Source organism: Planctobacterium sp. AWM4_229 (assembly GCF_056160305.1).
The window spans coordinates 512,525-617,440 of sequence record NZ_JBSWWX010000003.1; the positions used below are offsets into that span (position 1 = coordinate 512,525).

The following is a 104,916-nucleotide window of genomic DNA, read 5'->3' on the forward strand; positions in this document are numbered from 1 at the left end:
TAACTCGTGTTGTGGAGGCTGTTAAAGAGTTCCGAGCCGAATACGAAACTGAAAACCTGCAGTTTAAACTGGCATCCGGTCCGGTGGGTGTTATGGCGGCCACTAATGAAGCGGTGGATGCTGCGCAGGATCCAATGATGCTGTATGTATTTGGTGCTGTTATCATTCTGTGCTTGATGAGCTTCAGATCGCTACGCGCCACCTTGTCAGTAGTAATCCCTCTTTATGTGGTATCTATTTTGGCGCAAGCACTAATGACTTATCTGGAAATTGGTTTAACGGTTTCCACCTTGCCCGTAATTGCCTTGGGTGTGGGGATTGGCGTGGATTATGGTATCTATATCTTGTCTACCATGAGCCAAAAACTAAAAGAAGGAATGTGCTGTCAGGATGCTTACTTTGAAGCGTTAAAGGAGCGGGGCAGTGCGGTACTCTTCACCGGTATCACGCTTGCAGTAGGCGTTAGCACCTGGGTGTTTTCATCGCTTAAGTTCCAAATGGACATGGGAATACTGCTTACATTTATGTTTGTTGTGAATATGTTGGGTGCCATACTGGTATTACCAGCAATAGCTGCACTGTTCTGGCGTAAGCAAAAATAATATATTGCATAGAGATGCACAAAATAAATAAAAAATGGCCGTTCAGGCCATTTTTTATTTGTAATGCCTGAATATTTATTTTTTGCACTTCAGCCAGGTGTAAATTTCTCTTTAATATTCAGTTATATTCATGGAAAATATTGCAAAATCTGGTCTCTGAACCAGGCTTATCAGAGATTGGCAAAACCCTACATTAAGCCCAACATTACAAGGTATTGAAATGACGGTATCTACAAACGCACATTCTGTCCTTCTGGATAACGTGTACCAACTTATAAAAAACAAAGTAGATAAAGAAAAACAAGAGCTGGTATTCCAGTTCGCAAAAAATTTATATCAAAATGTCGCTAACACAGACCTGGACGGTAGAAGTGATAGCGACCTTTATGGTGCGGTTCTGAGTCTATGGAATGAATTCGCCAACTTTAACAGTGAAAAGTCGTTTATTCGGGTATTCAATCCGGATGTCGCTAAACACGGCTGGCAATCTACTTACACTATTGTAGAAATCATTGTTAAGGACATGCCCTTCCTGGTGGATTCAGTGCGTATGTCTTTAAATCGCCTTGGCATTACTTCTCATCTGCTATTACATAGTCCGGTATATATAGAGCGAGACAGTGACTCTAAACTGGTTAACTTTGGTGAGTCTGGCAAAGCGGATGAGAGCAACAAGGAAACGGTGTTTCTGATCGAAGTGGACAGACAGACAACGCGCAGAAAACTTGATGCGCTGGCGAAAGAAATTGAATCGGTGGTAGACGAAGTTTCTCTAGCTGTAAGTGACTGGCAAGCGATGCGTGAGCGTCTTAAGGCCATTATTGCAGGCTTTAACAAGGCCCCAGTGCCTTGCAGCGATGAGCAAAAGAAAGAGGCCGAGCGTTTTCTCGCTTGGGTTGAAGATCATAACTTTACCCTGATGGGCTACCGTCACTATTCGGCTAAAGGCATTAAAGGTGATTATCGCTGGATAGCTGATAATGATTCCAGTTTAGGACTGATGAAAAACTCCATTAGCGACCGCGAACGAGTGCTTTCAAAGCTGCCGCTGTCAGCGCGTCAGGAAACCCTTAGCCATAAGCCTTTAATCTTAACTAAAACCAATTCTCGCTCACGTGTGCATCGTCCTGCTTACATGGATTACATTGGAATTAAAAGCTTTGATGAAAAGGGCAATGTCATAGCGGAGGACCGTTTCCTCGGCTTGTATTCGGCGTCGTTTTACAACAGCAGCGCACTGCAGTTGCCAGTTTTGAAAGATAAGATTCAGCGTATTTGTGATGCGTCGGGTTTTGAGCGTGGTACCCACGCTTACAAAGCTTTGTTGAATATCATGGAAACTTATCCACGTGATGAAATCCTGCAGACAACTGATGAAGAGTTATTAAAGATTGTCGTCGGAATCTTTCAGATGCAGGAGCGAGGTATTTCTCGCTTGTTCGTGCGTAAGGATATTTTCGGACGCTTTTTCTCGTGCATGGTGTTTGTACCGAGAGAACGCTATAACACCGCATTGCGTAAAGAGACCCAAGCACTGTTGAAAAAATCCTTTGGTAGCGATAAAGAAGTTGAGTTCACTACCTATTTCTCTGAGTCAGTATATGCTCGTACCCACTACATTGTTCGGGTTGAGAACAACAATGTTGAAGTTAACGTGAAGGATATAGAGAAGAACATCGTGGAACTATCAAAAAGTTGGGATGACAAGTTGGGGTCTGCCATCAGGGCTAGCTACGGGCAGACAAGAGGCAAAGCTCTGGAACAAAAGTACGACAGTGCGTTTTCTCGTTCCTACAAAGAGCAAAATTTGCCTGGGACAACGGTGGTAGATATTGAGAAGCTGGAGCTGCTCAGCGATGAGCACCGTTTGGATATGCTGTTTTATCGCCCGCAAGAAGAGTCCAAGAACAGCGAAGCAGTGCGTCTGAAACTGTTTCACAAAAAAGAGCCAATCCACTTGTCAGCCGTATTGCCGGTACTGGAAAACTTCGGTTTGCGAGTCATTGACGAAACGCCTTATGAGGTTAAGTGTGCTGAAGGCGACGTCAATTGGGTGATGGATTTCTCCATGCTGCATAGCACTATCTCAAAAATGGATATTGTTAAGGCACAATCGCTGTTCCAGGATGCGTTTTCAAAAGTATGGAACGACGATTTGGAAGACGACGCTTTTAACCGATTGGTATTAGGCGCTGGATTGACGGGACGTAAAGTAACGATACTGCGTGCTTATGCCAAGTATATGCGTCAAACAGGTAGTTCTTTTAGCAATAGCTATATTGCCCGTACTTTGGACCGTTATCCCCATATTGCGACATTAATTATCAGTCTGTTTGAGGCAAGATTTAATCCGGCGAAAGACGTCGATAACGATAAAGTTGAGGCGCTGCAGCAGGAAATTAAACTACAGCTTGATCAGGTAGCTAATCTGGACGACGACAGAATTATCCGTCGTTATCTTGATATGATTATGGCTACCTTGCGTACTAACTTCTATCAGGCCGATAAAGAAGGTAATGAGAAACCCTACATTTCCTTTAAGTTCTTACCAGAACTTATTCCTGATATGCCATTGCCATTACCCAAGTATGAGATTTTCGTATATTCACCACTGATGGAAGGTGTGCACCTTCGCGGTGGAAAAGTGGCTCGTGGTGGTTTGCGCTGGTCCGACAGACAAGAAGATTTCCGTACCGAGGTACTGGGACTGGTAAAAGCTCAACAAGTTAAAAATACCGTGATTGTACCAGTGGGTGCCAAAGGCGGTTTTGTCTGTAAGAAATTACCTTTGTCTGAAGGTCGCGACGCCATCTTTAAGGCGGGACAGGATTGCTACCGTATTTTCATTCGCAGTTTGTTGGATATCACCGATAACATTGTAGATGGCAATATAGTCCACCCGGAAAATGTGGTGCGCCATGATGAAGACGACCCGTATCTGGTTGTTGCTGCCGACAAAGGAACCGCTACTTTCTCCGATATTGCTAACAGCATCTCTGATGAGTACGGCTTCTGGCTTGGGGATGCCTTTGCGTCTGGTGGCAGCGTAGGCTACGACCACAAGGGCATGGGTATTACAGCCCGTGGTGCGTGGGAATCCGTTAAGCGTCATTTCCGCGAAATGGGTATTGATTGTCAAACTACCGATTTTACCTGTGTTGCTGTAGGCGATATGGCGGGTGACGTATTTGGTAATGGTATGTTGTTGTCTAAGCACACTCGTCTGGTGTGTGCGTTTAACCACTTACATATCTTCTTCGATCCGAACCCCGATGCTGCGAAAACCTGGGTGGAGCGCAAGCGTTTGTTTGACAATCCGAAATTGGGTTGGGAAGACTATGATAAGTCCCTGATTTCAAAGGGCGGTGGTGTATTCTCTCGCTCTGCTAAGTCCATCACCTTAACACCAGAAATGCAAAAATGGTTGGATACAAAGGCCACGAGCCTGACGCCTAACCAGCTTATTCACGCCGCCTTAAAGATGCCGGTAGACCTTATCTGGAATGGTGGTATCGGTACCTATGTTAAGAGCTCTAAGGAAAGCCATGCGGAATGTGGTGACAGAGCTAATGATGATGTGCGTGTTAATGGTAGCCAGGTTAAAGCCAAGATTGTCGGCGAAGGTGGTAACCTTGGTCTAACCCAGCTAGGACGCGTTGAATACGCTGCAGCCGGCGGGCGCGTTAACACCGACTTTATTGATAATGTCGGTGGGGTTGATTGCTCGGATAACGAAGTTAATATCAAGATCTTGCTGAACTCCTTAGTAAACGCGGGCGATTTAACCGTTAAGCAACGCAACAAGTTGTTGTATGACATGACCGACGATGTGGCTGAACTGGTACTGCAGGATTGTTATCGCCAGACATTAAGCATGTCTATCACTCACCAAACGGGTGTTGCGTCATTGAAAGAGCAACTGCGCTTTGTGCATGCGCTTGAGCGAGATGGCGTGTTAAATAGAGAATTGGAATTTATCCCATCAGACGATGATCTGTCTGAAAGATTGTCTCGTGGCAAGGGCTTTACGCGGCCAGAGCTTTCTGTATTGATTTCTTATGGAAAAATGGTGCTGAAAGAGCAACTGAACATTCCAGAAATCACAGACAATCCCTATCACGGTAAGTTACTGGTAAGTGCGTTCCCTGAAGTGTTGCAAAAGAAATTTGCCGCTAAAATGGAAGAGCACCCACTAAGAGCGGAAATCATTGCCACTAAACTAGCCAACAATATGGTTAATGATATGGGACTGAATTTCTTATTCCGCATGCGTGAAGAAACAGGTGCTGCAGTACACGAAATTGCCAATGCTTATGCGGTAATTAAAGGGGTATTTGGAGTTGAATCACTGTGGTCTTCAGTTGAAGAGCTGGATAACAAGATTTCAGCAGAAGTACAGTTGCAAATGTTTGATACCATCAGACGCACTTTGCGTCGTGGCTCACGTTGGTATATGCGCCATGGTAAGAAAGGACAGGCTCTGCAAACCTGTATTGATAGCTACACTAAAACCTTTGTCAATATCAGCGAAAACTTGAAATCCTACCTTGTTCCTTCGGAATACAAGCAATTGCAGGCCAACATTGATAACTACGTCAAGGCGGGTGTGCCAGAAACCATTGCCACCAGAGTAGCTAGCTTAGGCAACCTGTTCTCTAGTTTGGATCTGGCGCAAATTGTAGCTGAGCAAGATAAAGATACCGCACTGATCGCGCGCCTCTACTATCTGCTGGGCTCTGAGCTAGAGTTGCATTGGTTCCTTGATCAGATCAACAAACAAACAGTTTCCAACCATTGGCAGGCGCTAGCGCGATCTTCTTACCGTGAAGAGCTGGATTGGCAACAACGTTTGTTAACGGTTGGCATTCTGAAAAACACCTCAGAAAGCACCGATGTTCGGGAAATTCTAGATAAATGGATTAAAGAGCACCAATTCTTGTTAGAACGCTGGTATCATATGATGGCCGAGTTTAAAACAAGTAGTACTCATGAGTTTGCTAAGTTCTCTGTTGCATTACGAGAACTGGGCTTGTTGAGTTTGAACTGCGATTAATTCTACAAATATTAGAAAAACCCGGTGATGACCGGGTTTTTTATTTTTTAGGGATACGTAATGTATTGGTTAGCACAGAAGTTGCTGTTTAATCTAGACGCTGAAGTTAGTCACGACCTCACTATTAATTTTCTCAAACGCTCGCAAAACACACCATTGCAAGGGTTGTATCAGCAATCCGTTGCCAGCAAACCCTGCCAGTTTGCCGGATTGGATTTACCCAACCCTGTGGGCCTTGCTGCTGGGCTGGATAAAAACGGCGAATGTATTGATGCCTTTGCCGCCATGGGATTTGGCTTTATTGAAGTAGGGACCGTTACACCAAAACCGCAAGCAGGTAACGACAAACCTCGCCTATTTCGTTTAAAAGATGCACAGGCCATCATTAATCGCATGGGCTTCAACAATAAAGGTGTGGATTACCTTGTGGAGCAAGTCAAACAAGCGCAATACAAGGGTGTTTTGGGCATTAACATCGGTAAAAACAAAGTGACGCCAGAAGAGCAAGCGCTGGATGATTATTTGATATGTATGCGCAAGGTATATGAGTACGCCAGCTACATTACAATTAATATTTCTTCTCCTAACACTCCTGGGCTGCGTAATTTGCAATATGGTGAAGCGCTGGAAGCTTTGTTGGCAGGTATTAAGGCAGAGCAACAAGTACTGCGTGATAAATACGGTAAACAGGTTCCTGTTTTAGTAAAAATAGCGCCTGATCTCACTAACGAGGAAATTCTTGGTATTGCCGACTCGCTGAAAAAGTCCCAGGTGGAAGGGGTAATTGCAACCAATACCACCATCACTCGAGATGGTGTTGAGGGATTGCGCTGGGCTAAGGAAGCCGGCGGTTTGAGTGGTAGTCCTTTAACTCAAAAAAGTCAGAGCGTGACAGAACAGTTAGCAGAAGCGTTGGCGGGTGAAATCCCCATAATGGGTGTCGGAGGAATCGACTCTGCTGATGCCGCAAGAAATCGTATGGCGGCCGGTGCACAGGTTCTGCAGGTTTATTCCTCATTTATTTATCAAGGTCCGCAACTGATTAAAGACATTGTTGAGGGTGTGTAAGGGGTGGTATTTCCCGTCCCGGATTCTCAGTGGCAATGGCTGGTGCAGGATGCACCAGCTGAGCTTGTATTGGATGTTGGTGATGGCGAACCCATTGCAACTGCAATCAGTTCTCGTAACTTAAGAGACAAGGGGTTACAGACAGCTTCTTTTTCTGTGGCTCAAACTCAGCTTTACATGGAACTGTTGGAAAATCCTGGATTGATTGCACTGCAGGCAAATGATGGTTTTGCATTTTTGACCCTTATTAATGCTATCGCTACATCCTTCTTCCACAAAGAAGTCGCCGCCAAAAATTGGCATTATCAAGTGAATGCGTTGTCGGAGCAGACTTTTGCAGCCCATGAACTCGCGGCGGTGGAAAGTAAATATGCTCAATGTGATGTACTATTACTTTCACAAAATGGCGCTTTTTTTAATTGTTTGTTGTTACAAGCTTTGCAATTAGACCAGCAAAAATACTTGCCCATGTTTACATTGATAAAAGTGAGTAACGACAGATTATTTGATTTCTCAGGCCAATGCCTGACACAGTTTGGATAAGCATACCTTTATGCACAAAATATTAGTCACCACCGCACTGGGCGTTGAAGATTTATTGGTAACGGAAATACAAGGACTTTTGCCCCATCTCGAATGTCAAAAGAAGCCCGGCCAGGTATTAACCACAGCCGAACTGCAAGATATTTATACTTTGTGTTTGTGGTCGCGATTGGCAAACCGAGTTCTATTGCAGCTTACGTATGGCAAAATCGAAACCGGAGACGATTTGTATCGACTGGCCAGTGAAGTTGACTGGAGCAAGCATTTTGGTTTGCGCAATACGTTTGCTGTGGATTTTTATGGCAGTAATAAAGAGATCAGAAATACCCAATTTGGCGCTTTAAAAATTAAGGATGCCATCGTAGACAGGTTTCTGGAAAATCAATCGGTGCGTCCAAATGTCGATAAAAACAACCCCGATATTCGTATACAAGGCCGCATTCATCGGGACAATGCCGCTATTTACCTGGATATGTCTGGTGGTAGTTTGCATCAGCGCCACTACCGGCAGGAAACCGGTCCAGCACCTATCAGAGAAAACCTGGCGTTTGCCATGTTAATGCGCAGCGGTTGGACACAAAATACAGAACAACCTTTATGTGACCCTATGTGTGGCTCTGGCACAATTGTTATTGAAGCTGCTTTGTATAAAGCACATATTGCACCTGGACTGCAACGCAAACGTTGGGGCTTTAGCCATTGGCTTAAACACAATGACGCACAGTGGAAAGTCATCCAAAGTACTGCTCTAAAGCGCCAAAAAACAGCTCCAGTGGGGATTTACGCCGGAGAGATTAGTCACAAACTCATCAATGTGGCGAAGCAAAATGCCAAAGCGGCCGGGGTTGACGAGTTTATCCAGTTTACCCATAGAGATGCCACCGAATATGTGCCTGACTGTGAAGCGCCTGGCTATCTGGTGAGTAATCCACCTTATGGAGAACGCTTAAGTGATTTTAATCGCTTGTTGCCAATCTTTCAGCAGTGGGGCGCTTGGTTAAAACAGCACTACGCGAATTGGCATTTGGCCCTGCTAACCTCCAATCGCGAGTTGTTAAAACAAATGAAGCTCGCTTCATCGCGCAGCTATAAACTAAAAAATGCCAATTTGGATTGCGAACTCGTTTTGTACAATATGGTGGACAGGAATCTGGCAGAGTTGCAACATGAGGCAAAGCTGGATGGTGATTTTGCCAATCGCTTAAAGAAAAATTGGGATAAAACCAAGCGTTGGCTTAAAAAACAAAATACAGAATGCTATCGCATTTATGACGCAGATCTCCCTGAATACAATGTCGCAATAGACAGGTACGGCGATGGACTGGTGATACAGGAATACGCTGCGCCTAAAAATATTCCAGAGCAGAAAACTAAAGCGCGTTTGCAGGAGGTGTTGCTGGTCGCACCTCAAGTTCTGGGTGTTGCCCCTGAAAATGTGGTCCTCAAAGTCCGTGAAGTTAAAAAGGGTAAGAACCAGTACGAGAAGGTCTCCAGGCAAAACAAAATGCTGGAAGTACAAGAGAATGGCGCCAAGTTTCTGGTAAACCTGTTTGATTATCTCGATACCGGCTTGTTTCTCGACCATCGCGATACCCGTTGTAAAGTCCGGGACATGAGTAAAGGAAAACGCGTCCTCAATCTGTTTTCTTACACCGGCTCAGTTTCTGTTTACGCCGCACTAGGCGGAGCGCAATCCGTTACCACTGTGGACATGTCGAATACCTACCTGGATTGGGCAAAGCAAAATTTTGAATTGAATAAACTACGGGGTAGTTATCAGTTCGTTAAAGCCGATGTCACTGCCTGGCTCAAACGAAATCGGGAAAAATACGATTTGATTTTTATTGATCCGCCGTCATTTTCCAACTCCAAAAGTATGGACAACACCTGGGATGTGCAGCGAGATCATGTGACGCTATTAGCGGATGCCAAAAACAGTCTCGCTGAGGGCGGGGTGATCGTATTTTCAAACAATCTGCGCAATTTTAAGATGTCTTCAGAGGTACAGGATAAATTAGGGTTGTCAGTGACTAATATTACCGCAGAAACAATCCCGGAAGACTTCAAGCGCAATAGTAAAATTCATCACTGTTTTTTACTGCAAGCACAATAAGAAAAGCATTTATGAACGACTTAATTCTATTTTCAGGCACAGACTGTCACTTGTGTGATTTGGCTAAACAAATGCTGGAACAACAAGGTGTAAACAAGCAGCAGTTGACCCAAATTAATGTCAAAGAACAACGAGAATATTACCATCAATACGGAGCCAGGATCCCGGTGCTCAAAAAGGCTTCTTCTGGGGAGGAGCTTGGGTGGCCATTCGAACCAGCGCAGTTGCAGGAGTTTTTAAGCTGATGTTATTGCAGTTAAAAGATGCCTGTATTGCTTTTGGCCATAAACCCTTAGTAGAGAAAGGCAACCTTACTTTAAACCCCGGTGAGCGCATGTGTTTGGTGGGGCGCAATGGTACTGGAAAGTCCACCTTGCTTAAGTTAATCGCTGGACAACAATCCTTGGATGATGGCCAGCGTATCGTCAACGCGGAAACTGTCATTGCCGTGTTACCTCAAGATCCGCCTGCGTTGGCTGACATATCGGTGTTTGACTACATAGCCGAAGGTTTGCAGGAAATTGGTGAGTTGCTCAAGCAATATCACGAGGTTGTCAATGCAGTGGCAGAGGATCCTTCAGAACAAAATCTGGCGACACTCGACGGCCTACAAAAACAGCTGGACGCCAAACAAGGCTGGCAGCTGGAACAACGTATAGAGCAGGTAATTTCCTTATTGCAATTGGATGCGGATGCATCGCTGGAGTCACTATCAGGTGGCTGGCGCCGCAAAGCCGCATTGGCCAAAGCCCTGGTGCGCAAACCAGATATTTTGTTATTGGATGAGCCCACTAACCATTTAGATATTGAAATGATCAACTGGCTGGAAAACCAGTTGATGGATTATCAGGGAGCGATGGTATTTGTTAGCCACGACAGGGCCTTTATTCGCAGAGTGGCCAACAAAATTGTTGACCTCGACCGGGGCGTGTTAACAGAGTATCCCGGTGATTATGCAAAGTATCTGATAAAAAAAGCGGAAGACCTTGAAGTGCAGGCAACGCAAGATGCACTTTTTGATAAAAGGCTGAGTCAGGAAGAAACCTGGATACGTCAAGGGATTAAAGCACGACGTACTCGCAATGAAGGGCGAGTTAGAGCGCTGAAAGCTATGCGCGAGGAACATGCGCAGCGCCGCAAGGTGCAGGGCAATGCCAGCATTCAATTAAGTGATAGCCAAAAATCTGGTAAGCGCGTATTTGAAGCCAAAGGCTTGAGTTACAGCATTGATGGTGCGCCGATGGTGAATAATCTGGATTTACAGGTTATGCGCGGTGACAAACTCGCTTTGGTAGGGCCAAATGGCTGTGGCAAGAGCACTCTAATCAAACTGCTTTTGGGGCAACTCAGCCCCGAGAAGGGCAGTGTTCGTCAGGGGACTAATCTGGAAATCGCTTATTTCGATCAGCACCGAGAGCAACTTGATCCTGATAAGGCGGTGATTGACGTGGTGGCCGATGGCAAGCGAGAGATTGATCTCAACGGCCGTAGTCGTCATGTGATCAGCTATTTACAAGACTTTTTGTTTTCACCTGAACGGGTACAATCGCCCGTTTCATCTTTATCTGGTGGAGAGAAAAACCGCTTATTGTTGGCCAAGATCCTATCCAAACCCGGTAATTTGTTGATTCTGGATGAACCCACCAATGATCTTGATGTAGAAACATTGGAATTGCTGGAAGAGACACTTAGCAATTACCAGGGAACATTGATTCTGGTTAGCCATGATCGTGAATTTGTGGATAATGTGGTAACGTCTAGCTGCTTTTTTGAAGGGCAGGGTAAGATTCAGCAATTTGTCGGCGGTTATGAAGAGATTAAGCGCTGGTATGGTGAACAGGAAAAAAATCGAAAATCTTCTGTAAAGGTTGAAACTTCTGCCAGCTCCGAGAGTCGAAAAACCGGTTCGAGCAGCACGAAAAACAAAAAGCTCAGTTACAAATTGCAATTGGAATTAGATGAGTTACCTGAAAAACTAGAGTCACTGGAAAATAAAGTGCAGGAATTTCAGGAGCTCATTAGTGAGCCAGCATTTTACAATCGAGAGCCGAAAGAGGTATCCGATACCCTCAGTTTATTGGCCGAAACAGAACAACAATTGGAACAAGCCTATGCCCGATGGGATGAGCTTGAGAGTATGAAACAGGAAGCAACGAATTAATGAAATATTTTAAGTTAGCCAAAGTCGCATTAGTATCCTTGGCAGTTTTTTCGCAATCTTCGCATGGGGCTTTGTATCAGATTACTGAGGTAAATACTCAGGCTGTTTCCAAGAACGCATTTCCGGCAGATATGAATGAGTCAGGTGATGTTGTATTAGCAGTGACATTCGACAGTATATATCCTTTACCGGAATACAACATTCCCATTGATCTTTCACTCATTGATTTTGAAAATGAAGACCTCCAGGAAGCCTTAACCGACATTGAGGCGGCGCAAAATGGCAACTTTAACCTGGAAGATTATGCCACAATCCTCAATCTCATCCGTTCTGGCCAAGGCTCGCTAACCACCCAAAGATTAGTGCCATGGTTGAGCTATGTTTCGGATAACGGCGTAATTGAATACATCCCTGCGTTTGATGAAATTGACGCTGATTATTCCGGTTACACCAAAAGCTTAGATACCCGTGTAAGTGCCATTAACGACAATGGTGTTATCGTTGGGAACTCACAAGCTCGCCCCACTAAACTGGATTATGTCAATGAATCCGGTGACGAGTTCACTTTCTTAGTCAGGGAGTTTGGCGCACGTGGTTTTGTGGATCTCAATGGTGTCAATGTAGGGTTAGAGTCAGATTCAGAACTCGCAGGTGGCTACACAGAAGTTCACGATGTGAACAATAGTTTGCAAGTGGTGGGTATTGAAGTATTCGAACCCACTGACAATATCGTTGAAGCAGCAGAAAATTGTGAAGATGAAGAGGTTCGTGGCGATCAACCTTTAGAAGTTTGCTTACAAATTTTGCATAGCTCTTTGTACGGTTCGCACAATCGCAGGGCCGTAATCTGGGAACTGGATACAGACGGCAATGTCGTAGAGAAAAAGACATTTGGATTGCCCTTTGAGCGAGAAGAAGATGACGAGCGCCTTTTTGTTAGTGAGGCATTAGCCATTAACGAGAATGGTCTGGCTGTGGGCCTTGCCACGAACTTTTACGAAGATAACGATGACTTTGAATCCACCTATGCCGCCATTTTTAGTGGCGATGAAGTGATCTCTTTCACTGACAGAAACGAGTACTTTAGTAGTATTGCCACGGATATAAATGACAACAACCTGGTAACAGGTTATGCGCTTAAGGACGTGAATGGGATCCGTCGAACCAAGTTCTTTGTTTACGACGTTAATTCCACGGAAATCACTTTTCCTGATGACTTTTTCCCCGGCTCTGCGAGCGTTGCCAGAGGGATCAACAACCTCGGTCAGGTTGTAGGTGAGGGTGAGGTTGAAACAACCTTGTCCAGTGATCGTCGCCGTGAAGCCTTTATTTACGATAGTAACGACGATACCTTCCAAAACCTGAACGATTTAACTAGTTGTGATACGCCGTATACGCTGGTGCAGGCACACAGTATTAATGACAGTGGACAAATTGTTGCACTGGCTCGAATTAGACGCGCCAATACTGACATTCAAGGTAACATCAGCCTTAATGATGATGGTACTGAGAGCGAGTCTGACCAGTTTGTGTCGGTGGTACTGAACCCTATTGCAGGTGGTGAGATTGACGACTGTAGCGCTACTGATCCGCAAACAGATACTCAGGAGCGCCAAGGGGGCTCTTCTGGTTTTGCACTGTTAATGTTGTTGTTATTGCCTGTTCTAAGACGATTCAGGAAATAAATTATCGTTGTTTAAAAGCCGCTGTCGCGGCTTTTTTTATGCCATTATTTTGAGATTTAGGGTTGTTTAATTGCGCGTAATTAAAAATGTAATAATTATGCAAAAATGTTGTAAAGAAAAAGATAGCGAGAATTCATTAACTTATCCGTTGTCAATAGCAACTAAAGAAAATTAACCCTTGAACCCTTGGTCAAGATCCTCTATTTCATAGTTGTGGGTATTCAACTCACAACAGCAAAAGAGAAAGAGGTGAAAATGAAAAGACAAAAGCGCGATAAATTATCTCGAGCCCATGCAAAAGGGTATCAAGCTGGTATTTCTGGTCGGGCAAAAGACAACTGTCCCTTTCAGGCTGTTGAGGCACGTTCTCAGTGGCTTGGTGGTTGGAGAGCTGCGATGGAAGATAGAAGCTTAGGTCTTGTAAAATAAATCCACAATTTTTCCTAAACCTTTTCTAGAGAGAACAAAAGCCCCAGTAGAGGGGCTTTTGTATTTTGAGAGATGGATAACTTCGCTGAGCTTAAAAGTTACTGGTATCCTGGAACAGGCCCACTTTCAAATCTTTTGCTTCATAAATCGGGCGTCCGTCTACTTCAACCACGCCGTCACCAATACCCATAAAGAGTTTGCGCTTAATAACGCGCTTCATGGTAATTTTATAAGTTACCTTTTTTGCGGTTGGTAAAATCTGGCCGGTAAATTTAACTTCACCGACACCCAGGGCACGTCCTTTACCCGGACCGTCACTCCAGCCGAGGAAAAAGCCAACCAGTTGCCACATTGCATCAAGGCCTAAACAACCAGGCATAACCGGATCGCCGGGAAAGTGACAATCAAAGAACCACAGATCTGGAGTGATATCCAGTTCAGCTTCAATGTAGCCTTTCTCATGCTCTCCGCCGTCTTCAGTGATGCTTGTGATGCGATCCATCATTAACATATTCGGTGCAGGTAGTTGACTGTTTCCCGGACCAAATAACTCACCACGACTACAGCTAAGTAGGTCTTCTTTGTTGAACTGATTTTTTCTTTCTGACATTACTGATTATCACTCTATCTGAATTTGCGGGCTAATTTAGCGAACACTTGTGCGCTAAACAAGTCTGATTTGTTTTATTTACCTCAAAAACCATACAAAAATCACGCTAAGTTTTTATGAACGTTGATAAAATAAGCAATTTTTCGATGAAACTTTAATTCGCCGATGGAAAGGGTATAGTTGTGCAAAAGTATTAACTTTTCAGAACTATGAGCAATGTTAAGAATCGTCTGAAAGCTAACGCAGACAAACAAAAGCGATTCAGAGAAAAGCAAAAAGCTGAAGGCAAAAAACTGATCCGCGGTTACGTTAACCCTGAGGCAGTGGATTGTTACGCCGAGTTAAGTGAAAAGACCGGTTGGACCGACAGCGAGATACTTAGTAACTCTCTTAGAATAACCTATGCGGCTTATAAGTGCGGCCAAATAAAACTATTAAACGAATGGCTTAAGAAGAATCAAAAATGAGCTGGACAATCGTCTTTTGGTATACGTCTTTACTTGTGGTGGTTTCGATTATTGGACGGTTGTTTGACGTTTCTAATGCTACCTGGCAACAACACAAGACCGGTTACAAGATACAGGATGTCTTTGATGTCTTGCTGGCTTTATTCGGTCTCATAGGTTTATTTGGTTTGGGCTTTGATGAGCGCTATTTTTCACAAGCTTTGTGGCAAGGCTATTTCGTTCTGACCATTGCTTATATTCCAATGTCGTTCTTTTTACCCAAATACGCCGATATGAGACAAATGTATGGTAATGGTAATGTTGTTAAAGCGATAACCTCCAATACCTTACTGATGGCGCCGTCTCATGTTGCACAATATGTTTACGCATTTAACCTGGACTGGTAAGCACACTATTAATCCAGATAGCAAAGCGTACTCCATACGTATTCAAGGCACAAATCAGCATGAGGTTGCTTGCTTCCTTAATCAAGTCAGTATTAGAGTACCGCCTGGGTCAGTAACCTTTGTTGCTTTACACTTAGTACATTAGGAATTTAATAATGAGCAAACTACCTTTGAGCAATACCTTTCCATCAGTGAGTTCAATCGGATTGGGCTGCATGGGCTTTGGAGGTGACTGGAGCGCTGAACCCTACAGTGCAGAGCATGTTAGTGAAATGCACGGTGCATTGGATGCAGCGCTTGAAGCAGGCATTAATTTTATCGATCACGCTGATATCTATACCTTAGGCAAAGCAGAATCGGTTTTTGGAGAAGTCATAAAACAACGCCCGGAATTGCGTGAGCAATTGATTATTCAGAGTAAATGCGGCATCAAGTTTGACGATGATATGGGCCCCGGACGTTACGATTTTTCAAAGTCCTGGATTAGCCAATCAGTGGAAGGCATTTTATCCCGCTTGAATATTGAGCAGCTGGATATTTTGTTATTACACCGACCCGATCTTCTTATGGAGCTTGATGAGGTGGCTGAAGTTTTTGCACAGCTTGCAAAACAAGGGAAAGTTAAGCACTTTGGCGTGTCCAATATGCACGCTCATCAAATTGCTTATCTTCAGTCTGGTCTTGAGCAACCCTTGGTGGCCAATCAGCTGGAAATGAGCCTGAGAAACCTGGACTGGTTAAATGAGAGTGTTACAGCTGGCATGTCATCTGGTACTCAAAATCATTTTTCTCCCGGAATCATTGAGTATTGCCGCAGCAACAATGTGCAAATTCAAGCATGGGGCTGTCTGGCACAGGGATTATTCTCCGGACGCAATCTTGATGGCCAGCCAGACAATGTGATAGCTACTGCGAACCTGGTAGCGGTGTTAGCTGAACAATACAACGTCCCGCGCGAAGCCGTCGTACTTGCCTGGCTGATGCGTCATCCTGCCAACATTCAGCCCATTATTGGTACCACCAACGGCGATAGAATAAAGGCTTGTGGAAAGGCGACGGAAGTGTCTCTCACCAGAGAGCAGTGGTATCAGCTTTATGTTACGTCTCGCGGTGAGCGTTTACCCTGAGCTGGATAATACCTTTAATGATCAGAAATTGGGCCAGGTAATAACTGGCCATAATCCAGACGGATGCCAGTGGAATGGACTCTCGAAACGCGTTCCAGGCAATGAGGGTATCTGAAAGAGCGAAAATCAAGGCTCCTGCCAGGTGCCACCGGGGGGCATTACGCGCTGAAAAAATAGCGGCGATACACATAAAGCTAATAACACCTATGTAGGCGATTACCGCAAACCTTAAAACGGTTTCTTCTGGCATCACAAGTTGTGCCACTATCCAGGAGTAAACCAGCATTGAAAGTGCAGCCAGGTGATGATACCTGGCATTGCTTAGTTGTTGTTCATCCACATTGCGCGCGAATATAACAATGTAAAACAGGTGAGCCACCAAAAAGGAGCTTAAACCGGCCATAAAGCTTTGTTCAAAAGGAATGGCCAGCAGCACATCACCACAGCCACTAAAAACTAATGCCGCAATGGTCAATAAACGAATAGAACCCGCTAGCTTTTGCCAGGTCCACAGCATTAATAATAAGATAGGTAGTACCTTTATCAGCGGACTAAAAGGATAGGGGGCAAGTGGGCTACTCAGGGTGTAAAATAGTGCAATTAAAACAAAAACGATAAGAAGGAGTTTATTCATGTTTTTCAGTTATATGGCCGGAAACCTTAAGGATAATGATTTCCGGCTTTTTTATAATTAGAAGTGTTTTGTACAAAAAGGCTAACAAATCGCTGTCATTGCGTCACCAATTACCCGCTATTTGTTCTTTTTAGCTTCCTGCTCATACCATTGAGCGATGATTTGACGTTCCTCCTCTGTCATCCCCGTTTTATTTAAAAACGGCATATCTTTGGTGATCACCACGCGTTGATGGATGCGCGGGGCCCATTGCACTATTTGCGGCCAGCTATCCAGCTTAATACCCAGTGGTGCCACCACGAAGATATCATCTGTTGGCGCTTCGGCATGGCAATTGGCACAATGTTGTTGCATCAGGGTCATGACAGTTTCATTTTCTTGAATGGATACTTCTACAGGTTCACTTACCTGAGGTATCGTTTGGGGTTGCGACACCCAGATGGCGATCAACAACATTCCCAATGCACCTGTCACTAAAACCGAAGGCCGAAAAATACCGATGTGTCGTAAATTGAAAAAGTGCCTTATCCAGGCTGAAACAATGGCAATCGCTACTAACACTAACCAGCTTTGAGGGTGTTGGTAGGTCATGGGGTAGTGGTTGGAGATCATCAAAAAAATGATGGGCAGGGTAAGATAGTTGTTGTGCACCGAACGCAGCTTAGCACCGGCTCCCCATTCTGGGTTAATAGCTTGTTTATCGTTTACGGCTTGCACCAGTTTTTTCTGGGAGGGGATGATATTAAAAAACACATTACCCGCCATAATGGTACCGATTAATGCACCCACATGGATATAGGCGCCGCGACCACTAAACCATTGGGTGGCAAGCCAGGACGATAAACTCAGGAAAAACACCAGAAAAATGGCGAACAAGGAGGCAGATTTTGCCAGTGGGCTGCGACAGGCGAGTTCGTAAATAAACAGCCCACCAAAGATAAAGCCCAGGCCCATCAAAACCGCTTGTGAAGCAGACATGGACATCACAGCGGGATCAATGAGATAAGCTTCTGCACCCATGTAATATATCCAAGCCAGCAATAACATACCGCTTAGCCAGGTGGCATAGGCTTCCCACTTAAACCAGTGTAGCGTTTTGGGAATTTGCTCCGGACCGTATTCGTATTTAGCTACTTCGTAAAAGCCACCACCGTGAACCGCCCACAAGTCGCCTTTAATACCCTTATCTTTTTTCCATTGAGGGGGCTGACGCAGATTGTTATCCAGCCAGATAAAATAAAACGAAGCGCCAATCCAGGCTATCCCCGCTATAACGTGAAACCAGCGAATAAATAATGCTACCCAATCAGCCCACATAGCAATCCCCATACATTTAACTCCCCCCCCAATTATTATTATTGTTGATATTCCCAAACGGGCTTACCCGCAATCCAGGTAGCTGCGGTAGTGCGTTCATCTGCTAACATACTCAAGGCAAACAGAATATCTTCAGCCTTGTCGGCATCTTTCAGACGTAAAGATGATAGCGCATTAAAATGCGGTTCTAACACGGTGAAATCAGCGAATGTACCGGGATTAAAATCACCGATGTCAGGCAATTGCAGTGCATCAGCAGCGCCGCGCGTCATCATGTATAAACCGGCTAACGGATCCATGGTGATGTTTTGCAATTGAAACACCTTATAAGCTTCACCTAGAGTTCGCAACATACTGAAACTGTCGCCACCACCCACATCAGTAGCCAGGGTGGTTTTAATGTTAAAGGCATTGGCTTTATCGAGGTTATAAAGTCCGCTTCCAAGGAAAAGGTTGGAGCGAGGGCAAAAGGCCACAATTCCGCCTTTTTCCGACATAACCCGCCATTCGTCATCTTCCATATGGATACAATGGCCAAACAAGCTGCGCTCTGTCACCATCTGGTATTTATCGTAAACATCCAGATAATTTTTACAGTCGGGATAGAGCTCTTTCACCCAGGCAATTTCTTGTTGATTCTCACTCAAATGGGTTTGCAAATAGACATCGTTGTAGCTGCTCATCAGCTCGCCTAACATGGCCATTTGCTTTTCAGTACTGGTAGGCGCAAATCTTGGCGTAATGGCGTATTTCAAACGACCTTTATTGTGCCATTGCGCTATCAATTCGGCCGACTCTTTTTGTGCTGATTCCGGCGTATCCTGCAAATAATCAGGACAATGGCGGTCCATGCAGACCTTGCCGGTTAATAGTTGCATATTGCGCTCATGGGCGGCGCTAAACAGCTGCTCGGCTGAGTTTTTATGCACTGTGGCCCAAACTGCTGCGGTTGTTGTTCCGTTCATCCACAACTGTTGTAAAAAGAAGTCGGCGATCTTGCGGCTGTATGCCGGATCTTCAAATTGTCGCTCTGTAGGGAAGGTGTACTTGTTCAGCCAGTCGATCAACTGCTCCCCAAAACTGGCAATCATTTCTGTTTGCGGATAGTGAAGATGGGTATCGATAAAACCCGGCACAATCAGTTTATTGCCATAGTCCACTATATTGGCTTCTGGATAGCGTTGTTTGAGCTTGTCAGCGCGATCAACCGCTACAATTTTCTCGCCTTCTACAGCAAGTGCACCTTGCTTGAATTCCACAGCGTCCTGCTGAGGATTTGCTGTGCTGTTGGGGAAATGTACGATATGGCCGGTAATTAGTTTTATGGTCATAATATCCAGTTACTCTAAGTGAAATTAGCTACCACGGTAGCTGCTAAAGCCGAAGGGAGAAATTAAAAGTGGAATATGGTAATGCCCACCGTCTTCGGTCATTTCAAAATGAATGTCTACAAAAGGGTACAAGCTGTCTTGAGTATAATTATCCAGATAGTCCTTACACATAAAGCGCAAGCTATAAACGCCGGCTGAGTATTCAGATACCCCCCAATCGCGGCAGCGCCCATCGGCATCGGTTTTACCTTGATGCTGCTTACCGTCTGGTGTGGTTAAGATTAAAACCATATCGGCAGCAGGTTTACCCAAAGTTGTATCCAATACATGGCTGGATAGGCTGATCATCGAGAGGCTGGTCATAGTGCACCTTCCGTTTGCAATTGTTTGTTGATGCGCAGCAAAGTGATTTTCAACTGCTCTGCCGCAGCCAGTTTAATTTCGGTTTCTGTATTATTAGGCAGGCGGTGCTGCAGTATTTCCAGCATTTGCGCTGCTGATTTGCCCGTGGCAAACACAATAAAGATAAAACCGTGTTTATTCAGGTATTCGTGATTCAGCTGATGTAAGGTTTGCAGAGTTTGCTCGTCTGCTGCTTGTGTACCAGCTTGTTCGCCCGCCGCCGTATTTTTGGTGTTGGCAAACTTTTCCCGTAATGAATCCACGTTACCGATCATAGGGTGAGCTTCAAATGCTTGCAGATAGTCTTTGTTCCGGCATTGTTGCCAAAAGAGCTCTGCGTAGGTGCTAATTTGTGATGTGCTCTGAAACGGGCGCGCTGAAGTCATTTTTTGACACCAGCTTTGAGCGGCGCAGGTTTGCTCAAACCACTTAATACAGGCTTGCTCGTCCAGTTGGTTGAGTTCTTCTAGTGTCATACTGGCTCTTTACTCATGGTTGTTTGCTGAACCTGCTTATTGACAGGTAAATCGTCCTTTTGCTGATGTAGTAGCTGAGTGATTTGCGCGGCCATGGATATTGCCACCTCTATCGGGGTTTTTCCCGGCACGGCTCTTTCACCTACCGGGCTGACCATTTTGGCGATTTGTGCTTCACTTAAATCGCGTTGTTGCAATTTATAGCGAAAACGTTTCGCTTTGGTTTCAGAGCCGATTACGCCAACAAAATCAATATCATCTCTGGCTATGGCACATTTCACCAAATCAAAGTCCAATTGATGATTGTGAGTCATAATGAGTAGCAGCGTATTGGCGGGTAGTGCTTTAAGCTCACTTACCGGACAATCTGTGACAATAGTGCGCACGTTTTCCTGTAATCCTGTGGGGAATAGTTCGGCACGTTCGTCAATCCAATGCAGATTTAGTGGCAAGCGTTGTAGAATTGGCACCAGTTCATTGGCTACGTGTCCGGCACCAAATATCGCCAGGTTTTGGGTGTTCAATTGGTGGCTTTCCAGCAACACTTTGGCAAAACCGCCACAGCATTGGCCTAGTTTCGCCGCTAGAGGGTATTTTTCGGTTCGAATTGCTGTGTCGCTTGCTAAAAGCATCTCGCGAGCAGTACGCGTAACCAGGTGTTCTAAATGGCCACCGCCAATAGTGTCGAATGTTTGCTCAGAAGTGATGAGCATTTTCGCGCCACTATCACGGGGTACAGAGCCTTTGTGCTCTATCACGGTAGCCAGAACAAATGGGCTTTGTTTTTGCTGACAATGGCCGATGGCCTGCATCCAGTTTGTGATTTTCATCGCCCCAATACCTCACAAGTGAGCGCCTCTTCCGGCAATTGCTGAATGGCTTTTAACACTTTTTCTGCCGTGGCTGGCGGGTCTAATTTTGGATCCACTTTATAGTCGGTAAGACTGGATACCGCATCTTTCAGGGCACACCAGACACTCATGGCCAACATTAACGGCGGCTCACCCACGGCTTTAGAATGATAGATGCTATCTTCTTCATTAGGATGCGGGTATAAATCGACGTTGAATATCGCCGGAGTATCGCCGATAGCGGGAATTTTATAGGTGGCGGCATTGTTGCTTAACAATCGCCCTTGCTCATCCCACAGCAGCTCTTCGGTGGTGAGCCAGCCCATACCCTGGATAAATCCACCTTCAATCTGGCCAATGTCGATAGCCGGATTCAAGCTGGCGCCCACATCATGCAGAATATCCACACGGTCTACTTTGTATTCGCCGGTCAGGGTATCAACCGTGATTTCCGAAACGGATGCACCATTGGCAAAATAAAAGAAGGGACGGCCTTTGCCTGTGCTGCGGTCGTAATGGATTTTCGGAGTTTTATAAAACCCGGTAGAGGATAGCGATACTCTATTCATGTAAGCCAGCTGCACCAGATCAGGGAAGGGGATCTTCGCCTCACCCAAACTTACCACGCCATCTCTGAATTGTACCTCTTCACTGGCGCCACTGTGTTGCTCTGCCCAAAACTCCGCCAGGCGCTGTTTGATAGTAATGCAGGCGTTTTGCACCGCTTTACCATTGATATCAGTACCACTGGAGGCGGCCGTGGGTGAGGTATTGGGTACCTTGTCAGTACGTGTAGCGGTGACTTCAATAAAATCGGTATTCAGACCAAATTCATTGGCGGCAATTTGCTGTATTTTGGTATGTAAGCCTTGCCCCATCTCCGTACCACCGTGATTCACCTGCACGCTGCCATCCGTGTATACGTGCACCAGCGCACCCGCCTGATTTAAGTGTTTAGCAGTAAATGAAATACCAAATTTCACCGGAGTTAGCGACAGGCCTTTTTTAAGAATGGGGTTGTTTTGATTGAATTGTTTGATGTCCTCACGACGCTGCCAATAATCGGAAGACTCAACCAGCTTTTCGATAAGATCTGGCAGGTTGAAGTGCTCTATGGTCATGCCATATTGCGTGGTGTTTCTGCCTTCTCCACCATATAAATTGCGCTGGCGTATGGTGAGAGGATCTTCGCCGGTTTTACGAGCAATCGCTTCAATCATGGCTTCGGCTAATACCATACCTTGCGGACCACCAAATCCACGAAACGCAGTATGCGATACGGTATCGGTGCGACAGCGATAACCGACAATATCGGCATCTGCCAGATAATAGGCGTTGTCACAGTGAAACATGGCCCGGTCAACTATGGCTTCTGAAAGGTCTGCCGAGTGACCGCACAGACCATTAATTCTGGCTTGAGTAGCCTTTATAAGGCCATTGTCGTCGGTAGCGACGGTAAAACTGTTGTCAAAAGGATGGCGTTTCCCGGTAAGCATCATGTCCTGCATTCGAGGGACCCTGAGCTTCACCGGACGCTGATTGCGCATCGCTAACACGGCAGCAATACAGGCCCATTGGGCGGCTTGGGTTTCTTTACCGCCAAAACCGCCGCCCATACGGCGCATATCAACGGTTACCTTATGCAGTTTGATATCCAATACCTCTGCCACCAGCTTTTGCACTTCACTTGGGTGTTGCGAGGAGGTGTAAACGGTAATGCGATCTTCTTCTTCCGGTATCGCCAGCGCTATCTGCCCCTCCAGATACATATGCTCCTGGCCACCAATACTGACTTCACCCGAGATAAGATGTTCGGCAGCTTCAGCTGCAATTTCATAGTCACCTTGCTGCATGGCGTGGGTAGGACGCACAAAGTTCTGCTTTAAATGAGCGCTATGGATATCCAGTTCAGGCGTTTCAGATTCTACTTCAAGCGTGCCTTTGAGTGCAGCCTTGCGGGCCTGATTGACCGAGGTGGCTAATACCGCGCACCAAGGCTGGCGGTGAAACAACACCTGTTTATCCGCCAGGATAGGATCGCCATCAAACACCGGAGCGATATCCACATGACCGGGAATGTCATCAGTGGTGATCACATCACAAACCCCCTCGCTTTCTCGGATGGCTGCGGTGTCTTTACTCAGTATTTTACCTTTTGCCACCATGCTCATGGCTACTGCAGCATGCAATAAACCAGTAGGCTCGGGCAAGTCATCAATATAGCGGGCCTTGCCGGTTACATGGCGTTCTGCGCTTTCGTGCTGTTTATTGCTACCGACAGTTTTATTTTGGAAAACCGGGGTATATTGTGGATTGTCGATTAATTTACGCATGTTGCATGACCCTCAGTTCCGCTTGAGTTTGGTTATTGGATTCCAACCAGAAGCGCTGCCATAAGTTAACTAACATGGTTTTTCGGTATTGTGCCGATGCTCTGACATCATCAATGGGCGTAAAGGCATCTGCCAGAATGGTTTTGCCTTGTTTCATGGTATCCATATTCCAGGCTTTGCCTGTAACCGCTTGCTCCAATGCACTGCAAACTGCTGGCACTGCCGCCACACCACCAAAGCCGGTGGATAAGGACTTAACTACACCCTGTTCAAGCGTGATATTAAACACGGCGCACACCGCTGAAATATCATCTTCAAAGCGCTTCGATATTTTGTAGGCACGCAAACACCCCTCTGTTGCGCCGTTCTCCTGCGGTAAAGGAATACGGATATCGCTGAGCCATTCACCTTCATTTAAAGCGGTCTTTTTATAATCCAGGAAAAATTCAGACACCGGAATGGTGCGTTGCTGCTCACCATTGTCCAGTGTCAGTTGGGCATTTAAGGCCAGTAATACAGGTGGTGTATCGCCAATGGGGGAGGCGTTGGCGACATTACCGCCTAATGTTCCCTGGTTGCGTATAGGCAGTGAACCTAAGCGAGCCAACAATTCTTCGAGTTCAGGATAATAGTGCAGTAGTTTATCCTGCAATTTGCTGTAGGTAACTGCCGCGCCAATCACAAGCTGCTGGTCTTGCTCTTCAATACGGTTCAGCTCCGGCACATAGCGAGTGCTGATGAGTTGCGGCAATTGTTTATATTGCTGGGTAACTTCCAGTGCCAGATCGGTACTGCCGGCCACTAATCGGGCTTGCGGATACTTTGCCAGCAAATCGGCCAGAGCTGCTCTGCTGTCGGGCAGGTGCAGTCCATCGGTGCCTGAGTTTTGCGGCAGGGCTTTTAAACTATCAACCGTTGCAGCGGAATTAGCACTAAATTTATCCGCTGAGGGGGCCTCACAGGCATCCAGCGCGGCGTCAATAATAGGGCGATAACCAGTGCAGCGGCATAGGTTACCAGATAAGGCGTTGTCGATTTGATGGCGATTAAGCTCTGCGCTCGAACCAGATTGCTCCTGGCTTTCTCGAGATTTGTGACTTTCTCGAGATTTATATAGGGAAAACATCGACATCACAAACCCAGGAGTACAAAAACCGCATTGCGAGCCGTGTTTGTCCACCATTGCTTGCTGCACCGGGTGTAGCGCATTACCATCAGCCAGATGTTCTACGGTAATAAGCTGTTTGCCATCTAGTGCCGATAAGAAGGTAATACAACTGTTGATGGCGCGATATTCAAGACCATTTTGACTGTCGTTTAGCTCGGCTAATACCACAGTGCAGGCGCCACAATCTCCGGAGCCACATCCTTCTTTGGTGCCACACAGTGATTGATTTTCTCTTAACCACTCCAATACGGTGCAATTATTATCAATCTTGCTAATATGGACCAGTTCATTATTCAGCATAAAGCTGATCATCTTGAGCCTCCGGGATAAAAATTATTTGCAAAACCTGACCATCTGGTCAATATATTGGTATTTATCCCGTCATGCAAGTGAGTAAAGATTATAGTTATGCGTGAAAAAGGAATAACTATGCTGCTGCCTGCATTTCAGGGGTGTTAAGCATATTATTATGGCTCTTTTTTATGAGTTTGCTGAAAAGGTTTTCAGTAATTGGAATTGAAATCAGAGGAAAAACGAGTGCTAGTGCAACAAAGCGTCAAAAAGAACGTTAAAGGCAGTGTCCGGCAAGCCAATCATGGCAAAATTATCAAAGCTGCAGTAACGGTATTTGCCAACAAAGGTTATCAAGGCGCCACCGTACAGGAAGTGGCAGAGCAGGCGGGTTTACCCAAAGCCAACGTATTGTATTACTTTAAATCCAAGCAAGGAATTTACGAGGCGGTATTAAGCGATATTTTATCCTTGTGGAACTCTAGTTTTGATCACGCCACGCCAGAGGACGACCCGGCGGAAGCGTTATCCCGTTACATTCGAGAAAAACTGGAAATCTCTCGTACTAATCCTGAAGCCTCCAAAATTTTCGCCATGGAAATGATCAAAGGAGCTGAGCAGCTATCCGATGAAATAAAGGCGGGTATGGTGTCTTGGTTTGATGCGCGGATCGCCATCATTCGCCAATGGATAAAACAAGGCAAAATGGCGGATGTGGACCCGGCCATGTTGATGTTCCATATCTGGGCAACCACCCAGCATTACGCAGATTTCTCAGCTCAGATCACCATTTTGAAAGACGGTAAAGCCCTGAACAAAAGAGGTTTTCAGGAAGTTGGGGATTACCTTTGCCAGTCCATTTTGAGCAGTTGTGGCTTAACGCCTAGTAAATAATAAGAGGCGTTGCATGTCAGAACATTCGAAAGATAAGAACTATCCCCGCGATTTAGCTGGTTACGGTGCTAATCCGCCAGATGCCAATTGGCCGGGCGGGGCGCAAATCGCTGTTCAGTTCGTGCTTAACTATGAAGAAGGCGGTGAAAACTGCGTGCTACATGGGGACGAGCATTCGGAAATCTTTCTCTCGGAAATCATTGGCGCCCAGGCCTATCAAGACCGACATCTGTCCATGGAATCTATCTACGAATACGGTAGCCGTGCTGGTTTCTGGCGCTTGCATCGCTTGTTTCTGGAACATCAAATTCCCATCACTGTTTTTGGGGTGACCATGGCAATGCAGCGCAATCCCGATGCGGTTGAAGCCATGCTAAAAGCCGATTGGGAAATCGCCAGCCATGGCCTGCGCTGGATACATTACCAAGACATGCCCATCGAAGAAGAGCGGCAACAAATCGATCAAGCAATCAAGCTACATGCTCAGCTTACCGGTAAAGCCCCGGTTGGCTGGTATACCGGCCGCACCAGCCCTAACACGTTAAAACTGATATCCGAACGGGATGATATTCTTTATTGTGCCGACAGCTACGCTGATGACTTGCCTTATTACGATTGCCACTACGACAAACCGCTATTAATGGTGCCCTATACCCTGGACACCAACGATATGCGCTTCGCTACACCGCAGGGCTTTAATAGCGGTGAGCAATTCTTTCAATACCTCAAAGACGCCTTTGACGTGCTCTACGCCGAAGGGCAAATGCAACCCAAAATGCTCTCTATCGGCCTGCATAACCGCATTATCGGCCGACCCGCCAGATTCGCCGCACTACAGCGCTTTGTGGAGTACGTAAAAAGTAAAGAGCATGTCTGGCTGTGCACTCGTGAGCAGATTGCGAGGCATTGGCTGGCAGAACATCCGTTGAAGTAAAATATTTTTTTATCAAAGCGAGCTTGCACAATTTTTGCTTTGATAGACGACATTTGTCGCTTTTCTACAAACGAGTAACCGCTATTGATTCTAAGACCTTGTATTTACAGGGATAAAAATTAGGCTTAAAGTACCACTACGTTAAAAAACGACAATTGTCCTGTTTTTGTTGGACATTTGTCGTCTATAAAGATGTTATATGCCTAGTGAGGCCAATTAAATGCAAGTGCCTTGGATTGAAGGAATCGTCAAAAAGTGGTCTTTGGACAATCCTGATGAAGAGCTGTATGAGCTGCTGATTCACAATGAAAAGACTGTCATATCTACCTATGGTCGGTTCGCACATTCGAGTGGTTCATATAAAGTTACGTGGCAAGAGTTTATGGCAGGTAAACTTGATGAATTGGTGTTAAAAACCATGGGGGCAAAAACCTTGCAAGAAGCAAAAGAGTTCATTAGAAAACATGGCATATAACAAAGCAAATAAAACGGACACACCTCGCTGGCTGCCCTCGTGCCTCGGCAAGTATAGCCAACTCGGCTTAGCCGCTTATTTGAAAAGTTATAAGCCAAGAAGGAACTTCGGGTGAAAAAATTAATTTCTCTGCTTTTTTTCGCATTAGTGTTTTTCGGTGCTGGTTCTTTGTTCGGCAAGTATTATTTCATCACCAAAGATGTTCGTACACTAAACGCAACAGTAGCCGTAGAAACAAAATCTGGTAAAAAAGGCTCTATTCCAGTAGGTACAGAACTGCACTTTCACTCTTCTGCTCACAGAAAAACTAAGTACTTTGTATTTATTGAGCTTTCGGACTCTGAAGTCGCTAAAATGGTAAGTAAAGACAAAGTTAATCATCAAAGAGGCATTCGGCCTCTAGCAAGCACAGGTGAAAATGGCTTATAACAAGGCAAATCAAACAGGACAAATCCTCGCTGGCTCCCCCTCATTCTTCGGGTAGTATAGCCAGCAAGCAATTGCCATTTATTTACGACGTTAAAAAGCTAGGAGAAGCAAAGGTACTACTTGGAAGCTCTCAGGCGTTATAACTACTGGTTATTTATACAGATTCATATAGAAAGAAACAGGCTTGAGCGTGATTAATTTTCATGCTATTCCTTTTCACTCCGAGATGTCGTTTAATAGCGGAGCATTCAAAAAGACATCTCGGAGACGAAAAGGTAAGGCGATAAATCAACTCAGCATTCACCTTTGTCTTGTCTAATTAAAATATATAAAAGAAATATATAAAAGACACCCATCTTAATACTCTCTTGCTTTATACAATCTGTTTCTATTGATGGCTTGTCGTAGTTATTGCAGGAAGTTCTTCAAATGAGTCTTTCGTATCTGGATTTGAGCGTATTAGAAGAGATTTAAGATTACGGGGAACTTTAAAGATCGGATTTCAGGCGCGTGTCTGCCTTACCACGCAGTAATCTAGTTATATTCAAACTACCTTGTTCTTGAATCAGCCAAATAGTCGAATGGAGGCGCTCTTATCCTTGAGTCGTTTTAGATTGTGTCTTTGCCGATAGGCCTCCAGATAAGTTTCTCCACCTGCAGCATGATGAAAACAACCCTCAAATTGAGTAGTGAGTTCTTGCCACTGTGTCATCTTTAGATTGAGTCTTTCCAGAATAGCCGGAGTTGAACTCTCAATTGTTCCTCGCTTGTCTGGCAGGATGGCTCTGCCAGTGAAATCCACCAGTTCCAGATAGTCAGTTAAATGAAAAGGTAAACCATGTGGCATCTTTTCTCTGATATTCCCGGCAAAACGCATCAGAAATTTCGGCGATTTCCCCTCTTTAGCTGCATTAAAGCGATATTGAATACTGGTATGGTCAGACTGTTCCGGGGTTTTCGCCATCTTGGCTCTGATGGGGTTTAAATCTACATAAGCCATACAAGCCGCCAATGCGGCTTCATCCAACAATGCTTGAGATTTGAATCGGCCTTCCCAGAAACGTCCAGTACACTCATCTTCCTTATTTGCTTCCCTGGCGATGTGTTCATTGAGGCAACGCATGAACCAGCTGATATCCGTTAGTCGTTGTCGCCAGATATTCGCTGTTTCCTCAACGGTCAAAATCTGAGATTCAATCATCTGTTGACGCTGCTGTGGATTTAGATATTGCTGGCTCAGTAAGGTTCCTTTATGCAACTGATGCCAGCGGCGAATCACTTCTTCCGTGTTCCAGCTATCTGATAACTCTTTGTGTATGTGCAATACCAGGTGAGTGTGGTTACTCATCACGGCATAGGCACACACATCAATGGCAAATACTTGTGATAATAAGTGAATGCGGTCCTGTACCCACTGCCGACGATGTTCGTAGCTTACTCCGGTAAGCTTGTCTTCCCCACACAAAAACGCTCTGCGCACACAGCGAGAAACACAGTGGTAGTAGGGAGTATCTTCTAGACTAATTTGGGCCTTCCTGGCTTTTGGCATAACGACTCCTCCTGAGCACTCAATTCAAATCCCATTTTGCACGAATGAAACAAAATAGAAACTGTACTGAAGTACAGTTATGATGGGTGTCTCAATAGTTAAATAGTACCAAGGAGGGTCATTTGATCCGCTTTGCAACTTCAAAGGATGCCAGTGTTTTGGCGGCGCTTGCGATGCAAGTGTGGTTGGAAACCTATGCAAAAGACGGTGTAACAGAAGAGCACGCAAAATACGTTTTCTCGTCATTTACGCCTCAATTATTTGAGAAACTTATCAACTCATCAAGCCACAAAGTCATTGTGGTATGCAGTGGTGAGGTTTTGGCTGGGCTGGCAGTAATCAATTTAGAATCACACTATCAAACTGAAGAGCATGGCTTTGAAATTGAGCGCCTCTATATACATCCCGGTTACAGAAAGGCTGGATATGGCCGTGCGATATTCTGTTTTATTAGCGAGCAAATTGGCACCCGATTTTGGCTTTATACCTGGATCGAAAATGACTCTAACACATTCTATGAGCGATTAGGCTTTATTAAGATTGGAGAGCATAGTTTCTATTTTGCTGCACAGGAAGTGGAGAATAATGTTTATACCTATATAGGGTCCTGATATCCGTCAACCACTGCTACAACGTTAAACATGCAAGAATATAAGGACACTCAAAATTTCTAGTGGCTGCTGCCTTGTTAATTTTCTTCTCGTGAGTTTTTGATTCTAACGCTACATCGCAAAAATAATAGCAAATAGAAACTCTTCTTTAGTAAAGTTATGATGGGTGTCTCAATAGATAAATCATGTAACGGGATCGTGTGATCAAGATGGAAGCACAAAGATTAGAAGAGAATACTGAAGTTACTGCAGTGGCGAATAATAAGGAAAAGAATGAGTCGCTTACTACGGAGTTGCATTTTGAGCTACTGAAACAATACGCCTGGCTTGCATCAGCGCTTATCGGTGGAATTATCGTTCTTGTGCAATTGAAGGTTGTGGCGGTCGGAAATGACGTTTATATACCATCCATACTGTTGGGTGTATCGATATTTATCTCACTTATGGGGCAGGATCATATAGTTGATTCACTGCTTGAAGGCAAAGATATATATACAATTGCTAAGATTTTGAAGTTGATGAGACACGCTTCTTTGGGGTGTCTGGGCATGGGCGCAGGGTATTTTGCAGCAGGTATATTGTTTGTCTGATGCAGTAATCCGGGTTCAGGAACCAAAGAGCACTTTGACTCACAAACAAAAAAAGGCGGTATCAAACCGCCTTTTTAGTATCTGTATTCAGACTACACGTTAAATCTGAAGTGGATAACGTCGCCGTCTTTAACCAGGTATTCTTTTCCTTCCAGGCGCCATTTGCCTGCTTCTTTGGCTCCGGATTCACCGTTACAAGCGACATAGTCGTCGTAACCGATAACTTCAGCGCGGATAAAGCCTTTTTCAAAGTCAGTGTGGATTTTACCTGCGGCTTGCGGGGCAGTGGATCCTTCAGGATAAGTCCAGGCGCGCACTTCTTTAACACCGGCAGTAAAGTAAGTTTGTAGCGTCAGCAGGCTGTAACCACCGCGGATTACACGGTTCAGGCCTGGCTCGTCTAAGCCCATTTCTTCCATAAACTCGGCTTTTTCTTCATCGTCCAGTTCGGCGATTTCAGATTCGATAGCAGCACACACGGGTACTACAACTGCGTTTTCTTCTGCGGCGATTTCACGCACTTTATCCAGGTATGGATTGTTTTCAAAGCCATCTTCATTAACGTTAGCAATGTACATTGTGGGCTTCAGCGTCAGGTAATTCATGTAGTTGATGGCGGCGGCTTCTTCTTTGCTTAGCGATAAAGAGCGCAATGCTTTGCCTTCGTCCAGGTGAGGTTTTACCTTTTCCAGTACGGTCATTTCGAACTTAGCGTCTTTGTCACCGCCTTTGGCGCGCTTACCTACACGGATAAGGGCTTTTTCGGTGGTTTCTAAATCAGCCAGTGCCAGTTCGGTATTAATAACGTCAATGTCGTCTTGTGGGCTAACTTTACCGGAAACGTGCACGATGTTGTCGTTTTCAAAACAGCGTACTACGTGGCCAATAGCGTCCGTTTCACGGATGTTAGCCAGGAATTTATTGCCTAAACCTTCACCTTTGGAGGCACCAGCCACCAAGCCTGCGATATCCACGAATTCCATGGTGGTGGCAATCACTTTTTGCGGCTTGACGATTTCTGCCAGCTTATCCAGACGTAAATCCGGAACTGGTACCACACCCGTGTTGGGCTCGATGGTACAGAAAGGGAAGTTTGCTGCTTCGATACCCGCTTTAGTCAGCGCGTTAAACAGTGTTGATTTACCTACATTTGGCAGGCCAACGATGCCACATTTAAAACCCATTGTTTTTCCTTTATCAGCAGAGTTAGCCTTTAAATGAATGCAAACGATTCATCGCGGCTTTAATATCTTGTTTAAATAGTATATCGATGCAGCGCGTTGCTTCATCTATGGCAGCATCGATTTTGTTTTGATCTTCAGCAGACGCTTTACCCAGCACATGCCCGGTAACTCTGTCTTTTGAGCCCGGATGGCCAATGCCCACGCGCAGACGCAGAAAATCTTTGTTATTGCCTAAGGCTTTGACAATATCACGGATGCCGTTTTGGCTGGAACTGCCGCCTTGTTTGAACTTAACGATACCGGGATCGAGATCCAGTTCGTCAAAAGCTACTAACAGATTGTCTGGTTGGTATTTATAAAAGTTCATTACCGCACCCACCGATTGACCACTTTTATTCATGTAGGTCGTGGGGATGAGCAAACGAACGTCCTGACCGGCGATAATACCGCGCCCGGTTAAACCAAAAAATTTGTTATCAGCTTTTAGAGGGATGTTTGATTGTCGAGCCAGTTGTTCTACTACCCAACTGCCCGCATTATGGCGTGTGTTTTGATATTCGGGGCCTGGATTGGCCAGGCCCACGATAAGACGAATATCTGACAAGCAGATTATTCCTCTGTAGTCTCTTCTTCTGCGTCGTCTTCAGCAGCACCGCCTTTAGCAGCCTTAACTGTTACGATAGCAACGTCATGGCCTTCACCTTTGGCAAGCTCAACTGAAGAAACACCTTCTGGCAATTTGATGTCAGAAAGGTGAACAGTTTGACCTAACTCAACGTCCATCAAGTCAACTTCGATGAACTCAGGCAGGTTAGCTGGCAAACAGCTGATTTCGATGTCAGCTACATGGTGCTCAGCGTGACCGCCATGGGTCTTGATTGAAGGTGCCGCATCTTCGTTGATGAAGTGCAGAGGCACGTTAGTGGTTAAAGCGTGAGTTGCGTCAACACGTAAGAAGTCTAAGTGCATGATCTTAGGCTTGTACGGGTGACGTTGCATGTCTTTAACCAAAGCTTCAACTTTTTCGCCACCGATGTTCAGTGTTAAAACGTGAGAATAGAAAGCTTCAAACTCTTGCGCCTGGAAAACTTTGTTATGAGCTAAAGTTAAGGCTACTGGTTCTTTGTCGGCACCGTAAAGGATCGCAGGTACTTTATCAGCGTGACGAAGGCGGCGGCTCGCACCTTTCCCTAAGTCTGTTCTGACTTCTGCATCCAGATTAAAAATTGCTTCTGGCATAAATTACTCCAATGTATCAAATAAATTTACGAAAACTTCGCGACCAAAATTTTCGTCGAATGCCCGATTTATTAATTAAAATCGGACTCACCCTCAAAAAAGGGCGGCGAATTCTAACATTAGCGAATGGGCAGCACAATCAATACTTTGATAAATATAGGAATAATTACGGAGATAATGGGTGTGAGGGTAAACAAGCGGCTCGTTTGGTACGAACCGCTGAAAACAAATCAGTTTTTAGTGATCAAACATCGCAGAGATAGATTCTTCGTTGCTTAAACGACGAATCGCTTCCGCTAACATCTTAGATAAACCTAACTGCTTAACTTTGCTCACTTTCTGCATGGCAGGAGACAGTGGAATACTGTCGGTGATGACGATTTCATCAATCACGGAGTTTTCCAGGTTAGCCGCTGCATTGCCTGAGAAAATAGCGTGCGTGGCGTACGCATAAACGCGATTTGCGCCGTGTTGTTTAAGGGCTTCTGCCGCTTTTGCCAGCGTACCACCAGTGTCAATCATGTCGTCCACGATAATACAATCGCGACCTTCAACTTCCCCGATGATGTGCATTACCTGGGCAACGTTGGCTTTTGGACGACGCTTATCGATAATAGCCAGGTCCACATCATTCATCAGCTTGGCAACGGCACGTGCGCGCACAACACCACCGATATCGGGCGAAACTACAACCGGGTTGTTGAAATCACGCTTGCGCATATCTTCCAGCAGGATAGGGGTACCGAAAGCATTATCTACAGGCACATCGAAGAAGCCCTGGATCTGCTCAGCGTGTAAATCGATAGTTAATACGCGATCAACACCGACATTAGATAAGAAGTCTGCTACCACTTTAGCGGTAATAGGAACACGCGCTGAACGAACCCGACGGTCCTGGCGAGCATAACCAAAGTAAGGAATAACGGCGGTGATCCTGCCTGAAGATGCACGCCGTAACGCGTCGACCATCACAATCAGTTCCATCAGGTTGTCGTTGCAAGGTGCACAAGTGGACTGAATGATGAAAACATCCGCGCCCCTAACGTTCTCATGGATTTCGACACTGATCTCACCATCGCTGAATCGGCCAACACTTACGTGACCTAGTTTTGTGTATAGTCTGTCAGCGACTTTTTGCGCCAGGTCAGGCGTCGCATTACCGGCAAAAAGCTTCATATCGGGCACTACGTTTTTCCTCAGAAAAGTAGGTGGAGTGCATTGATCTATTATAGGGTAAGTAAACGTATTACGTGTGTGTGTCCCGACCCTAAATGCAACAACTCCGTTTTAATGTAATTGTGTTATGGTCGGGTAAGCGTGACTTTTCGCCAATCGTTCATGGTAAAAACCTGCTGCCAACTCGGTTTTAAACTTCGGGAACGGCTTGATTTAATCGCGCTTCAAGAGGCGAAGTAGCGCAACCTTGCGCGATAAAACCCGAGCAATACTCAGGTAAATCAAACAGAGCTTTCTGTGCGCTTTCCGGGTCATTAAATACACCGAAAATGCTCGCTCCTGTCCCCGTCATTCTTGACGGCGCGTATTGTAACAACCACTGTAATGATTTTGCAATAACTGGATACTTTTTGCTTACCAGCGCCTGGCAATCATTGTGTGTGTGCTCAAATTGATAGCTTTGGCATTGAATTAAAGGGGTATTGCGAGGTAAATCCGGGGCACCGAATACCTCTGCGGTAGACACATGTACACCAGGGTTTACTACCAAATAGGTTTTCATGGGGATATTGGCAATTTCAAATTGCTCACCGACACCACGGGCAAAAGTGGTTTTACCATTAACAAATACCGGGACATCGGCACCCAATTGTAATCCCAAGGTTAACAATTGTTGCTTCGATAGTCCGCATTGCCACAAATGATTAAGCGCCACTAATGTTGTCGCTGCATTAGAGGAGCCGCCACCGATACCGCCTCCCATGGGCAACTGTTTATCAATTTCTATCCTACAACCTTGTTTGGTTGCGGAAACTGACTGTAATAGTCGAGCGGCTTTAACAATAAGGTTGTCTTCATGTGCTACACCGGGAAACAAAGTCTCCAGGGTAATATCTGAGGAGTCGGTAATATTGAAGTGCAGTAGATCCCCTTTATCGAGGATTTGAAACAATGTCTGTAACTCGTGGTAACCATCTTCTCGGCGACCATTAATGTGCAGGAATAAGTTTAGCTTGGCCGGGCTTGGCCAGTTTCGAGAGACGTTTTGCTGATTCATAAATTGCTGTAATACTTTACTGGCTGTCAAAAGACCATTCACTGATGCGCAATTTTAACTGCAAATCATCTTTACTCAACACCAGGTTGTGGGGCAGTGCGGTCCCGGAAAAAACTTTGTAGTTTTGGTATTTTACTCGCCACCCTGTGACTGTAGAAAAAGACCAGATCCGGCCTGTTTCATCGCGTTTAAGTTCGCTTACCGCGATACTATCCGGATTCAGGCGGCCTGATATCCAATATTTAAAATCCGCTACCGGAATTTGCCACCCGGTTTTTTCATAGATGAGTCGCTCGGCGTTGCTGTCAGTATAGGTATTAGCATCGACTTCCAATAGTACCCGACCATTAGTCTGCTCCATGAACAACAACGTGCCACCGATCAATTTAGATAGGCGCAATTGATAGTCTTGCTGTTGTTGCTGCCAATCCAGGAATGCGCTGAATTTTTCTTCTGGTGATTTAAAAGCGATACGGCCTTCTACCTGCCAGTTTTGTGGAAATTTACCTGATGACGATGCTTGTTGATAACTGGTTTTAGGGGGGGTAGCACAGGCTGACAATATCAATATTAAGCTTAACAGCAGCAGTTTTCGCAAAATAATCATTCCGGATGTGAATTGACTCAATTGAGACAGGCTAATTATAAAGAAGCAAGGTTAGCGCAGAACAGGCGTTTTATACCACCCAAAATTTGTATCCATTGCGTTAATCTGATTTTTAAATGCACTGAATTAACTATTTCGTATTGAGGTTCAGCTTTGAGTACTTTTAAATACCCTTGGATTTGCGTAAAATGTCGCGCCTTTTGCGCTGTCGCCAGTTTGGCGGTGGTTTTAACCAGAAACATTAAAATCGGGATTCGATGTCGCTACTCACCATAGGCGTTAACCATGATACTGCTCCTGTCGAGATTCGGGAGAAGGTCGCCTTTTCACCAGAGCTATTGCTGGAAGCTTTAACCGAGCTCGGTGAGCAAGAGCAGGTGAACGAGAGCGTGATCCTGTCTACCTGTAATCGAACAGAGCTTTATATTGATGTGGATGACATCAATAAAGATGCGCTAGTGAAGTGGCTTGCAGATTTTCATTCTCTGCCGTTGGCAGAACTGAATGAAATGATTTATTCCCATACCGAAGTGGCCGCCGTTGAACACCTTATGTCGGTAGCCAGTGGGTTAAACTCATTAATTTTGGGCGAGCCACAAATTCTGGGGCAATTAAAACAAGCTTATACCAGTGCCAAACATGTCGGCACCGTTTCGGGTAATTTTGAGCGATTATTTCAGACAGTGTTTGCTGCAGCTAAGCGGGTGCGCACTGAAACTGACATCGGTGAAAATGCGGTTTCTGTGGCGTTTGCGGCTGTGCAGTTAGCTAAACATATCTTTACCGATGTGAGTAAGAGTAAGGTATTGCTGATTGGTGCTGGTGAGACCATCGAGCTTGTAGCAAAACATCTCGCTGACCAAGGCGTAGGGCAAATGGTGGTGGCAAACCGAACCTTGTCACGTGGTCAGGAGCTAGCGGCGCAATTCGATGCGAGCACGATAACTCTGTCGCAGTTACACACTCGTCTTGCTGAAGCGGATATCGTGATAAGTTCTACTGCCAGCCAGTTGCCTCTGGTGGGCAAAGGTATGGTGGAAACCGCTCTAAAACAGCGTCGATATAAACCCATGTTGTTGATTGACCTGGCGGTTCCCAGAGATATTGAAGAAGAATGTGAAGAATTAGATGGGGCGTATCTGTACACGGTAGATGATTTGCAAAGTATCGTGGCACAAAACGTAGCCTCAAGGCAGAAAGCCGCCGATGAAGCCAAAGCCATGATCGCAGATGAAGTGGCAAAATGGGTTTCGTGGCAAAATCGTCAGCAACACAGTGATTTGATCAAGCAATTGCGGACCAATCACGAAATCGAAAAACAGAAATTATTGCAACGTGCAAAAAACTTATTAAGCGAGGGCGCAGAGCCTGAATCGGTGCTGACCGAACTGGCCAACAAGCTAACTAACGCCCTCAGTCACGCGCCAACTCACGCCATAAAAAAGGCGGCGGAAGAGCAGGATACGACACTGCTTAAAAAATTGTCAGAAGCGTATAAACTAGAAACTAATAAATAGAAGAGAAATCACTGCTCATGAAAGCATCTGTAATTACAAAATTAGAAACCCTGATGGAACGTTTTGAAGAAATTCAGGTGATGCTTAGCGCACCCGAAATCATTGCCGATCAAGATAAGTTCCGTGCGCTTTCCAAGGAGTATTCTCAGTTAGAAGAAGTCGTTAAATGCTTTAAATCCTGGCAACAGGCAGAAGAAGACCTGGCAACCGCACAAGAGATGCTGCAAGAAAGCGATCCAGAAATGCAGGAAATGGCACAGGAAGAGTATCAGGAAGCCAAAGCTAGCATTGCTGAGCTAGAGCAGGAATTACAAATTTTACTTTTACCCAAAGATCCCAACGACGATATGAGCTGCTTTTTGGAGATCAGAGCTGGGGCTGGCGGTGACGAAGCGGCTATTTTTGCCGGTGATTTGTTCCGTATGTACAGCCGTTATGCGGAAAAGCAGGGCTGGCGCATCGAGACCATCAGTGCCAATGAAGGTGAACATGGTGGTTACAAAGAGGTTATCGCCAATCTGGTGGGGGATGGCGCTTACGGCATCATGAAGTTCGAATCTGGCGGCCACCGCGTACAGCGTGTTCCTGAGACTGAATCACAAGGTCGCATTCACACTTCTGCCTGTACCGTAGCGGTGTTGCCTGAAATCCCTGAATCCGAAGCTATAGAGATTAATTCGGCTGATCTGCGCATTGATACCTTCAGGGCCAGTGGTGCCGGTGGTCAGCACGTTAATAAAACAGACTCTGCTATCCGCTTAACTCACATACCCACAGGGCTTGTGGTGGAGTGTCAGGATGAGCGTTCTCAACATAAAAACCGCGCTAAAGCCATGTCAGTACTGCAAGCTCGCTTGAACCAAATTGAAGAAGAAAAGCGCGCTGCTGAAGAAGCCAGTACCAGACGCAGCTTGGTGGGCAGTGGTGATCGCTCGGAGCGTATCCGCACGTACAATTTCCCGCAAGGCAGATTAACCGACCATCGCATTAACTTAACCCTATATAAGTTGGACGATGTTATTGAAGGTGACCTGGATGCGGTATTAGAGCCTATCCGACAGGAGCATCAGGCTGACTTATTGGCCTCATTGTCCGACGAATCTTAAGTTTGTATGGCAACAGCACTGACTATTAAAAAGGCCCTGAGTTATGGGATTGAGGTTTTATCTGCGGGATCCGAATCACCCAAAGTGGACTCCGAAGTGCTGCTGTGTGAAGTATTGCAGTGCAACCGCAGCAAGTTGATTATCGATCCGGAGCAACCTCTCTCGGAGGCTCAAAATACACAGTTTTTAGACTTTATAGCGCAGCGCAAGTTGGGGCACCCGGTATCTTACATTATCGGGCATCAGGATTTCTGGACCTTATCCCTGGAAGTCAATGAATCAACCTTGATCCCCCGACCTGAGACGGAACTTTTGGTGGAGCTGGCAACTTCATTACCTGTACCTGCAAAGTCTCATTGTTTAGATTTGGGCACCGGTACGGGCGCAATCGCACTGGCGATTGCTAGCGAAAAGCCAGATTGGCAGGTGCTGGGTTGTGACCGGGTGGCTGATGCAGTTGCTCTCGCGCAGCGAAACAAGCGCAAAAACAACATAACTAATGCTGAGTTCATTGAGAGTCATTGGTTTAGCCAACTGTCTGACGGAAGGTTTGATGTTATTGTTACAAACCCACCTTACGTTGAGTCAAATAGTGATTATCTCAACCGCGGTGATTTGCGCTTTGAACCCCAAAGCGCTTTGGTAGCCGGTGGCGATGGACTGGATGATATCCGGCAAATTATCGCAATGTCTCCAGATTACCTCAATCCTCAAGGCTGGCTATTAATAGAACACGGTTTTGAACAGGCAAAGTCAATACAATCTCTATTAACAGCGCAGGGCTTTAATAAGGTTACTACAAAAGTAGATTATGCCGGTCACGATCGAGTGACAATGGCGCAATTCGGTGTTGCATAACCCTTCATAAACGACTAGTTTAAAAGAAATAAAAACTAAGTTTGGTAGTGATTGAGGGAATCCGGATGTCTGACGACTTTCTTTTCGCGGATGATTCTGAAGAAGAAGAATTTGAAGAGCGGGGCTCATGGAAAATACTGGTAGTGGACGATGAGCCAGAGGTGCACGCTGTAACTAAGTTGGCCTTGAGCGATTTTGTTTTTCAGGACAAGGATCTAGAGTTCATTAGCGCCCACAGTGGTGAAGAAGCCAAAAAAGTATTCCTTGAACACAACGACATTGCTGTAGTGCTGCTTGATGTGGTGATGGAAACCGACGATGCAGGTTTGAAAGTCGCTGAGTTTATTCGCAATGAGGCCAACAATCATTTCACTCGCATTATCTTGCGTACCGGGCAGCCTGGTCAGGCCCCGGAAAAACACGTTATCGTTAATTACGACATTAACGACTACAAATCCAAAACCGAACTGACAGCACAAAAGCTGTTTACTGTGATTATCGCAACGCTGCGATCGTATCGCGATATCATTTCCATTGAGGAGAGCCGTAAGGGCTTGGAAAAAATCATATCTGCTTCTGCTGATCTGTTCAGTATTCACTCCCTTGAAAACTTTATCGATGGCATCATTCAGCAGCTCAGCTCGTTATTAGGCGGCGCTACGGATGCGGCTTATATCACCAGTGCACTGGCTTCAGCTCAAGGCGGTAATAGCAATGACTTAAGTGGTTTTGTGGTGTTCTCTGGTATGGACGATAAAGCCACTGAGGTTGAAAAAGCAGTGCGGCCACTGGAAGACGTGGTGGAAGGCGAAATCCTTAGTGCCTGTAAAAAAGCCCTCAGAGAGAAAGATGTAGTATACGCTGATGATTATGTAGTTGCTTATTGTCACAGCAACACTGAACCCGGTTCGTTGTTGTATTTATCCGGTATTCCGCGCAAGTTAAACTCAAATGATAAACATTTGATTGAAATCTTTGCCAGTCATGTTCAGGTGGCCTTTGAAAATGTGCTCTTGACCAAGGACATAGAAGATACTCAAAAGGAAATCTTGCAACGCGTCGGCCAGGCGATGGAGTGTCAGCTTAGTGGCGGGCGACACATTGAACGTATGACCATACTGTGCGAATTGTTAGCCCGGGAGCACGGCCTTTCCGAAGACGAAATTAGCGTCTTGAAACTTGCGGTACCTTTACATGATATCGGCAAGTTACGTGTTCCGGTGGAAATCTTAACTAAACCAGGCCCACTTTCGCCTGAAGAAATTGAACTGGTGAAAGAGCATGCGGATAACGGCTATGATTTATTAAAAGACAGTGAAAAGCCCATAATAAAAACCGCAGCGATGCTGGCCAGACAACATCATGAGCGTTGGGATGGCAGTGGTTACCCACAAGGAATATCTGGTAAGGACATTAATATGTTCTCCAGGATTGCCGCCATTGCTGATGTTTATGATGCCCTGCGTGGTACTCGCTGCTACAAGGAGCCTTGGTCTGTTGACAAAGTAATAGAGAAATTTCAACAAGAACGAGGAAAACATTTTGATCCGGCGCTAGTGGATACCTTGCTGGACAACATTACTAAGTTTGAAGCTATTATATTTGCCTATCCGGACAACCCCGAAGCTATTCAACAATAATTATAAGTAAGTTCAACAGGAGTTCCCAACCATGTACATGATGGTGAAACACATCCATATGACGGCGATTGCCCTCAGTTTTCTTTTGTTTGTTTTACGTTTTATCTGGGTTATGTCCAATAGTGGCATGATGCGTCAGAAGTGGGTTAAAGTGTTACCCCATATCGTAGATACGGTGTTGCTGGCCAGCGCCGTGACCTTGTGTACCATTCTCACACAGTACCCTTTGTATAATACCTGGTTAACTGAAAAAATGTTCGGTTTGATTGCTTATATCGTGCTGGGTTTATTTGCGCTTAAACTAGGTAAAACCAAAGCAATTAAAACCGTGGCTTTTGTAGGTGCTGTGGCCGTCTTTGCCATGATAGGTAAAATTGCGGTGACTAAAACTCCACTCATTTTATGAGTATTTAGGCTGCATTTCTGATAAAGCTTTAGCGGGATGTTCCGATAACATCATTAGATGTGATGTAGAGAAGGAAACGTCCCGTGCTAGAGCTTAAACATGCCATTAAACAACACAATTTGTTTAAATCTGCGCTATTAATCTCCCGCTGTTATAAAGATGATTTAGATATCGCACAGCCATTGACGCAGATGGAGCAGCTGATCAACCAATGCGCCAAGGCGGTAGGAGATACACAGGATAAGTTTGCCGCTTTTGAGCGTCTTAGAAACTACTTCTATCACCAGTTAGCGTTTAGTGGTGACAGTAAAAACTTCTTCGCTGCACGCTATAACTTGCTTGACGAAGTACTGGAGTATCGCACCGGTATCCCGGTGACACTGGCCATTGTTTTCTGCCAAATTGGCAATGCCATCGGGCTCAAAATGCAGGGGGTTAATTTCCCCGGTCATTTCCTGGTGCGCTTCCAGGTGTCTGATTCAAAAGTATTGTTTATCGATCCGTTAAATGGAGACTGTTTATCCTGGCAACAGCTGGAGAAAAGTTATTTCAGCGTGTTAGGAGAACAGGCGGAATCTGAAATGCCATTAGAGGTGCTGGAGCCGACGGGGTGTGAAGAGACGGTCTTACGCCTACTGCAAAATTTAAAAGCCTCTTTTATCAATGAGCAAAAATATCACTTTGCACTTTCCACCATCGACATCTTACTCAGTTTGTGCCCGGACGATCCGTTTGAGATTAGAGACAGAGGATTTCTGCTGCATCAATTAGATTGCCCCAAAGTTGCAGCTGCTGATTACGAATTTTTTGTGCAGCGTTGTCCTAAAGATCCTTCTACCGATATCTTACGGGCTCAAATCCAAAAGCTGCGAGAAAGGATCGTTACTCAGCATTAATCTCTAATGCAATTTTTGCTTCTATTCGGGCATTTAAGCTGAATACACTCCTGAAATAGGGTACTTTATGCGTTTGAGTTTAAAGTTCCCTTTTCGGAGAATAAATGAATAATTTGCAAACGATCTCCATTGATTCCATCCAGGTCAACAACGAGCAACCCTTTGTACTGTTTGGTGGAATGAATGTGCTGGAATCCCGCGATCTGGCGCTCACCATTGCTGAGAAATACAAAGAAGTTACCTCAAAATTAAACATTCCTTATGTTTTTAAAGCCTCGTTTGACAAGGCCAATCGCTCTTCAGTGCATTCATTTCGCGGTCCGGGTATGGATGAGGGTTTGAAGATTTTTGAAGAGATCAAAAAACAGTTTGAAGTTCCTGTTATTACGGATGTACACGAACCTCATCAGGCTGCCCCTGTCGCCGAAGTTGCCGATGTGATTCAATTACCCGCATTTTTAGCGCGACAGACGGATCTTGTAGTCGCCATGGCAAAAACCAATGCTGTAATCAATGTCAAGAAGCCGCAATTTCTGGCTGCCCACGAAATGCGCCATATTATCAGTAAGTTTCTGGAAGCAGGTAACGACAAAATTATCCTATGTGAGCGCGGCTCATGCTTCGGTTATAACAATTTGATTGTAGACATGTTGGGTATGGATGAAATGAAACCCATGGCTCCGGTTATTTTTGATGCAACACATGCATTGCAACGTCCAGGAGGGCGCAGTGATTCCGCTGATGGTAGACGGGCACAAGCAGCGCAACTGGCACGCTCAGGAATGGCGTTAGGTTTAGCAGGGTTGTTTATTGAGTCTCATCCAGATCCTGATAACGCTAAGTGTGATGGTCCTTGCGCATTACCGTTGGATAAGTTAGAGCCGTATTTATTACAGATGAAACAGCTTGATGAGCTGGTAAAGGGATTTGAGCCGTTGATTACAGCTTAGTGGCAGAAAGATTCGTTGAGGCATTCAGTTGCTCCTCCGGTAAGGAGGAGCAATGAGTGTCTACAGATAACGTAAGCTTTAGGCAAGGTGCCAAAAGTTTCTCGTTATTTGATTACTCTGCAATAATTTGAGTGTTAACGATTGCAGTTTCTTCGTTGAATCTGGCCAGTGCCAAAAACTGTTCAATATTTTGTTTTAAGCTCATTTCATCAAGCTGTGCTTTTGCGATATCTTCAATCACAGGCGTGTTGATTTGAGAAACTGCTAATTGAATTTGATCAGCAATTTCTGTTTGAATTTCTACTGTATTAACGGTTTTCTCTTGGGCGAAAACGTTACCGGAAAGTGCAAATGTGAAGACGCTGGCTGCGAAAAGTGTTTTAATGTTTTTCATGTGATTTACCTAAAGTTAAATTAATGTTAAAAAGACACGTAAATTATCAACATATTTACTTGCTATTTACATAAGCCTTGTATAACAAGCGTTTGTAGTTGATGTGTGTACTATAGTGTTTTTTTGTGTCTCGTAAAAACGAGAAAAAATATGTCTAATGCATTAGAAAAACTAATCCGAGTTGTGAAATTCGCCCATATTCATAAAAAAACGCTTTAAAAACCCTGTTTATGAAAAATTTATGAAAGAAATCAGTCGATTATGAACGAAAGGTTACCACCGCTGAATGCGTTAAAGGCATTTGAAGCTGCAGCAAGGCATTTAAGTTTTACTCGCGCATCAGAAGAGTTGTTTGTTACTCAGGCTGCGGTGAGTCATCAGATTAAAGCGCTAGAAGAATTTTTGGGGATGAAACTGTTTTTGCGTAAAAACAGAACCCTGTTATTGACCGAAGAAGGGCAAAGTTATTATCTAGATATCAAAGAGATTTTTGCCGCTCTTTATGACGCTACTAAACGTTTGCACGCCATGGGGGCCAAAGGCTCTATTACCGTAGCATTGCCTCCCAGTTTTGCAGTGCAGTGGTTGGTACCTAAACTTTCTGACTTTTCCAGTAAAAACCCCGACATTGATGTGCGAATAAAAGCTGTAGATTTTGATGATGGTTTTATAACCGATGATGTGGATTTGGCGATTTACTACGGCAAGGGGCGCTGGAGTGGTTTGCAGGCGGATAAAATTTACGCTGAATACCTGACGCCAGTGTGTTCACCCATGCTTTTTCAGAGCGATAAGCCGTTAGAAAAACTAGATGATCTGAAGCATCATCAACTGTTACACGACACATCACGGGAATTTTGGAAGCAATGGATTCGGTACTTCAATATATCAGGCGTCAATGTTAACCAAGGACCGATATTCAGTCATACCATGTTGATTTTACAAGCTGCTGCATTGGGGCAGGGAATTGCGCTTGTGGATAGCGCCCTGGCAAGACCTGAAATCGCTTTAGGTCGGCTAATATGCCCTTTTGAAGAACGGGTCGAAACGCAAAAAGCTTATTACCTGGTTTGTCGCGAGTCTCATGCTGAATTAGGTAAAATACAGGCCTTTAAAGATTGGCTGTTAACGCAAGTGAGTGAAGATTAATGGTGATACCAATTCCTATAGACATATACACGCTCAGCGCAGCCTCAGAGACATTAGTTCGAGGCGTGCGAATGAAAGAATACTGGTGGTCTTGTGAACTTCGCACAACAAAGAAATAATGTTTCTGAGGCTCGTCTTCGATGGGGCTGAAAAGCATTTATACTGTGTTGGATGTTTTTGATTTAGACCCACTAGACCATCAAACATCCGCCTTGTCTAAATGCTTTTCATCTCCCACTGAGATGAGTAGATGTTTATAGGAATTGGTATGACATGTAAAGCACAAATCCTTCTGGCCCACGGTGCCGGGCAGGGAATGGACAGCGACTTTATGCAGGAATGTAAAAGGTTGTTTGAGTTACAGGCAATAAAGTGCACACTGTTTAATTTTGGCTATATGGCCATTGCTCAGGAAACCGGAAAACGACGTCCACCGGATAGATTACCTAAGTTAATACAATGTTTCGAAGCGCAATTGCCCAAGGATAGCGATTTACCTCTTTTTGTGGGGGGCAAGTCGATGGGCAGTAGAGTTGCTACTCATATATTGCAAGACAGTGACGCTATTGCAGCTATTTGTTTGGGTTACCCGTTTCATCCCCCAGGGAAACCCGAAAAAACACGAACCGAACATTTTGCACAAATTCAAAAAAATATTTTGGTGCTCCAGGGTGAAAGAGATCCCTTTGGTAAGCCTGCGGAAATTAGTGGCTATGATTTGCCTGAGAATATACAAGTAGAATACATCAAGGACGGTGAGCACAGTTTTAAAACCACAAAGGCAAGTGGACTAAGTTGGCAAGAGAATATGCAGCAGGCAATTGCTGGTGCTGTCAGATTTATTGATAAGGTTATGGGATAAAAAACTAAGATGAAGTTGATATTATTAAGTGCCGGCGTATTGGCCTTACTGTCTGTGGTTTTGGGGGCTTTTGCTGCTCATGGACTAAAGAACAAACTATCAGAGCCCTTATTGAATGCCTTTAGCACCGGCGTGGAATACCAGTTCTTGCACTCGCTGGCACTGATCCTGGTGGTGATACTGGCGAAGTTATTCCCACATTCTTTATGGTATTGGTGTGCCGGTCTCTTTATTGCGGGAGTGCTGTGCTTCTCCGGAAGTCTTTATGCACTTGCGCTTACCGGTATTAAGTGGTTTGGCCCCATCACTCCGCTGGGGGGAATGATGTTTATTGCAGGGTGGGCAGTGTTTTTGGTGGCGGCTTTGAAGGGCTATGAATGATGTCAGAAGTTATTCTTGGTTATTGTCGCCCGGGCTTTGAAGCGGATGCCGGGCTTGAAATCCAAACCAGAGCCGCGGAAGTAGGTATTTATGGTTTCTTTCGGGCAGATAGAGGAACGGGGTTTTATTTGTTTGAAGCGCAGCAAAACGCGAACTCGCTGCTGGACAAACTCAACATAAAACAACTCATATTTACTCGTCAGTGGTTTCGAGTTCTTGGTCACCATGTAGATATGTCCCGAGATGACAGGTTGGGAGATTTAAAATCCAGTTTGCTGGAAATTCCTCTGATATCTGAACTAAGAGTTGAACATCCGGATACTGAACCAGGTAAAGAGTTGTCGCGTTTTTGCCGAAAGTTCAGTGTGCCTTTGCGTCAGGTATTGAAAAGCCAAAAATGTTACAACGAAAAAAAAGTAGCCAATTGTCTAACCGCCTTTTTTGTTAGCGGCACTGAGTGTTTTGTAGGTATCGCTCCGGTTTCTAATATGAACCCGCAGCCTGGTGGTATCATGCGATTAAAGTTTCCCGCTGAGTCACCCAGTCGTTCAACCCTAAAACTAGATGAGGCGTTTTTAACTTTTATTCCCGAAAATGAAAGAGAAGAGCGCTTAAGGGCGGGGCTGAATGCTGTCGATCTGGGAGCTTGTCCAGGCGGTTGGACCTATCAACTGGTGCGCCGGGGAATGTTTGTTCAGGCAGTTGATAACGGTTTGATGGCTGAGTCGCTTATGGAAACCGGACAGGTGAGTCATTTCCAGGAAGATGGCTTCAAATTTAAGCCAAAGAAAAAAAATGTACATTGGTTAGTGTGCGATATGATTGAACAGCCGCAAAAAGTGGCTAGATTGATGGCTCAATGGGTAAATGATGGCCGCTGTAAGGAAGCGATGTTTAATTTAAAACTTCCTATGAAGCGCAGGTTGGAGTCAGTGTTGGAGTGTATGGAGATCATCAACCAAGAGTTAAAGCAACCGTTTGATTGCACTGCCAAACACCTCTATCACGATCGTGACGAAATTACGGTTTATTTGAGAAAGAAATGACAAAGGAACCCGTTATGGATCTAAGGCAGGTTAGAGCAGTGTTGTTTGATCATGATGGAACGCTTGTTGATTCTGAATATGTGCACTATCAGATGTGGTTGCAAGCTACCGGACTTAAATCCGATGTGTTTACTGAACAGATGAATACCATGAATTGCGTGGGTATTCCTGGCGATAAAAATGCTCAGTATCTAGTAGCACAATTTGAATTGGATGAAGATCCGGAAAGCCTGATAAGCAAAAAGCGCAAAGTGACTCAAGACTGGTTAACCAGACATTGTTTCCCGGCAATGCCCGGAGCTACCCGCATAATGCGTAACTTTGCAAAATTGGGGATTCGCATGGCGATTGTGTCTGGTTCTGAGCGCTTTGCAGTAGACCGCTCAGTAGCCGGGAACGGGTTTTCAGAATACATTGAAACCATTACCACAGGGGAGGAAGTCCCAAACAACAAGCCTGCCCCCGATGTTTATTTAAAGGCGTTGAAGAAGATGAATTTGCCTGCCTCGGCTTGTATTGCCATTGAAGATACCCAGCATGGCGTTGAAGCTGCAAAAGCGGCGGGTATCACTTGTATTGCTATCCCAAACGAGCATTCACATGAGCAAAATTTTCAAGCTGCAGATATACAGGCGGTCAGTTTAACGTCTTTCTATACCTACTTTATTGAAAATCGATAACGTCGTTTGAAGGATCTGGTCGCCAATTTCAGCTCTGGCAGTCTGTCGGGGTTCGTTTGACTGTGCGGTGCATATTCATGGAAAACGAATAGCTTTGTGATGTGCCTGAAATCTTCGGCACACTGCTCTGAAATTTCCTGTTTGATGCGCTCACTAAAACTATCTGGCCCTTCATTAGCAAAACGCATCAATCCATGACGCGCTAACGTCTTTAATGCCTGATTGTAGTAGTGCAGGTGCTTGTTTTCGACTTTGGGAAACCAAACCCGGTAATTAAAAATCAGAAGTAGAGTACAGATAACGAAAAATACAGCCAGGCTTAACAATGCAATTCGCGTTGGACTCAGTTTTCCCACCAATAGTTTGAACAAAGCGAACTGTCTTTGTTGATCGAAACCCAATACCCAACTACTCCACATAAAGTCCACATCAGCCATGAGTAATCTGAGTCGATTGAATATCTCAATATTTCTTAATTTGGTCAGGGAAAAGGGGGCATCTTCGAGAAAAGAGTTTTCGTATGCAACGGCGCTTTCCAATCCCAGGCTAATGCGTTCTGGCGATATTAATGCCGTTGGGTCTTTGCGTATCCATCCATTTTCCCCCAGGTAGACCTCAACCCAAGCATGAGCATCATATTGATAGACACTGAGATAGTTATTTTGTCTTGCTTCTCCGCCTTGATATCCGCCAACAACTCGAGCTGGAATACCAGCAAGGCGCATGATATGGGCGTAGGCACTGGCGTAGTGGGAACAAAAACCTGCCTGATATTCAAATAAAAAACTATCAATGGGGTTGATTGGCATAGGTTCGGGTTTCAATGTATAGGCAAATCCTTCCGTCAGAAAAAAGCGTTCTACATTTTGAATAAAGATACTGTCTTGCGGATATCGCTGACGTAATTGCGCTACCCACCTTTGGGTTTCTGGATTACCCGACCTGGGTAACATCAAGTTAATGCTGGTATCGGAATAAAGTGAGGTTTGGTTTAATGGGGTATCTGGATAAGAGGTTACTTTATATTTAAATTTGGTGGTAACGGGAAAGCGACTCTGCAATTGATAGTCGTGGCTAAGCCAGGTTTGTTCAGTGTTGGATTTGGCGATGTCTAACACCGACAACCAATTTTGATTGGACGGTTCGAGGATAACTTCGTAGTTTAAAGTGTCACCAGAAAGTCGGGGCGTAAAGTTGTAATTACCTATTTCCATTCGTTCTTTTTCCCGGCGTCTGAGATTGGAAATTGTCCACGACTTTCCATCAAAGGCTTCGTATACCAAGGTGCGCCAATACAACTCGGATTTCTCTGGAATGCTTTTTTGAAATGAGGCGCGGAAAACCAGCTCATCGGACATGGAGAGGCGGGCAAAATCTCCCGGTGTTATGGTATCCGATATTCCCGTTTTAGCCCCCTTATTGGTTGGCATTTTCCACAGCGGGCCAATTTGCGGCAAGATTAAGAAAAACAGAATACAGATGGGGATTGATTGCAAGAGTAAGCGAAGCAACCTTTTGCTTTGTAGTTTCAAGCTGCTGCTGGGGCTAACGTGGAAGCCCAGTGACAAGAAAACGATAAACAGGGACAGACTGTAGGTTAAAGCAAAGCCCAACCCTTGGTTAAAGATAAAGCCGCATCCAATGATAAATATTTCAACCAGCACCAGTATGAAATAATCCCTGACTTTACGCATCATCATTAACTTTAATGCGCCAGACATCACCAGAAGATTAACCATGCTTAAAAGAAGGCCCACCTGCCAACCGGTATAAGCCAATACAATTGCCGCCAACAGAGCCAACAGGTTGATAGTGGATACCTTGGGTAAGTGTTTGTGCCACTCCAGGTATAACGCAATTCTGATCAGAACACTGGTGATCACCAGTAGCGAGACCCACAGCATTAGCGGTTCAAATAAGCTAACGCACAGGAATAATAAATTCAGGCTCAACAGCAGATGTGCTTTATTGGCATTGCGTTTCATAGAGCTTGTGCCTTGTGGAGTACGGGTACTTGATCAATTCCATAAAGCGCCAAAGACTTGAGACAAAGATCAAGGTGCTGGCTGTCGCTATCGGCGGGTATTTCTATGTTACCTAAGGTCAAACCAAAGCGTATCTGCTTTCGGTGTAGCTCGATGACTAACCAGGTGAGATGAGCTATGGCTGTCTCGAGATCAGATTTCAGGTAGTGTTTCAGATCCAGCCAGACGATCCCTTGTTGATTATCATCAAACTGTTTAGTCATCATTTCCTGGCCTTTGGCCACCAGCTTCCAGGCAACGCGATTCAGGGATTCGCCGGGAACATAATTTTTAAGGGAATCAAAATCGGTGTTACCGCCTGAGGAACTGCTAGATTCCTCTCCTTCCTCTTCACCGTCTCTGGAATACTGTTGCATCAGTTTGCTGGCCATCGGGTTAGGATAAACCAAAATTTGTGCTTTGAAGTGCAGGTGGGTCCAACACCGGAACAAGCCAAATGGATAAAAGCTCTCAATGGTGATTCTGGGCAGTGGCAGATAGCCGCGCTTATCTGTAGGAATGTTGAGTACGACAGGGTTGCTGTGGTTTTCAGGTTCTATTGAGCGTTGTACCGGACCTTGCCACAATCTAAAATGCAGTTTGCCATAACATTTCAGGCCAGCAATGGTCTTATCATCACTGTCACCCAACCAAAGGGGCAGGGCACAATCATTCCCCGCATAGGTAGATTTTACTTTGCCTAATTGCACTCTTAGTTTGGCGAAGTTGGCATAACTGGTCATCAAATTAACCAGAAACATGGCCAGTAAAAAATAGGCTAGTAGCAGCATGAGGTTGTTGCGGTAGTTAGTGCCAAGAATGAAAAGCAAGCTGCACAACAGTATGTAGGCAATGCCAAATTTAGATGGAAATATGAATACGTTGCTCATATCCATCTGAAACTGTCTATTACTTGGAATGCGCTTGGTAAGCCAATTTTCCAAACGACCTTGCCACCAGTTTTTTATTTTTGTCATTTTATTTCAGCAAGCTAGGCGGCTAAGGTGTCGACGCTATCTAACAGTTTCTTAGACAAGCTGGCTACGACTCCGGGCGATGAATAGCCACTGCGCAATCGGTGCTCAGCGACTGACGGTAGTATCGCCTGGACATCCTCGGGTATGACGTAGTCCCTGGAAGACAAAAATGCCCATGCTTTAGACGCTAGCAGAATTGCCTTGCTGGCTCTTGGAGAAAGTGGGTTGGGAAAATCTTCCGACTCACGGCTATAAGTAACAAGTCGCAAAATATAGTCAATAACTGCATCGGAACTGTTTATATGAGGTATCTTGTTTTGTATCTCTATAAACTGCTCAATATTAACGACAGGTTGCAATGTCGCATCTGGCACGCTATTTAGCTCCATCAACATTTGTTTTTCGGAGTTCCAGTCCGGATAGCCCAACTGGATCCGCATAAAGAACCTATCTAGTTGAGATTCTGGCAACGGGTAAGTGCCAGATTGATGAATTGGATTTTGAGTCGCAATAACAAAAAAGGGCTCAGGCAGTGTCCAGGTGTTGCCATCTACGCTGACCTGGTGTTCTTCCATCGCCTCTAGCAGAGCACTTTGGGTCTTGGGACTGGCGCGGTTGATTTCATCGGCCAGCAACAATTGTGAAAACAACGGACCTTTGTGAAAAGAAAACTGCTTTTCAGCAGTATCAAATATGCTGACACCAATAATATCAGCGGGCAAAAGGTCTGAGGTAAATTGTACCCGGTTATAATCCAGATTAATTGCGCCCGCAATAGCGTGAGATAGACTGGTTTTTCCCATTCCAGGCAAATCTTCAATTAATAAGTGTCCCCTCGCAAGCAGGCAAGTTAAAGCCAGTTTTATTTGATGGCGTTTACCCAGCACAACTTGTGAAATGCTGTCGATGGCTTTATCTAATTGATTGTGCATTGCAAGCTTCTGTCTTTGAATATATCGAATAATAAATGTAGTTGAACCATACTACAGATGCCAATCCCATAAACGTAGATGAAAACGGATTAATTATGTGAAATAGTTCACCAAATATTATTTCAATATTCAGGGAATATTATTAAGGGCGGACAAAAGTATTCGTAAACGGGAAAGTAAATAGCAGTTAATGCTAAGTGGATTTAAAATAACTTTGCAGGGGAAGTTTCCGAATGTGAATTAGGTTTTGCTTTTTGAAGGTTTAAAGTATTGGGGGTTGTTAAAGCTAATTAATGTGCAAATAAAATAGGTGCCCCAATTTTATTTGGAGCACAAAGGCCGGTAAAACTAACTTAAAGTTAGTTAACGCTGAAATCTTCCAGGCTCTTACCTTGATTCAATTGTTCAGAGAATACCAGTGGCATTCTTCCAATCCCGGTCCAGTTGTGAACTTCGCCATCTTCATCAGTATAGGAATACTTGATAGGGCGTTTTTGACCTACTCTTTTGGAAGGCGCTATGGCATTGTTTGATGCCAGATCTTCGAAGGTAATTCCTGCGTCTTGTAATTGTTTTTGGATTTCTGCAATCTTTTCCAACTTTTCTTTTTCGGCAGCGAGCTTCTCAGATTCTTTTTGTTTACGAGTTTCAATTATATTTCTGAGCTTTACTACTATCTCTTCTAATTCCTGAATCGATAACTCTTTAACCGCACCTTGCAGTTTTCGACCATGAGTTAATGTCTTTAAAAATTCATTCATTATGAAAACCTTGTTAACTTACCTAGTTTACTTATGAGTCGAAAAATAACATTAGTTCGCAGACTTTTTCAATCATTAAGTGTAAATGTCACTGTCAAATATATAAAAAATCATTGTTTGGGTAATATTTTCCAATTACAAAATAATGTTGTGTGGTATAAGACCCACATTATAATGTTTTGGTAAGTAAATGAACCATTAATATAAAAAGGTTAAAGAAACAAAAAAGCCAGTGGCCTCAGGAGCAAACACTGGCTTATTAATTGGTTTTTTAAAGCATGTAGATTTTTAGAGTCTTTGGTCTCCTGAATGCACTACATGTTAGGGTAGTTCGGTCCACCGGCACCCTCAGGGACCGTCCAGGTGATATTCTGTTGTGGTTCCTTAATGTCACAAGTTTTGCAATGTACGCAGTTTTGAGCATTGATCTGGAATTGTTTTTCTCCAGCTTCATTTTCAATAATTTCGTAGACTCCCGCGGGGCAATATCGCTGGGCGGGTTCATCAAACATTGGTAAGTTCGACTTGATAGGTAAGTCAGGGTTAGCCAATTTTAAATGGCAGGGCTGGTCTTCTTCATGATTAGTATTGGAAAGATACACTGAAGATAGCTTGTCAAAACTTAACTTGCCATCGGGCTTTTGATAGTCAATCGCTTTACTAGCGCTGGCTTCCTTGAGAGTCGTATGATCCGCTTTATCATCTTTTAACGTTGCAGGAAATTTCCCACCTAACCAGTTCTGCTCTAATGTATTGAAAGCGCCACCCAAGAAGGTTCCGTACTTGTGAATGGCAGGTCCAAAGTTACGGGATTTGTAAAGTTCCTCGTATAACCACGATGCTTCAAATCGCTGTTGGAAATCAGAGAGGTCTTTTCCTGCAGAATCAAAATCCTGTTTTAATGCTGCGAATATGGTTTCAGCAATCATGATGCCTGATTTCATGGCGGCGTGATTGCCTTTAATTTTGGAAAAGTTCAACGTTCCGGCATTACAGCCCGCCAGGAATCCCCCCGGGAAATGCATCTTGGGCAGTGAATTCAGACCGCCTTTGGCGATGGCTCTGGCGCCGTAACTTACACGCGTACCATTTTCCAAATATTGTTTGAATACCGGATGGTGTTTCATGCGCTGGAATTCATCAAATGGACTGAGATGCGGATTGTCATAACTCAGATCCACAATTAATCCCACTAACACTTGATTGTTTTCAGCGTGGTATAGGTAAGCACCACCTGAAGAGTCTGTCAGGGGCCAGCCAGCTGAATGAACCACCAAACCTTCCTGGTGATGTTCGGCAGGAATATCCCAAATTTCCTTGAAGCCTATTGCATAGTGTTGCGGTGATTTGCCTTCATCCAGCTGATACTTCTCAATAAGCTGCTTACCTAAATGACCGCGACAACCTTCTGCGAAGACGGTGTATTTCGCCCGCAACTCCATGCCCGGCATATAGGAGTCTTTTTCTTCACCCGAGGCGCTTATACCCATATCTCCGGTGATCACACCTGCAACACTGCCATCTTCATTGTATAAAATTTCAGAAGCGGCAAAGCCGGGAAATATTTCAACACCTAACTCTTCGGCTTGTTCTGCCAACCAGCGGCAAACATTACCCATGCTGACAATATAATTGCCTTCGTTGTGCATGGTCTTGGGAGTCATAAAGCCTGGAAGCTTTGTGGAAGAGGACTCGTTTTTTAGGTAATAAATATGATCTTCAGTGACTTTAGTCTTAATTGGGGCACCTTTATCGGCCCAATTCGGTATTAGCTCGTCCAGTGCCCGAGTTTCAAATACGGCACCTGAGAGTATATGCGCGCCTACTTCCGAGCCTTTTTCTACCACACATACCATGAGTTCTTGTTCAGCTTCTGCTGCTTGTTGCATTATTTTTATGGCAGTGGACAGACCCGCTGGTCCTGCGCCTACGATGACAACGTCAAATTCCATCGATTCGCGTTCCATTTTTCCTCCTCAGGGTTAAACTGTACCGCAGTATATTTTTCAAATCAGGTAAGAACTATAACTGCTGGTCTCAAAATGTGTACAAAATTTGCTGTTAACCGATTAATAAACTGTTAACAAGAAGTTGACGTTTACGTTAACAGTAAGTACATTTCGAATCCAATAATATTCGTGCTGATTTGTATCCTACAAGCGCGTGTCATAGTCTATACAGACGCGATAAAAATTAAACGAGGTCGAAATGAAAATACTTGTCCCGGTTAAACGTGTTATCGACTACAACGTCAAGGTCAGAGTAAAAGCTGACAATACCGGCGTTGATTTGAGTAACACTAAAATGTCTATCAACCCATTCTGTGAAATCGCAGTTGAAGAAGCTGTGCGTCTCCAGGAAAAAGGCATAGCCACTGAGGTAGTGGTGGTATCTATCGGTGATAAAAGCGTTCAGGAGACTATCCGTACAGCATTAGCATTGGGCGCTGACCGCGGTATTCAAATTGATACTGAAGAAAACCTTGATTCACTACAAGTGTCCAAGTTACTGGCTAAAGTGGTTGCTGAGGAAAACCCTGATCTGGTAATTCTGGGTAAACAAGCGATTGATTCTGATAACAATCAAACTGGGCAGATGTTGGCTGCGCTAACGGATATGCCTCAGGGTACCTTTGCTTCTGAGGTCAATGTGGCTGATGGAAAAGTTAGCGTTACCCGTGAGATTGACGGTGGTTTACAAACTGTTCAATTGACACTACCTGCAGTAGTTACTACGGATTTGCGTCTGAATGAGCCGCGTTATGCCAAGCTGCCCAACATTATGAAAGCCAAGCGCAAGCCTTTGGATGTTAAGCCTGCTGCTGACTTTGGTGTAGACTTAGCTTCCAAAGTTAAAGTGCTTAAAGTTACGCCTCCTGCTACTCGAGAGGGCGGTGTGAAAGTAGCAGATGTTGCTGAATTGGTTGAAAAGTTAAAAACTGAAGCGAAGGTGATTTAAATGACAGTATTAGTTTATGCCGAACACGATAACGTTCATCTGAAAGCTGAAACGGCAAAAATGATCACCGCTGCAAAGGCAATGGGTGACGACATTCACCTTTTGGTTGCGGGCGCTGATTGTGCTGCGATCGCTGCAGAAGCTGCAAAGTTAAGTGGCGTGAGTAAAGTTGTTCACGTTGACGATGCCGCTTACAAAGAACAGTTAGCTGAAAATGTCAGTGCCTTGGTGTTAAGTATGGCAAACGACTACAGCCATGTTGTTGCCGCTGCAACTACCACAGGTAAAAACTTCTTACCTCGCGTTGCTGCGCTGTTAGACGTTGCTCAAATTTCCGATATTATTGCGGTAGAGTCCGCAGATACCTTTGTACGTCCTATTTACGCCGGTAACGCTATTGCGACAGTGCAGTCTGAAGACGCTATTAAAGTTATCACTGTGCGTGCGTCAGCGTTTGATGCTGTTGCGTCAGAGGGTAGCGCAGAAGTCATTACTATTGCTGCATTGGCTGCTTCTGACAAAGCCAGCTTCGTTTCGCAAGAGCTCACCAAGTCTGAAAGACCAGAGTTAACCGCGGCTGAGGTGATTATTTCTGGTGGCCGAGGTATGCAAAATGGTGAAAACTTCGCGCTGTTAAATGGCATTGCTGATAAGTTAGGCGCTGCCATTGGTGCGTCACGTGCCGCTGTTGACGCCGGCTTTGTGCCCAACGATATGCAGGTAGGTCAGACGGGTAAAATCGTTGCACCACAGCTGTATATCGCTGTTGGTATTTCTGGTGCCATTCAGCACCTGGCCGGTATGAAAGACTCTAAAGTGATTGTTGCTATCAATAAAGACGAAGAAGCGCCTATTTTCCAGGTGGCTGATTATGGTCTTGTAGGTGATTTGTTTGAAGTGCTACCTGAGTTAGAAAAGTCGCTGTAAGCTGGCTTGAAAAACTAAAAAACCGGGAAGCTTCCCGGTTTTTTTGTGCTCGCAAAAACTGTTGTGACCTTATTTTTTCTTCTTAAAGGGCAGGTGACCCACTTCTTCCCCTGCAAGAGCATTAAACTTTTTCTTCTTGGCGGCTTTTTGCCAGGGAGACTCTTGCGTTTTCGCTTTGCTGTTTTGGTTTTTGACCGGATGCTGTGCCGCTTTGTCGGACAAACCTTTAAATTTGGCTTGCAAGCCTTCAACTTCTTTAAACGTTGGCGCTTCAGCAAGAAACTGCTTAAGTAAGATAAAGCTTTTCCAGTCCTTTTTACTCACCAAGGATATGGCTTGACCTTTAGCTCCGGCACGTCCGGTTCGCCCAACCCGGTGCACATACTCGGCAGCCTTAATAGGTAAGTCCATGTTGATTACCAGGCTTACGGAAGGAATATCAAGGCCCCTTGACGCCAGGTCAGTGGTAACCAGTACCTGTGCTTTATTGTTGGAAAAATCTGCCATGATTTGGTTGCGCTGGCTCTGTAGCATTTCTCCGTGTATTGCCAGACTGGAATAACCATCATCATTGAGCAGTGTCGCAATGCGGTCTGTATCGGCACGAGTGGCGGTAAACAGGATAATTTGACTACGAGTTTCAACCTGTTTTATGAAGTGCTTTACCAGCGCCTCTTTGTGTTCAATATGGTCGGCAAAATAAAAAGACTGCTCAATATCCGCATGCGCAATATGCTGATCGTCTAATGTTATTCTGTGAGGTGCTTTAAGCATCAACTCAGAGATCTGGGCCAAATCGGCATTGTCAAAAGTGGCAGAGAATAACAGGGTTTGTCTTTTTCTGTGGTTCGCCGCCTGGTCAATAATGGTCAGTTGGCTGCTAAAGCCTAGATCCAATATACGGTCAGCTTCATCTAAAATCAGTAGTTCTAATCCTTCAAGATAAAGACTCTTATCTTCTATGTGATCCGCAATACGGCCCGGTGTACCAATGACAAAGTCAGGGTAGCGCTTTAAAGATTTTACCTGATCATTGAAGTTTTCACCGCCGATCAAGAGTACCGGTTTACCGGCTTGTGGAGGCAATAGTTTTTTTAATTCAAACAATACCTGTTTGGCCAATTCTCGGGTTGGCGCAACGATTAATACTCTGGGGTCTTTTTTGCTTAACGCTTTTTCTTTGTATATGCGCTGAACCGCCGGGATTAGATAGGCAAGGGTTTTACCCGAGCCGGTTTTGGAAGACGCCAGGATATCTTTGCCCAATAGGGCGTGTGGAATGGCACTGGCCTGAATATCTGTCGCTGCTTCAAGATTCTGAATTTGAATGGACTTTAACAGGCGATGGTCCAGTGGTAATTCGCTAAATAACAAAGTAATAACTCAATAAAAGATTAATGAGCTAAATATATCACAATACGCAAATTAATGAGTGGACTAATCACGTTAGCCCACTCAGTCATGGGGATCAGAACTGCATTTCAGGGATATCACCCTCGGCTACGAGTTTACCCGCAGTTTTTTCTCTGATTTCATCCACCGAAACCCCCGGTGCGCGTTCTTTGAGGTGGAAAGCACCTTCGTGCACTTCCAATACCGCAAGGTCGGTAATGATGCGCGTGATGCAATTAACACCGGTTAAGGGCAGGGTACATGATTCCAGCAGCTTGGACTCGCCTTTTTTGTTGGCATGAGTCATGGTGACGATAATATTTTTAGCACCAGCCACCAGGTCCATCGCACCGCCCATGCCTTTGACCAATTTGCCAGGGATCATCCAGGAGGCGATATTGCCATTAACATCTACTTCAAACGCACCTAAAACGGTGATGTCTACATGACCACCACGGATCATGGCAAAGCTTTCGGCAGAATTAAAAATAGAGGCACCAGTGATCGCTGTAACGGTTTCCTTACCGGCATTGATCATGTCGGCATCCACTTGCTCTTCACTGGGATAAGGACCCATACCCAACAACCCGTTTTCGGATTGCAGCATTACTTCAATATCGTCAGGCACAAAGTTGGCTGCCAGTGTTGGGATTCCAATGCCCAGATTTACGTAATCTCCATCTTTAAATTCTTTTGCCACACGCATAGCAATTTGATCTCTTGATAATGCCATTGTTATTGCTCCTGACTGCGAGTTACACGACGTTCGATACGTTTTTCAAAGCTACCCTTGATAACGCGGTTAACGAAAATTCCTGGTGTATGAATCTCGGTGGGAGGGATTTCGCCCGGCTCAACGATTTCTTCCACTTCCACAACCGTGATTTTACCTGCTGTGGCAGCCATCGGATTGAAGTTCATCGCGGTATCACGATATACGCAGTTACCGTAGCGATCCGCCTTCCAGGCTTTGACGATGGCAAAATCGCCAGTGATGGATTCTTCCAATACATAACCGCGGCCGGCGAATTCGCGGGTCTCTTTGCCTTCTGCTACGGGAGTACCAAAACCTGTGGCTGTGTAAAAAGCCGGAATGCCTGCACCGCCTGCGCGCATTTTTTCTGCTAGCGTGCCTTGCGGGGTAAGTTCAACCTCCAATTCACCGGCCAGTAATTGTTTTTCAAACAAAGCGTTTTCACCCACATAGGAACTCACCATTTTTTTAATTTGGCGGTCTTCAAGGAGAATGCCTAGACCAAAACCATCAACACCACAGTTGTTTGATACAACGGTTAAACCGCTCACACCTGATTTTTTGATTTGTGCAATAGAGCCTTCTGGAATGCCGCACAACCCAAAGCCACCCGCGATGATTGTCATGTTATCTTTCAGGCCATCCAACGCTTCTTCGAAGCTGGACACCACTTTATCAAAACCTGCCATTTGAGTTCCTGAGTTAACAAAATGTTAATGCAGTATCGTTGACATAATTTAATTTGTAAAATTTAATATATTAAACAACTGATTTAAATATTTAATATATGAATGTCACTTTAAAGCAACTTAAAGCCTTTGTTGAATTGGCTGGCAGTAAAAGTTACGCCACGGCTTCTGAACGTCTGAATTTGAGTCAGCCAGCGCTGAGTATTTGTATCAAAAACCTTGAGGCTGAAGTCGGGGGTACGCTTTTTAGCCGCACCACCCGTAGCGTCGAATTAACGCCTGAAGGTGACGCTTTTTTTCCAAAAGCGCGTAAACTCCTGCTGGACTGGTTCGATACGTTCGAGGCAGTGAATGAAATGTTTACTTTGCAGCAAGGGCGGATCACGGTTTCTGTCATGCCTTCATTCGCCTCATCTTTATTGCCACCGGTGCTGAAGCAATACAATCAACAATACCCCAATATCCGCATTGATGTAGTTGATGTGGTTATGGAGTCCGTTATTGCCTCGGTGGAAAAAGGCGAGGCCGAGCTAGGCATCGTTTTCGAACCGGATAAGTTGGTGGAATTAGAGTTTATTCCGCTATTGCAAAACGACTTTGTCGCTGTCATGCACCCGGAGCACTCATTAGCTGATAAGACAAGCCTGACAATAGCTGAGTTCGCGGGACACCCTATGGTGATGATGAACCGTGGCTCGTCTCTTAGGTTATGGCTGGAAGAAGTTTTTCAAGATCAGTCTATAGCGCCATCCATTGCAGCTGAAGCATGGCAATTGGATACCTTAGGTGAAATGGTAAAAGTTAATTTGGGACTGTCTATTGTACCTGGGTTGTGCAAAACACAAATGTTGAGAAAAGACTTAATTTGCGTGCCCGTTGTTGACAGCGGGTTAGTACGTAAAGTTGGGATAATTCAACGCACTGATGCCAGTTTGTCGGCATCAGCCAAGGCGCTACGGCAACTGTTGCTGACTATGTTGCACGCGGAGCAATAATAAAACTACCACTTTTTCTTGGGGGCAAACAACTCGTCTAACTCGTCTCGTTCTTGCTCTGCGCGCTTCGCTCTGTCCTCAGCGTTAGCTTTGGTTAGAGATTCTTGAATATTCATTAGTTTCTCATTAATTCTGGCTGTTTGACCACGGGTGTAGTCATCTTGATTGGGAAAGGCATTGAGGGCTGCCACTGCTTTCTCAAGGTATTGACGTGCCGACCCCATCATGCCGGCGTTCATAGCGGCATTGGCTCTGCGACTCAAGGTTTCAATATTCACTCTGAGTTGTAGCTTATCCAAGCGTTTATCTTCTGTGGCAAAAGCTTGGGTATCTACTTTGCCTCTACCATGCTCAGCACGTAACAATGCGCGTTGCTTTTTCAGGCACTGGATAAAGACAATAATTTGTTTGTCAGAGTCGGGCAGTTGAATAAGATCATCACCTTGCCCATTGTCTAAAGTGATATCCTTAACACGCTGTTCTGCGTCTCTAACCCGCTGTTTTAATCCGGGTTGTTTTGGGTCCATCTCGTACATCACTTTTAAGGCGCCTAAAACCCGCTTTTGTAGTATTTGCAAGAGTTGTGGAGAAGTGGGGATGTTAGCTGAAGCCATGATGACGTCTTCTGTTTCATCCAGAATATTCTTCTGCTTGGCGATTTCGACTCTGCGCTCAGACTCAATTTTTTCTTTGTGCTGCTGAATAGCATTGATCATGATCGCTATTACCAGCAACGCAACAATTAAAACGATAACAATAGTAAACATCATGCGCTGAAGTTGCCTTTTTTGATTTTAATTCTTAACCGCAAGCTATCTTAAACTTTTTCACTCTAACAGAGATATAACACATTATTCGCTGTTGTGCTTGGGTAAGCCCTTAGCAATGAGTTAACCCCAAATATCTCAATACTTTACATGCACTGCAACAAACCTTGCAAGTTAATCTATATCATCCCGACAAAATTCACGTATGAAATTCACGATCAGCTGCGCCAGAGATAAATGCGTAAAAGTGACGGTCATATTGCGAGAGTCTCTGAGGAATACTAAACAGGTCGGTAAAAACAAGCAGCTTCATGGAAGTCGTAAAGTAAATACGCCTCCACCTAAGCGTCCGCCATTGGCAAGTTCTATGGTGCCTTTTTTATCATCTGTAATGTGGGCTTCTGCAATTAGCCGCGCAAAAAACAAACCAAGTCCTGTTCTACCAGTACTGATATCCAATTGACTGATCTCAGCTTTGGTGATGTCCAGCATTTTGTCAGGGTAACCCGGACCGTCGTCTTCAATGACTATTTCAAGCATGTTGTTGACATCATGGGCACTGATGAGCAGCTTGTGTTTACCATATCGGATAGCGTTGACTATTACATCACTGATCAATACATTGACTAGATCCTGGTCAAAATACCAGTGCAGGTCTTCTTCTTGTTCAATGGTTAAATCGATTCCCCTGGTATTGATATGATTTTGATTGTAGGCCACCACATCATCAATAAAATCATCGAGGTAATGCTCATCTATATTTAACGGCAGGTTGTCCAGTTGCGTGCGGTACAGAGACAATAACTGGATGAGTCCTGTGTTAAGGCGAGCGGCCTGGTAATGTATGGATGCGGCCTCTTCAATCCCCACGCCGTGCTCACGCAACGTGCTTTCCAGCTCTTCTATAGACTGGATCATCAATGACAGTGAATTTTTCATGTCATGTACGGCGGCTGCCAACACTGAAGAAAAATCAATTTTGTCTTTTCGCTGTTTCACAGGCTTCAACTCGGGATCTTGCGGATAGGGTCTTATCAAATCAGAAAATCTAAACTACAACAATAGCTTATTAGTGAAAAAATGGGGTTTTGTGAACCCTGACTCAGATCTTTTTTACTAATTTTTCTAAAATTTTATGGAATTAATGTCGCCATAGGTATATATATTTTGCATATAGCAAATTAATAAAAGGTAGGTCGCCCTCCTCATGAAACTACAGCAGCTTCGTTATATTGTTGAAGTATTGAACAATAATCTCAATGTCTCCGCAACCGCAGAAAGTCTCTACACAAGCCAGCCTGGCATCAGTAAACAAGTTCGAATGCTTGAGGATGAGCTGGGGGTTCAGATCTTTGGTAGAAGCGGCAAGCACCTGACGCATGTAACTGAAGCTGGTAATGACATCATTAATATTGCCCGAGAAATTCTGGCCAAAGTTGAAAGCATTAAATCTGTTGCCAGAGAGCACAACTTACCAGACCAAGGTAAGCTAAATATAGCTACAACTCATACTCAGGCGCGTTACGCGTTACCTGATGTCATTAAGGGATTCATGAAGAAGTTTCCACGAGTAAGCCTGCACATGCATCAAGGTACGCCTTCGCAAATAAGTGATCTGGCGGCAAAAGGAGAAGCTGATTTTGCCATCGCCACCGAAGCACTGCATTTGTACAACGACCTTGTGATGTTGCCTTGTTATCACTGGAATCGCAGTATAATAGTGAATCAGGAACATCCCTTAGCGAAAAAAGAAACCATCAGAATTGAAGATATTGCGCAATATCCGCTGGTGACCTATGTATTTGGTTTTACTGGCCGTTCCGAGCTGGATGAAGCCTTCAGTCGTGCAGGCTTAGAACCAAAAATTGTGTTTACCGCCACCGATGCTGATGTCATTAAAACCTATGTCAGATTAGGTGTTGGCATTGGTGTGATTGCTTCGATGGCGATTGACGAAAACCTGGATACCGATCTGGTGAAAATCGACGCCAGTCACCTATTTAACTACAGCACCACAAAAATTGGTTTCCGCAAAGGCTCATTTTTGCGCGGTTATATGTATGACTTTATCGAGCGTTTTGCGCCGCACTTAACCAAAGATGTGGTTGAGCGTGCAATGATGCAGAAGAGTAATGATGATATCGAGCGCATGTTTAAGGATTTGACGCTGCCGGTTCGTTGAAGCTGTTGTCCGGCCGAGGCCGGACAAACAACAGCGTTAACACTCGACAATATTCACTGCCAAACCGCCTCGTGCGGTTTCTTTGTATTTGGACTTCATATCATTACCCGTGTCCCACATGGTTTTAATGACTTTATCTAAGGTGACTTTCTGAACGCCTGTACCACGTAGGGCGAGACGAGAGGCATTGATGGCCTTTACCGCGCCCATGGCATTGCGCTCGATACAGGGCACTTGTACCAGCCCTCCTACCGGATCGCAGGTTAGGCCAAGGTTGTGTTCCATCCCAATTTCCGCGGCGTTTTCAACTGCTGCTACAGAGCCTCCTATGATTTCCGTGAGCGCACCTGCAGCCATAGAGCAGGCAACGCCAACTTCTCCCTGACAGCCAACTTCGGCACCGGAAATAGAGGCGTTTTTCTTATACAGAATGCCAATAGCAGCAGCGGTTAACAGGTAACGGTAAGCCGTGTCTTTATCCACTTTTTGTACAAACTTGTCGTAATAACTTAGTACGGCTGGAATGATGCCCGCTGCGCCATTAGTAGGTGCGGTAACTACCTTACCGCCAGCGGCATTTTCTTCATTTACCGCCAGGGCAAACAGGTTCACCCAGTCCATGGCCAGCATCGGATCCTGACTGTGCTCACACTTTAAACGTCGGTAAAGGCCTGGCGCTCTTCGGGTGACTTTAAGTCCTCCCGGCAGAATGCCTTCGGTTTCGATACCGCGTTTAATACAAGCCTGCATTACTTGCCAGATATCCCAAAGCTTATCGATAATCACTTGTTTTGGTTGAAACACTTTTTCGTTTTCCAACATCAAGGCACTGATACTCAGCCCGTGATCACGGCATTTTTGCAAAAGTTCAGCAGCGCTATCAAAGTTGTAGGGCACTTCCTGTTCCGCATGCTGCAAAGCTGTTACTTTTTCTTTCTCAAAGTCCTGCTCTTTGATAATAAATCCGCCGCCAATGGAATAATAAGACTGGCTAAACAGGACGGTATCACCTTGCATGGCGTGAAAGGTCATGCCATTGGCGTGCAGCTCTAAGGTTTTACGGCGGTGAAATACGATGGCATCTTTTCTTGGAAAAGCGGTGACTTTGTCGCCATCCAGCAATAGCTTTTGACTGGAGTCTACTTCTGCCAGCATGGCATCGACGTTGTCTACATTTATGGTTTCTGGTAGTTCTCCCAGAAGACCTAAAATGACCGCTTTGCCGGTACCGTGGCCTTTCCCCGTTTGCCCTAATGAGCCAAACAATTCGGTAACCACCGCATCAGTTTGCTCAAAAAAGCCTTTTGCTTTTAAAAGCTGATTAAAATCTTTAGCGGCTCGCATTGGGCCGACGGTATGGGAACTGGAGGGGCCAATTCCAATACTGAACATATCAAATACACTAATCATGTGTTTCTCGTAGGGATTTTATTATTTTTTACTTGTTAGACATTGTCTGATGAATTGCATACAAAGCAAAGAGCCTGGCAGGTCTTACCAGCGAAAAACTGTAAAGGTCCAGACACGCTTTATACTAGATGTCGAGATAAGGCCTTAATAAACGCCGCAGTGGCACCCCAAATCATCTGCCCTTGCCAGGGAATAAAATAAACGGGGTAGGTGCTACCATGCCGTTTTACCTGGTGAGTCAGGTGATTTCCCGGATTAATGGCTTCAGCCAATGGAATTTCAAAAACATCGTCTACTTCATCTGGGTTGAGTTGTAATTGAAATTCAGGCTCCACGATACTGATAAAGGGAGTGACCTCATAACGAGAAATGGTGCGAAATACGGGTAATTGGCCGATAATTTCTACCTTGTCTCTACCTAAACCAATCTCTTCTTCGGTTTCTCTGAGGGCTGTATCTTTCAGGTGTTTATCGCTTTCGTCAAAGCGTCCACCGGGGAAACTTACCTGTCCTGCGTGATGTTTGAGCTTATCCGAGCGGCGTGTCAGTAGCAGAGTGAGCTGCTCTCTTTTTACCAGGGGCAACAATACCGCGGCGGCCTTGCCCTTTTGTCTCAAAGGATAATCTGGTTCAGGTTGCACGTTTCGAGCGTGGTAAAATCGATGATTGAACTCCGTTAAATTCATGATTTACGCTTCCTGAAGCCAGTTAATACCGGAAGGATTTTGTTCACCTTGTGAAATGTTTCCTCATACTCTGCCTGATCTACCGAGTCGGCGACAATACCGCCACCTGCCCAGCAAAACACTTTCTGGTTTTCAAATAGCAAAGTACGAATGCAGATGCTGCTATCAAAATCGCCATTGACGCCATAAACAAAGATACTGCCACAGTAGATATTGCGCCTGTGAGGCTCAAGTTCATCAATGATTTCCATGGCCCTGATTTTTGGCGCCCCTGTTATTGAACCGCCAGGAAAAGCATCTTGCAATAAACGAAAAGGATGGCTGGCTGGTTTGAGTTTAGCCTGAATTGTACTCACCAGATGATGCACGGCATTGAAGCTTTCAATCTCAAATAATCCGGTTACGTCAACGCTGTGAGGCTGGGCATTTTTGCTGATGTCGTTGCGCAGTAAGTCCACAATCATTAGATTTTCTGACTGGTCTTTTTCAGAATTAATTAAGGCATCTTTGGATGCTTTATCTTCTTCTGCATCGCTAAACCTGGGTCTTGTGCCTTTAATAGGCTTGGTTTCAATTAAGCCATCTCGAACTGATAAAAAGCGCTCTGGAGAACAGCTTACAATACAGCTTTTATTAGTGCGTAAAAAAGCTGAAAATGGCGCCTGGTTGGCTTCGCTGAGCGCCTGAAATGCTTGCCACTCACAGCCATGGTATCTTGCTTCAAAACGCTGAGCCAGGTTAACCTGGTAGCAGTCGCCTGAGAGTAGATATTCGTGAATGGCGTGTAACTTGTCCTTGTACTCTTGCTCCGACATGTTGCTTTGCCAGTCCGAGGTGAGTTTAAAGTTAATCGGTTCAGCTTTGGATTTTTCAGCTGCTGCAAAATAGTGCTTACCCGCTGAGGGGATGGTTACTTCTGTGAATCCAGGGTGCGAGTATAAATCACTGTAACACAACCAACATTCTTTCGTTTGCTGGTTTTGTAACAGGCTCCAACCATAATAGCTGATACTAAATGCAGGAGTCTGATATTCGTCTTTGGCCTGTAGCGGTAAGTCTTCCAAAAAGCGCCCATAGTCGTAACCAGCGAAACCCATAGCGCCACACTGAAATGGTAAAGCAGGATTCGGCGTTTTGTGATCCGCAAACAGTGCTTGTTGCACCTGCTGTGCCCGTTCGAATATGTCAGGGCCTGATAAGGGATTGTTTTGTAACTCTGCTACCACATTAGACAGGCGTTTTTGGGCGGCATCATTTAACTCATACTCACCATCATCAAACGCGGTTATGTTAACTTTGCCGTTAGCAAATAATTCCAGGGTTAACAGAGGAAATCCACTGGCAATGTGAAACTGAGCATTTTCGTGACTGGATTCGCCTGAATGCAGCAGCATGGTGCCGGGAAGGTGCTGCAGATCGCCAAACCAGTCTTCGAGCGATGTAAAAGATTCCAGTGAAAATGGCTGTGTTATAACGTGATACATGAAAAACTGCAGGTAATTAAAGACAGAAAGTTGCTGTAAATTAGCGGCGCAGGTTATCATAAAACCCGATTTTCTACCTTAAATTATATTACTCTTGTGGAATTTTCAGTTCGCATATACAAAAGCGCTCGCAGAAACACACATTTAAGTTAGACTTCTTAGCATCGATGGCACAGGTGGCAGAAAAGCAACTCGTTGCCAAAAATCAAATATTCAAATGAGGTAATCATGGCCGTTATCCGTCAGCAAGACTTTATCGATAGCATTCAGGACGCGCTGCAGTTCATTTCCTATTATCATCCCCTTGACTATGTAAAAGCCGTTGAACAGGCGTATCTGAAAGAAGAAAGTCAGGCCGCAAAAGATGCAATGGCGCAAATCCTTATCAACTCCCGCATGTCTGCAGAAGGCAAGCGTCCAATCTGTCAGGATACGGGCATCGTAACCTGTTTCGTTAAAGTCGGTATGGGCGTTTCATGGGATAAAACTGACATGACAGTGCAGGAAATGGTGGATGAGGGCACACGCAGAGCCTATATGGACCCGTCCAACCCTTTACGCGCTTCTATCGTTGCTGATCCCGCTGGTGCTCGTAAAAACACTAAAGACAACACGCCAGCTGTGGTTCACATGGACATGGTGGCTGGCGATAAAATTGAAGTCATGATTGCCGCAAAAGGTGGCGGCTCAGAAAATAAATCCAAAATGGTGATGCTCAACCCCAGCGACGACATTGCCGATTGGGTGGTTAAAACCTTGCCCACCATGGGCGCTGGCTGGTGTCCACCTGGTATGTTGGGTATTGGCATTGGTGGTACTGCAGAAAAAGCTGCGGTACTGGCCAAAGAGAGTTTAATGGATCCGGTGGATATTCAGGAGTTAATGGAACGCGGTGCAGAAACCACCGAAGAAAAACTGCGTCTGGAGATTTTTGACCGGGTTAACAAGCTGGGAATTGGTGCTCAAGGTTTGGGCGGTTTAACCACGGTGGTGGATATTAAAATCAAATCCATGCCCACGCACGCTGCTTCAAAACCGGTTGCCATGATCCCCAATTGTGCCGCCACGCGTCACGCGCATTTTTATCTGGATGGTTCTGGCCCGGCAGAGTTAAAAGCGCCAAAATTGGAAGATTGGCCGGAAGTGACTTGGGAAGTGGGAGCCAATACCCGCCGCGTTAATCTGGATGAGTTAACTAAAGAATCCATCCAGGAATGGAAAATGGGTGAAACCGTGCTGTTATCAGGCAAATTGTTAACTGGTCGCGATGCAGCTCACAAGCGCATCCAAAGCATGATAGAAAGCGGTGAGGGGCTGCCAGAAGGCGTTGATTTTACCAATCGCTTTATTTATTACGTGGGTCCAGTGGACGCCGTAGGTGACGAAGCAGTAGGTCCTGCAGGTCCAACAACAGCCACCCGCATGGATAAATTCACTGATATGATGCTGGAGCAAACCGGGCTTATCGGTATGATCGGTAAGGCCGAGCGCGGTCCTGCTACGGTGGACAGTATTGCCAAAAATAACTCGGTGTATCTAATGGCGGTAGGCGGAGCAGCTTATCTGGTGTCTAAAGCCATTAAGAAAGCCCGTGTGGTGGCCTTCGAAGATTTAGGGATGGAAGCCATCTATGAATTTGAAGTGGAAGATATGCCAGTTACAGTCGCCGTGGATAGTAGCGGTAGTAATGCCCATGCTGATGGCCCGGCCATCTGGAAAGCAAAAATCGCTGACCTGGATAAAGCCCTTAGCTAGTAAAGTGTCTGCTTAGCTAAATAGAGAAGCCCTTAGCTAGTAAAGTGTCTACTTAGCTAATAGGGAAGCTCTTTGCTAATAGAGAAACTCTTAGCTAATTAAAATTCAGGAATAGTTTAAAAGGCTGGTTGCTTTTGCTGCCAGCCTTTTTTATAACGGTCAAAACAACTCGATTGTCATTCGTTACAAAGGATTAATATGGTCAAAGACCCGCTAGTATGGACGATTCTCGCTGCACTGGTTTCAGCAGTATTGGTATTTGTGATCTTAAAGTTACGCTATAACGCACAGCTGTCACTGGCCCATCAGGCGCAGTCTACCCATCAGTTGCAACTGCAAACACTGCAAGAACAGGTGGCCTTTTTAAAGCAACAAGAGCAATCCAGCCGCGAACAACTTACCCAGGCTAAAGTTCAAAATGAACAACTAAACCGACAATTGATTGAACAGTCGGAGGCACTGGGGCAATTCAAAATGCGCAATGCCAGAATGGAGCAGCAGTTGCAGCAATTAACCGCTATTGAGGAAGAGAACGAAGAACTGGAAGAACAGCTGGATAATTTGAAGCACAGTTTTTCCGAAACCCGTAATCAATTAGAAGCAGAAAAAACCGCACGAGAGCATGAGAATAAAGCCGCTCAGGAAAAGTTGGATATTCTTAAAAACGCCGAACAACAATTGCAAAAACAATTTGAAAACCTTGCCAATCAGATTTTTAAAACCCATTCCAATGAATTTGAAAAGAGCAGTCAGCAAAAACTAGCGCTGTTACTGGACCCGTTAAAACAACAAATTGAGGGCTTTCGCTCTCAAGTCAGTCAGCAAGCGATTCGCGAAGGTCAGGAGCGCGCCTCCCTTAAAACTGAAATCATCAATCTGCAGCAACTAAATAAAAAAATCACCGAAGAAGCTTCTGCTTTAACCCGAGCCCTGAAAGGTGACAATAAGAAACAGGGTAATTGGGGCGAAATGGTGTTGCAAAAAATCCTCGAGGAAAGTGGCCTGAGGGAAGGGCATGAGTACGATACTCAAGTGAGCAAACGCCGCGAAGATGGCAAGTTGTTGCAGCCAGATATTCTTGTGCATCTGCCAGAACAAAAGGAAGTAATTATTGACTCGAAGGTATCACTAAACGCCTATGAGCGCTTTTACAATGCCAATAGTGAAATTGAGCAAACCAGGCACTTAAAAGAGCATATCCTCTCAGTGAAAACTCATATCAAAGAGCTGGGGCGCAAGGAGTATCATGAGCTGCTGGGGGATAAAAGTCTGGAGTATGTTCTGATGTTTATCCCGGTAGAAGGGGCCTTTATGTTGGCTCTGGATGAGTCTCCGGAATTAGTAAAACTGGCCATGGACAATAATGTTTTACTGGTTAGTCCAACCAACTTATTAGTGGCGCTGCGCACTATTCACAATATCTGGCAATATGAATATCAAAATCAAAATGCGCGAGAAATTGCCAAAAAAGCCGCCGACTTATACGATAAGTTTTACGGTTTTGTAGTGGACATGGAAAAGCTAGGCGATGCGATTAATACCGTGCAAAAACGCTTCTCTGATGCCAACAGTAAATTGTACGAAGGCCGTGGCAACCTGGTTAAAAAAGCGGAAGAGTTTCAGGCTCTAGGCGTGCAACCCTCGAAAAAACTCACCGAAACCATACTGAAAAACGCCGATATGTGAGCTGCTTCACAAAACTCACTCTCCGGTGTTTGTTAACGTCACCCGATAACCTCTTTAGAGAATCAAATATCGGGTGTTGTATGGATAATGCGAAGTTATTGGAGATCCTGGGCAGGATCACCTTGTTTAAAGAGCTGGATGATAAAGAGCGCAAGCTCATATTGACCATGCCCAAGGCGTTTGAGGTGTTTTCTGCAGGTGAAGCGATAGTGCGTGAAGGTGAGCGCGAGGACTGCTTTTATATCTTACTTACCGGTATCGCTAATGTTTATGTCAATGGTCAGGAACTGGCAACGCTGCTGCCGCCGCAATTTGTCGGTGAAGTAGGCTTTATCTGCAATGAGCCGCGCATTGCCACGGTAGTGGCTAAAGAGCAAGTTATGGCCATGCGCATTGATTCTGAGGGTTTTGCCAAGCTTCCCGGCTCTATCCGAGAGCGCATTAAAGATAAAATCATTGCTGGCCTGGTGGCGCGCTTAAAAGAGGGTAACCAGTCTTTAACTCTGCTCAAGAGTCGTCCTAAATTTAATGCGCAGTTAAATGCCGGGTTACAAAGAGTGAATTGAATTTCCACTAGGCACAATCATTCAGGTAGCCTACAATCAGGATAAGCACATGGTTTAGGTAGCTGAATACACACGCGTTTATGAATAACTTAAAGTTAATGGAAATACTCTCAAGAGTTCCTTTATTCAAGGATTTGCAACCTATTGAGCGGGAGTCTGTGCTTAAGATGCGTGCGGTATTTACCCCCATCAGAGCCAAAGAAGTATTTATCAAAGAAGGCGCTCATGAGCCTTGGTTCTATATCATACTTGCCGGAAAAGCCATAGTGACCCATCGTGGGCGCAATATTGGTAGTTTGGTACCCGGGCAGTTTATTGGTGAAGTGGGCTTTATCTGTAAAGAGCCACGTTCCGCTTCAGTAATGGCGCAAGACGAAATGGTGGTGATGAAAATCGACTATGAAGCGTTTCGCAAAATACCGGTGCGCATTCGAGAATCTATCAAAGACAAAATAATCTCTGGTTTGGTTGATAGAACTTTGCAGCTCAACGAAACGGTGTATAAGAAAGACGAAGAGATAGACAAGCTGAAAACGCGGATCGCCGACTACGAAGCTGAAGCAGAGAACCGTTTACCCGGTCGAAAAAGAAATCGCTAGAGTAAATGGGATTTATCAATTTGGCTTCTTAACTGGCGCAGAATAAAGTCGATGGCTTCATCATTGTTAAATGAGTCGTGCTGGCTAGCTACAATAATTTCTTCTTTAACCCCCCCTTTTTTAGTGGCGCTTGTCCAGGCGACAACGCCATCGGATATCTGGCTGCAATCTCCATCAGGACAGGATAAATCACCATCAGAGCCAACAATAGAGAAGGTATTCTCGGGCAACTGAAATTCATTTAAGGCGTTCATCATGGGGTGATTGGGGCGCAACACTTCGATACTGTTTGGACCATGTGTCGCCAGAAAGGGCCGCATTGGTGGCGTAATGACTTCTACGCCAAACTGCTCAATCAAGTCGGCAAACATATTAGTAAAACGTTTTGGCAGGTTGATTAAGCCTGCACCCAAACGACCAATCCAACTGCTGGCAAGTTCACTGCCTCTGTGAGGTGTATCCAAGAAAAACAGCTGATTGACGGGAACGGGTGGCTTAAAAATAAAAATATCCAGCATCCCAGGATTTTTTGTCAAAGCATCCTGCATGTATTCTGGCGGTTTGGAGAATACCGTGTTCCACAGGACACCCTGAGTCTCTATGGCAAAGGTTTTAGCAATAATACCGCCCATGCTATGGCCTATGACATGCATTTGTTGCCGGGCGATATCATTTTCAGCGAAACGCCCCATGATCATGGTCATCTTCTTACGCAGACGCATGGCGTTATAAAACGGTGGTGGTCCGGAAGGGTAAAAGGCATGCCATACCTGATAGCGGGAATTTAGTTGTTCATCATTGATGATGGCCATTGTCATTTTGCGCCAGATTAATGGGCTGGAATTAAGACCATGGATCATAAATATGGGAATTCGGTCAGGAGAAAACTCCTGTAGGGCAAAAATGCCAAAGCGATGGTCGGCGCTTTCTGCTTTGAGCAGCCCGGTGATGGAAGAGTCATCAATATTGGCTTTGTTTAGTAAGGTTAAAAACGGTGAACCGGGTGAATAGGCTAGCTTTACGCCTGAGTCCAATAATCGCGTGTTGTGACTCATGCGCTTGCCATGAATGCGTATTTGCAGGGGCTTGCCTTGATCAACAACTTCTTCCACGTAGAAGGTAAAAGGGCGGTAAACACCCTCCAATGGATATTCTTGATCATCAATATTATAAGAATTGGCCCGGAATCCCGAAGCGGTAATACCAACACCTTGAAAGGTCTGAGGTTGCAACCAGGGTTCTTTGGCCTGCATTTGTCGCGTAAAGTTAAACTCAGTAAACGTCTGCCCGAGCCGATCTAAATCAATATTCAGAGAAATATTAGGGTGCTGGTTAAGAAAGTCCATTGGGGCACTGGACAATAACCCAATTAGACTGTCGTTATAGTGTTGTTGAGTTGCAACTGAGATGTCTGAAGGGGCAAGCTCGATAAGGCGCTGACAGGCAATGATTCGAACGATGAGGTGCTGAATATTGCTTGCGTCGCTACAGATCTGCTTTAGTTCAGCAGTATCTTTTGACTGAGTGTTGTTTATTGCCGCTATCTGTTGGGGATTGAGTGCGGTTGGTAAATTATTGTTTTGATGATGAGAATGCCACTGGATAAAACGATTTGTACTGCAGGCGGATAGCAGCACACTGATTAAAACAATAAAAATACTATGTTTGTTTATTATTTTGTTGAGCAGTAACACTGTCAGGGCATCTCAGCGAATGGATGCCCTGAGTGTAGTGTAAATTATTCTTCTACGCGACTGCCCCAGAGATCGTATTCATCGGCGTGTTCAATGAGCACATCAACAAAATCGCCAGGTTGCACTGATGTATCACCGTTTAGATACACCACACCATCGATTTCTGGCGCATCGGCATAAGTTCGGCCAATCGCACCTTCTTCATCTACTTCATCAATCAGTACTTGCATGATCAAACCTACACGCTGTTGCAGGCGATCAGCACTGATCTTTTGCTGTTTCAGCATGAAGCGTTCGTAGCGGTCTTGTTTAGTGGCTTCATCAACCGGATCGGGCAGGTCGTTGGCGACTGCACCTTCCACTTCTGAATATTTAAAACAGCCCACTCGGTCTAATTGTGCCTCGTCCAGGAAGTCCAATAATTCCTGGAATTCTTCTTCTGTCTCACCGGGAAAACCAACGATAAAGGTGGAGCGGATCACTAGCTCCGGACAGATTTCACGCCACTTTTTGATACGCTCTAAAGTGCGCTCAGCAGCAGCCGGGCGTTTCATTAACTTCAAGATGCGTTTGTTGGCGTGCTGAAAGGGAATATCCAGATAGGGTAGGACTTTGCCTTGCGCCATCAACGGAATAACCTTATCAACAGAAGGATAGGGGTAAACGTAGTGTAAACGCACCCAAACGCCCATGTGACCTAACTGTTCAGCGAGTTCTGTCATACCGGTTTTAACCGGCATGCCATCCCAAAAACCCGTTTTGTTTTTTACATCCACACCATAAGCACTAGTATCTTGAGAGATAACCAATAGCTCTTTTACCCCGGCGTTACTTAACCGTTCGGCTTCGCTCAACACCTCACCCACAGGACGACTGACCAGGTCGCCGCGCATTGAAGGAATGATGCAGAAAGTACACCTGTGATTACAGCCTTCAGATATCTTAAGGTAGGCATAATGACGCGGAGTGAGTTTGACACCTTGCTCCGGGATCAAATCTTCAAAAGGATTATGAGTGGGTTTAGGCAGGTTGTCGTGTACCTGTTCTACCACAGTTTCGTAGGCATGAGGACCAGTGATGGCCAACACATTAGGGTGAACTTCCCGAATTTCATCCTCTTTAACACCCAAACAGCCAGTTACTATTACCTTGCCGTTTTCTGCTAAGGCTTCACCGATGGTATCCAAAGACTCCTGCACCGCAGAATCAATAAAACCGCAGGTGTTAACGATGACCAAATCAGCGTCGTTGTATGTGGGGACGACATCGTAACCTTCAGTGCGAAGTTGCGTCAGAATGCGCTCTGAGTCCACTAGGTTTTTGGGACAGCCCAAAGAAACAAACCCAACACGTGCATTACCACCTTCAATAACTGTGCTCTCTTGAGATTGCTGTTCGATCACCTTTTTAGGGGTGTCCATGGTGGTGGTTTGTGTCGGATCAAATTGTTTTACGGTCATACTCTGCCTTTGGTCTTAAGGGATTTGAGGGAAGTTTAGTTAAAAAGCGGGCGATTATACAGGAAAGTAAAGTAAATGGCCTAGTCAAAATCCATTATTCAGGCAACAATGGACAGGCAATAAAAAAGCGGCTTTTAGCCGCTTTTTTCAAACTATTTTCGCATCCGCTTAGAGTGTCACTCTTACAATCATTGCTTTGCCGTTAGCTGAGCTGCCATTGATGAGGTATTTGCTGTCGCCCAGGTCGGTGACACTGTAAACATCCTCCAGCAAGTTTTTCTTTTGGTATTCGATTAAGTCAAACTGCGATAGTTCAGGGTCCGTTGCTTTGTCTGACGAGTTTCTCGTAGGCTGTGTATCACTGAGCATTTGCACCTGTATTGAGCCCGTTTTAGAACTGCCACTGGTTAATCGGCTGGCGCTTTTATTGTTACATTTGCCTTTGTTGATATCGCAACTTGGTGCGATTTGCCACATCATACCGAATTTGTGCCCTCGTCTGATTTTGGCGCCGCTACTGAAAGTGACGGTTTCATCTAATTTAGCGTAACCTACAATTAATCTGCCGTCGGCACTAACCGCCGAGGCTCTGTAGCGCCAATGTCCGCCGTCACCTGCCATACTCATAGTACGATTTCCCGCTTTATAAGGAGGTAACTGACCATTGCCTGTGTCAATGTCGAATTTAACCGGGCTGAAATTGCCATCCACCATTTCGAAAACGTGGATAGAAGATAGGTCATCGCCCCAAGTCCAGCCATTGGCAATGAGCAAATCAGCTTGCACGCCGGCATGATCATATTTAGCCAGTATTGTACTGTCGTAGTAACTGCCTCTGTGCATTTGAAATTGGCGCCAGGGGCTGTCTTCATCGATTGAGTGTAGTGGTGTGAAGCGGTTTTCAAATTGACAGGTACCATTGAGAGCAAAATCAGTTAAGTCCAATGTGGTGGTAATGGTACCGTGACGAACATGCTCTATGCCATTGCTGTCAATCAGCGTGAATGGGTCGTCTTTGTCGCTCCTGGCAAATACCTTGGCAATACCAGTTACACTATCACCGCTTTTATAAACAGCATTGATGGAGCCTTTATAATCCATGGTACAGGTTTCAATCGTAGCAGCTTGCGAGCTAGCTGTGGCTAAACCCAACAAGGAGATTAAAGTCGCAATTGTATTTTTCATATCTTTTCCTCGTGTACTTGCTGGGAAGCGTTTCAACCAGCAACAATCGATAAACGTTGTATGTGGCGAAATTTAAAGGCTTTTTTACCCGAGGAACATGGTTGTTTTGCGGAATTAGACTAAAGTTGTAAAAGGCTAATACTTTAGTTGTAGAGCGATATAAAACGACTCAAGTTTTGCGGATGACAAATACGAGGAGCATAACTTATGAAACTAGGCGCATTTTCAGTCAGCCTGAATGTAAAAGACATTAAAAAATCGCTGGCGTTTTATCAGGCGTTGGGGTTTGAAGAAGTCGGCGGCAACATCGAGCACGGTTATCTTATACTCAAAAATGACTCCAGTACCCTTGGCTTGTTCCAGGGTATGTTTGACAAGAATATGCTCACTTATAACCCTGGTTGGGCTCAAGATTGCTCAACATTGCCTGAATATCAAGATGTGCGAGAAATACAAAGCAAGCTGAGAGAAAAAGGTCTGGAGCTGTTGGATACCGTTGATGAGGACAGTTCTGGCCCTGGTAGCATTATGATTGTTGATCCCGATGGCAATCCTATTCTGATTGACCAGCATATCTAGATTTATCCAAATTTCTGGCATAAAGGCAAAATAGCTGCATGTTTGTTGGCAACATGTAGCCGACTTTTAACAAAATTGTAAATACTAGGATGAATATCCTAATTGTTTTGTTTGTATAGGGTAAAAACTTATTGCCCTGGCAAATTTCTCCTGAAAATCGCAACACGTTTTTAAGCGAACACGACTACACTTATTGCCACAAAATAACGCTGGTCCGTTTGAAATTGCCCTACCAATTTGTCAATCGGACACTCACCAGAAGGCGATAAGATGAAAACCAGAAACCACCTTTCACATGTTGGAACTGTGAACGAAGTGAATATCATCAGCAATGGCTTGATTGATATTCCGATGTTACAGATCCTCGCTCAAGATGGCACAGTGCACAAAGAAGCTGTAGAGCCAGAACTTGATCAGGAAACCGCGCTTAAAATCTACACCACGATGCAGTTTACCCGCGTATTGGATGAACGCATGGTGGCCGCACAGCGCCAGGGCCGAATTAGTTTTTATCTGGCCTCCACCGGTGAAGAAGCCGCCTCTGTTGCCAGTGCTGCGGCCCTTGAATCACAAGATATGATCATGTCGCAATATCGCGAGCAAGGCTCTTTAGCCTATCGTGGCTACACCACTGAGCAGTTCATGAATCAGATGTTCAGTAATGAAAAAGAGCCCAATAAAGGCCGTCAGATGCCTATTCACTACGGTGCTAAAGAACTGAACTTTATGACTATCTCATCGCCGCTGGGCACACAAATCCCTCAGGCTGCGGGTTATGCCTACGGTCAAAAGATGTCGGGTCAGCCAGCGGTTACCATCTGTTATTTTGGTGAAGGTGCCGCTTCTGAAGGGGATTTTCACGCCGGGGTAAACATGGCGGCGGTATTAAACTGTCCGGTTATCTTCTTCTGTCGTAATAATGGTTATGCCATCTCTACACCGGCTGAAGAGCAGTTTGCTGGTGATGGTATCGCCTCTCGCGGTATCGGGTATGGTGTTAAAACCATCCGGGTTGATGGTAACGATGTTTTAGCAATTTACGCTGCCACTCAAAAAGCGCGCGAAATTGCGCTGGCAGAAAATTGCCCGGTTTTAATTGAAGCCATGACTTATCGTTTAGCGGCTCACTCAACCTCTGACGACCCTACGGGTTACCGCTCAAAAGAAGAAGAAGCTAAATGGCAAGAGCGCGATCCGATTGCCCGCATGGCAACCTGGTTGGTATCCAAAGGTTGGTTAGACGAAGAAGCTAACAAAAAAGAAGTAGAGCAGATGCGTCAGGAAGTATTGCAAGAGCTGAAGCGCGTTGAACAGGTGCCCATCTGTAAAGTAGACGAGCTGGTAACGGACGTTTATGCCGAAGTACCGCCAATCTTGCAGCAGCAGCTTAGCGACCTTAAAGCACACATCAAAAAGTATCCTGAAGCTTATCCGAAAACCGCAGGGAGAATCGACTAATGGCTAAGATGAATATACTACAGGCAGTGAACAATGCACTGCACATCGCCATGGAAGACAATGAAAAAGTCATGGTATTCGGTGAAGATGTGGGTCACTTCGGTGGGGTTTTCCGTGCCACCAGTAACCTGCAGGAAAAATTCGGTCGTGACCGCGTATTCAATACGCCGTTGGTAGAGCAAGGTATCATTGGCTTTGCCAATGGTTTGGCTTCACAAGGCTCAGTGCCAGTAGCAGAAATCCAATTTGGTGATTACATCTTCCCTGCGTTCGACCAGATTGTAAACGAGACGGCAAAATTCCGTTATCGCTCTGGTGGTCAGTTTTCGGTTGGCAGTTTAACCATTCGTACGCCTTACGGCGGTGGTATCGCCGGTGGTCATTATCATTCGCAATCGCCAGAAGCCTTTTTCGCTCATTGTCCGGGTATCAAGATTGTGATCCCACGTAACCCTTATCAGGCCAAAGGCTTGTTATTAGCGTCGATTCGCGATGACAATCCGGTGTTGTTCATGGAGCCTAAGCGTTTATATCGTGCTTCTGTGGGCGAAGTACCAGAAGAAGATTATCAATTGCCACTAGGTAAAGCGGAAATCGTGAAAGAAGGTAGCGATATCACACTGCTTGCCTGGGGCGCTCAGATGGAAATCATCGAAAAGGCTGCTGAAATGGCAGAAAAAGATGGCGTTTCCAGCGAAATCATCGATTTGCGTAGCATTCAGCCTTGGGATGCCGACACGGTTTGCCAGTCGGTTGAAAAAACCGGGCGTTTGTTGATCAGCCACGAAGCGCCACTGACTGGTGGTTTTGCCGCTGAAATTGCATCCACCGTGCAAGAGCGCTGTTTCCTGAACCTGGAATCACCGATTGCTCGTGTTTGTGGTTTGGATACACCGTATCCGCTGGCACACGAAAAAGAATATATGCCAGACCACTTAAAAACCTACGAAGCAATCCTGCGTACAATGCACTTTTAAGCGGGGAATAACCATGACGACAGAATTTATTTTACCTGATATCGGCGAAGGCATTGTAGAGTGCGAGCTACTAGAGTGGCTGGTACAAGAAGGGGATCGCATCGCTGAAGATCAACCCGTTGCAGAAGTCATGACCGATAAAGCAGTAGTGCAAATCCCGGCCATGCATGATGGTGTTGTGGAAAAACTGCACTATCAAAAAGGGGACATTGCCAAGGTGCATGAGCCACTGTTTGCCATGCGCGTAGACGGTAATGCTGCCAGCACAGAGCAAACCGCTGAAAATCCAACGACTGAGACTAACGCGCAGACACAAGAAACCGCTCCGGCAGCTAATGGCGGTGCCATTATCGACTTTATTCTGCCTGACATTGGTGAAGGTATTGTTGAGTGTGAATTGGTCGAATGGTTAGTGGCTGAAGGAGATGTGGTAGCAGAAGATCAGCCTGTAGCTGATGTGATGACTGATAAAGCCCTGGTGCAAATTCCTGCCAAAGATGCTGGTACCGTCGTTAAGCTGTATTACGCTAAAGGTGAAATTGCAAAAGTACATGAGCCACTGTACGCCATTCAGGCTAAAGGCAGTGCGGCACCTGCGGCTGTTAAAGCCGAAACTGCAGCGCCTGCCACAACAGCGAGTGCGCCTCATAATAATTCTCTTCAAAATAATGCGCCTGTAAATGAGGCCCCTGTGCCTCAAGGCAAAGCCCTGGCAAGCCCGGCGGTGCGTCGTTTAGCTCGTGAAGCCAACATCGATATCGCCAAAGTGCCTGGTACTGGTAAAAAAGGCCGGGTGATGAAGGAAGATATCAAAGCCTTCTTGGCTGGCGATACTGCTAGTACAGGGTCCACACAAAAAGCTGCGCCGGTGGCTAACGCTGCGCCTGTTTCCGGTGGTACCCGTGTTGAGCCCATTCGCGGCGTAAAGGCTGCGATGGCCAAACAAATGACCGACTCGGTATTTACCATTCCGCACTTCAGCGTAAGCGAAGAAATCGAAATGGATGCCTTGATTGCATTGCGTCAACAGCTCAAGCCGCAGTTTGAAAAGCAAGAAGTGAAACTCACTTTTATGCCCATCTTCATTAAGGCAATGTCGATGGCACTTAAGCAGTTCCCAATCATCAATGCGCAAGTGAATGACGATTGCACTGAAGTCACCTACTTTGACGATCACAACATTGGCATGGCGGTAGATTCCAAGATTGGCTTGTTAGTGCCTAATATTAAACAGGTACAAAACAAATCTTTGTTTGAAGTTGCCCAAGAGGTGAATCGCATCGTAGAGCAAGCCAGAGCAGGGCGTTTAGGTCAGGATGATTTGAAAGGCGGCACCATCAGTATCTCCAACATTGGGGTACTTGGCGGCACGACTGCCACGCCAGTAATCAATAAACCTGAATCAGCCATTGTGGCGCTGGGTAAGATGCAACGTTTACCACGCTTTGATGAAAACGATAATGTTAAGGCTGTGAACATAATGACGGTTAGCTGGTCTGGCGACCACCGCATTATTGATGGTGCCACCATGGTACGCTTTAACAATCTGTGGAAATCCTACCTGGAAAATCCTTATCTGTTGTTAGCTGAGATGAAGTAGTTCGTCTTTAAAAACCATTATTGAATGATTTAAATCCCCGCAATCGCGGGGATTTTTTTGTGGGTGATTACCTAGTCATACTGTTATAAGTGGACCTAAGGGAAGTTTACGAATAAGTCTCGTTTTCGTACAACTCAATATTGTCTCTCTCTTTCATAATAGTAAGTTAAGTTGTTGATATTGTTGTATTCGTTTTGCATGGATTGAATGAGGCCAAGTCTCGTTAATACCAAGTTCTCGCTTTCTCCAACCTGAAATTTCACATTAGTGTTGGAAAGTGCTCCTAATTTGGTATGCTGGGTAAATATTTGGGCGTCGTGTGAGAGTCAGGACAAGTTACTTCGGACTTATACGAAATGCTCGTTAATTTATTGTTATGTTGCTTAATGGAGATAGGCATTGATTTCAGATTCTGTACCTTGGAAACAAGAGTGTTTAAAAATCGCTACAAAACTAGAGAAAAGATATGATCAGAAAAAATGGTCTGAACGATCTTTGTTCACTTTGGAAAAAGAAGTCTTCTTAGGCTTGTTTGCTCTGCGAAAATTAATGGAGTCAAACAAAGTAACTGACTCTGTAAAAAATAGAAAAGTTGAATTAGCTATCTATCCTGCTAACGACAAGCCAATTACATTGTTAAATCAGCATAAATTTCCAGAACTATATGATCTCTATGCCGGGCAAAAAGAGGCTGTTAGTTATTCGGATATATGTAATCAATTTATACATAGTTCTATATTTGCTCCGTTTGTTCCAACAGGTACTTCACTCGTCGGCTTTTACATCGCATCAGATTGGGCTAAAAAGAAAAAACTGTATTATGTTCAACTAAAAGTTTTAGTCGAAATGCTAGAAACAGTAGGGAATAATTACCCTATACGCATTGAACTTACTTTTAATGAAAAAGCTAAAGATTATAAAGTTAGTTCTGCGTAATCAGCAACATAACAAGCTATTAAACAAGGACACAAAACAGTTGGTTTTGCTCCTTCGTCGCTTATTTTAACCAACTGTTTTTTTGCCTGTTAATAGGGCGTTAGAACAGAAGAGGTGTATTTCATGAAGAAAATCATATATGGATTATTATTAGCTGCGCCTTCCTATGTTAGTGCTGAGCTTAAGCAGTGTGATTCGGTAAAGATTACACAGGTATTAACAGGGCCTAAGTTTGGCGCGATGATGAGAATTAGCGACGAAAGTTGTTTCGGGCGTGGCGGCTTGATCTGTCTTGACCCCAACGCCGAGGTAATGACGCAGCAAGAAAGCGACCGAGCATATTCGATGGCGTTAGCATTTTACATGTCGGGGAAAAAGGTTAACGTTCAAGTCGATACATCTAAAACGGCCCAAGCATGTTCTGGCGGGTATCCTATGTTAAATGATTTTAGAAATAGCATTGGTAATTAGTTCTAACAAGGTAAATCAAACCGGACAAATACTCGCTGGCTGGCCTCGTGCCTCGGCAAATATAGCCATCAACTAAAAAAGGACATCCATCTTAAACTTGGTGTGTCCCAGTTTTAGTGACTTTATTTATAGTTTGCAAATAGCGGAGCCGAACGGCTAAAAAAAGCGCTTTTTTGAACTGGATTTTGCGCTTTTAATGAACTCTTTTGGTTTGCATGAAATGCAAAAGATTGGAGGCCAGCACGACAGAGCCTTACCAGGTGGCAATTCTGCTAAGTATTGATTGTTAGATGATTAGAGTCAGCCAAATAATCGTATAGAGGTGTTTTTATCTCTGAGTCGTTTCAGTTTGTGTCTGTGGCGATATGCCTCAAGATAGGGCACACTGCCAGCAGCATGACTAAAACTGGCCTCAAATTGCGTAGTCAGTTCCTGCCATTGCTCAGGTTTGAGGTTGAGGCGTTGCAATATCGCAGGTATTGATTCTGCAATAGCGCCGCGTTTGCCGGGCAAGATTGCTCTGCCTGTGATATCTACCAGCTCCAGATAATCGGATAAATGAAAAGGTAAGCCGTGGGGCATATCCTCTTTGATATTTCCGGCAAAAGGTAAGAGGTACTTGGGTGTTTTACCTGTTTTGGCTGCATTGATGCGGTACTGAATACTTGTATGGTCGGACTGTTCTGGTGTTTTAGCCATTCCTGCCCGGACGGGATTTAAATCTACATAGGCCATACAGGCGGTTAACGCAGCTTCATCTAATAGTGCCTGAGATTTGAATCTGCCTTCCCACAAATTTTTCAGGAAAAAATTTGAACAGCTTCAGCTGGCCCGAAGGGTGAGCGCCAGGGATGGCGGCGAGTAAAAACGGCCAGTGCACTTATCTTCTTTATTTGCCTCTCTGGCAATGTATTCATTCAGGCAGCGCATAAACCAGCTTATATCCGTTAATCGTTGTCGCCAGATAGTGGCGGTTTCTTTAACTGCTATAAGTTGAGATTCATACATCTGTTTTCGTTGTTGTGGATTCAGATATTGGTGACTCAGTAATGTGCCATTACACAGCTGATGCCAGCGTCGAATCACTTCTTCAGTATCCCAACTATCTGATAACTCTTTGTGTATATGTAATATCAGATGGGTATGATTGCTCATGACCGCATAGGCGCAGACATCGATGGCAAAAACCTGGGACAGGAAATGAATACGGTCTTCAACCCACTGGCGACGATGCTCATAATTCATCCCGGTTTGTTTATCTTCTCCACACAAGAAAGCTCGCCGCACACAGCGGGAAACACAGTGATAATAGGGTGTATCTTCGAGGCTGATTTGTGCCATCCTGGCTTTTGGCATGTGACTCTTCCTGAGCTAGATTAATTGAGCTTCCATTTTTCACAAATCAGTGAGTTTGGAAACTGTACTGAAGTATAGTTGTGATGGCTGTCCATGTAGCTTTGTTGTGATGGCTGTCCATGTAGCTTTATGTAGCTTTGTGTCTAGCTGCCCATGAATTTTATTACTTGTAGTATGAGTAAAAAGAGTATAGTTTTTACTCATGCAGCAATATGAATTTGATCAAACTAAAAGTGATTCCAATCTTGTGAAACATGGAATCGACTTTATCGAAGCCCAAAAGCTTTGGAACGATCCCATGCTTTTAGAGATTCCTGCAAACACAGTTGATGAACCAAGATTTATTATTATCGGTCTTATTGGCAACAAACACTGGACAGCGGTCATCACTTATAGAAAGAAAAGTATTCGAATAATTTCTGTCCGACGTGCCAGAAAATCAGAGGTGGCAATATATGAAAGCTAAAGATTTTGAAGACAAATTCGAGAAAGATGAAGAAATACTTCAACACCTGGATATATCTAAAGTCAGGCGTCCTTTGCAAAAGCAGAAGCGAATTAACGTCGACATTCCTGAATGGATGATTGATTCTTTAGACAAAGAAGCTGGCCGTGTAGGTGTTACTCGCCAATCTATAATAAAGATTTGGTTGGCAGAGAGGCTAGAACAATCACAGTCTTTTGAGCGAACAGGTAGCTAACAAGGCAAATTAATCCGGACAAATACTCGCTGGCTCCCCCTCATTCTTCGAGTATCATAGCTAGCAAGTATTTGCCATTTTACGACGTTAAAGTAAACAAATGAACTACGATAATTTTAACGCTTTTTGCCAGTCGCTTCCTGCAACAACACATGTTGTTCAGTGGGGAGGCTCTGATGTGTGGAAGGTGGGTGGTAAAGTGTTTGCCATTGGAGGATGGGAAAAAACAGGGAAAGCGGCATTTACCTTTAAGACGTCGGAACAGAATTATTACTTTCTGCAAGAAAAGACCGGATATCGTCCTGCACCTTACCTTGCTTCCAGGGGCATGAAGTGGATTCAGCTTTACGATGCCAGTACCGTAGATGATGAGGAAATTACTTACTACTTATCGGAGTCTCACCGGATTGTTTCTTTGGGGCTTACCAAGAAAAAGCAAAAAGAGCTGGGACTTAATCAAGATTAGTCTTTGAATTTAAAACAATTTTTATTTACGGTTAGCAGTTCCAATATTGATTCTGGTTGCACAATTGACCTAAGTCTCACTCCAGAAGAACACAAAATTACCCACGGTTCTGGCCTGGCTATCTTGTTCGGATGTGGTCCATTCGATATCAGTGAAGTTGAGGGTAAGTTGCTCTGTGGCCATGTCGTTGGCGTGAGATTGGGTTTGGATAGAGCTGATCATGCAGTTATAAAGCTTGATGGTGACAATATTGCCAATCAACGCGCCACCATCTCCGTCCATATTGGCATTACGGCATAAATACAAGGTAGTCGGTTCGTTACCATCGTCGATAGGAGTGGCTGACAACATGTGTTTGTATAGCAGCGGCGATGATTTATCGATGTACTTTACTGCGGTAATATCTTCCATATCCGGGCGGCCTGAGGTGCGCGCTGAGTTGGATACATCGGTGGTCATTTGCTGTTTAAAGCCATAGCCCAAAGAAACCAGTTCAATACAACCGGATAAATCCTCGCCAGACTCAGTCAGTTCGCCATCAATCATGCTGGCACCTGAAAGCTCTTCCAGTCCGGGTTTTAAGAGTACTAAATCCAAAGGGTTGTCCTGACCATATCACCATAACTGACTAAAAATAGAAAATATTTCCGCCCTTGTAAATTACTTAAGCACATAATTCATAAAAGATAATAAAAGCGCGCTGATTTTCAAACCAGGTGCAACTGGTTTAGTATCGACATTCATCTTCTGAAAGTGACCGCTATGGATAAAGATACGCTATGGATAAAGATAAACTGCAGGACATGGAGAAAAACGGCTATTGCCTGTTACCGCGATTTTACAGGCCTGCTGAATTGCAGGAACTGCACCAGGTTGTAAGCACTTTTCATAAAAACTGGATTGCAGATAATTGTGACTTTTATCAACAGCGCGCCATCAATTCCGCTTACCTGACAGGTAAAAAGTATTTGGATGAACGACAACGGACAACGCTGTTTCAGTTTATTGCTTCTCATAAATTGATGGACTTGGTAACCGCAGTTTTAGGGGATGATGTTTGTTTCATGAATACCCAACTGTTTTTCGACCCCGTACAGAGCGAGCAGAAAAATTATTGGCATCGAGATCCTCAATATCATTTAACCATAGAGCAACAAAAAGAAGCACTTTCGGGACCTCGGGTGATTCATGTGCGCATCCCTTTAATAAAAGAACGCGGTCTGGAGCTGGTACCGGGTAGCCACCATCAATGGGATACAGAAGTAGAATTACAAGTCCGCCTGGAGCAAGACGGCCATAAAAACCATGAGGATTTAACTTCCGGGCTTGCAGTGCCTCTGGACGTGGGAGATGTATTGGTTTTCAGCGCCAATATGATCCACCGAGGATTGTATGGCAATGATCGTCTGGCATTGGATGTCCTGTTTTGCGACCCCATCCCTGAACTGTTGCAGTTTGTAGATGCAAGCTGTCTTCCTGAAGAGGGTATATTAAATAAACTGCATAATGGCCGGGCGTTTAGTAATACCCTGAAAATCAAAGCCAGAATCAATCAGCATCAAAACGGACATTGAGGAGAATCCATGACAACAGAGAGCAATGACAGGGTCCATGCTGCTGGTTCTTGTAACTGTGGTGCGGTTAAATTTGAGGTGACTCAGGCGCTGGATTCTGTGTTTATGTGTCATTGTTCTATCTGCCGAAAATCAACCGGCAGTAGCGGTATTGCCGTAACGGTTGTGCCTGGCGAGGCGATCAAGATCACTCAAGGAGAGGCTCATATCACCCAGTGGCGAAAACCTGGTCATGATTGGTTGACTAACTTTTGCAATTGCTGCGGCTCTCCGCTTCCGGGAGAAAATGATGCACAACATCAATATATTCCTGTGGGTTTGTTAGACAGTGGTGCCGAGCAGTTGCAGGTTAAACATCACTTGTTTACCGACTCAAAAGCGCCATGGGAGCACATAAGCGGCCCAGGTAAGATCCATCCTGAAGAATACAAGCCCTGATTTATTGTGAATACGAATTAATAGGTTGCAGTGTTTTCGTTATAACTTGTTGTTTTAAAGTGATTAAGCTTTAGAATCAGGTTTTTTTGAAATGACTCAAGGAAGGTATATGTATCAAGGTTCTTGTTTGTGTGGTGGGATCAAAATCGAACTCACCGGAAGTATCAGCGACATCATTCATTGTCATTGCTCTTTGTGCCGTAAAAACAGTGGTACGGCTTATGCCACCAACGGCTTTATTCAGAGCGATGAGCTAAAGGTGCTTGACCCGGAAAATTTATTGGGATTTTACGAGGTTAAACCCGGTAAAAAACGCCATTTTTGCAGCCGCTGTGCTTCTCCGATATTTAGTTCCAATGCACAAAATCCACAGCGATTGCGTTTGCGTTTAGGTATTCTCGATTCTGATATCAGTGAAAGGCCCGGATCCCACAACTTTATGGGCTCTAAAGCTAATTGGGATGAATTAGACGCGGCCATACCGCGTTATGAAGCCTTTGAGCCTGCCAGGAGTTAAACAGGCTCAATCGTTAGGTTTAAACTTGTTGCGGTAGAGTGCTACTAACCCTGAGCTTTTTAGTTTGTTTGCGTTTTCGAAACCAATAAAAATACAGTCCGGTAAGAGCAAGCCATATCGGGCTTAAACCCAAAACACACCAGATAATTTTAGTTGTAAGGCCGCCAAAATAACCAAAGTGTAGTTTGCGAAACGAATCCACAAAGACATGCATAAACCCGGCATCGCGCACATCACTTTTATGCACTAACTCACCTGTATCACGGTGCCAGGTTACGGTACTGGCATATTGGCTGGTTAATGGGTTTGAAGTAGGCACTTCACCGAAAAAGGTAATGTGTCGCTCTTCTTCAAAGGGAAAGACCATATAAGTGGCACGAAAGTCGGGAATTTGCTGCGCACTTTGCTGCCGCATAGCTTCAAAGTTAAGGTGCTTAGCATAGATGGGCTGCTGTAATACCTGATGTTCTTCAGCGCCGTGCTCTATGGTTTCGTGCAACACTTCCGACATATTCCACCAGGCACCAGTAAACGCCAGGATGATCAAAACGGGAGAGGAAGTAATGCCAATAAACTTGTGCACGTCGCTGTAAAATATGCGACTGGCAGCTTTGAAGCGCAGGGTAAATAGCTTTTTCCAAAACTGTCTGTACAGGATCATGCCGCTGATCCCCAAAAACAATAAAAGCAAAGCGAAAACAAAACCCAGCGCAGTGCCTGTTACGCCCAGTAAGAAAGTAAAATGCAAAGACAACAGCCAGTCGGTTAGGTCATGAGTGACGGAAACCGGTTGCGAAAGTGGGGTGTTGTGGTACTGATCGATGTACATCTTAAACCAGTCACCTGAGCTTTTTTCAATCAGATAGGCGGTATCTGAGCGAGATTTATCATCAAATATTTCCCAGCTTCCCAATAAATAATTCGGATGATTTTTTTCCACCTGTGCTATTAAGGTGTCCATGGGTTGGCGTTGGGCATCAGAGGCGACCTGGACCTGCATTTGCGCTGGTCGCAGTAGATTATCAATTTCCACTTTAAATACTAAGATGCTGCCTGTAATGGAGATCAATATCAGTGGAATAAACGCCAAAAGAGCACTCATAGAGTGCCACTTAAACAGTTTTTTACGCATGCTTAACTCCTGTAGTTGGGCACCGTCCCAGGTGCCTTTCATCCTTAAAGTTTGTAGGTCAAGGTGGCTGAGTAGTTAGCTGGCGCACCGTAATAGCCCTGTGCCCAATACAGGCTATTCAGGTATTTCTCATCGGCTACATTGTTAGCGTTAAACGTTACTGCCAGTTGCTCATTAACTTCATAACGCAGCATCAAATCCAGTACACCATAGGCGTCCTGGCGCGTAATAATGGTTTCGCCGGCATTGTCAAAACCGTCTGCGACAACCCCCTGAATACGCGAAATATCATCTTGCCAACGATAATTTGCGCCGATAGTTAAGCCCTCCACTTGCGGTAGGGAATAGGTAGCTGCTACCTTAAATAGCTTTTCAGGAGTATAGGCTTTAACTTGCTCATCACCTTCGATGTCGTAGCTGGTGTAGCCCAGACTGGTCTGCAAACCGGGCAATACTTCTCCGGCGATTTCAAATTCAAAGCCATCAGAGCTTATCCCTTCAACACCAATATAACGCTGCTCTGTTGGTGGCAGGTCAGCCGTTGCCGGGTCGGTTACTGCAACGTTGTTTTGTACGACATCAAACCAGGCAAAACTGGCGATTAGCTTATCGCTGAACAGCTGCGACTTAATACCCAGCTCTTTGCTCTCGCCGGTAATTGGCTTTAAGGGTTGATTGTTGATATCCAGTTCAGTTTGGCCTAAAAAGGTTTCGGTGTAGCTGGCGTAAACCATGGTGTTGTCTGTTACATCGTAAACCAAACCGAGATAGGGGATGAATTCGTCATCGTCGGTGTTTTGTGAGGCTCCGTACGAATCGCCCTTAACCTGCCAATCGTTTTGTCGGCCTCCTAGCAAGGCGGTAAATTGTTCACTTAAGTGCAATCGGGTTGAAAAATAAACGGCGCGCTGTTCCCGCTCAACATCAGAGCCTGTCAGGCCATCGTCGTATACTGGTGCGATGGTATTGCCATTGAGATCTGTAATGCCATCCCAATTCAGCAGGGAAGGCATAGGAGGGAAGCCATTTTCGTAGTCGTACAGTGAGGTTTCCGCAAAATCCATTGTGGAGTGATTGATGCCCACCACAAACTCGTGCTCTTGTCCCCACAGTGAAAAGCCACCGGTTAAAAACATATCAAACAGGTTGTGCTTGTCATCGTTATCGTATTCGCTGGCATAACCCGTCAGGCCTAATCCTGTTTCGCGCTCAGGTGTGCCGTATACGTAAAATAATTCCGTATCTTCATTGGTGGATTTATGGGAATAAGTGGCGCGCAACTGCCAATCATTGGCAAAATAATGCTTTAGCTCCAATACGGTATCGGACTGGCGAATATTCCAATAGGACCAATCGGCAGAGGTATTAATGGCCTGGTCAAAATCTGTGGCTGTGCCGTCAGTATAATAGAGTGGGTTAGCCCCCCATATTACGCTGTCTGTTTGAGAATCATTGATACTGTGGCTCAAAGAAAGCGTGGTGTTCTCACCGATTTGTTGCTGTAAAAACAGGTAGTAAGCGGCTTTGTCTTTGTCGTAGCGGTCCAGATACGACTCATTGCGCTGCTCTACAACAACCGCGCGCGCTGCCAAAGTGTCCGTTAAATGGTAAGTACCATCCAGCTCCAGGCGCTGGCTATTCCAGCTACCCAAGGTTACCGTAGAATCTAGCGAGTTATGCGCACCGGGACGCTTACGAATAAAGTTTACGGTAGCTGAAGGGTTACCAACGCCCGTCATAATGCCGTTAGCACCGCGGATCACTTCAACGCGTTCGTAAATGGCAGTGTCCATTTCACCGTGGTTATTATCTCTGGTCAGTGGCAAGCCAACGCCATCCACCTGGAAATTAGAGATATTAAATCCTCTGGCGGTGTAATAGGTTCGGTCTGTTTCAATGCGCTCTACATGCACCCCTGTGGCGGTATCCAAAACCTGATTAATACTGTTTAGTTGGAAATCATTCACTTGTGCTGCAGTGATTACGGATACCGATTGGGGAATTTCAAGGATAGACAAATCCAATTTTGATGCGCCGCTGGCATCATGGGCACCATAACCTTCGATGTAAGAGCCTTTTACTTCAATAGTTTCAATCGCTGCATCTTCAGCAATTGCGGCAGTTGCAAAGCTAACTGCAATAAAAAGAGGGGATAGAGGTAAACGTTTCATTGTGTGATATCCAAAAGTGTTTTTTAGTTAAAAAACAAGGGAAGCTCCCAAGAGGCGGGCAAGATACCAGTTAATAATAGGAATGTAAATGATAATGATTATCAGTTATGTGTGAGTGTAACTAAAATCAGTAGTTTTATTTCTCCAGGGAATCTACGTAGTTGGCAAATTCCTCTGTATAAAATTGTTTTACCATGGGCCAACAGTCAGCAAAATAGCGGCGTTCCATAGTGGCTAGCATGCGTCTCTTGTAGGCATCCATAACTTGTTGCGAAATTCGACACTCTTTGTGTTTCAGGTAAACCAGTTCGTAAAGCTGAAAGTACCTGCGCACAAACATCTCCAGTCGCCATCTGTCCGCTTGATTAATGGTTAAGCCGTTGTCCAGTTTGTCCAGTATCTCGGGGAGCGGTGAATTAATGTTGTCTTCAAAAAGGTGAATACTGCGTTCCAGCAGAGCCTGAATGGAATTGTTTCGCACTTCTTTGGTGTTTTGCCGGATTTGGTAGCCAAGATAGGCGAGGGTGATCACCACCGCGATGCCACCGACAAAATCACCAAAGTTTCCCAACATTTCAAAATTCATGGTTTTACATCCATGTTATTCAGATATTTTCCAGTGTAGCAAACCAGGCGGCTATTTCACTTATTCACCAAATCCTGCTGGGTATTTCCATAGAAAAAACTTGATTGTTGCGGCATATCTTGGTTTATTGCCATGCGCTACAGCCATTGCCTCTGATTCAAGGGCTGGTCGCGCTATTTTCAGGGAAATAAGGAATAAATTTATCAACATTCGTCGACCCGCACTTTATTTTATTTTCGCTTCGATACTGGGTATTGCCGCACTGTTAGCACCCATTCCACAAGATGGCTCGTTGATTGTGCCTTTGGGCATTGCCAGTAATTTTATTAAAGATCTGGTGGGCAATTACCTTTCAGCCTTTGTGGTATATCTGTGCATTATTTCTTGCGGCGGTTCTTTGCTGTATCAAAAGAAAGGCAAACACATCCAAAACGATAATACCTTTTCCCGTATTTTTCATACCTCGCCAATCTGGTCAATGATCCGTTGGGCTGGTACTTTTATGGCTATCATGGTGTGGTTAGAAATGGGACCAGAATGGCTCTGGCATGGCGACATGGGCGGCCTGGTTCTAAACGATTTACTGGTTAGTGTAATGGTAGCCATTGGGCTAGGTTGCATCATTCTTCCATTTCTTACCGATTTTGGCCTGATGGAGTTTTTAGGCTCTTATGCTGAAAAATGGTTTCGTCGTTTGTTTACCGTACCCGGCAGAAGTGCTGTAGATGCCATTGCTTCCTGGTTAGGTGGCAGTTCGGTGGGCTTGGTGGTTACCGCCAATCAGATGCGCAGTGGTTTTTACACCCAGCGTGAAGCAGCAGTGATTGCCACCAACTTTTCTATTGTTTCTATTACTTTCGCCTTTGTTGTTGTGGATACCATGAATTTGATGGCGCATTTTTATCTGTTTTACGCCACCTTAATTGTATCCGGCGTTGCCTGTGCCATTATCTTGCCGCGTATTCCACCGCTGTCTAAAAAATCCGACACCTGCCTGGCTAAGTATCAAGCATTGGAGCCGGAAATTAACGGGACTACTCACCAAAAAGCGTGGCGCTCGGCAATGCGACGTGCTGAAAAAGCCCCTAAGCTCACTAAAGTGGTAGAAGGCATTGGCCTGAATATACTGGAAATCTGGTTAGGGGTTCTGCCTGCCGCGATGTTTATCGCCACAACAGGTTTATTGTTAGCCGAGTACACACCGATTTCTCAGTGGATAGCGATCCCCTTCGTGTGGGTGCTGGATTTGTTTTCAGTGGCTGATGCTGCGGTTGCGGGTCAGGCCATGGTCATTGGTTTTGCCGATATGTTCTTACCGGCATTAATTGGGGCCGAACTGAGCTCAGAGGCAACACGTTTTATTATCGCTATTCTGGCGGTGGGCCAGTTGATCTTTATGTCGGAAACCGGTGTGGTGATCTTAAAGCTGGGCTTTCCGCTTAAGGTCTTAGATTTGGTGATTTTGTTTATTCTGCGTACGTTAATCATCTTACCTGTCGCAGTCGCCAGTGCGGCATTTTTGCTTTAATTTGAGTTGTTTTGTTTCGTTTTATGGTCGCTCTGACATGGTCGTTTGCTTGTGTCAGAGCCGTTCAATTTACTCGCCAGAAAGATAATTAATCACTTCTTGCATACCGCGTTTGTTGGTATCGCTGAGATAATGAATATAGGTTTTGATCTCTATGGGCACCGTTTCCAGGCGGTGCATGGTACCGCCAAAGCACTCTGCTATTTTGTCTGGTAAAATCAGACTACCGCCATTGCGCGCAAAATAGGATAAAGCCACCTGTATTGAGCCCGTTCTGAAATTCGCCCGGCGCACTTTAGGGTACTGTTTTTCGATGGCTTCGGAGGATTTTACCCCCCAGTCGATATGGATATATTGCTCCAGTGCGTCTTCCACACTTTGGCTTTTATCGCTGTATAGGGCCAGTGATGAGGTGAGGATACAATCGCTCACCACGTCATCGGATTTAATGGGCTCCAGGCTAAACGCCAAATCGATAAGTCGTTCGTGCAGCAAGCGCACCATTGATTCGTTATTAATAACTTCAGCGCGTACCGTCAAATCCGAAAACTGATTTTGGATATCCGGTAGCTCATCTTGTAGAAATAACTCCCAGGCGTTGGGTGTGCCGGAGATCACAATGTGTTGAATTTCGGCATCATTTAAGGAGCGTCTGGCTTCGCCTAAGGTATGACTGAGATTTTCAGCAAATGGTAACAGCTTTTCACCTGCCGGGGTAAGCTTGATACTGTTGCGCTGACGAATAAATAGCGCGGTATTGAAGTATTCTTCCAGCTGTTTAATACGGGCGCTAACGGCCGATTGGGTTAAATATAAGTTTTCTGCCGCTTTGCCAAAATGGCGTGTGCGGGCGACTTCAATAAAGGTGTTTAAAAAGCGTATATCCATTGCATCAAACATCTCAAACCTTTTCATGTGTTGATACCTCGGATCGCCTGGAATTACAAGTTGAACAAAACAAATGGGTGTCAAAGACGCCCATTTCTGTTTAAAACAAATTAATGCAGACTATTTTTTCGGCAGTTTTTGAATGGGCGCGTAGCCCTCTGCTTCCAGCTCTGTATTCACGCACTCCAGCAACCAGGCTGATATACCCAAACCACCCCAAGATGCCTGCTTCAGAGCCATCACAGCGCTTTCAGTACAAGGCGCACTTGAGAAGGAATGTCGGCTACCTTTCAAACAAGTGCAACACAGTAATGGAAGCGCTGTGAAGCTCCCGAAGGGCGGGGCCTAAAAGAATTTATGCGGCGTGAAATTGTTTCGACGTGAGAACAACCATGCCATCTCCAATTTACTTTGCCTAAATCCTTTTATTCTCCCGCTGAAGTCGAGTAGCTTGAGGTAGTTTGGGTATAATAATGCGCTGCCAATTTGTTCGTCGGCTGCCATGTCTTTGCAGTAGTCGATCACTTCGCTGATTAAATCTTTAGGGGCTTTTTCGGTTTCGTTGGCATTGGCTTGCACAGCGATTAACGAGGCCAGTAACAAGGTTTTTATTTTCATTTTGCTTACCAATCAGTTAATTCTTTTCTTTGCGCATTTTACGAATTTTGGAACGACCATCTTTGCTTCTGATACGCGACAGACTTCTGTCCAACATATACAGGTTTGTGCTGTTTTTGCGTGCCCACTGATCGTTATCGTCAGTTGCGTCGAAAGTCATTTTTGAAGTTGCCATTTGCCTCTCTGGTAAATTGTTGACGGGGAAATGTTGCGCTTTATTTAAACAATTGAAAAACGAATTAATTTGTTCGTGACGATAAAAAAATGTCGTTTTTGTTTGTTTTTCAAACCCTGTAAAAAGCCGGGGTTAAACACTTTTCTAATCTATACAGGTAAAACTAATCTAATGGCCAAAACCATTGTCGTTGCTGATGACACTGCGCAATTACCCACGCTGGAAGCCACTGTCGTGGATTTCGCTCAATACCTCTCGGAATACCCCAAAATTAATGAGGGTAAAACTCGGGTGATTAACTTGTGCAATACCGAAGCCTATTTGAGCCAGGGTTATCACTGTTCACTGTTGGCGGAAGCCAGACAACATCAGGTGATGCCATCGGTCAGCACCATTAACGACCTGGCTTATGTTGATAATAAAGCCGGCAGGGTGGTGTTAACCTTACCGCGCGGCTTAATTAAACCCCAAGAAGTCATTACAGATAAGCCTGTGATGGTGTACTTCGGGTGGTGCGAGCAAGAGTCTGCCAGCCGTTTAGCCAGCTATTTATTCGTTAAATTTCCAAGTCCAATTTTACGCGTATTATTAGATGAAAAAGACGGGCAGTGGCAGGTGATAGTGCAGGACGTGTATTTTCAGAATCTGAGTCAGTGCCAACAACAACTGTTTTTTAAGCAGCTTGATGTGTTTACCCGCAAAGTATGGCGCAGTCAGAATCGCAAAAAATACCGCTGGGACATGGCTATTTTGGTTAACCCGGAAGAAAGAACGCCACCCAGCGACAAAGTGGCATTGAATAAGTTTGTCAGGGCGGCAGAACAGCACGGTATTCGCGCTGAATTGGTTACCCATGAGCAAATTGATTTGTTAAACCGATACGATGCGTTATTTATCCGGGAAACCACGGCGATTCAGAATCATACCTATGCCTTGTCTCGCCGGGCTGAGCAGGAAGGTTTGGTGGTGATGGACGATCCGACTTCCATATTGCGTTGTTGCAACAAGGTGTTCTTGCAAGATGCTTTTAGCTACAACAAAGTTCCGGCTCCGAAAACCCAATTTGTAACGCGTTTTACGTCAGACACTATTGGCCAGTTGGAGCAAACTTTTGCTTATCCAATGGTGCTTAAATTGCCCGAAAGCTCTTTTTCTTTGGGAGTGTTTAAGGCCAAAGATCGCAGCGCATTGGAAGAGTATCTGGTTAAGCTATTAAAAGAATCGGCGCTGGTGTTGGTTCAGGAATACCTTTACACCGAATTTGACTGGCGCATTGGCGTGTTAAATGGCCGGGCTTTGTACGCGTGTCGCTATCACATGGCACGCAATCATTGGCAGATATACAATCATGGCGCAAAACGCACCACTTCGGGTGGTTTTGATACTATGCCCACCTTTGAAGTGCCTAAAGTTGTGCTGGATGCCGCCATTAAAGCCTGTAGCTTTATCGGTAACAGCCTTTACGGCGTGGATCTAAAACAAATCGAAGACAAAGTGTATGTTATCGAAGTTAACGATAACCCCAGTATCGAAAGCAAAGTGGAAGATAAGTATTTAGGTGACGAGCTGTACATGCAAATTATGCAGGAATTCGCCCACCGACTCGAAGCCCGCGGTAAAGAGTAACAAGCGTGAATACAGTAGAGCAGTCAACAGAAGTCTTGGCGTCTGATGTTGTGATTGTTGAGGCCCAAAGCATTGACATCAATGGTCTGGTGGCGCTTGAAAACACCTGTTTTGCCACGGATAAGCTGAGTAAACGTCAGTTTCAACATTGGTTAAAAGCCAATAATCGGGTGTTTCTGGTGGCGAAAAACGGCGCTGAATTACTGGGCTATGGCCTGGTGATTATGCGCAAAGGCACCCGACTTGCGCGTTTGTATTCCATCGCGGTAAGTCCGTTGGCTCGAAGTACAGGTTTGTCTTCCAGACTATTGTTGGCCTTGGAGCAGCAGTCGGTGGAAATGGGCAAGTTGTTTATGCGTCTGGAAGTGGCGAAAGGCAATGACGCAGCCATTAACCTGTATCGCAAGTTGGGTTATAAGGTGTTCGGTATTTATCAAAACTACTATGAAGATCACTCAGATGCGCTGCGCATGCAAAAGTCGATATTGCAGGTGCATCGCGCTAATGCCATGAAGCCCTTTCCCTGGTACCAGCAAACCACGGATTTTACTTGTGGACCCGCTGCCACCATGATGGCAATGGCTTCCCTGGATAAAGAGTACCAGGTATCCCAATCGTCGGAGCTGGATATCTGGCGAGAGGCCACCACCATTTTTATGACTTCTGGTCACGGAGGTTGTCACCCGTTAGGATTGGCCCTGGCTGCGGTAAAACGCGGCTTTAAGGCAAAGGTATTCATAAACCAGGCGCTGCCTTTGTTTACTGATGGGGTCAGGAATGAGAGTAATAAAAACATTCTGGCTACCGTCGAGGCGCTTTTTTTAGCACGGGCAACAGAGCAGGACATACCCATCGAGGATGGCGAGTTAAGTGTTGATAATATTGCAGATATCTATCGCCAGGGCGGACGCGTGATTTGCTTGATTAGCACCTACCAGTTAAACGGTAATAAGGTGCCTCATTGGGTAACGATAACCGGAATAGACGATAAGTGCCTGTACCTGCATGATCCGGATTTGGATGAAGATGAGGAGCAGCCAATCGATTGTCAGCACATTCCTATTGCGCTGGAGGATTTTGTCACCTTGTCTCGCTACGGCAAGGCACGCTTGCGCACGGCAGTGGTGCTGCATTTTGCTTAGTTTTGTGCCAATGTGAAAGAGCGTCTGGGTGAATTTGGGTTGATGCAACAGGCGCTATCGCTTACCTTGTTGCACAACGGATTTTCACTCAGGCAGCGCTTATCGTTTCATGGCCACCTCAAATTTAAAACATTTCTACATCCCTGAAGAGCAATCCATTTATCTGCTTTCCCATCAGGATGCGCAAAAACTCAAAGACTGGTTGCAACTGTGTAAGGAGCAATTGCAGTTATTGGGTTATGCGGATATCGAGTTGATCGGTAAAGGGGCTTTTGGTTTTGCCTTTGCGGGATTATCGCCCGAAGGGCAACAGTTGGTGTTTAAGTTTTCGCGCGCCAATTTACCGCAGCACGTACAAGACCGGCTGGAAGAAGAAGCCTTTATGCTCAGTCATGTGGATCATCCCAATGTGCCGCAACTGGTGGAGTTTCAGCGCGTTGGCAAACAAGCCATTTTAGTGATGGAACGCGCTATGGGTAAAGATCTGGAGCAAGTGAGTTTACAAGATGGCCCGTTAAGCGTGCCAAAAATCATCAATATTGCACTGCAAATGGCAGATGTACTCAATGCCTTGAGGAGCTTTAAACAGCAGGGCCAGGACAAGCCGATTGTGCATGGTGATATCAAGCCTTCCAATATTGTCTATAACCCGCAAAATGAAAGGGTCGGTTTAATTGATTGGGGCTCCTCAGTATTTGCGCAAGTGGATGCCAGCGGTCAATATGTTAGTAACAATGTTATGGACTTAATGTCGGGCGACTTGCAGCAAACTAACGCCAGACTTGGGGATGTTTATTTTATCGGTGAAGAGCAGCTCAATGGCGAATTATCCTCACCACGTTTTGATGAACAGGGGCTGGCCAGCACTTTATATGCGCTGGCGTCGGGACAGTCCTGTCGATTTGGCAAAAGCGTGATCACCCCTAATTCGGTTGGGCTGCCCAAAGAGCTGGCGCATACCCTCAGCGCAATGCTCAGTGACGAAGTCGCGCTTAAGCGTGAGGCCGGTGATTATTTCTTGAGAAACATGCATTACATGGCGAACCTGGTATTTGGCGATCCTGGCGTTGCTGCAGAACAGGCCATGATCCCTTGTTGGCACCACGAAGATCAAAAAGAAATCGACACCGTCGTATACAGCTCCCGTAAGTCGTTTTTGCGAGAAGAGGGCGATAGCAGCGACTTGCGCTATCTCAACGATGCTCAGTTTGAACGTTATTATAAAAACTACATGCAAGGCATGGGAGAAACCGAAAAGGCTTTTGTTAGCGCCGTATCTCGATTGGGTAAATTCCCGGTATTGGGCGGTATTGTTGTGCGCTGGCAATCGGACGGGGTTTACATCGATTCATCACTGAATATCAATCGACCGGCATTGTTACCTTCTTTTACTGCCTCGGTAAACAATGTCGTGCGGCTGGCGCGAGCGATTCATCGTGTCGGTATTTTTAAAAGCTGTATGTTTAATGCCAGAGATACTTTGCACGTGGAGCGTTCATCGGTGGAGCAGCCCTTTGTGCCCGAGTCGGGAGATACGATTTTTTACGAAAAAAGCCGTATTTCTGGGGTCGAAGAAGAAGGTCGAACCCACAGTTACTTTGAAGACGGTGACGATCCCGATGAATTATTGCGCTTGCCAGAGCCTATGTTAGCGGTGATCAAGCGGCTCAACGATATTCACCACACGGGATGTATTATCTTTGAAGCATTAACGCTGCACCTTAAAGTGCACAGTTACTATAAATTGTTAGATCACAGCAAAGAGGCTGAATTTCGCGATTGTTTGCAGCAGATCGTCGCATTAATACCACAAATCGAAGGCGAGGGGATTTCCGGATTTATGAAGTTGCCCTATAAAGATACCCGTTTCTTTGAGCACCATGATCATTTACCCGAAAAGTATTATCCGAAGGACCCGCGTTCTCAGCGTCAGAACTAAGTGCTGAGAAAATGAACAGCTTTCAATTAGGTTTCTGACTAAAATTCAGTAAAAAGTTAAGCAGTAAATTGAATGAATAAACAACCAAAAATCAACACCTTATTGACACCCGAAAAAATCGAAGAAAACTTTTTTCGATTTCCAAGCTGGGACTTAGGATTCAGAGCCTTGTTCGGTGGACAGGTGATGGCACAGGCTCTCAGTGCAGCACAACACACGCTGGATAACGATTTTCAGGTGCACTCACTGCACAGCTATTTTTTATTACCCGGCGATGCCGATATCCCGGTGTTTTGCCAGGTGGAGCGGGTCAGGGACGGGCGCAGTTTTGCCACGCGTCGAATCAAAGCCATTCAAAAGGGCAATATTATCTTTGATTGCATGTGCTCTTTTCAGAAAAATGAAGCCGGATTGTCCCATCAAACTCCAAAGATGCCCGACGTACCCGGACCGGAAAACTTCAGCAATGATATCCATAAATACGAAAAACCGGGCGTGACACTGTCGGAGCGTATGCAAGCGGCATTGCCCTATCACAAACCCATTGAAATCCGCACCGTTCCCTCTGACAGTGAAACTGCGCAGCAATATGTTTGGTTGCGGTTGTCGGAAGATGACGAAGTGGAGAACAAACAGGGATTCCACCAGCGGGCTTTGTGCTATGCCTCCGATTACTATTTTTTGATGAGTGCCGTGCGCAAACACGGTTTGTCAGCATCAGATAAGAATGTGCGCCTGGCTTCACTGGATCACGCCTTGTGGTTTCATCGCAGTTTTGATTTTAATCAGTGGGTGCTTTATGTTTCAGAAAGCCCAAGCAGCGCCAATGGCAGAGCTTACGTACGAGGCCAGTTATTTTCACAAGAGGGGGAACTGATAGCCTCTGCGACGCAAGAAGGCTTGCTGCGCGTAAAAGAATAATTTTAATTTATGGAGACAGGCATGATTTACGCTTTAGGAGAACTTACCGTCAACCGTCACGAATCGGTGTTTGTCGCACCCGGTGCCCATGTGATTGGCAATGTCGAACTACAAAAAAATAGTAGTGTCTGGTTTAACGCCGTTGTGCGTGGTGATTGCGATAAAATTACCGTGGGTAAGAACAGCAATATACAAGACGGCAGTGTGCTGCACACCGACGAAGGCATTCCGCTAAACATCGGGGAAGGCGTAACTGTCGGCCACAAGGTAATGCTGCACGGTTGCGAAATTGGCGATTATTCGCTGATTGGCATTAATGCTGTGGTGCTTAATGGCGCGAAAATCGGCAAACACTGTGTTATCGGTGCCAATGCCCTGATCACCGAAGGCATGGAGATCCCAGACGGCTCTCTGGTGGTCGGCTCACCCGGTAAAGTCATCAAAACCCTGTCAGACAAACAAAAATCCCACCTGGAACTCTCCGCCGCTCACTATGTGCAAAACGCTAAGCGGTTTATGCGGGATTTGAAGGCGGAGTAGGACACCTTAAACGCTATGGATGGCGTGAATTAAGGTTAAGCAGAAGCAATCATCAACAAACTCGCCCTTGGCATACAGGCTTTGGTGTGTAGGCTTCTGGTGTAGGTCCTGCTTGAACGACATGGATGGCGTGAATGTCTTTTTTGCAGGGAGCAAAAAAAGACCAGCTGGACAGCTTTATTAATAGCATTAAATTTTTTAATCCTACCTAAGAAGAAACAAAGTACACTGTGCTCTTGTTAAGGGTGGTTTCTTTTTAATTCTTCTTGATGAAAGGAAATTGTTATTTTTCTACAAAATACGATACTCGCCCGAATCTAAAAGGTTGTATTTACAGGGATAAAAAACACCCTTAAAATGTTTGTATGGAAAAAGGATAAATATCCTGTTTTTGTTGGACATTTTTCGTCTATAAAAATGTTAGTTCTCAATTAGGATTTAAGCATGGATAGTTTGATTCAATACTCGGGGGTAGCCGCGTCAGTCTGGATAGTTTTGGGTATCTATATTGCCTCATTATTTTATCCAGACTATAGCCATTCTAAGCAGTTTTGTAGTGAGTTAGGGGCTTTCGGTAGTCCAACGCAAAAACTTTCACCGCTCATTAATAACTATCCCCTTGGCGCTCTATTCATTCTCTTTGGCTACTATTTGTTATCAAATTTTTCAGCACATTTACCAACTGTGGTTATCGGCACTATGGTTGTTATTCATGGCTTTTGTACTTGGCTTTGTGGCTACTTCCCAATGGATGCTGATCCATATACTAAAGAACCAACTCGCAGTTGTGTAATACATTCTTGGTCGGGAATGTTTATGATCCTTTCATTCATTGTTGCACCAGCCATTGTTATTTTTTCGAGTTACTACCCGCTTTCAATCAGACTTCTGTCATTAATATGTATTGTCGGCTGTTTCTATTTTACATATCGCCTTAAACTGGCTTTTAAAGCCGAAACCGTACCGGGTATTTATCAGCGGCTAAGTTACGGCTTTCAAATACTTTGGTTGTTTTCTTATTCTTTCTTCGTGGTGGCATGAGAACTAACCATAAAATTTAAACGTGGACAAATACTCGCTGGCTGGCGTTCATTCTTCACGCAGTATAAGCAACAAGTATTTGTCCTTTTAATTTAGTCGTTGTATACCCTCAACTACAAAGAAGTGCAAAAATTGAAAAAAGCTATTTTTTATTTCATCTCTTTAATTACTGCTTCAATAATTATTTTTATCGGCTGGGCGTATATACCAGAAGAACAGATTGTAGCGACTTTAAAGGAAAGACCTAACAGTGAGGAATGGCAGCTCGAACGTGGATATTCAATTTCTTATGTAAAATTCACACCAACTGCCAATAAAAAAGCGCCCCCTGTCATATATCTTCACGGTGGCCCGGGCGGGTATATACATTCTTCAATCATTGACACTTTATCACCATTAACTGAGTTCGGTTATGAAGTGTTTTTTTACGATCAGCTAGGTTCGGGGCTTTCAGATCGCCCTACTCATTTTAGAGATGTTTCGTTACCTCTACATGTAAGAGATTTGCATGAAATCGTTACTAAACACATTGGTACCGACAAAGTAATCCTTGTAGGTCATTCATTTGGCGCCAATTTGGCTACCCACTTCCTAGCTTCATACCCTGAATTAGTGAGTAAAGTTGTGTATTCCTCTCCAGGGGGATTAACACCTATTATGTATACTGAAAGCGGGGTACCACAACGAGAGCACGTTAAACCGCCGGTTCAATATAGTTTTATAGAGCCATGGAGCTATCATGAAGAATCTGACTCAACGCTATTCCAGCCAAAACCACTACTTGCAATGATTGGAGCACTTGGATTCAATAGCAAATTTATTTCAGATGCTGAGATGGACAAAGTCTTTAATAACCTTGCTCTTAAAGTTACGAAGGGAATGGTGTGTAACCCCGAAATGGTCCAACCTGAAGAAGGTGGGCTAGGTATGTATGCATATATGTCAGCAAACTACAATCCGAACCTTGAAGATATTAGACCTAAGCTGAAAGAGATATCAGTCTCCTCAATAATTCTGCAGGGGCAGTGTGATTCTGGAGATTATGGAACTGTTATCGAGTATTCGGAACTATTGGGGGCAAAATACTATTTTATTGAAGGTGCTGGTCACATCATTTGGTGGGAAAAGCCAGAACTATATTTTAGCTTAATTTCTAAGTTCTTAATATCTGGAGAGTAAGGGCATATAACAAGGCAAACCAAACTTGGACAAACACTCGCTGGCTCCGTTCGTGTTTCGCGTATTATAGCTGGCAAGTATTTGCCATTTATTTGACCCCATTTATTAGTCAAAATAAGAAATAATTGGGGTCAAATAATTGGGGTCAGAGCCGTTTTAAATAAAAGGACTCTGACCCCATTTATCACCCCATTTATCTTTAGAAAATACGGAATGTGTTATTGGTGTGAATTAAAAAAAGGACAAGCCCGGCTTGTCCTTTTTAGTTAGTACCTTTGAGCGGGGGATCAATTACCGATATTAATATGCTCCGGTAGCTGCTCATTATCACCGTCCACTACTTCGAAGGTGGAGTAGGTGATGTTTTGCATATTCACCTGAGCCTCGGTTTCTGATGGTTGAATGAGCATATCGGTGCCATTGTTAATCAGCATCATGCCATCTACTGTCCAGTTTCCGTTGACGGGAGTAACAAAACCCATAGCGTAGCCTTCAATATTGATATTACTCACGCTGGCCGGACCATGGGTGGCATCATTGCCAATATCAAAACCCACGCCTGATTTTGCCGTGCCATCGTTAAAGCTGAACTGGCTGATGTCTTTGCCAAAACCCACAATTCTTGCGCCGTTAACACTTAAACGCTCATTATAGTTGAGCAGCAGTCCGTCACGAGAGCCCCAAATTGTCAGGTTTTCGAGGGTGGGTGACAAGGTATCGATATAGGCCTGAGAGGGCGAGCGATGGAAGTCACTTTGCTGATCCCGACCCAAATAGTTTTCGGCGTGAATATAGCGAATTCTGAATCCCACCGTTGCACCGTAAGATTCGTTACCGCTACTTTGTGCAAGAGGGGCCCACCATACAGGTACGGCGTTGCGATTAGTAATGAGCTCGCCGTTAGGTAGATTTGAGGTTGGAATGGTTACCCGCGTTGCGGTGCTGGAGCCGGCTTCCATGATGCCATCCGTCCAATAGATGATGCCATGGGCTGATGCGCCAGCTGCTACGTTATCTATCATGGCGACCTGGTTTCCGGTTAGCCAAAAACCATCCCCATCATTGCCATAATCCATAAAGTTAGCGGAAAGGTCCGGGTCAATGGCGCCCTGGTCATCCAATACAAAGGTGCTATTCACCGTTCTGATAGCAATATTGCCTTGAATGGTGCCAATTTCGTTACCGGCTTCGGTGTAAAACCCTGCTCCTTGAAGACCATAGGATACATTGTCAATGAAGTTCACATGAGATGAATGATTCACAAAACCCCAACCTGGCCCATTGAATACCACTGAGCCTTTAACCAGTGCGGGTGTTGAGCTCGGATCTGTTCCTACCTGATGGAAATGTACCCCATAGCGGCCGCGTACATTACTACCGCCTAAAGCGACAACATCTGCTGTGGCAGGGGCATCATCGCCATCGCCACCATCGTGAAAATCAAAGCGAAAATCATTTAATGGTTGAGTTTTATCGGTTCGACCAAGTTCGGTAAATTTGGCATTTTGAACATCCACATCATGACTCATAAACATGACGTGCCCGCGGTGTTGAATATCTGTGTTTTCCGATAGAAATTCCACATTCCGACTAACATTGGCAACATAAACATTTAGATCAGCTTTGGGGGCCGTGTGATCTAAGCTCAGTGCTTCATCCAAGGTTATTTGGTTGCCGTTGATGTCGCTAATTCCACGTATTTCATCACTGGTAGGATCGTTGATAATCGTACCTGTGATCACCAGTTTATCTTCAAAATCCCAGCCAGTTGGCGTGGTGGTCAGGTTGATCACACTGTCTCCCTGTTTGGCTTGCGGCGATATGATTGCCCGATGAGTTTTTGCTGTGCCATGGATGGTTGTTTTACCCATAAGGATAGCGCCGCGACTCAACAGTTTCTCATCTGTCACTGCACCATCGTCGATGAATACCACTTTGGCAGATACATCCGGCTGCACCGGAGTTTCAGCATTTCCGATTTGTAAGTGCCCGGAGCAGGCGCTGAATAGGGTGTCCATTTGCAGTTCGGTATTACTATCTGTGGCAAAGTTGAGCGTGCCATCTATTCGAACGGTTTCCAGTCGATCAGGTATCAAACCCGCTATGGTTACTTCGATACCTTCTGGGATCTGCACTAGTGCGCCATTCCCCGGTGCATCGCCACCCCAGGTAGTTGCGTCTGACCACCTTCCTGATTGTATCGCAGTGTGTGTCATCTGATTTACTGCCACAAAATCAGGTTCCATCATGCAATGGTTCTGATGTCCTGTTCCTGAGTGATCGCCGTGATCTGTATTATCGCCTGTTTCACTGCCTGTATCGTCTCCATCGTCAGAGCCTTCATCCTCGTCTGAGCCTTCATCTTCATCAGATTCTTCATCCTCGTCTGAGCCTTCATCTTCATCAGATTCTTCATCTTCGTCAGATTCTTCATCTTCGTCAGATTCTTCATCTTCGTCAGATTCTTCATCTTCGTCAGATTCTTCATCTTCGTCAGAGTCTTCGTCTTCATCAGAGTCTTCATCTTCATCAGACTCTTCATCTTCGTCAGAGTCTTCATCTTCGTCAGAGTCTTCATCTTCATCAGAGTCTTCGTCTTCATCAGATTCTTCGTCTTCGTCAGATTCTTCATCTTCGTCAGATTCTTCATCTTCGTCAGATTCTTCATCTTCGTCAGATTCTTCATCATCGTCAGAGTCTTCATCTTCGTCAGAGTCTTCATCTTCGTCAGAGTCTTCATCTTCGTCAGAGTCTTCATCTTCGTCAGAGTCTTCATCTTCGTCAGAGTCTTCATCTT

General features: G+C 44.9%; 100 protein-coding genes and 1 pseudogene (1 of these 101 running past the window's edge). 58 read left to right on the forward strand and 43 right to left on the reverse strand.

Annotation, left to right across the window (positions count from 1 at the left end; translation table 11 throughout):
* From ACXAGP_RS08815 to rmf, 9 genes are all read left to right on the forward strand, one after another.
* On the forward strand, positions 1–602 hold the 3' end of the coding sequence (locus ACXAGP_RS08815; protein WP_475260823.1) for an efflux RND transporter permease subunit. It extends 1,717 nt beyond the left edge of the window; the window shows 602 of its 2,319 coding nt (coding positions 1,718–2,319); its start codon lies beyond the left edge, outside the window; the stop codon is at positions 600–602.
* 220 nt (positions 603–822) lie between these two features.
* On the forward strand, positions 823–5,655 hold the full coding sequence (locus ACXAGP_RS08820; RefSeq protein WP_475260824.1) for an NAD-glutamate dehydrogenase: 4,833 nt from the start codon (positions 823–825) through the stop codon (positions 5,653–5,655).
* Positions 5,656–5,715: 60 nt separating this feature from the next.
* Entirely contained in the window at positions 5,716–6,723 is a 1,008-nt protein-coding gene (gene pyrD / locus ACXAGP_RS08825) for a quinone-dependent dihydroorotate dehydrogenase (RefSeq protein ID WP_475260825.1), read from the forward strand.
* A 3-nt stretch (positions 6,724–6,726) separates the two neighbouring features.
* Positions 6,727–7,266 carry a cell division protein ZapC domain-containing protein gene (locus ACXAGP_RS08830; protein WP_475260826.1) on the forward strand — a complete coding sequence of 180 codons (540 nt, stop codon included), beginning with the start codon at positions 6,727–6,729 and terminating at the stop codon, positions 7,264–7,266.
* 10 nt (positions 7,267–7,276) lie between these two features.
* Entirely contained in the window at positions 7,277–9,379 is a 2,103-nt protein-coding gene (gene rlmKL / locus ACXAGP_RS08835) for a bifunctional 23S rRNA (guanine(2069)-N(7))-methyltransferase RlmK/23S rRNA (guanine(2445)-N(2))-methyltransferase RlmL (RefSeq protein ID WP_475260828.1), read from the forward strand.
* 11 nt (positions 9,380–9,390) lie between these two features.
* Positions 9,391–9,624, forward strand: coding sequence for a glutaredoxin family protein (locus ACXAGP_RS08840; protein ID WP_475260830.1), 234 nt, complete (start codon positions 9,391–9,393; stop codon positions 9,622–9,624).
* Positions 9,621–11,540, forward strand: coding sequence for an ATP-binding cassette ATPase Uup (gene uup / locus ACXAGP_RS08845; RefSeq protein ID WP_475260958.1), 1,920 nt, complete (start codon positions 9,621–9,623; stop codon positions 11,538–11,540). The genes ACXAGP_RS08840 and uup overlap by 4 nt, the downstream gene beginning before the upstream one ends.
* Positions 11,540–13,225, forward strand: a complete 1,686-nt coding sequence (locus ACXAGP_RS08850) for a DUF3466 family protein (protein WP_475260831.1) — start codon at positions 11,540–11,542, stop codon at positions 13,223–13,225. The genes uup and ACXAGP_RS08850 overlap by 1 nt, the downstream gene beginning before the upstream one ends.
* A 255-nt stretch (positions 13,226–13,480) precedes the next feature.
* Complete coding sequence (gene rmf, locus ACXAGP_RS08855; RefSeq protein WP_229527595.1) at positions 13,481–13,654, forward strand: ribosome modulation factor; 174 nt, start codon at positions 13,481–13,483, stop codon at positions 13,652–13,654.
* 91 nt (positions 13,655–13,745) lie between these two features.
* Here the strand turns inward: rmf and fabA are convergent, their stop codons facing one another.
* Positions 13,746–14,264: a bifunctional 3-hydroxydecanoyl-ACP dehydratase/trans-2-decenoyl-ACP isomerase gene (gene fabA, locus ACXAGP_RS08860; RefSeq protein ID WP_475260832.1), complete on the reverse strand. Its 519-nt coding sequence runs from the start codon at positions 14,262–14,264 to the stop codon at positions 13,746–13,748.
* Positions 14,265–14,473: 209 nt separating this feature from the next.
* Here fabA and ACXAGP_RS08865 point away from each other — a divergent pair, with 209 nt between their 5' ends.
* The 3 genes from ACXAGP_RS08865 to ACXAGP_RS08875 all read left to right on the forward strand — a co-directional run bounded on the left by ACXAGP_RS08865 (position 14,474) and on the right by ACXAGP_RS08875 (position 16,244).
* Positions 14,474–14,731: a hypothetical protein gene (locus tag ACXAGP_RS08865; RefSeq protein ID WP_338292436.1), complete on the forward strand. Its 258-nt coding sequence runs from the start codon at positions 14,474–14,476 to the stop codon at positions 14,729–14,731.
* Positions 14,728–15,117, forward strand: coding sequence for a hypothetical protein (locus ACXAGP_RS08870; protein ID WP_475260834.1), 390 nt, complete (start codon positions 14,728–14,730; stop codon positions 15,115–15,117). Before ACXAGP_RS08865 ends, ACXAGP_RS08870 begins: the two co-directional genes overlap by 4 nt.
* A 155-nt stretch (positions 15,118–15,272) precedes the next feature.
* Positions 15,273–16,244, forward strand: coding sequence for an aldo/keto reductase (locus tag ACXAGP_RS08875; RefSeq protein ID WP_475260835.1), 972 nt, complete (start codon positions 15,273–15,275; stop codon positions 16,242–16,244).
* Here ACXAGP_RS08875 and ACXAGP_RS08880 read toward each other — a convergent pair.
* From ACXAGP_RS08880 to xdhA, 8 genes are all read right to left on the reverse strand, one after another.
* Positions 16,216–16,878, reverse strand: a complete 663-nt coding sequence (locus ACXAGP_RS08880; protein WP_475260836.1) for a lysoplasmalogenase — start codon at positions 16,876–16,878, stop codon at positions 16,216–16,218. The two genes, ACXAGP_RS08875 and ACXAGP_RS08880, sit on opposite strands and share 29 nt — an antisense overlap.
* A 117-nt stretch (positions 16,879–16,995) precedes the next feature.
* On the reverse strand, positions 16,996–18,207 hold the full coding sequence (locus tag ACXAGP_RS08885) for a urate hydroxylase PuuD (protein ID WP_475260837.1): 1,212 nt from the start codon (positions 18,205–18,207) through the stop codon (positions 16,996–16,998).
* A gap of 26 nt (positions 18,208–18,233) precedes the next feature.
* A complete protein-coding gene (guaD, locus tag ACXAGP_RS08890; RefSeq protein WP_475260838.1) occupies positions 18,234–19,526 on the reverse strand; it encodes a guanine deaminase in 1,293 nt (430 codons plus the stop codon).
* Positions 19,527–19,550: 24 nt separating this feature from the next.
* Entirely contained in the window at positions 19,551–19,874 is a 324-nt protein-coding gene (gene uraH / locus ACXAGP_RS08895) for a hydroxyisourate hydrolase (RefSeq protein WP_475260960.1), read from the reverse strand.
* Positions 19,875–19,885: 11 nt separating this feature from the next.
* Positions 19,886–20,404 carry a 2-oxo-4-hydroxy-4-carboxy-5-ureidoimidazoline decarboxylase gene (uraD, locus tag ACXAGP_RS08900; protein ID WP_475260839.1) on the reverse strand — a complete coding sequence of 173 codons (519 nt, stop codon included), beginning with the start codon at positions 20,402–20,404 and terminating at the stop codon, positions 19,886–19,888.
* Positions 20,401–21,234 carry a xanthine dehydrogenase accessory protein XdhC gene (gene xdhC, locus ACXAGP_RS08905; RefSeq protein ID WP_475260840.1) on the reverse strand — a complete coding sequence of 278 codons (834 nt, stop codon included), beginning with the start codon at positions 21,232–21,234 and terminating at the stop codon, positions 20,401–20,403. The genes uraD and xdhC overlap by 4 nt, the downstream gene beginning before the upstream one ends.
* The gene (xdhB, locus tag ACXAGP_RS08910; protein ID WP_475260841.1) at positions 21,231–23,588 is read right to left on the reverse strand and encodes a xanthine dehydrogenase molybdopterin binding subunit; all 2,358 of its coding nucleotides are present in this window, start codon (positions 23,586–23,588) and stop codon (positions 21,231–21,233) included. Before xdhB ends, xdhC begins: the two co-directional genes overlap by 4 nt.
* Positions 23,581–25,068 carry a xanthine dehydrogenase small subunit gene (gene xdhA / locus ACXAGP_RS08915; RefSeq protein WP_475260842.1) on the reverse strand — a complete coding sequence of 496 codons (1,488 nt, stop codon included), beginning with the start codon at positions 25,066–25,068 and terminating at the stop codon, positions 23,581–23,583. Before xdhA ends, xdhB begins: the two co-directional genes overlap by 8 nt.
* A gap of 225 nt (positions 25,069–25,293) precedes the next feature.
* On the opposite strand from xdhA, the gene ACXAGP_RS08920 reads away from it, so the two are divergent.
* The 4 genes from ACXAGP_RS08920 to ACXAGP_RS08935 all read left to right on the forward strand — a co-directional run bounded on the left by ACXAGP_RS08920 (position 25,294) and on the right by ACXAGP_RS08935 (position 27,779).
* Complete coding sequence (locus tag ACXAGP_RS08920) at positions 25,294–25,941, forward strand: TetR family transcriptional regulator C-terminal domain-containing protein (protein WP_475260843.1); 648 nt, start codon at positions 25,294–25,296, stop codon at positions 25,939–25,941.
* 13 nt (positions 25,942–25,954) lie between these two features.
* Positions 25,955–26,875: an allantoinase PuuE gene (puuE, locus tag ACXAGP_RS08925; protein ID WP_475260844.1), complete on the forward strand. Its 921-nt coding sequence runs from the start codon at positions 25,955–25,957 to the stop codon at positions 26,873–26,875.
* A gap of 220 nt (positions 26,876–27,095) precedes the next feature.
* Complete coding sequence (locus ACXAGP_RS08930; RefSeq protein ID WP_475260845.1) at positions 27,096–27,350, forward strand: hypothetical protein; 255 nt, start codon at positions 27,096–27,098, stop codon at positions 27,348–27,350.
* Between the two features lie 111 nt (positions 27,351–27,461).
* On the forward strand, positions 27,462–27,779 hold the full coding sequence (locus ACXAGP_RS08935) for a hypothetical protein (protein WP_475260846.1): 318 nt from the start codon (positions 27,462–27,464) through the stop codon (positions 27,777–27,779).
* Between the two features lie 565 nt (positions 27,780–28,344).
* On the opposite strand, the gene ACXAGP_RS08940 is transcribed toward ACXAGP_RS08935, so the two are convergent.
* On the reverse strand, positions 28,345–29,328 hold the full coding sequence (locus tag ACXAGP_RS08940; RefSeq protein WP_475260847.1) for a transposase: 984 nt from the start codon (positions 29,326–29,328) through the stop codon (positions 28,345–28,347).
* A 122-nt stretch (positions 29,329–29,450) separates the two neighbouring features.
* Here ACXAGP_RS08940 and ACXAGP_RS08945 point away from each other — a divergent pair, with 122 nt between their 5' ends.
* Both ACXAGP_RS08945 and ACXAGP_RS08950 read left to right on the forward strand, forming a co-directional pair.
* Positions 29,451–29,939 (forward strand): GNAT family N-acetyltransferase, encoded by a 489-nt coding sequence (locus ACXAGP_RS08945; RefSeq protein ID WP_475260849.1) that lies wholly within the window; start codon positions 29,451–29,453, stop codon positions 29,937–29,939.
* A gap of 209 nt (positions 29,940–30,148) precedes the next feature.
* Positions 30,149–30,529 carry a hypothetical protein gene (locus tag ACXAGP_RS08950; RefSeq protein WP_475260850.1) on the forward strand — a complete coding sequence of 127 codons (381 nt, stop codon included), beginning with the start codon at positions 30,149–30,151 and terminating at the stop codon, positions 30,527–30,529.
* A 92-nt stretch (positions 30,530–30,621) separates the two neighbouring features.
* Here ACXAGP_RS08950 and ychF read toward each other — a convergent pair whose 3' ends face one another.
* The 7 genes from ychF to ACXAGP_RS08985 form a co-directional block, all read right to left on the reverse strand.
* A complete protein-coding gene (ychF, locus tag ACXAGP_RS08955; RefSeq protein ID WP_475260851.1) occupies positions 30,622–31,713 on the reverse strand; it encodes a redox-regulated ATPase YchF in 1,092 nt (363 codons plus the stop codon).
* A gap of 22 nt (positions 31,714–31,735) precedes the next feature.
* Positions 31,736–32,317, reverse strand: a complete 582-nt coding sequence (gene pth, locus ACXAGP_RS08960; RefSeq protein WP_475260853.1) for an aminoacyl-tRNA hydrolase — start codon at positions 32,315–32,317, stop codon at positions 31,736–31,738.
* Between the two features lie 5 nt (positions 32,318–32,322).
* Positions 32,323–32,952: a 50S ribosomal protein L25/general stress protein Ctc gene (locus ACXAGP_RS08965; protein ID WP_475260855.1), complete on the reverse strand. Its 630-nt coding sequence runs from the start codon at positions 32,950–32,952 to the stop codon at positions 32,323–32,325.
* 237 nt (positions 32,953–33,189) lie between these two features.
* Entirely contained in the window at positions 33,190–34,137 is a 948-nt protein-coding gene (locus tag ACXAGP_RS08970; RefSeq protein ID WP_338292461.1) for a ribose-phosphate pyrophosphokinase, read from the reverse strand.
* Positions 34,138–34,318: 181 nt separating this feature from the next.
* Positions 34,319–35,185 (reverse strand): 4-(cytidine 5'-diphospho)-2-C-methyl-D-erythritol kinase, encoded by an 867-nt coding sequence (gene ispE, locus ACXAGP_RS08975; protein ID WP_475260857.1) that lies wholly within the window; start codon positions 35,183–35,185, stop codon positions 34,319–34,321.
* A 16-nt stretch (positions 35,186–35,201) separates the two neighbouring features.
* Positions 35,202–35,783, reverse strand: coding sequence for a lipoprotein insertase outer membrane protein LolB (gene lolB, locus ACXAGP_RS08980; protein WP_475260858.1), 582 nt, complete (start codon positions 35,781–35,783; stop codon positions 35,202–35,204).
* Positions 35,784–35,827: 44 nt separating this feature from the next.
* Entirely contained in the window at positions 35,828–36,034 is a 207-nt protein-coding gene (locus ACXAGP_RS08985; RefSeq protein WP_475260860.1) for a hypothetical protein, read from the reverse strand.
* Positions 36,035–36,049: 15 nt separating this feature from the next.
* Between ACXAGP_RS08985 and hemA the strand changes: the two genes are divergently transcribed.
* The 7 genes from hemA (at position 36,050) to kdsA (ending at position 43,165) form a co-directional block, all read left to right on the forward strand.
* Complete coding sequence (gene hemA, locus ACXAGP_RS08990; protein ID WP_475260861.1) at positions 36,050–37,309, forward strand: glutamyl-tRNA reductase; 1,260 nt, start codon at positions 36,050–36,052, stop codon at positions 37,307–37,309.
* A gap of 17 nt (positions 37,310–37,326) precedes the next feature.
* The gene (gene prfA, locus ACXAGP_RS08995) at positions 37,327–38,415 is read left to right on the forward strand and encodes a peptide chain release factor 1 (RefSeq protein ID WP_475260862.1); all 1,089 of its coding nucleotides are present in this window, start codon (positions 37,327–37,329) and stop codon (positions 38,413–38,415) included.
* A 6-nt stretch (positions 38,416–38,421) separates the two neighbouring features.
* Positions 38,422–39,273 carry a peptide chain release factor N(5)-glutamine methyltransferase gene (gene prmC / locus ACXAGP_RS09000; protein WP_475260863.1) on the forward strand — a complete coding sequence of 284 codons (852 nt, stop codon included), beginning with the start codon at positions 38,422–38,424 and terminating at the stop codon, positions 39,271–39,273.
* A gap of 65 nt (positions 39,274–39,338) precedes the next feature.
* Positions 39,339–40,913 carry a DUF3369 domain-containing protein gene (locus ACXAGP_RS09005; RefSeq protein ID WP_475260865.1) on the forward strand — a complete coding sequence of 525 codons (1,575 nt, stop codon included), beginning with the start codon at positions 39,339–39,341 and terminating at the stop codon, positions 40,911–40,913.
* 31 nt (positions 40,914–40,944) lie between these two features.
* Positions 40,945–41,319, forward strand: coding sequence for a SirB2 family protein (locus ACXAGP_RS09010; RefSeq protein WP_475260867.1), 375 nt, complete (start codon positions 40,945–40,947; stop codon positions 41,317–41,319).
* Between the two features lie 83 nt (positions 41,320–41,402).
* On the forward strand, positions 41,403–42,215 hold the full coding sequence (locus ACXAGP_RS09015; RefSeq protein WP_475260868.1) for a SirB1 family protein: 813 nt from the start codon (positions 41,403–41,405) through the stop codon (positions 42,213–42,215).
* Between the two features lie 104 nt (positions 42,216–42,319).
* Positions 42,320–43,165 (forward strand): 3-deoxy-8-phosphooctulonate synthase, encoded by an 846-nt coding sequence (gene kdsA, locus ACXAGP_RS09020; RefSeq protein ID WP_475260869.1) that lies wholly within the window; start codon positions 42,320–42,322, stop codon positions 43,163–43,165.
* A gap of 112 nt (positions 43,166–43,277) precedes the next feature.
* On the opposite strand, the gene ACXAGP_RS09025 is transcribed toward kdsA, so the two are convergent.
* Positions 43,278–43,559, reverse strand: a complete 282-nt coding sequence (locus tag ACXAGP_RS09025) for a hypothetical protein (RefSeq protein WP_475260870.1) — start codon at positions 43,557–43,559, stop codon at positions 43,278–43,280.
* A 261-nt stretch (positions 43,560–43,820) separates the two neighbouring features.
* On the opposite strand from ACXAGP_RS09025, the gene ACXAGP_RS09030 reads away from it, so the two are divergent.
* From ACXAGP_RS09030 to ACXAGP_RS09050, 5 genes are all read left to right on the forward strand, one after another.
* Positions 43,821–44,708: a transcriptional regulator GcvA gene (locus tag ACXAGP_RS09030; protein ID WP_475260871.1), complete on the forward strand. Its 888-nt coding sequence runs from the start codon at positions 43,821–43,823 to the stop codon at positions 44,706–44,708.
* A gap of 268 nt (positions 44,709–44,976) precedes the next feature.
* On the forward strand, positions 44,977–45,570 hold the full coding sequence (locus tag ACXAGP_RS09035) for an alpha/beta family hydrolase (RefSeq protein ID WP_475260873.1): 594 nt from the start codon (positions 44,977–44,979) through the stop codon (positions 45,568–45,570).
* Between the two features lie 9 nt (positions 45,571–45,579).
* Positions 45,580–45,951 carry a DUF423 domain-containing protein gene (locus ACXAGP_RS09040; protein WP_475260874.1) on the forward strand — a complete coding sequence of 124 codons (372 nt, stop codon included), beginning with the start codon at positions 45,580–45,582 and terminating at the stop codon, positions 45,949–45,951.
* On the forward strand, positions 45,951–46,997 hold the full coding sequence (gene rlmM / locus ACXAGP_RS09045; protein ID WP_475260961.1) for a 23S rRNA (cytidine(2498)-2'-O)-methyltransferase RlmM: 1,047 nt from the start codon (positions 45,951–45,953) through the stop codon (positions 46,995–46,997). Before ACXAGP_RS09040 ends, rlmM begins: the two co-directional genes overlap by 1 nt.
* A 14-nt stretch (positions 46,998–47,011) precedes the next feature.
* Positions 47,012–47,677, forward strand: a complete 666-nt coding sequence (locus tag ACXAGP_RS09050; protein ID WP_475260876.1) for an HAD family hydrolase — start codon at positions 47,012–47,014, stop codon at positions 47,675–47,677.
* Here ACXAGP_RS09050 and ACXAGP_RS09055 read toward each other — a convergent pair.
* The 5 genes from ACXAGP_RS09055 to ACXAGP_RS09075 all read right to left on the reverse strand — a co-directional run bounded on the left by ACXAGP_RS09055 (position 47,656) and on the right by ACXAGP_RS09075 (position 54,338).
* Positions 47,656–49,662 (reverse strand): transglutaminase TgpA family protein, encoded by a 2,007-nt coding sequence (locus ACXAGP_RS09055; protein WP_475260878.1) that lies wholly within the window; start codon positions 49,660–49,662, stop codon positions 47,656–47,658. The two genes, ACXAGP_RS09050 and ACXAGP_RS09055, sit on opposite strands and share 22 nt — an antisense overlap.
* Positions 49,659–50,678: a DUF58 domain-containing protein gene (locus ACXAGP_RS09060; RefSeq protein ID WP_475260879.1), complete on the reverse strand. Its 1,020-nt coding sequence runs from the start codon at positions 50,676–50,678 to the stop codon at positions 49,659–49,661. Before ACXAGP_RS09060 ends, ACXAGP_RS09055 begins: the two co-directional genes overlap by 4 nt.
* 14 nt (positions 50,679–50,692) lie before the next feature.
* The gene (locus ACXAGP_RS09065) at positions 50,693–51,610 is read right to left on the reverse strand and encodes an AAA family ATPase (protein ID WP_475260881.1); all 918 of its coding nucleotides are present in this window, start codon (positions 51,608–51,610) and stop codon (positions 50,693–50,695) included.
* Between the two features lie 359 nt (positions 51,611–51,969).
* Complete coding sequence (locus tag ACXAGP_RS09070) at positions 51,970–52,371, reverse strand: H-NS histone family protein (protein ID WP_475260883.1); 402 nt, start codon at positions 52,369–52,371, stop codon at positions 51,970–51,972.
* A gap of 314 nt (positions 52,372–52,685) precedes the next feature.
* Positions 52,686–54,338, reverse strand: coding sequence for an electron transfer flavoprotein-ubiquinone oxidoreductase (locus tag ACXAGP_RS09075; protein ID WP_475260884.1), 1,653 nt, complete (start codon positions 54,336–54,338; stop codon positions 52,686–52,688).
* A gap of 241 nt (positions 54,339–54,579) precedes the next feature.
* Here ACXAGP_RS09075 and ACXAGP_RS09080 point away from each other — a divergent pair, with 241 nt between their 5' ends.
* Positions 54,580–55,329 (forward strand): electron transfer flavoprotein subunit beta/FixA family protein, encoded by a 750-nt coding sequence (locus ACXAGP_RS09080; protein ID WP_475260886.1) that lies wholly within the window; start codon positions 54,580–54,582, stop codon positions 55,327–55,329.
* Complete coding sequence (locus ACXAGP_RS09085) at positions 55,330–56,256, forward strand: electron transfer flavoprotein subunit alpha/FixB family protein (RefSeq protein ID WP_475260888.1); 927 nt, start codon at positions 55,330–55,332, stop codon at positions 56,254–56,256. It begins immediately after the preceding gene.
* A gap of 69 nt (positions 56,257–56,325) precedes the next feature.
* On the opposite strand, the gene ACXAGP_RS09090 is transcribed toward ACXAGP_RS09085, so the two are convergent.
* The 3 genes from ACXAGP_RS09090 to ACXAGP_RS09100 all read right to left on the reverse strand — a co-directional run bounded on the left by ACXAGP_RS09090 (position 56,326) and on the right by ACXAGP_RS09100 (position 59,091).
* On the reverse strand, positions 56,326–57,630 hold the full coding sequence (locus ACXAGP_RS09090; RefSeq protein ID WP_475260889.1) for a DEAD/DEAH box helicase: 1,305 nt from the start codon (positions 57,628–57,630) through the stop codon (positions 56,326–56,328).
* Positions 57,631–57,724: 94 nt separating this feature from the next.
* Complete coding sequence (locus ACXAGP_RS09095; protein ID WP_475260890.1) at positions 57,725–58,381, reverse strand: CoA transferase subunit B; 657 nt, start codon at positions 58,379–58,381, stop codon at positions 57,725–57,727.
* A 2-nt stretch (positions 58,382–58,383) separates the two neighbouring features.
* A complete protein-coding gene (locus tag ACXAGP_RS09100) occupies positions 58,384–59,091 on the reverse strand; it encodes a CoA transferase subunit A (RefSeq protein ID WP_475260891.1) in 708 nt (235 codons plus the stop codon).
* A 98-nt stretch (positions 59,092–59,189) separates the two neighbouring features.
* Between ACXAGP_RS09100 and ACXAGP_RS09105 the strand changes: the two genes are divergently transcribed.
* Entirely contained in the window at positions 59,190–60,086 is an 897-nt protein-coding gene (locus ACXAGP_RS09105) for a LysR family transcriptional regulator (protein ID WP_475260892.1), read from the forward strand.
* A 5-nt stretch (positions 60,087–60,091) separates the two neighbouring features.
* Here ACXAGP_RS09105 and ACXAGP_RS09110 read toward each other — a convergent pair whose 3' ends face one another.
* Both ACXAGP_RS09110 and ACXAGP_RS09115 read right to left on the reverse strand, forming a co-directional pair.
* Positions 60,092–60,856, reverse strand: a complete 765-nt coding sequence (locus tag ACXAGP_RS09110; protein ID WP_475260894.1) for a hypothetical protein — start codon at positions 60,854–60,856, stop codon at positions 60,092–60,094.
* Between the two features lie 306 nt (positions 60,857–61,162).
* Positions 61,163–61,852: a sensor histidine kinase gene (locus ACXAGP_RS09115; RefSeq protein ID WP_475260962.1), complete on the reverse strand. Its 690-nt coding sequence runs from the start codon at positions 61,850–61,852 to the stop codon at positions 61,163–61,165.
* 208 nt (positions 61,853–62,060) lie between these two features.
* On the opposite strand from ACXAGP_RS09115, the gene cysB reads away from it, so the two are divergent.
* Positions 62,061–63,035: an HTH-type transcriptional regulator CysB gene (gene cysB, locus ACXAGP_RS09120; RefSeq protein WP_475260895.1), complete on the forward strand. Its 975-nt coding sequence runs from the start codon at positions 62,061–62,063 to the stop codon at positions 63,033–63,035.
* Positions 63,036–63,071: 36 nt separating this feature from the next.
* Here cysB and ACXAGP_RS09125 read toward each other — a convergent pair whose 3' ends face one another.
* The 3 genes from ACXAGP_RS09125 to pabB all read right to left on the reverse strand — a co-directional run bounded on the left by ACXAGP_RS09125 (position 63,072) and on the right by pabB (position 66,615).
* A complete protein-coding gene (locus tag ACXAGP_RS09125; RefSeq protein WP_475260896.1) occupies positions 63,072–64,445 on the reverse strand; it encodes an L-serine ammonia-lyase in 1,374 nt (457 codons plus the stop codon).
* Between the two features lie 119 nt (positions 64,446–64,564).
* Positions 64,565–65,131, reverse strand: a complete 567-nt coding sequence (locus tag ACXAGP_RS09130) for a CoA pyrophosphatase (protein WP_475260898.1) — start codon at positions 65,129–65,131, stop codon at positions 64,565–64,567.
* Entirely contained in the window at positions 65,128–66,615 is a 1,488-nt protein-coding gene (gene pabB / locus ACXAGP_RS09135) for an aminodeoxychorismate synthase component I (RefSeq protein ID WP_475260899.1), read from the reverse strand. The genes ACXAGP_RS09130 and pabB overlap by 4 nt, the downstream gene beginning before the upstream one ends.
* Before the next feature lie 228 nt (positions 66,616–66,843).
* Here pabB and ACXAGP_RS09140 point away from each other — a divergent pair, with 228 nt between their 5' ends.
* The 4 genes from ACXAGP_RS09140 to ACXAGP_RS09155 all read left to right on the forward strand — a co-directional run bounded on the left by ACXAGP_RS09140 (position 66,844) and on the right by ACXAGP_RS09155 (position 71,221).
* Entirely contained in the window at positions 66,844–68,370 is a 1,527-nt protein-coding gene (locus tag ACXAGP_RS09140) for a fumarate hydratase (protein ID WP_475260901.1), read from the forward strand.
* 198 nt (positions 68,371–68,568) lie between these two features.
* A complete protein-coding gene (locus ACXAGP_RS09145) occupies positions 68,569–70,056 on the forward strand; it encodes a DNA recombination protein RmuC (RefSeq protein ID WP_475260903.1) in 1,488 nt (495 codons plus the stop codon).
* Between the two features lie 80 nt (positions 70,057–70,136).
* A complete protein-coding gene (locus ACXAGP_RS09150) occupies positions 70,137–70,622 on the forward strand; it encodes a cyclic nucleotide-binding domain-containing protein (protein ID WP_475260904.1) in 486 nt (161 codons plus the stop codon).
* 80 nt (positions 70,623–70,702) lie between these two features.
* Complete coding sequence (locus ACXAGP_RS09155) at positions 70,703–71,221, forward strand: cyclic nucleotide-binding domain-containing protein (RefSeq protein WP_475260905.1); 519 nt, start codon at positions 70,703–70,705, stop codon at positions 71,219–71,221.
* Here the strand turns inward: ACXAGP_RS09155 and ACXAGP_RS09160 are convergent.
* From ACXAGP_RS09160 to ACXAGP_RS09170, 3 genes are all read right to left on the reverse strand, one after another.
* On the reverse strand, positions 71,218–72,915 hold the full coding sequence (locus ACXAGP_RS09160) for a lipase family alpha/beta hydrolase (protein ID WP_475260906.1): 1,698 nt from the start codon (positions 72,913–72,915) through the stop codon (positions 71,218–71,220). The genes ACXAGP_RS09155 and ACXAGP_RS09160 overlap by 4 nt on opposite strands.
* Before the next feature lie 44 nt (positions 72,916–72,959).
* Positions 72,960–74,375: a 30S ribosomal protein S12 methylthiotransferase RimO gene (gene rimO / locus ACXAGP_RS09165; protein ID WP_475260907.1), complete on the reverse strand. Its 1,416-nt coding sequence runs from the start codon at positions 74,373–74,375 to the stop codon at positions 72,960–72,962.
* 168 nt (positions 74,376–74,543) lie between these two features.
* Positions 74,544–75,560 carry a hypothetical protein gene (locus ACXAGP_RS09170; protein ID WP_475260908.1) on the reverse strand — a complete coding sequence of 339 codons (1,017 nt, stop codon included), beginning with the start codon at positions 75,558–75,560 and terminating at the stop codon, positions 74,544–74,546.
* Between the two features lie 207 nt (positions 75,561–75,767).
* Here ACXAGP_RS09170 and ACXAGP_RS09175 point away from each other — a divergent pair, with 207 nt between their 5' ends.
* From ACXAGP_RS09175 to ACXAGP_RS09200, 6 genes are all read left to right on the forward strand, one after another.
* Entirely contained in the window at positions 75,768–76,139 is a 372-nt protein-coding gene (locus ACXAGP_RS09175) for a VOC family protein (RefSeq protein WP_475260909.1), read from the forward strand.
* Between the two features lie 270 nt (positions 76,140–76,409).
* On the forward strand, positions 76,410–77,597 hold the full coding sequence (locus ACXAGP_RS09180) for a thiamine pyrophosphate-dependent dehydrogenase E1 component subunit alpha (protein WP_475260910.1): 1,188 nt from the start codon (positions 76,410–76,412) through the stop codon (positions 77,595–77,597).
* On the forward strand, positions 77,597–78,574 hold the full coding sequence (locus ACXAGP_RS09185; RefSeq protein WP_475260912.1) for an alpha-ketoacid dehydrogenase subunit beta: 978 nt from the start codon (positions 77,597–77,599) through the stop codon (positions 78,572–78,574). Before ACXAGP_RS09180 ends, ACXAGP_RS09185 begins: the two co-directional genes overlap by 1 nt.
* A 13-nt stretch (positions 78,575–78,587) precedes the next feature.
* Complete coding sequence (locus ACXAGP_RS09190; protein ID WP_475260913.1) at positions 78,588–80,174, forward strand: dihydrolipoyllysine-residue acetyltransferase; 1,587 nt, start codon at positions 78,588–78,590, stop codon at positions 80,172–80,174.
* Positions 80,175–80,573: 399 nt separating this feature from the next.
* Positions 80,574–81,110 carry a hypothetical protein gene (locus ACXAGP_RS09195; RefSeq protein ID WP_475260914.1) on the forward strand — a complete coding sequence of 179 codons (537 nt, stop codon included), beginning with the start codon at positions 80,574–80,576 and terminating at the stop codon, positions 81,108–81,110.
* Between the two features lie 123 nt (positions 81,111–81,233).
* Entirely contained in the window at positions 81,234–81,581 is a 348-nt protein-coding gene (locus ACXAGP_RS09200) for a hypothetical protein (protein WP_475260915.1), read from the forward strand.
* A 300-nt stretch (positions 81,582–81,881) separates the two neighbouring features.
* Here ACXAGP_RS09200 and ACXAGP_RS09205 read toward each other — a convergent pair.
* Positions 81,882–82,937, reverse strand: a pseudogene (locus ACXAGP_RS09205) (transposase).
* 202 nt (positions 82,938–83,139) lie between these two features.
* Between ACXAGP_RS09205 and ACXAGP_RS09210 the strand changes: the two are divergent.
* From ACXAGP_RS09210 to ACXAGP_RS09220, 3 genes are all read left to right on the forward strand, one after another.
* The gene (locus ACXAGP_RS09210) at positions 83,140–83,403 is read left to right on the forward strand and encodes a BrnT family toxin (RefSeq protein WP_475260916.1); all 264 of its coding nucleotides are present in this window, start codon (positions 83,140–83,142) and stop codon (positions 83,401–83,403) included.
* Positions 83,393–83,638 (forward strand): type II toxin-antitoxin system BrnA family antitoxin, encoded by a 246-nt coding sequence (gene brnA / locus ACXAGP_RS09215; protein ID WP_475260917.1) that lies wholly within the window; start codon positions 83,393–83,395, stop codon positions 83,636–83,638. Before ACXAGP_RS09210 ends, brnA begins: the two co-directional genes overlap by 11 nt.
* 100 nt (positions 83,639–83,738) lie before the next feature.
* Positions 83,739–84,104: an MmcQ/YjbR family DNA-binding protein gene (locus ACXAGP_RS09220; protein WP_475260918.1), complete on the forward strand. Its 366-nt coding sequence runs from the start codon at positions 83,739–83,741 to the stop codon at positions 84,102–84,104.
* A 69-nt stretch (positions 84,105–84,173) separates the two neighbouring features.
* Here ACXAGP_RS09220 and ACXAGP_RS09225 read toward each other — a convergent pair whose 3' ends face one another.
* Entirely contained in the window at positions 84,174–84,701 is a 528-nt protein-coding gene (locus tag ACXAGP_RS09225) for an Hcp family type VI secretion system effector (RefSeq protein WP_475260919.1), read from the reverse strand.
* Between the two features lie 182 nt (positions 84,702–84,883).
* On the opposite strand from ACXAGP_RS09225, the gene ACXAGP_RS09230 reads away from it, so the two are divergent.
* From ACXAGP_RS09230 to ACXAGP_RS09240, 3 genes are all read left to right on the forward strand, one after another.
* Entirely contained in the window at positions 84,884–85,678 is a 795-nt protein-coding gene (locus ACXAGP_RS09230) for a phytanoyl-CoA dioxygenase family protein (RefSeq protein WP_475260920.1), read from the forward strand.
* 9 nt (positions 85,679–85,687) lie between these two features.
* Positions 85,688–86,116 (forward strand): GFA family protein, encoded by a 429-nt coding sequence (locus tag ACXAGP_RS09235; RefSeq protein WP_475260921.1) that lies wholly within the window; start codon positions 85,688–85,690, stop codon positions 86,114–86,116.
* A 109-nt stretch (positions 86,117–86,225) separates the two neighbouring features.
* On the forward strand, positions 86,226–86,633 hold the full coding sequence (locus ACXAGP_RS09240) for a GFA family protein (RefSeq protein WP_475260922.1): 408 nt from the start codon (positions 86,226–86,228) through the stop codon (positions 86,631–86,633).
* Positions 86,634–86,652: 19 nt separating this feature from the next.
* Here ACXAGP_RS09240 and ACXAGP_RS09245 read toward each other — a convergent pair whose 3' ends face one another.
* The 3 genes from ACXAGP_RS09245 to ACXAGP_RS09255 form a co-directional block, all read right to left on the reverse strand.
* Positions 86,653–87,765: a PepSY-associated TM helix domain-containing protein gene (locus tag ACXAGP_RS09245; RefSeq protein ID WP_475260923.1), complete on the reverse strand. Its 1,113-nt coding sequence runs from the start codon at positions 87,763–87,765 to the stop codon at positions 86,653–86,655.
* A 44-nt stretch (positions 87,766–87,809) separates the two neighbouring features.
* On the reverse strand, positions 87,810–89,936 hold the full coding sequence (locus tag ACXAGP_RS09250; RefSeq protein ID WP_475260925.1) for a TonB-dependent siderophore receptor: 2,127 nt from the start codon (positions 89,934–89,936) through the stop codon (positions 87,810–87,812).
* 136 nt (positions 89,937–90,072) lie between these two features.
* Complete coding sequence (locus ACXAGP_RS09255) at positions 90,073–90,522, reverse strand: hypothetical protein (RefSeq protein ID WP_475260927.1); 450 nt, start codon at positions 90,520–90,522, stop codon at positions 90,073–90,075.
* Positions 90,523–90,622: 100 nt separating this feature from the next.
* Between ACXAGP_RS09255 and ACXAGP_RS09260 the strand changes: the two genes are divergently transcribed.
* Positions 90,623–92,050 carry a YjiH family protein gene (locus ACXAGP_RS09260; RefSeq protein WP_475260928.1) on the forward strand — a complete coding sequence of 476 codons (1,428 nt, stop codon included), beginning with the start codon at positions 90,623–90,625 and terminating at the stop codon, positions 92,048–92,050.
* A gap of 69 nt (positions 92,051–92,119) precedes the next feature.
* On the opposite strand, the gene ACXAGP_RS09265 is transcribed toward ACXAGP_RS09260, so the two are convergent.
* From ACXAGP_RS09265 to ACXAGP_RS09275, 3 genes are all read right to left on the reverse strand, one after another.
* On the reverse strand, positions 92,120–92,965 hold the full coding sequence (locus ACXAGP_RS09265) for a LysR family transcriptional regulator (RefSeq protein WP_475260929.1): 846 nt from the start codon (positions 92,963–92,965) through the stop codon (positions 92,120–92,122).
* A 318-nt stretch (positions 92,966–93,283) separates the two neighbouring features.
* Positions 93,284–93,556, reverse strand: a complete 273-nt coding sequence (locus tag ACXAGP_RS09270) for a hypothetical protein (protein ID WP_475260930.1) — start codon at positions 93,554–93,556, stop codon at positions 93,284–93,286.
* Between the two features lie 16 nt (positions 93,557–93,572).
* Positions 93,573–93,731 (reverse strand): hypothetical protein, encoded by a 159-nt coding sequence (locus ACXAGP_RS09275; RefSeq protein WP_475260931.1) that lies wholly within the window; start codon positions 93,729–93,731, stop codon positions 93,573–93,575.
* 171 nt (positions 93,732–93,902) lie between these two features.
* Between ACXAGP_RS09275 and ACXAGP_RS09280 the strand changes: the two genes are divergently transcribed.
* From ACXAGP_RS09280 to ACXAGP_RS09310, 7 genes are all read left to right on the forward strand, one after another.
* Complete coding sequence (locus tag ACXAGP_RS09280; protein WP_475260932.1) at positions 93,903–95,357, forward strand: RimK family protein; 1,455 nt, start codon at positions 93,903–93,905, stop codon at positions 95,355–95,357.
* Between the two features lie 5 nt (positions 95,358–95,362).
* Complete coding sequence (locus tag ACXAGP_RS09285; protein WP_475260933.1) at positions 95,363–96,499, forward strand: GNAT family N-acetyltransferase/peptidase C39 family protein; 1,137 nt, start codon at positions 95,363–95,365, stop codon at positions 96,497–96,499.
* Positions 96,500–96,608: 109 nt separating this feature from the next.
* On the forward strand, positions 96,609–98,438 hold the full coding sequence (locus ACXAGP_RS09290) for a protein kinase domain-containing protein (RefSeq protein WP_475260934.1): 1,830 nt from the start codon (positions 96,609–96,611) through the stop codon (positions 98,436–98,438).
* Positions 98,439–98,510: 72 nt separating this feature from the next.
* On the forward strand, positions 98,511–99,359 hold the full coding sequence (locus ACXAGP_RS09295) for an acyl-CoA thioesterase (RefSeq protein ID WP_475260935.1): 849 nt from the start codon (positions 98,511–98,513) through the stop codon (positions 99,357–99,359).
* 21 nt (positions 99,360–99,380) lie between these two features.
* Positions 99,381–99,899, forward strand: a complete 519-nt coding sequence (locus tag ACXAGP_RS09300) for a gamma carbonic anhydrase family protein (RefSeq protein ID WP_475260936.1) — start codon at positions 99,381–99,383, stop codon at positions 99,897–99,899.
* A gap of 444 nt (positions 99,900–100,343) precedes the next feature.
* Positions 100,344–100,940 (forward strand): DUF998 domain-containing protein, encoded by a 597-nt coding sequence (locus ACXAGP_RS09305; protein ID WP_475260937.1) that lies wholly within the window; start codon positions 100,344–100,346, stop codon positions 100,938–100,940.
* A 132-nt stretch (positions 100,941–101,072) separates the two neighbouring features.
* The gene (locus tag ACXAGP_RS09310) at positions 101,073–102,119 is read left to right on the forward strand and encodes an alpha/beta fold hydrolase (protein ID WP_475260938.1); all 1,047 of its coding nucleotides are present in this window, start codon (positions 101,073–101,075) and stop codon (positions 102,117–102,119) included.
* A 287-nt stretch (positions 102,120–102,406) separates the two neighbouring features.
* Here the strand turns inward: ACXAGP_RS09310 and ACXAGP_RS09315 are convergent.
* Positions 102,407–104,916 (reverse strand): G8 domain-containing protein (locus ACXAGP_RS09315; RefSeq protein ID WP_475260939.1); only part of this gene is annotated, 2,510 nt, incomplete at its 5' end.

What these genes read in the sequence shown, in the direction of transcription:
- ACXAGP_RS09010 (WP_475260867.1), top strand. Translation starts at nt 40,945, where the DNA reads ATGTACATGATGGTGAAACACATCCATATGACGGCGATTGCCCTCAGT.
- ACXAGP_RS08840 (WP_475260830.1), top strand. Translation starts at nt 9,391, where the DNA reads ATGAACGACTTAATTCTATTTTCAGGCACAGACTGTCACTTGTGTGAT.
- ACXAGP_RS09070 (WP_475260883.1), bottom strand. Translation starts at nt 52,371, where the DNA reads ATGAATGAATTTTTAAAGACATTAACTCATGGTCGAAAACTGCAAGGT.
- ACXAGP_RS09235 (WP_475260921.1), top strand. Translation starts at nt 85,688, where the DNA reads ATGACAACAGAGAGCAATGACAGGGTCCATGCTGCTGGTTCTTGTAAC.
- ACXAGP_RS08930 (WP_475260845.1), top strand. Translation starts at nt 27,096, where the DNA reads ATGCAAGTGCCTTGGATTGAAGGAATCGTCAAAAAGTGGTCTTTGGAC.
- ACXAGP_RS09220 (WP_475260918.1), top strand. Translation starts at nt 83,739, where the DNA reads ATGAACTACGATAATTTTAACGCTTTTTGCCAGTCGCTTCCTGCAACA.
- prmC (WP_475260863.1), top strand. Translation starts at nt 38,422, where the DNA reads ATGGCAACAGCACTGACTATTAAAAAGGCCCTGAGTTATGGGATTGAG.
- ACXAGP_RS09185 (WP_475260912.1), top strand. Translation starts at nt 77,597, where the DNA reads ATGGCTAAGATGAATATACTACAGGCAGTGAACAATGCACTGCACATC.
- ACXAGP_RS09290 (WP_475260934.1), top strand. Translation starts at nt 96,609, where the DNA reads ATGGCCACCTCAAATTTAAAACATTTCTACATCCCTGAAGAGCAATCC.
- ACXAGP_RS08965 (WP_475260855.1), bottom strand. Translation starts at nt 32,952, where the DNA reads ATGCCAGAAGCAATTTTTAATCTGGATGCAGAAGTCAGAACAGACTTA.
- ACXAGP_RS09080 (WP_475260886.1), top strand. Translation starts at nt 54,580, where the DNA reads ATGAAAATACTTGTCCCGGTTAAACGTGTTATCGACTACAACGTCAAG.
- ACXAGP_RS09250 (WP_475260925.1), bottom strand. Translation starts at nt 89,936, where the DNA reads ATGAAACGTTTACCTCTATCCCCTCTTTTTATTGCAGTTAGCTTTGCA.
- ACXAGP_RS08820 (WP_475260824.1), top strand. Translation starts at nt 823, where the DNA reads ATGACGGTATCTACAAACGCACATTCTGTCCTTCTGGATAACGTGTAC.
- brnA (WP_475260917.1), top strand. Translation starts at nt 83,393, where the DNA reads ATGAAAGCTAAAGATTTTGAAGACAAATTCGAGAAAGATGAAGAAATA.
- ACXAGP_RS09085 (WP_475260888.1), top strand. Translation starts at nt 55,330, where the DNA reads ATGACAGTATTAGTTTATGCCGAACACGATAACGTTCATCTGAAAGCT.
- ACXAGP_RS09270 (WP_475260930.1), bottom strand. Translation starts at nt 93,556, where the DNA reads ATGAAAATAAAAACCTTGTTACTGGCCTCGTTAATCGCTGTGCAAGCC.
- cysB (WP_475260895.1), top strand. Translation starts at nt 62,061, where the DNA reads ATGAAACTACAGCAGCTTCGTTATATTGTTGAAGTATTGAACAATAAT.
- ACXAGP_RS09095 (WP_475260890.1), bottom strand. Translation starts at nt 58,381, where the DNA reads ATGGCATTATCAAGAGATCAAATTGCTATGCGTGTGGCAAAAGAATTT.
- ACXAGP_RS09265 (WP_475260929.1), bottom strand. Translation starts at nt 92,965, where the DNA reads ATGAAAAGGTTTGAGATGTTTGATGCAATGGATATACGCTTTTTAAAC.
- ACXAGP_RS09130 (WP_475260898.1), bottom strand. Translation starts at nt 65,131, where the DNA reads ATGAATTTAACGGAGTTCAATCATCGATTTTACCACGCTCGAAACGTG.
- ACXAGP_RS09105 (WP_475260892.1), top strand. Translation starts at nt 59,190, where the DNA reads ATGAATGTCACTTTAAAGCAACTTAAAGCCTTTGTTGAATTGGCTGGC.
- ACXAGP_RS09075 (WP_475260884.1), bottom strand. Translation starts at nt 54,338, where the DNA reads ATGGAACGCGAATCGATGGAATTTGACGTTGTCATCGTAGGCGCAGGA.
- ACXAGP_RS08875 (WP_475260835.1), top strand. Translation starts at nt 15,273, where the DNA reads ATGAGCAAACTACCTTTGAGCAATACCTTTCCATCAGTGAGTTCAATC.
- ACXAGP_RS08940 (WP_475260847.1), bottom strand. Translation starts at nt 29,328, where the DNA reads ATGCCAAAAGCCAGGAAGGCCCAAATTAGTCTAGAAGATACTCCCTAC.
- ACXAGP_RS09305 (WP_475260937.1), top strand. Translation starts at nt 100,344, where the DNA reads ATGGATAGTTTGATTCAATACTCGGGGGTAGCCGCGTCAGTCTGGATA.
- ACXAGP_RS08950 (WP_475260850.1), top strand. Translation starts at nt 30,149, where the DNA reads ATGGAAGCACAAAGATTAGAAGAGAATACTGAAGTTACTGCAGTGGCG.
- ACXAGP_RS09110 (WP_475260894.1), bottom strand. Translation starts at nt 60,856, where the DNA reads ATGATGTTTACTATTGTTATCGTTTTAATTGTTGCGTTGCTGGTAATA.
- ychF (WP_475260851.1), bottom strand. Translation starts at nt 31,713, where the DNA reads ATGGGTTTTAAATGTGGCATCGTTGGCCTGCCAAATGTAGGTAAATCA.
- rlmM (WP_475260961.1), top strand. Translation starts at nt 45,951, where the DNA reads ATGTCAGAAGTTATTCTTGGTTATTGTCGCCCGGGCTTTGAAGCGGAT.
- prfA (WP_475260862.1), top strand. Translation starts at nt 37,327, where the DNA reads ATGAAAGCATCTGTAATTACAAAATTAGAAACCCTGATGGAACGTTTT.
- ACXAGP_RS09190 (WP_475260913.1), top strand. Translation starts at nt 78,588, where the DNA reads ATGACGACAGAATTTATTTTACCTGATATCGGCGAAGGCATTGTAGAG.
- ispE (WP_475260857.1), bottom strand. Translation starts at nt 35,185, where the DNA reads ATGAATCAGCAAAACGTCTCTCGAAACTGGCCAAGCCCGGCCAAGCTA.
- ACXAGP_RS09065 (WP_475260881.1), bottom strand. Translation starts at nt 51,610, where the DNA reads ATGCACAATCAATTAGATAAAGCCATCGACAGCATTTCACAAGTTGTG.
- guaD (WP_475260838.1), bottom strand. Translation starts at nt 19,526, where the DNA reads ATGACCATAAAACTAATTACCGGCCATATCGTACATTTCCCCAACAGC.
- ACXAGP_RS09280 (WP_475260932.1), top strand. Translation starts at nt 93,903, where the DNA reads ATGGCCAAAACCATTGTCGTTGCTGATGACACTGCGCAATTACCCACG.
- ACXAGP_RS08865 (WP_338292436.1), top strand. Translation starts at nt 14,474, where the DNA reads ATGAGCAATGTTAAGAATCGTCTGAAAGCTAACGCAGACAAACAAAAG.
- ACXAGP_RS09155 (WP_475260905.1), top strand. Translation starts at nt 70,703, where the DNA reads ATGAATAACTTAAAGTTAATGGAAATACTCTCAAGAGTTCCTTTATTC.
- fabA (WP_475260832.1), bottom strand. Translation starts at nt 14,264, where the DNA reads ATGTCAGAAAGAAAAAATCAGTTCAACAAAGAAGACCTACTTAGCTGT.
- rimO (WP_475260907.1), bottom strand. Translation starts at nt 74,375, where the DNA reads ATGACCGTAAAACAATTTGATCCGACACAAACCACCACCATGGACACC.
- xdhA (WP_475260842.1), bottom strand. Translation starts at nt 25,068, where the DNA reads ATGATCAGCTTTATGCTGAATAATGAACTGGTCCATATTAGCAAGATT.
- ACXAGP_RS09030 (WP_475260871.1), top strand. Translation starts at nt 43,821, where the DNA reads ATGAACGAAAGGTTACCACCGCTGAATGCGTTAAAGGCATTTGAAGCT.
- ACXAGP_RS08870 (WP_475260834.1), top strand. Translation starts at nt 14,728, where the DNA reads ATGAGCTGGACAATCGTCTTTTGGTATACGTCTTTACTTGTGGTGGTT.
- ACXAGP_RS09005 (WP_475260865.1), top strand. Translation starts at nt 39,339, where the DNA reads ATGTCTGACGACTTTCTTTTCGCGGATGATTCTGAAGAAGAAGAATTT.
- ACXAGP_RS09100 (WP_475260891.1), bottom strand. Translation starts at nt 59,091, where the DNA reads ATGGCAGGTTTTGATAAAGTGGTGTCCAGCTTCGAAGAAGCGTTGGAT.
- ACXAGP_RS09150 (WP_475260904.1), top strand. Translation starts at nt 70,137, where the DNA reads ATGGATAATGCGAAGTTATTGGAGATCCTGGGCAGGATCACCTTGTTT.
- ACXAGP_RS09035 (WP_475260873.1), top strand. Translation starts at nt 44,977, where the DNA reads ATGACATGTAAAGCACAAATCCTTCTGGCCCACGGTGCCGGGCAGGGA.
- ACXAGP_RS09025 (WP_475260870.1), bottom strand. Translation starts at nt 43,559, where the DNA reads ATGAAAAACATTAAAACACTTTTCGCAGCCAGCGTCTTCACATTTGCA.
- uraH (WP_475260960.1), bottom strand. Translation starts at nt 19,874, where the DNA reads ATGATCAGCCTATCCAGCCATGTATTGGATACAACTTTGGGTAAACCT.
- ACXAGP_RS08850 (WP_475260831.1), top strand. Translation starts at nt 11,540, where the DNA reads ATGAAATATTTTAAGTTAGCCAAAGTCGCATTAGTATCCTTGGCAGTT.
- xdhB (WP_475260841.1), bottom strand. Translation starts at nt 23,588, where the DNA reads ATGCGTAAATTAATCGACAATCCACAATATACCCCGGTTTTCCAAAAT.
- ACXAGP_RS09175 (WP_475260909.1), top strand. Translation starts at nt 75,768, where the DNA reads ATGAAACTAGGCGCATTTTCAGTCAGCCTGAATGTAAAAGACATTAAA.
- ACXAGP_RS09050 (WP_475260876.1), top strand. Translation starts at nt 47,012, where the DNA reads ATGGATCTAAGGCAGGTTAGAGCAGTGTTGTTTGATCATGATGGAACG.
- ACXAGP_RS09055 (WP_475260878.1), bottom strand. Translation starts at nt 49,662, where the DNA reads ATGAAACGCAATGCCAATAAAGCACATCTGCTGTTGAGCCTGAATTTA.
- ACXAGP_RS09200 (WP_475260915.1), top strand. Translation starts at nt 81,234, where the DNA reads ATGAAGAAAATCATATATGGATTATTATTAGCTGCGCCTTCCTATGTT.
- ACXAGP_RS09275 (WP_475260931.1), bottom strand. Translation starts at nt 93,731, where the DNA reads ATGGCAACTTCAAAAATGACTTTCGACGCAACTGACGATAACGATCAG.
- xdhC (WP_475260840.1), bottom strand. Translation starts at nt 21,234, where the DNA reads ATGAAAATCACAAACTGGATGCAGGCCATCGGCCATTGTCAGCAAAAA.
- rlmKL (WP_475260828.1), top strand. Translation starts at nt 7,277, where the DNA reads ATGCACAAAATATTAGTCACCACCGCACTGGGCGTTGAAGATTTATTG.
- ACXAGP_RS09140 (WP_475260901.1), top strand. Translation starts at nt 66,844, where the DNA reads ATGGCCGTTATCCGTCAGCAAGACTTTATCGATAGCATTCAGGACGCG.
- pyrD (WP_475260825.1), top strand. Translation starts at nt 5,716, where the DNA reads ATGTATTGGTTAGCACAGAAGTTGCTGTTTAATCTAGACGCTGAAGTT.
- hemA (WP_475260861.1), top strand. Translation starts at nt 36,050, where the DNA reads ATGTCGCTACTCACCATAGGCGTTAACCATGATACTGCTCCTGTCGAG.
- ACXAGP_RS09170 (WP_475260908.1), bottom strand. Translation starts at nt 75,560, where the DNA reads ATGAAAAATACAATTGCGACTTTAATCTCCTTGTTGGGTTTAGCCACA.
- kdsA (WP_475260869.1), top strand. Translation starts at nt 42,320, where the DNA reads ATGAATAATTTGCAAACGATCTCCATTGATTCCATCCAGGTCAACAAC.
- ACXAGP_RS09295 (WP_475260935.1), top strand. Translation starts at nt 98,511, where the DNA reads ATGAATAAACAACCAAAAATCAACACCTTATTGACACCCGAAAAAATC.
- puuE (WP_475260844.1), top strand. Translation starts at nt 25,955, where the DNA reads ATGTCAGAACATTCGAAAGATAAGAACTATCCCCGCGATTTAGCTGGT.
- ACXAGP_RS09125 (WP_475260896.1), bottom strand. Translation starts at nt 64,445, where the DNA reads ATGATTAGTGTATTTGATATGTTCAGTATTGGAATTGGCCCCTCCAGT.
- ACXAGP_RS09210 (WP_475260916.1), top strand. Translation starts at nt 83,140, where the DNA reads ATGCAGCAATATGAATTTGATCAAACTAAAAGTGATTCCAATCTTGTG.
- ACXAGP_RS08985 (WP_475260860.1), bottom strand. Translation starts at nt 36,034, where the DNA reads ATGTTTCTGGTTAAAACCACCGCCAAACTGGCGACAGCGCAAAAGGCG.
- ACXAGP_RS09060 (WP_475260879.1), bottom strand. Translation starts at nt 50,678, where the DNA reads ATGACAAAAATAAAAAACTGGTGGCAAGGTCGTTTGGAAAATTGGCTT.
- ACXAGP_RS09245 (WP_475260923.1), bottom strand. Translation starts at nt 87,765, where the DNA reads ATGCGTAAAAAACTGTTTAAGTGGCACTCTATGAGTGCTCTTTTGGCG.
- ACXAGP_RS09040 (WP_475260874.1), top strand. Translation starts at nt 45,580, where the DNA reads ATGAAGTTGATATTATTAAGTGCCGGCGTATTGGCCTTACTGTCTGTG.
- ACXAGP_RS08880 (WP_475260836.1), bottom strand. Translation starts at nt 16,878, where the DNA reads ATGAATAAACTCCTTCTTATCGTTTTTGTTTTAATTGCACTATTTTAC.
- pabB (WP_475260899.1), bottom strand. Translation starts at nt 66,615, where the DNA reads ATGTATCACGTTATAACACAGCCATTTTCACTGGAATCTTTTACATCG.
- ACXAGP_RS09180 (WP_475260910.1), top strand. Translation starts at nt 76,410, where the DNA reads ATGAAAACCAGAAACCACCTTTCACATGTTGGAACTGTGAACGAAGTG.
- ACXAGP_RS09145 (WP_475260903.1), top strand. Translation starts at nt 68,569, where the DNA reads ATGGTCAAAGACCCGCTAGTATGGACGATTCTCGCTGCACTGGTTTCA.
- ACXAGP_RS09255 (WP_475260927.1), bottom strand. Translation starts at nt 90,522, where the DNA reads ATGAATTTTGAAATGTTGGGAAACTTTGGTGATTTTGTCGGTGGCATC.
- ACXAGP_RS09240 (WP_475260922.1), top strand. Translation starts at nt 86,226, where the DNA reads ATGTATCAAGGTTCTTGTTTGTGTGGTGGGATCAAAATCGAACTCACC.
- uraD (WP_475260839.1), bottom strand. Translation starts at nt 20,404, where the DNA reads ATGACACTAGAAGAACTCAACCAACTGGACGAGCAAGCCTGTATTAAG.
- ACXAGP_RS09230 (WP_475260920.1), top strand. Translation starts at nt 84,884, where the DNA reads ATGGATAAAGATAAACTGCAGGACATGGAGAAAAACGGCTATTGCCTG.
- ACXAGP_RS09300 (WP_475260936.1), top strand. Translation starts at nt 99,381, where the DNA reads ATGATTTACGCTTTAGGAGAACTTACCGTCAACCGTCACGAATCGGTG.
- ACXAGP_RS08885 (WP_475260837.1), bottom strand. Translation starts at nt 18,207, where the DNA reads ATGGGGATTGCTATGTGGGCTGATTGGGTAGCATTATTTATTCGCTGG.
- rmf (WP_229527595.1), top strand. Translation starts at nt 13,481, where the DNA reads ATGAAAAGACAAAAGCGCGATAAATTATCTCGAGCCCATGCAAAAGGG.